At 43.2% G+C, this 115,343-nt stretch carries 117 protein-coding genes (2 of these 117 running past the window's edge); 67 read left to right on the top strand and 50 right to left on the bottom strand.

From position 1 onward, the window contains the following. From K370_RS05655 to K370_RS12075, 9 genes are all read left to right on the top strand, one after another. A protein-coding gene (locus K370_RS05655; RefSeq protein WP_047539717.1) for a D-alanine--D-alanine ligase crosses the window boundary here: on the top strand, positions 1 to 449 show its 3' end. Its footprint begins 496 nt before the window's first position; the window shows 449 of its 945 coding nt (coding positions 497-945); its start codon lies beyond the left edge, outside the window; the stop codon is at positions 447 to 449. Continuing rightward, on the top strand, positions 439 to 1,212 hold the full coding sequence (locus K370_RS05650; RefSeq protein ID WP_047539715.1) for a cell division protein FtsQ/DivIB: 774 nt from the start codon (positions 439 to 441) through the stop codon (positions 1,210 to 1,212). The genes K370_RS05655 and K370_RS05650 overlap by 11 nt, the downstream gene beginning before the upstream one ends. 46 nt (positions 1,213 to 1,258) lie before the next feature. Continuing rightward, a complete protein-coding gene (ftsA, locus tag K370_RS05645) occupies positions 1,259 to 2,497 on the top strand; it encodes a cell division protein FtsA (RefSeq protein ID WP_047539713.1) in 1,239 nt (412 codons plus the stop codon). Between the two features lie 113 nt (positions 2,498 to 2,610). Next, positions 2,611 to 3,774 (top strand): cell division protein FtsZ, encoded by a 1,164-nt coding sequence (gene ftsZ / locus K370_RS05640; RefSeq protein WP_047539711.1) that lies wholly within the window; start codon positions 2,611 to 2,613, stop codon positions 3,772 to 3,774. A 75-nt stretch (positions 3,775 to 3,849) separates the two neighbouring features. Further along, a complete protein-coding gene (gene lpxC / locus K370_RS05635; protein WP_047539709.1) occupies positions 3,850 to 4,788 on the top strand; it encodes a UDP-3-O-acyl-N-acetylglucosamine deacetylase in 939 nt (312 codons plus the stop codon). 227 nt (positions 4,789 to 5,015) lie between these two features. Then, a complete protein-coding gene (locus tag K370_RS05625; RefSeq protein ID WP_047539705.1) occupies positions 5,016 to 7,049 on the top strand; it encodes a transglycosylase SLT domain-containing protein in 2,034 nt (677 codons plus the stop codon). A 66-nt stretch (positions 7,050 to 7,115) separates the two neighbouring features. Further along, complete coding sequence (locus K370_RS05620) at positions 7,116 to 8,081, top strand: complex I NDUFA9 subunit family protein (protein ID WP_047539702.1); 966 nt, start codon at positions 7,116 to 7,118, stop codon at positions 8,079 to 8,081. 39 nt (positions 8,082 to 8,120) lie between these two features. Then, positions 8,121 to 9,350, top strand: coding sequence for a multifunctional CCA addition/repair protein (locus K370_RS05615; protein WP_047541693.1), 1,230 nt, complete (start codon positions 8,121 to 8,123; stop codon positions 9,348 to 9,350). 195 nt (positions 9,351 to 9,545) lie between these two features. Further along, positions 9,546 to 10,106: a hypothetical protein gene (locus K370_RS12075; protein ID WP_081977168.1), complete on the top strand. Its 561-nt coding sequence runs from the start codon at positions 9,546 to 9,548 to the stop codon at positions 10,104 to 10,106. Between the two features lie 166 nt (positions 10,107 to 10,272). On the opposite strand, the gene slmA is transcribed toward K370_RS12075, so the two are convergent. The 5 genes from slmA to K370_RS05585 form a co-directional block, all read right to left on the bottom strand. Then, entirely contained in the window at positions 10,273 to 10,827 is a 555-nt protein-coding gene (slmA, locus tag K370_RS05605; protein ID WP_047539697.1) for a nucleoid occlusion factor SlmA, read from the bottom strand. Positions 10,828 to 10,865: 38 nt separating this feature from the next. Next, positions 10,866 to 11,495, bottom strand: coding sequence for a pyrimidine 5'-nucleotidase (locus K370_RS05600; protein ID WP_047539694.1), 630 nt, complete (start codon positions 11,493 to 11,495; stop codon positions 10,866 to 10,868). Between the two features lie 126 nt (positions 11,496 to 11,621). Continuing rightward, positions 11,622 to 12,530 (bottom strand): acetylglutamate kinase, encoded by a 909-nt coding sequence (gene argB, locus K370_RS05595; RefSeq protein WP_047539692.1) that lies wholly within the window; start codon positions 12,528 to 12,530, stop codon positions 11,622 to 11,624. A gap of 135 nt (positions 12,531 to 12,665) precedes the next feature. Next, positions 12,666 to 14,276: an amino-acid N-acetyltransferase gene (gene argA, locus K370_RS05590; protein WP_047539690.1), complete on the bottom strand. Its 1,611-nt coding sequence runs from the start codon at positions 14,274 to 14,276 to the stop codon at positions 12,666 to 12,668. A 72-nt stretch (positions 14,277 to 14,348) separates the two neighbouring features. Then, on the bottom strand, positions 14,349 to 15,083 hold the full coding sequence (locus tag K370_RS05585) for a 16S rRNA (uracil(1498)-N(3))-methyltransferase (protein WP_047539688.1): 735 nt from the start codon (positions 15,081 to 15,083) through the stop codon (positions 14,349 to 14,351). Positions 15,084 to 15,139: 56 nt separating this feature from the next. Here K370_RS05585 and K370_RS05580 point away from each other — a divergent pair, with 56 nt between their 5' ends. Next, entirely contained in the window at positions 15,140 to 15,715 is a 576-nt protein-coding gene (locus tag K370_RS05580; protein ID WP_047539686.1) for a thioredoxin family protein, read from the top strand. Between the two features lie 8 nt (positions 15,716 to 15,723). Here the strand turns inward: K370_RS05580 and K370_RS05575 are convergent, their stop codons facing one another. Continuing rightward, positions 15,724 to 16,941: an NnrS family protein gene (locus tag K370_RS05575; RefSeq protein WP_047539684.1), complete on the bottom strand. Its 1,218-nt coding sequence runs from the start codon at positions 16,939 to 16,941 to the stop codon at positions 15,724 to 15,726. A 147-nt stretch (positions 16,942 to 17,088) separates the two neighbouring features. On the opposite strand from K370_RS05575, the gene K370_RS05570 reads away from it, so the two are divergent. Beyond that, entirely contained in the window at positions 17,089 to 18,120 is a 1,032-nt protein-coding gene (locus tag K370_RS05570; protein WP_052185186.1) for a Gfo/Idh/MocA family protein, read from the top strand. A 49-nt stretch (positions 18,121 to 18,169) separates the two neighbouring features. Here the strand turns inward: K370_RS05570 and K370_RS05565 are convergent, their stop codons facing one another. Next, on the bottom strand, positions 18,170 to 18,928 hold the full coding sequence (locus tag K370_RS05565; protein ID WP_047539682.1) for an SDR family NAD(P)-dependent oxidoreductase: 759 nt from the start codon (positions 18,926 to 18,928) through the stop codon (positions 18,170 to 18,172). A gap of 145 nt (positions 18,929 to 19,073) precedes the next feature. Between K370_RS05565 and K370_RS05560 the strand changes: the two genes are divergently transcribed. Next, positions 19,074 to 19,970 carry a LysR family transcriptional regulator gene (locus tag K370_RS05560; RefSeq protein WP_047539680.1) on the top strand — a complete coding sequence of 299 codons (897 nt, stop codon included), beginning with the start codon at positions 19,074 to 19,076 and terminating at the stop codon, positions 19,968 to 19,970. Between the two features lie 108 nt (positions 19,971 to 20,078). Here K370_RS05560 and K370_RS05555 read toward each other — a convergent pair whose 3' ends face one another. Further along, complete coding sequence (locus K370_RS05555) at positions 20,079 to 20,396, bottom strand: BON domain-containing protein (protein ID WP_047539678.1); 318 nt, start codon at positions 20,394 to 20,396, stop codon at positions 20,079 to 20,081. A gap of 339 nt (positions 20,397 to 20,735) precedes the next feature. On the opposite strand from K370_RS05555, the gene K370_RS05550 reads away from it, so the two are divergent. The 8 genes from K370_RS05550 to ppa all read left to right on the top strand — a co-directional run bounded on the left by K370_RS05550 (position 20,736) and on the right by ppa (position 29,360). Next, entirely contained in the window at positions 20,736 to 21,059 is a 324-nt protein-coding gene (locus K370_RS05550) for a hypothetical protein (RefSeq protein WP_047541689.1), read from the top strand. A gap of 376 nt (positions 21,060 to 21,435) precedes the next feature. Next, positions 21,436 to 23,418 (top strand): transketolase, encoded by a 1,983-nt coding sequence (gene tkt / locus K370_RS05545; protein WP_047539676.1) that lies wholly within the window; start codon positions 21,436 to 21,438, stop codon positions 23,416 to 23,418. Between the two features lie 140 nt (positions 23,419 to 23,558). Beyond that, the gene (gap, locus tag K370_RS05540) at positions 23,559 to 24,584 is read left to right on the top strand and encodes a type I glyceraldehyde-3-phosphate dehydrogenase (RefSeq protein WP_047539674.1); all 1,026 of its coding nucleotides are present in this window, start codon (positions 23,559 to 23,561) and stop codon (positions 24,582 to 24,584) included. Between the two features lie 36 nt (positions 24,585 to 24,620). Then, positions 24,621 to 25,814, top strand: coding sequence for a phosphoglycerate kinase (locus K370_RS05535; protein WP_047539672.1), 1,194 nt, complete (start codon positions 24,621 to 24,623; stop codon positions 25,812 to 25,814). A 137-nt stretch (positions 25,815 to 25,951) separates the two neighbouring features. Continuing rightward, positions 25,952 to 27,379 (top strand): pyruvate kinase, encoded by a 1,428-nt coding sequence (gene pyk, locus K370_RS05530; protein WP_047539670.1) that lies wholly within the window; start codon positions 25,952 to 25,954, stop codon positions 27,377 to 27,379. 139 nt (positions 27,380 to 27,518) lie between these two features. Next, positions 27,519 to 28,433, top strand: coding sequence for a phosphoribosylaminoimidazolesuccinocarboxamide synthase (locus tag K370_RS05525; protein ID WP_047539668.1), 915 nt, complete (start codon positions 27,519 to 27,521; stop codon positions 28,431 to 28,433). Positions 28,434 to 28,451: 18 nt separating this feature from the next. Then, positions 28,452 to 28,724: a YkvA family protein gene (locus K370_RS05520; protein ID WP_047539666.1), complete on the top strand. Its 273-nt coding sequence runs from the start codon at positions 28,452 to 28,454 to the stop codon at positions 28,722 to 28,724. An 87-nt stretch (positions 28,725 to 28,811) separates the two neighbouring features. Next, on the top strand, positions 28,812 to 29,360 hold the full coding sequence (gene ppa, locus K370_RS05515; protein WP_047539664.1) for an inorganic diphosphatase: 549 nt from the start codon (positions 28,812 to 28,814) through the stop codon (positions 29,358 to 29,360). Between the two features lie 83 nt (positions 29,361 to 29,443). Here the strand turns inward: ppa and K370_RS05510 are convergent, their stop codons facing one another. Further along, positions 29,444 to 31,477, bottom strand: a complete 2,034-nt coding sequence (locus K370_RS05510) for a sodium-translocating pyrophosphatase (RefSeq protein WP_047539662.1) — start codon at positions 31,475 to 31,477, stop codon at positions 29,444 to 29,446. Between the two features lie 251 nt (positions 31,478 to 31,728). Beyond that, on the bottom strand, positions 31,729 to 32,175 hold the full coding sequence (locus K370_RS05505; RefSeq protein WP_047539660.1) for a DciA family protein: 447 nt from the start codon (positions 32,173 to 32,175) through the stop codon (positions 31,729 to 31,731). 121 nt (positions 32,176 to 32,296) lie between these two features. On the opposite strand from K370_RS05505, the gene K370_RS05500 reads away from it, so the two are divergent. From K370_RS05500 to K370_RS05490, 3 genes are all read left to right on the top strand, one after another. Next, positions 32,297 to 33,199, top strand: a complete 903-nt coding sequence (locus tag K370_RS05500) for a M23 family metallopeptidase (protein WP_047539658.1) — start codon at positions 32,297 to 32,299, stop codon at positions 33,197 to 33,199. Between the two features lie 151 nt (positions 33,200 to 33,350). Next, positions 33,351 to 36,089, top strand: coding sequence for a preprotein translocase subunit SecA (gene secA / locus K370_RS05495; RefSeq protein WP_047539656.1), 2,739 nt, complete (start codon positions 33,351 to 33,353; stop codon positions 36,087 to 36,089). 120 nt (positions 36,090 to 36,209) lie between these two features. Further along, on the top strand, positions 36,210 to 36,392 hold the full coding sequence (locus K370_RS05490) for a DUF1289 domain-containing protein (protein WP_047539654.1): 183 nt from the start codon (positions 36,210 to 36,212) through the stop codon (positions 36,390 to 36,392). Positions 36,393 to 36,425: 33 nt separating this feature from the next. On the opposite strand, the gene K370_RS05485 is transcribed toward K370_RS05490, so the two are convergent. The 13 genes from K370_RS05485 to rsxB form a co-directional block, all read right to left on the bottom strand. Continuing rightward, a complete protein-coding gene (locus K370_RS05485; protein ID WP_047539652.1) occupies positions 36,426 to 39,509 on the bottom strand; it encodes an efflux RND transporter permease subunit in 3,084 nt (1,027 codons plus the stop codon). Next, entirely contained in the window at positions 39,509 to 40,714 is a 1,206-nt protein-coding gene (locus K370_RS05480) for an efflux RND transporter periplasmic adaptor subunit (protein ID WP_047539650.1), read from the bottom strand. Before K370_RS05480 ends, K370_RS05485 begins: the two co-directional genes overlap by 1 nt. A gap of 5 nt (positions 40,715 to 40,719) precedes the next feature. After that, positions 40,720 to 42,288 (bottom strand): efflux transporter outer membrane subunit, encoded by a 1,569-nt coding sequence (locus tag K370_RS05475; RefSeq protein ID WP_235272700.1) that lies wholly within the window; start codon positions 42,286 to 42,288, stop codon positions 40,720 to 40,722. Positions 42,289 to 42,290: 2 nt separating this feature from the next. Beyond that, the gene (locus K370_RS05470) at positions 42,291 to 43,010 is read right to left on the bottom strand and encodes a CerR family C-terminal domain-containing protein (protein WP_081977167.1); all 720 of its coding nucleotides are present in this window, start codon (positions 43,008 to 43,010) and stop codon (positions 42,291 to 42,293) included. 114 nt (positions 43,011 to 43,124) lie between these two features. Further along, positions 43,125 to 43,859, bottom strand: coding sequence for a DNA-binding domain-containing protein (locus K370_RS05465; protein ID WP_047539648.1), 735 nt, complete (start codon positions 43,857 to 43,859; stop codon positions 43,125 to 43,127). Continuing rightward, entirely contained in the window at positions 43,853 to 44,803 is a 951-nt protein-coding gene (locus K370_RS05460) for a DUF692 domain-containing protein (protein ID WP_047539646.1), read from the bottom strand. The genes K370_RS05465 and K370_RS05460 overlap by 7 nt, the downstream gene beginning before the upstream one ends. Before the next feature lie 38 nt (positions 44,804 to 44,841). Then, the gene (locus tag K370_RS05455) at positions 44,842 to 45,168 is read right to left on the bottom strand and encodes a hypothetical protein (RefSeq protein WP_047539642.1); all 327 of its coding nucleotides are present in this window, start codon (positions 45,166 to 45,168) and stop codon (positions 44,842 to 44,844) included. A 145-nt stretch (positions 45,169 to 45,313) separates the two neighbouring features. Beyond that, on the bottom strand, positions 45,314 to 45,565 hold the full coding sequence (locus tag K370_RS12370) for a zf-HC2 domain-containing protein (protein WP_081977166.1): 252 nt from the start codon (positions 45,563 to 45,565) through the stop codon (positions 45,314 to 45,316). A 10-nt stretch (positions 45,566 to 45,575) separates the two neighbouring features. Next, entirely contained in the window at positions 45,576 to 46,130 is a 555-nt protein-coding gene (locus K370_RS05450; protein ID WP_047539640.1) for a sigma-70 family RNA polymerase sigma factor, read from the bottom strand. 66 nt (positions 46,131 to 46,196) lie between these two features. Next, positions 46,197 to 46,643, bottom strand: a complete 447-nt coding sequence (locus tag K370_RS05445; protein WP_047539634.1) for a DUF1841 family protein — start codon at positions 46,641 to 46,643, stop codon at positions 46,197 to 46,199. A gap of 1 nt (position 46,644) precedes the next feature. Further along, positions 46,645 to 47,733, bottom strand: coding sequence for an FIST C-terminal domain-containing protein (locus K370_RS05440; RefSeq protein WP_047539631.1), 1,089 nt, complete (start codon positions 47,731 to 47,733; stop codon positions 46,645 to 46,647). A gap of 2 nt (positions 47,734 to 47,735) precedes the next feature. Then, entirely contained in the window at positions 47,736 to 48,407 is a 672-nt protein-coding gene (nth, locus tag K370_RS05435) for an endonuclease III (protein ID WP_047539629.1), read from the bottom strand. A gap of 70 nt (positions 48,408 to 48,477) precedes the next feature. Further along, positions 48,478 to 49,203, bottom strand: coding sequence for an electron transport complex subunit RsxB (gene rsxB / locus K370_RS05430; RefSeq protein WP_047539628.1), 726 nt, complete (start codon positions 49,201 to 49,203; stop codon positions 48,478 to 48,480). 317 nt (positions 49,204 to 49,520) lie between these two features. Between rsxB and dapA the strand changes: the two genes are divergently transcribed. The 3 genes from dapA to K370_RS05415 all read left to right on the top strand — a co-directional run bounded on the left by dapA (position 49,521) and on the right by K370_RS05415 (position 52,543). After that, the gene (gene dapA / locus K370_RS05425; RefSeq protein WP_047539626.1) at positions 49,521 to 50,402 is read left to right on the top strand and encodes a 4-hydroxy-tetrahydrodipicolinate synthase; all 882 of its coding nucleotides are present in this window, start codon (positions 49,521 to 49,523) and stop codon (positions 50,400 to 50,402) included. Between the two features lie 66 nt (positions 50,403 to 50,468). Next, positions 50,469 to 51,734 (top strand): outer membrane protein assembly factor BamC, encoded by a 1,266-nt coding sequence (gene bamC / locus K370_RS05420; RefSeq protein ID WP_047539624.1) that lies wholly within the window; start codon positions 50,469 to 50,471, stop codon positions 51,732 to 51,734. Between the two features lie 35 nt (positions 51,735 to 51,769). Next, positions 51,770 to 52,543, top strand: a complete 774-nt coding sequence (locus K370_RS05415; protein WP_047539623.1) for an MBL fold metallo-hydrolase — start codon at positions 51,770 to 51,772, stop codon at positions 52,541 to 52,543. A gap of 202 nt (positions 52,544 to 52,745) precedes the next feature. Here K370_RS05415 and K370_RS05410 read toward each other — a convergent pair whose 3' ends face one another. The 4 genes from K370_RS05410 to K370_RS05395 all read right to left on the bottom strand — a co-directional run bounded on the left by K370_RS05410 (position 52,746) and on the right by K370_RS05395 (position 55,765). Then, on the bottom strand, positions 52,746 to 52,970 hold the full coding sequence (locus K370_RS05410) for a hypothetical protein (protein WP_047539622.1): 225 nt from the start codon (positions 52,968 to 52,970) through the stop codon (positions 52,746 to 52,748). A gap of 202 nt (positions 52,971 to 53,172) precedes the next feature. Then, positions 53,173 to 54,033 carry a secretin N-terminal domain-containing protein gene (locus tag K370_RS05405; RefSeq protein ID WP_235272699.1) on the bottom strand — a complete coding sequence of 287 codons (861 nt, stop codon included), beginning with the start codon at positions 54,031 to 54,033 and terminating at the stop codon, positions 53,173 to 53,175. 46 nt (positions 54,034 to 54,079) lie between these two features. Beyond that, the gene (locus tag K370_RS05400) at positions 54,080 to 54,577 is read right to left on the bottom strand and encodes a hypothetical protein (RefSeq protein WP_047539620.1); all 498 of its coding nucleotides are present in this window, start codon (positions 54,575 to 54,577) and stop codon (positions 54,080 to 54,082) included. A 24-nt stretch (positions 54,578 to 54,601) separates the two neighbouring features. Further along, positions 54,602 to 55,765: a cupin domain-containing protein gene (locus K370_RS05395; RefSeq protein WP_047539617.1), complete on the bottom strand. Its 1,164-nt coding sequence runs from the start codon at positions 55,763 to 55,765 to the stop codon at positions 54,602 to 54,604. 140 nt (positions 55,766 to 55,905) lie between these two features. Between K370_RS05395 and K370_RS05390 the strand changes: the two genes are divergently transcribed. The 3 genes from K370_RS05390 to K370_RS05380 all read left to right on the top strand — a co-directional run bounded on the left by K370_RS05390 (position 55,906) and on the right by K370_RS05380 (position 60,066). Continuing rightward, the gene (locus tag K370_RS05390) at positions 55,906 to 58,062 is read left to right on the top strand and encodes a molybdopterin-containing oxidoreductase family protein (RefSeq protein WP_047539615.1); all 2,157 of its coding nucleotides are present in this window, start codon (positions 55,906 to 55,908) and stop codon (positions 58,060 to 58,062) included. 46 nt (positions 58,063 to 58,108) lie between these two features. Further along, positions 58,109 to 58,879, top strand: a complete 771-nt coding sequence (locus tag K370_RS05385; RefSeq protein WP_047539614.1) for a type I restriction enzyme HsdR N-terminal domain-containing protein — start codon at positions 58,109 to 58,111, stop codon at positions 58,877 to 58,879. 524 nt (positions 58,880 to 59,403) lie between these two features. After that, complete coding sequence (locus K370_RS05380; protein ID WP_047539612.1) at positions 59,404 to 60,066, top strand: OmpA family protein; 663 nt, start codon at positions 59,404 to 59,406, stop codon at positions 60,064 to 60,066. A gap of 84 nt (positions 60,067 to 60,150) precedes the next feature. Here the strand turns inward: K370_RS05380 and K370_RS05375 are convergent, their stop codons facing one another. The 3 genes from K370_RS05375 to phoB form a co-directional block, all read right to left on the bottom strand. After that, entirely contained in the window at positions 60,151 to 60,882 is a 732-nt protein-coding gene (locus tag K370_RS05375) for a hypothetical protein (protein WP_052185184.1), read from the bottom strand. A gap of 4 nt (positions 60,883 to 60,886) precedes the next feature. After that, positions 60,887 to 62,218 (bottom strand): phosphate regulon sensor histidine kinase PhoR, encoded by a 1,332-nt coding sequence (phoR, locus tag K370_RS05370; RefSeq protein WP_047539610.1) that lies wholly within the window; start codon positions 62,216 to 62,218, stop codon positions 60,887 to 60,889. 142 nt (positions 62,219 to 62,360) lie between these two features. Beyond that, positions 62,361 to 63,053 (bottom strand): phosphate regulon transcriptional regulator PhoB, encoded by a 693-nt coding sequence (gene phoB / locus K370_RS05365; RefSeq protein WP_047539607.1) that lies wholly within the window; start codon positions 63,051 to 63,053, stop codon positions 62,361 to 62,363. A gap of 240 nt (positions 63,054 to 63,293) precedes the next feature. Here phoB and K370_RS05360 point away from each other — a divergent pair, with 240 nt between their 5' ends. The 8 genes from K370_RS05360 to K370_RS05325 all read left to right on the top strand — a co-directional run bounded on the left by K370_RS05360 (position 63,294) and on the right by K370_RS05325 (position 70,368). Next, positions 63,294 to 64,991, top strand: coding sequence for an OFA family MFS transporter (locus K370_RS05360; RefSeq protein WP_047539605.1), 1,698 nt, complete (start codon positions 63,294 to 63,296; stop codon positions 64,989 to 64,991). Between the two features lie 93 nt (positions 64,992 to 65,084). Further along, positions 65,085 to 65,534, top strand: coding sequence for a 6,7-dimethyl-8-ribityllumazine synthase (gene ribH, locus K370_RS05355; protein WP_047539603.1), 450 nt, complete (start codon positions 65,085 to 65,087; stop codon positions 65,532 to 65,534). Further along, complete coding sequence (nusB, locus tag K370_RS05350; protein WP_047539602.1) at positions 65,531 to 66,028, top strand: transcription antitermination factor NusB; 498 nt, start codon at positions 65,531 to 65,533, stop codon at positions 66,026 to 66,028. The genes ribH and nusB overlap by 4 nt, the downstream gene beginning before the upstream one ends. A 152-nt stretch (positions 66,029 to 66,180) precedes the next feature. Next, complete coding sequence (locus K370_RS05345; protein WP_047539600.1) at positions 66,181 to 66,519, top strand: hypothetical protein; 339 nt, start codon at positions 66,181 to 66,183, stop codon at positions 66,517 to 66,519. Between the two features lie 3 nt (positions 66,520 to 66,522). Next, the gene (locus K370_RS05340) at positions 66,523 to 66,897 is read left to right on the top strand and encodes a hypothetical protein (RefSeq protein WP_152603141.1); all 375 of its coding nucleotides are present in this window, start codon (positions 66,523 to 66,525) and stop codon (positions 66,895 to 66,897) included. Between the two features lie 48 nt (positions 66,898 to 66,945). Next, positions 66,946 to 67,779 (top strand): Stp1/IreP family PP2C-type Ser/Thr phosphatase, encoded by an 834-nt coding sequence (locus K370_RS05335; protein ID WP_047539597.1) that lies wholly within the window; start codon positions 66,946 to 66,948, stop codon positions 67,777 to 67,779. Positions 67,780 to 67,841: 62 nt separating this feature from the next. After that, the gene (locus K370_RS05330; protein ID WP_047539595.1) at positions 67,842 to 68,654 is read left to right on the top strand and encodes an FHA domain-containing protein; all 813 of its coding nucleotides are present in this window, start codon (positions 67,842 to 67,844) and stop codon (positions 68,652 to 68,654) included. 73 nt (positions 68,655 to 68,727) lie between these two features. Further along, positions 68,728 to 70,368 carry an HD domain-containing phosphohydrolase gene (locus K370_RS05325; RefSeq protein ID WP_047539592.1) on the top strand — a complete coding sequence of 547 codons (1,641 nt, stop codon included), beginning with the start codon at positions 68,728 to 68,730 and terminating at the stop codon, positions 70,366 to 70,368. Positions 70,369 to 70,392: 24 nt separating this feature from the next. Here K370_RS05325 and K370_RS05320 read toward each other — a convergent pair whose 3' ends face one another. From K370_RS05320 to K370_RS05300, 5 genes are all read right to left on the bottom strand, one after another. After that, positions 70,393 to 71,127 carry a UDP-2,3-diacylglucosamine diphosphatase gene (locus tag K370_RS05320; protein ID WP_047539589.1) on the bottom strand — a complete coding sequence of 245 codons (735 nt, stop codon included), beginning with the start codon at positions 71,125 to 71,127 and terminating at the stop codon, positions 70,393 to 70,395. Between the two features lie 4 nt (positions 71,128 to 71,131). Next, positions 71,132 to 71,623 carry a peptidylprolyl isomerase gene (locus tag K370_RS05315; RefSeq protein WP_047539588.1) on the bottom strand — a complete coding sequence of 164 codons (492 nt, stop codon included), beginning with the start codon at positions 71,621 to 71,623 and terminating at the stop codon, positions 71,132 to 71,134. 68 nt (positions 71,624 to 71,691) lie between these two features. Further along, the gene (locus K370_RS05310; RefSeq protein ID WP_047541681.1) at positions 71,692 to 72,276 is read right to left on the bottom strand and encodes a peptidylprolyl isomerase; all 585 of its coding nucleotides are present in this window, start codon (positions 72,274 to 72,276) and stop codon (positions 71,692 to 71,694) included. Between the two features lie 46 nt (positions 72,277 to 72,322). Then, the gene (locus K370_RS05305; RefSeq protein WP_047541679.1) at positions 72,323 to 73,576 is read right to left on the bottom strand and encodes a L,D-transpeptidase family protein; all 1,254 of its coding nucleotides are present in this window, start codon (positions 73,574 to 73,576) and stop codon (positions 72,323 to 72,325) included. Positions 73,577 to 73,619: 43 nt separating this feature from the next. After that, positions 73,620 to 74,621, bottom strand: coding sequence for a tetratricopeptide repeat protein (locus tag K370_RS05300; RefSeq protein WP_047539586.1), 1,002 nt, complete (start codon positions 74,619 to 74,621; stop codon positions 73,620 to 73,622). A gap of 151 nt (positions 74,622 to 74,772) precedes the next feature. On the opposite strand from K370_RS05300, the gene cysS reads away from it, so the two are divergent. The 4 genes from cysS to K370_RS05280 all read left to right on the top strand — a co-directional run bounded on the left by cysS (position 74,773) and on the right by K370_RS05280 (position 79,507). Further along, positions 74,773 to 76,191, top strand: coding sequence for a cysteine--tRNA ligase (gene cysS, locus K370_RS05295; RefSeq protein ID WP_047539583.1), 1,419 nt, complete (start codon positions 74,773 to 74,775; stop codon positions 76,189 to 76,191). A gap of 172 nt (positions 76,192 to 76,363) precedes the next feature. Further along, a complete protein-coding gene (gene argJ, locus K370_RS05290) occupies positions 76,364 to 77,605 on the top strand; it encodes a bifunctional glutamate N-acetyltransferase/amino-acid acetyltransferase ArgJ (protein WP_047539580.1) in 1,242 nt (413 codons plus the stop codon). 55 nt (positions 77,606 to 77,660) lie between these two features. After that, positions 77,661 to 78,530 carry an ATP-binding protein gene (locus tag K370_RS05285; protein ID WP_047539577.1) on the top strand — a complete coding sequence of 290 codons (870 nt, stop codon included), beginning with the start codon at positions 77,661 to 77,663 and terminating at the stop codon, positions 78,528 to 78,530. Then, complete coding sequence (locus K370_RS05280; protein WP_047539575.1) at positions 78,527 to 79,507, top strand: Nudix family hydrolase; 981 nt, start codon at positions 78,527 to 78,529, stop codon at positions 79,505 to 79,507. Before K370_RS05285 ends, K370_RS05280 begins: the two co-directional genes overlap by 4 nt. A 36-nt stretch (positions 79,508 to 79,543) precedes the next feature. Here the strand turns inward: K370_RS05280 and K370_RS05275 are convergent, their stop codons facing one another. The 5 genes from K370_RS05275 to K370_RS05260 form a co-directional block, all read right to left on the bottom strand. Next, entirely contained in the window at positions 79,544 to 79,978 is a 435-nt protein-coding gene (locus K370_RS05275) for a copper chaperone PCu(A)C (protein WP_419177393.1), read from the bottom strand. Between the two features lie 98 nt (positions 79,979 to 80,076). Then, positions 80,077 to 80,265 carry a DNA gyrase inhibitor YacG gene (locus K370_RS12065; RefSeq protein WP_081977165.1) on the bottom strand — a complete coding sequence of 63 codons (189 nt, stop codon included), beginning with the start codon at positions 80,263 to 80,265 and terminating at the stop codon, positions 80,077 to 80,079. A gap of 61 nt (positions 80,266 to 80,326) precedes the next feature. Further along, positions 80,327 to 81,085 carry a cell division protein ZapD gene (gene zapD, locus K370_RS05270; protein WP_047539573.1) on the bottom strand — a complete coding sequence of 253 codons (759 nt, stop codon included), beginning with the start codon at positions 81,083 to 81,085 and terminating at the stop codon, positions 80,327 to 80,329. 48 nt (positions 81,086 to 81,133) lie between these two features. Next, positions 81,134 to 81,751, bottom strand: coding sequence for a dephospho-CoA kinase (coaE, locus tag K370_RS05265; RefSeq protein WP_047539571.1), 618 nt, complete (start codon positions 81,749 to 81,751; stop codon positions 81,134 to 81,136). Positions 81,752 to 81,765: 14 nt separating this feature from the next. Beyond that, positions 81,766 to 82,668, bottom strand: a complete 903-nt coding sequence (locus K370_RS05260; RefSeq protein ID WP_047539569.1) for a prepilin peptidase — start codon at positions 82,666 to 82,668, stop codon at positions 81,766 to 81,768. 207 nt (positions 82,669 to 82,875) lie between these two features. Here K370_RS05260 and K370_RS05255 point away from each other — a divergent pair, with 207 nt between their 5' ends. Both K370_RS05255 and K370_RS05250 read left to right on the top strand, forming a co-directional pair. Beyond that, complete coding sequence (locus K370_RS05255; protein WP_047539567.1) at positions 82,876 to 83,283, top strand: hypothetical protein; 408 nt, start codon at positions 82,876 to 82,878, stop codon at positions 83,281 to 83,283. 15 nt (positions 83,284 to 83,298) lie between these two features. After that, positions 83,299 to 83,796 (top strand): DUF4124 domain-containing protein, encoded by a 498-nt coding sequence (locus K370_RS05250; protein WP_047539565.1) that lies wholly within the window; start codon positions 83,299 to 83,301, stop codon positions 83,794 to 83,796. On the opposite strand, the gene K370_RS05245 is transcribed toward K370_RS05250, so the two are convergent. Next, positions 83,793 to 84,722, bottom strand: a complete 930-nt coding sequence (locus K370_RS05245; protein WP_200883485.1) for a polyprenyl synthetase family protein — start codon at positions 84,720 to 84,722, stop codon at positions 83,793 to 83,795. The genes K370_RS05250 and K370_RS05245 overlap by 4 nt on opposite strands. A gap of 222 nt (positions 84,723 to 84,944) precedes the next feature. On the opposite strand from K370_RS05245, the gene rplU reads away from it, so the two are divergent. The 6 genes from rplU (at position 84,945) to K370_RS05215 (ending at position 89,718) form a co-directional block, all read left to right on the top strand. Next, positions 84,945 to 85,310: a 50S ribosomal protein L21 gene (rplU, locus tag K370_RS05240; RefSeq protein WP_047539562.1), complete on the top strand. Its 366-nt coding sequence runs from the start codon at positions 84,945 to 84,947 to the stop codon at positions 85,308 to 85,310. A gap of 62 nt (positions 85,311 to 85,372) precedes the next feature. Then, on the top strand, positions 85,373 to 85,630 hold the full coding sequence (gene rpmA, locus K370_RS05235; RefSeq protein WP_020167785.1) for a 50S ribosomal protein L27: 258 nt from the start codon (positions 85,373 to 85,375) through the stop codon (positions 85,628 to 85,630). 130 nt (positions 85,631 to 85,760) lie between these two features. Next, a complete protein-coding gene (cgtA, locus tag K370_RS05230) occupies positions 85,761 to 86,846 on the top strand; it encodes an Obg family GTPase CgtA (protein WP_047539559.1) in 1,086 nt (361 codons plus the stop codon). After that, on the top strand, positions 86,824 to 87,945 hold the full coding sequence (proB, locus tag K370_RS05225; protein ID WP_047539557.1) for a glutamate 5-kinase: 1,122 nt from the start codon (positions 86,824 to 86,826) through the stop codon (positions 87,943 to 87,945). The genes cgtA and proB overlap by 23 nt, the downstream gene beginning before the upstream one ends. Positions 87,946 to 88,027: 82 nt before the next feature. Further along, on the top strand, positions 88,028 to 88,522 hold the full coding sequence (gene purE / locus K370_RS05220; protein ID WP_047539555.1) for a 5-(carboxyamino)imidazole ribonucleotide mutase: 495 nt from the start codon (positions 88,028 to 88,030) through the stop codon (positions 88,520 to 88,522). Then, positions 88,519 to 89,718: a 5-(carboxyamino)imidazole ribonucleotide synthase gene (locus tag K370_RS05215; protein ID WP_047539553.1), complete on the top strand. Its 1,200-nt coding sequence runs from the start codon at positions 88,519 to 88,521 to the stop codon at positions 89,716 to 89,718. The genes purE and K370_RS05215 overlap by 4 nt, the downstream gene beginning before the upstream one ends. A 132-nt stretch (positions 89,719 to 89,850) precedes the next feature. Here the strand turns inward: K370_RS05215 and rpsT are convergent, their stop codons facing one another. Next, entirely contained in the window at positions 89,851 to 90,243 is a 393-nt protein-coding gene (gene rpsT, locus K370_RS05210; RefSeq protein WP_081977164.1) for a 30S ribosomal protein S20, read from the bottom strand. Between the two features lie 247 nt (positions 90,244 to 90,490). On the opposite strand from rpsT, the gene murJ reads away from it, so the two are divergent. From murJ to lspA, 4 genes are read left to right on the top strand one after another with little or no spacing between them, the layout of a single operon-like run. Beyond that, the gene (gene murJ / locus K370_RS05205; protein WP_047539551.1) at positions 90,491 to 92,035 is read left to right on the top strand and encodes a murein biosynthesis integral membrane protein MurJ; all 1,545 of its coding nucleotides are present in this window, start codon (positions 90,491 to 90,493) and stop codon (positions 92,033 to 92,035) included. Beyond that, the gene (locus tag K370_RS05200) at positions 92,035 to 92,949 is read left to right on the top strand and encodes a bifunctional riboflavin kinase/FAD synthetase (protein ID WP_047539549.1); all 915 of its coding nucleotides are present in this window, start codon (positions 92,035 to 92,037) and stop codon (positions 92,947 to 92,949) included. Before murJ ends, K370_RS05200 begins: the two co-directional genes overlap by 1 nt. Before the next feature lie 43 nt (positions 92,950 to 92,992). Next, on the top strand, positions 92,993 to 95,815 hold the full coding sequence (gene ileS, locus K370_RS05195) for an isoleucine--tRNA ligase (protein WP_047539547.1): 2,823 nt from the start codon (positions 92,993 to 92,995) through the stop codon (positions 95,813 to 95,815). After that, complete coding sequence (gene lspA / locus K370_RS05190; protein WP_047539546.1) at positions 95,808 to 96,269, top strand: signal peptidase II; 462 nt, start codon at positions 95,808 to 95,810, stop codon at positions 96,267 to 96,269. Before ileS ends, lspA begins: the two co-directional genes overlap by 8 nt. A 48-nt stretch (positions 96,270 to 96,317) precedes the next feature. On the opposite strand, the gene K370_RS05185 is transcribed toward lspA, so the two are convergent. Beyond that, a complete protein-coding gene (locus K370_RS05185) occupies positions 96,318 to 96,650 on the bottom strand; it encodes a YnfA family protein (RefSeq protein ID WP_047539544.1) in 333 nt (110 codons plus the stop codon). A gap of 17 nt (positions 96,651 to 96,667) precedes the next feature. Next, complete coding sequence (locus K370_RS05180) at positions 96,668 to 97,612, bottom strand: DUF808 domain-containing protein (RefSeq protein WP_047539542.1); 945 nt, start codon at positions 97,610 to 97,612, stop codon at positions 96,668 to 96,670. A 123-nt stretch (positions 97,613 to 97,735) separates the two neighbouring features. On the opposite strand from K370_RS05180, the gene K370_RS05175 reads away from it, so the two are divergent. From K370_RS05175 to K370_RS05155, 5 genes are all read left to right on the top strand, one after another. Next, entirely contained in the window at positions 97,736 to 98,158 is a 423-nt protein-coding gene (locus K370_RS05175) for a DUF2946 domain-containing protein (protein ID WP_235272698.1), read from the top strand. A gap of 60 nt (positions 98,159 to 98,218) precedes the next feature. Further along, positions 98,219 to 100,546, top strand: a complete 2,328-nt coding sequence (locus K370_RS05170) for a TonB-dependent receptor (protein ID WP_088177653.1) — start codon at positions 98,219 to 98,221, stop codon at positions 100,544 to 100,546. A gap of 56 nt (positions 100,547 to 100,602) precedes the next feature. Further along, on the top strand, positions 100,603 to 101,805 hold the full coding sequence (locus K370_RS05165) for an exo-alpha-sialidase (protein ID WP_052185183.1): 1,203 nt from the start codon (positions 100,603 to 100,605) through the stop codon (positions 101,803 to 101,805). Positions 101,806 to 101,927: 122 nt separating this feature from the next. Next, entirely contained in the window at positions 101,928 to 104,513 is a 2,586-nt protein-coding gene (gene clpB / locus K370_RS05160; RefSeq protein WP_047539538.1) for an ATP-dependent chaperone ClpB, read from the top strand. Between the two features lie 162 nt (positions 104,514 to 104,675). Next, positions 104,676 to 105,227, top strand: a complete 552-nt coding sequence (locus K370_RS05155) for a hypothetical protein (RefSeq protein ID WP_047539537.1) — start codon at positions 104,676 to 104,678, stop codon at positions 105,225 to 105,227. 72 nt (positions 105,228 to 105,299) lie between these two features. Here K370_RS05155 and K370_RS05150 read toward each other — a convergent pair whose 3' ends face one another. Together K370_RS05150 and K370_RS05145 are read right to left on the bottom strand one after the other, a co-directional pair. Further along, positions 105,300 to 105,815: an SRPBCC family protein gene (locus tag K370_RS05150; RefSeq protein ID WP_047539536.1), complete on the bottom strand. Its 516-nt coding sequence runs from the start codon at positions 105,813 to 105,815 to the stop codon at positions 105,300 to 105,302. After that, positions 105,815 to 106,150 (bottom strand): ArsR/SmtB family transcription factor, encoded by a 336-nt coding sequence (locus K370_RS05145; protein ID WP_047541669.1) that lies wholly within the window; start codon positions 106,148 to 106,150, stop codon positions 105,815 to 105,817. Before K370_RS05145 ends, K370_RS05150 begins: the two co-directional genes overlap by 1 nt. A gap of 149 nt (positions 106,151 to 106,299) precedes the next feature. On the opposite strand from K370_RS05145, the gene K370_RS05140 reads away from it, so the two are divergent. From K370_RS05140 to K370_RS05130, 3 genes are all read left to right on the top strand, one after another. Beyond that, the gene (locus K370_RS05140) at positions 106,300 to 106,719 is read left to right on the top strand and encodes a secondary thiamine-phosphate synthase enzyme YjbQ (protein ID WP_047539535.1); all 420 of its coding nucleotides are present in this window, start codon (positions 106,300 to 106,302) and stop codon (positions 106,717 to 106,719) included. 7 nt (positions 106,720 to 106,726) lie between these two features. Further along, on the top strand, positions 106,727 to 107,110 hold the full coding sequence (locus tag K370_RS05135; protein ID WP_235272697.1) for a DUF4157 domain-containing protein: 384 nt from the start codon (positions 106,727 to 106,729) through the stop codon (positions 107,108 to 107,110). Between the two features lie 129 nt (positions 107,111 to 107,239). Then, complete coding sequence (locus K370_RS05130; RefSeq protein ID WP_047539531.1) at positions 107,240 to 107,530, top strand: hypothetical protein; 291 nt, start codon at positions 107,240 to 107,242, stop codon at positions 107,528 to 107,530. Positions 107,531 to 107,611: 81 nt separating this feature from the next. Here K370_RS05130 and K370_RS05125 read toward each other — a convergent pair whose 3' ends face one another. Then, positions 107,612 to 108,889, bottom strand: a complete 1,278-nt coding sequence (locus tag K370_RS05125; RefSeq protein ID WP_047539525.1) for a murein hydrolase activator EnvC family protein — start codon at positions 108,887 to 108,889, stop codon at positions 107,612 to 107,614. Continuing rightward, positions 108,882 to 110,426, bottom strand: coding sequence for a 2,3-bisphosphoglycerate-independent phosphoglycerate mutase (gpmI, locus tag K370_RS05120; protein ID WP_047539522.1), 1,545 nt, complete (start codon positions 110,424 to 110,426; stop codon positions 108,882 to 108,884). Before gpmI ends, K370_RS05125 begins: the two co-directional genes overlap by 8 nt. A 208-nt stretch (positions 110,427 to 110,634) precedes the next feature. On the opposite strand from gpmI, the gene K370_RS05115 reads away from it, so the two are divergent. The 5 genes from K370_RS05115 to K370_RS05095 all read left to right on the top strand — a co-directional run bounded on the left by K370_RS05115 (position 110,635) and on the right by K370_RS05095 (position 113,654). Continuing rightward, positions 110,635 to 111,066: a rhodanese-like domain-containing protein gene (locus K370_RS05115; protein WP_047541667.1), complete on the top strand. Its 432-nt coding sequence runs from the start codon at positions 110,635 to 110,637 to the stop codon at positions 111,064 to 111,066. 74 nt (positions 111,067 to 111,140) lie between these two features. Continuing rightward, entirely contained in the window at positions 111,141 to 111,380 is a 240-nt protein-coding gene (grxC, locus tag K370_RS05110; protein WP_081977208.1) for a glutaredoxin 3, read from the top strand. A 154-nt stretch (positions 111,381 to 111,534) separates the two neighbouring features. After that, the gene (gene secB / locus K370_RS05105; RefSeq protein ID WP_047539520.1) at positions 111,535 to 112,020 is read left to right on the top strand and encodes a protein-export chaperone SecB; all 486 of its coding nucleotides are present in this window, start codon (positions 111,535 to 111,537) and stop codon (positions 112,018 to 112,020) included. A 30-nt stretch (positions 112,021 to 112,050) separates the two neighbouring features. Beyond that, positions 112,051 to 112,515, top strand: a complete 465-nt coding sequence (locus K370_RS05100; protein WP_047539518.1) for an SH3 domain-containing protein — start codon at positions 112,051 to 112,053, stop codon at positions 112,513 to 112,515. A gap of 146 nt (positions 112,516 to 112,661) precedes the next feature. Next, a complete protein-coding gene (locus K370_RS05095; protein WP_047539516.1) occupies positions 112,662 to 113,654 on the top strand; it encodes an NAD(P)H-dependent glycerol-3-phosphate dehydrogenase in 993 nt (330 codons plus the stop codon). A 44-nt stretch (positions 113,655 to 113,698) separates the two neighbouring features. On the opposite strand, the gene trmL is transcribed toward K370_RS05095, so the two are convergent. Continuing rightward, entirely contained in the window at positions 113,699 to 114,163 is a 465-nt protein-coding gene (gene trmL / locus K370_RS05090; RefSeq protein ID WP_047539513.1) for a tRNA (uridine(34)/cytosine(34)/5-carboxymethylaminomethyluridine(34)-2'-O)-methyltransferase TrmL, read from the bottom strand. An 11-nt stretch (positions 114,164 to 114,174) separates the two neighbouring features. Beyond that, the gene (locus K370_RS05085; RefSeq protein WP_047539511.1) at positions 114,175 to 114,924 is read right to left on the bottom strand and encodes a ComF family protein; all 750 of its coding nucleotides are present in this window, start codon (positions 114,922 to 114,924) and stop codon (positions 114,175 to 114,177) included. A gap of 93 nt (positions 114,925 to 115,017) precedes the next feature. On the opposite strand from K370_RS05085, the gene bioB reads away from it, so the two are divergent. Continuing rightward, a protein-coding gene (bioB, locus tag K370_RS05080; RefSeq protein WP_081977163.1) for a biotin synthase BioB crosses the window boundary here: on the top strand, positions 115,018 to 115,343 show its start. It continues 721 nt past the right edge of the window; the window shows 326 of its 1,047 coding nt (coding positions 1-326); the start codon lies at positions 115,018 to 115,020; its stop codon lies off the right edge, out of view.

Here is a 115,343-nt window from a genome sequence, read left to right as displayed (position 1 = left end):
TAGCTGTAGTTGCAGATCCTTTGGTGATTGCAGAGCAGTTTGTAGGTGGTGGTGAATATACGGTTGGGATTTTGGGTGATACCGTTCTGCCGATTATCAGAATAGTGCCGAAAAATGAATTCTATGATTTTGATGCGAAATATCTGCGCGATGACACCGAATATCGTTGCCCAAGCGGATTAAGTGCAGAAAAAGAAGCATTAATACAACAAGAAGCCTTACAAGCTTTCCGGGCGATTGGTTGCAGTGGTTGGGGCAGGGTAGATTTTCTAATGGATGAACCAGAAGAAAATAAAGAGCAAAACCATTACTTTTTAGAGGTGAATACCAGCCCAGGTATGACTGACCATAGCTTGGTGCCAATGGCAGCTAAGGCGGCGGGTATTTCTTTTGATGATTTAGTAGTGAAAATTTTAGCGATGACGCTGGACGGAAAAAATGTGGGATAAACCCCGCCTATTAAATTGGCTTGCCAATTTACTGTATGCCATGTCGGTGGTGCTGATGCTGTACGCCTTGGTGTTTGTGGTGGTGCATTTGCCCATTTTCCCGTTGCGTGAGGTGAAGGTGAATGGTCAATTAGAACATGTGAACCGCGAACAAATTAAGCTGATTGTGGCTAAACATTTGAAAGGTAATTTTTTCACACTAGATTTGGTGAAAACACGTGATGCGTTCCAAAAGCTACCTTGGGCACGCGAGGTTAGTGTGCGTCGTCGCTGGCCAGATCAATTGGAAGTTTCAATTGAAGAGCATCAGGCATTAGCGCGCTGGGGCAATATTGCGCTGGTGAATACACATGGTGAATTATTTCAGGCCGCGACAGATGCGGAGTTACCTGTATTTTACGGGCCAGGGGATGGCGTGATGGAAGTGACTAAAAGCTATGCTGGCTATAGTCAGATTTTAAATAAGGTGGATATTAAGATCGCGCAGGTGACTTTGTCGCCGCGTCGATCTTGGGAAATTAAAACCGATAAGGGCTTAACGATTGCACTTGGTCGTATAGACATGGATGCGCGCTTGAGTAAATTTACCGGTGCGTATCAATCGACATTGAGTCGATTAAATCTAAAAGTGACTTATGCGGATTTGCGCTATCCGAATGGATTTGCAGTACGAAAACCAGTTGGTTTAGCTGCTTTATTAAATAAAAAATTGCCAGCTAAAACAAAGCCAGTAACACCTGTTCCAGCAGTAAAGGCGACATAAGCTAAATATTTAGCTTAGGAAACAAAATGAAAAAAGGGAGTAAATAATGAGCAAGGTTCGTGAAGATAAAAACCTAATCGTAGGGTTGGATATCGGCACATCTAAGATTGTGACCATCGTCGCCGAGTTGCTGCCGGAAGGCAGTTTGAAAGTGATTGGCCTTGGTCAGCATGTGTCGCGCGGCCTGAAGAAAGGCGTAGTAATTAATATCGATTCCACTATGCAGGCGATTCAACGTTCTATCGAAGAAGCGGAACTGATGGCCGATTGCAAAATTAATGCCGTATTTACCGGCATTGCTGGCAGTCATATTAAAAGCCTTAACTCGCATGGCATGGTGAAAATTAAAGATGCGGAAGTATCGCAAATGGACATTGACCGCGTGGTGGAAACTGCACGTGCGATTGCCTTGCCAGCCGATCAGCAAATACTGCATATCCTGACGCAAGAATTCATTATCGATGGTCAAGAAGATGTGCGCGACCCACTCGGCATGAGCGGCATGAAGCTAGAAGCAAAAGTGCATATTGTCACTGGTGCTGTGGCTGCTGCGCAAAATATCGTTAAGTGTATCAAGCGCTGCGGCCTGGAAGTCAGCGATTTGATTCTGCAACCATTGGCATCCAGCGTCGCGGTGTTGACGGATGACGAAAAAGATTTAGGCGTGTGTCTGGTGGATATCGGTGGTGGCACGACAGATATCGCTGTATTTAAGAATGGTTCTATCCGTCACACAGCGGTAGTGCCGATTGCAGGCGACCAAATCACCAATGACGTTGCAGTGGCTTTCCGCACGCCAACCCAGTCGGCAGAAGATATTAAGGTGAAATACGGTTGTGCCTTGCGTCAGTTGGCCGATGCGCGCGAAATCGTAGAAGTGCCGGGTGTGGATGGTCGTGAAGCACGACAATTATCGGTACAAACCTTGGCAGAAGTGATTGAGCCGCGCGTGGTTGAGTTGTATGAATTCGTGTTGCAAGAGTTGCGCCGTAGCGGCATGGAAGAAATGATTGCTTCCGGCATTGTGATTACCGGTGGCTCATCCATGATGCGCGGCATGATAGAGCTAGGTGAAGAAATTTTCCACATGCCGGTGCGTCTAGGTATGCCGCGTTATGTAGGTGGTTTATCAGAAGTCATCAGTAATCCGCGTTATGCAACAGGTGTAGGTTTGATTTTGATGGGTAAGCAGCAGTTAGAGCGTCAAATTAGTGGGCAGATGGAATCAAATTCAATTGCACGTTTGTTTGAAAAAATGAAAAGCTGGTTTCAAGGTAATTTTTAATTAATAGCAGTTTTAGTAGGCGTTTTTAGTGTTTTAAAAGAGTTAAGTAGTGGAAATAGGGCAGCGTTTAACGCAAGTTAAATGCAAATATTAAAGGCAAAAGGAGATATAAAATGTTTGAAATTATGGATAAAGATTCACAAGAAGCCGTCATTAAGGTGATTGGTGTAGGCGGTTGCGGCGGCAACGCAATCAACCACATGATCAGCAAGAATGTGTTAGGCGTTGAATTTATTAGCGCGAATACAGATGCGCAAGCGCTGAAGAAAAGCTCTGCAAGCAAAACAATTCAAATTGGTTCAGACATTACTAAAGGGTTGGGCGCGGGCGCTAAACCAGAGGTGGGCCGTGAAGCTGCATTGGAAGATCGTGATCGTATTGCGGAAATGATTGATGGCGCAGATATGCTGTTTATCACTGCCGGTATGGGTGGCGGTACAGGTACAGGCGCAGCGCCGATTATTGCTGAAGTAGCCAAAGAAATGGGTATTTTGACAGTGGCTGTTGTAACTAAACCGTTTGCATTTGAAGGTAAACGTACTAAAGTCGCAACAGACGGCTTAGAAGAGTTGTCACAACATGTGGATTCATTAATCGTGATTCCAAATGAAAAATTAATGGAAGTACTTGGCGAGGATGTGCCTTTTACAGAAGCATTCAATGCCGCGAACGACGTACTGCATAATGCTGTCTCAGGTATTGCAGAGATTATTAATTGCCCAGGTTTGGTTAACGTTGACTTTGCCGATGTACGCACAGTAATGAGTGAAATGGGTATGGCGATGATGGGTTCTGCTGAAGCGAGCGGCGTAAATCGCGCGATGATTGCAGCGGAACAAGCCGTTGCAAGCCCATTGTTAGAAGACGTCAACTTAGCCAATGCGCGTGGCGTTTTAGTGAATATCACCGCAAGTACTAGCTTTAAAATGAAAGAGTACTATGATGTGATGAACACCATTAAAGCGTTTACTGCAGATGATGCAACCGTGATTGTGGGTAATGTGGTTGACGAAACGATGGGTGATAAATTGCGCGTGACGATGGTAGCAACAGGTTTAAATGGTTCAATTGCACGTCGCCAGCAAAAACCAGAGTTACGTGTGATGACAACATTGATGACAGGTACGAATAGTCAGCCAGTGTTTGTTGGCGATGTGGAAGAAGAAGCACCTGCGGTGTTTAGTCAAAACAATCGTCGCGCACAGGTTGAGGCGATGAAAATGTCAGGTGTTGAAGAATATGACATCCCGGCATTTTTACGCAAACAAGCCGATTAATTTGGGCGACATTTGTTAAAATGTAAGGTAAGTTAATAAAGGGAACCGGCTAGGACATTCTAGCTAGATATTTAAGTGCTGAAGCAAAGAACATTAAAAAAACAGATTAGTGCTACTGGCGTTGGTTTGCATAATGGTGAAAAAGTCACATTGACTTTGAAACCAGCTGAAATTGACACAGGCATTGTATTTAAGCGCGCCGATTTGCCCGGAGCGCCCACGATACAAGCACAACCTGACGCAGTGCGTGATACACGCATGTGTTCTGCCCTAGAACATAATGGTGCGCGTGTCGCCACTGTCGAGCACTTAATGTCTGCATTAGCCGGTTTAGGCGTCGATAATGTAGTCGTGGAAATCACGGCCTCAGAAATTCCGATTATGGATGGCAGTGCCGGACCCTTTATTTATTTGCTGCAATCGGCTGGCATTGTTGAGCAGCCAGCAGCTAAAAAATTCATTAAGATCAAAAAATTAATTGAAGTAAAAGACGGTGATAAATGGGTGACGTTTGAGCCCTATCACGGTTTCAAAATGGATTTCACTATTGAGTTTGCGCATCCTGTTCTTGAGAACTCAGGTAGCAATGTCAAAATAGATTTCAAAGATAATAGTTATATTAAAGAAATCAGCCGCGCCAGAACGTTCGGCTTTATGCATGAAGTGGAATACCTGCGCGCCAATGGGTTAGCGCGCGGCGGTAGTTTAGATAATGCCATTGTATTAGATGAATATCGCATTTTAAATACCGATGGTCTGCGTTACCAGGATGAGTTTGCCAAACATAAGGTATTGGATGCCATTGGCGATTTATACATGCTAGGCCACCCATTACTAGGTGCATTTACCGCATTTAAATCTGGCCATGCTTTAAATAATGCCTTGTTAATCGCATTATTGGCTGATGCCGATGCTTGGGAGTATGTGACTTTTGAGAACATTGAAGAAGCACCAAAAGGCTTTCAGGATCAAACCGCTTTTTTTACGCCTAATCTGATGCCGCATTTTAGTTAGATTAAATTAACCTTAAGCCATGGCCATTATTCGCTTAACGATTGTTTTAGTTTTTCTTGCAAGTTTAGTGTTATTGGCGTTGTATCTGGTTACACGCAATCAGCGTTATTTAACACTTGTAAAAAAAATCCTTACTTATACAGGCTGGATGCTAGTCGTTGTTTTTCTGCTTTACTTAATAGCTAGGGTTATCCGACTTTAGTACGTTCAATACAGGTTCGGTTAATATGCGCACTCTACATTATTTTAAAACCATTATCGTCACATTGATAATGTCTGCCAGCACCAGCTTTGCCGCCAGTGGCGATGAGGAGTTTTTGCTTGCACGCACTGCCTATACCCAAAAAAACGCCATTGCATTGTCTGAATATATGCAGCAATTGCAAAGCCAGCATTACTTGCTTGCGCCATATACCGAATATTGGCTCATATTGTTGAGTTTAAATGAGGCCGATAATAAAACCGTAGTCGATTTTATTAATGCTTACAGCGATTATCCATTTGCAGATAAACTGCGTGGTGAATATTTAAAAAAATTAGCTAAAGAGCAAGATTGGTCTGCTTTTGCAGCAGAACTCCCCAATTATAAGCAAGAGGATGCCGCTGTTGCTTGTTATGCGGCAGAAGCCAATGCGATATTGGGCGATGCCAAATCGCTAGAGGCGGCAAAAACGTTATGGATGCAGGGAAAAGAGCAGCCCAGTAGTTGTAACAGCTTATTTGACCGCATGCAGGCGGCAAATGTATTGAGTGAAGAGGATATTTGGGCAAGATTTCGCTTAGCATTAACAGATAATCGCATCAGTCTTGCCAAAGGCATTCTTCAGCGTAGCAAAACGTTTGAAGCAAGCCAAACCAAGTTAATCGATAAAGTATATGCAAATCCCAGCACGGCATTAGCCAAAAAAACCATTAGTTTTAAAACCAGATTGGGCCGCGAACTTAACTTGATGGCCTTGAACCGTGTGGCAAGAACCAACTCGCAACAAGCTTTAAGCTTATTTAATGGTGTTGAAGGTGCAATCCAGGCCGATGATAAAAAGTTCTTTTATGGACGATTGGCCTTACACGCTGCGCAAAGACATGAGCCGCAAGCGCTGGAATGGTTTAAATTAGCCGGCGACAGTCTTAATAAAGACCAGATTGCTTGGTATGCGCGTGCCGCGTTGCGTGATAAAAATTGGCAAAGCCTGCTCGCAGTTATCGCGAAAATGGATGCAGCCCAATCCGAAGAAGCGGTTTGGCGTTATTGGAAAGCACGTGCATTAAAAACGCAAAAACAATTATTAGAAGCCAACACCTTGTTTGCTAAGCTATCCACAGAGCGCCATTATTATGGTTGGCTGGCACAGGATGAGCTTGAAGGTTTTATTACCGCGCCATTAAATACCTACAAGACAACAGAAGATGATGTGCAGGCAATCGCTACGTTGCCGGCTATTCAGCGTGCGCTATCGTTACAACGCCTAGATTTTGTGTGGGAAGCGAAATCTGAATGGGCGATGGCAATTAACGGATTTGACGATGCACAATTATTAGCCGCTGCCGAATTTGCATCACGGCAGAAATGGCATGATTTAACCATTGTTACGGCCGATAAAACTACCGAATTGCACGATTTTGCGTTGCGCTACCCTACGCCCTATCGTAACTTATTTAAATCTGCCGCTAGTGAACAAGAAATTGATGAAGCTTGGATATACGGTATAACCCGTCAAGAAAGTCGTTTTATGGTTGCGGCAAAATCAGGTGTAGGTGCCGCAGGATTGATGCAGTTAATGCCAGCTACCGCCAAGTGGATTGCGGGTAAAGCTGGGGTTGAGAATTACCATAATGGCATGATTCACGAAATGGATACGAATATCGCGCTGGGTACTTATTACATGCGCTATACGCTGGATTTAATGAACGGCCAGTCTGTGATGGCAACAGCTGCCTACAATGCAGGGCCCAGTCGTGCAAAAAAATGGCAGGCAGATGTGCCGTTGGAAGGTGCTATATATGCAGAAACGATTCCATTTAATGAGACGCGCACATACGTACAAAGGGTGATGGCAAATGCACATCTATATGCGCATCAGCTGGGTTTAAAACCCATGACTCTAAAACAAAGGTTAGGCGTGATTCCCAGCAATACAGGGTTAGTATCCGATAGTTCTGCTGTTGACAGCGCGACGATTGCTAATGTGGGTGCTGAGAATTTAAATCAAAACAATGCAAGTCAGGGTAGTATTGAAGCTACTCAATCTGTTGATGAATGATTTTAAGCAGACTATTTAATAAGTGCAGTTTAGAGTTGAAGTAAGTTCTGTAGTTTAAAGGTATGTATGACAATTAAATCAGTATGTGTGTTAGGCGGGGCGGGGTTTGTTGGCAGTAGCATTGTTGCTAAGTTAGATGCTGCAGGTTATCAGGTAAAAGTATTAACACGCCGCCGCGAGGCTGGTAAACATTTGATTTTGCTGCCGAATGTGCAAGTGGTTGAGTGCGATGTGATGAATAATCACGCACTGAAACTAGCATTAACTGGCACAGATGCGGTGATTAACTTAATCGGTATTTTGCATGAAAATAATCGGAATACCTTTGAAGAGAATCATCATCAATTGCCGCGCCGCGTTGCACAGTTATGCGAAAACTTAGACATTTATCGTTTTATTCACATGAGTGCTCTGCAAGCCAGCACTCATGCACCTAGCCAGTATTTAATCAGTAAGGCCAAAGGTGAAATCGCTATTAAGGAATTTAATAAAAAACTGGATATCACGATTTTCAGGCCTTCAGTCATTTTTGGGCGCAATGACCGTTTTTTAAATCTATTTGCTAATCTGGTTAAGTATTTGCCAGTGATTGCCTTGGCAAAACCGCAAGCAAGATTTCAACCGATTTGGGTCGAAGATGTCGCCAGCTGTTTTGTAAATGCCTTAGAGAATACGACCACCTACGATAAAACCTATGAACTTGGCGGCCCGACTGTTTATACATTGCGTGAATTAGTGCAAAAGGTGATGGATATTTTAGGTAAGCAACGCCCTATTATTGGCTTAAATGATCGTTTGTCCATGATGCAAGCATTTACGATGGAATTGCTGCCGATTAAGCTGATGACACGCGACAATGTGAAATCAATGGCGCTAGATAACGTCACGCACCAATCAATAGCGCCGGAATTAAATGTTAACCCAACGCCATTAGAGGCTGTTGTGCCGGAGTATTTAACTAATGCCACACCACGTGGGGCTTACGATAGTTTTCGTAGTGCGGCTGGGCGTGCCATTAATGCCAGAAGATAGGCGTTTTTTGTTGTACGGGCTTATCTAAAAATGTCTGAAATGCAAATCTATATTGTTGGTGGAGCCGTGCGCGATGAGCTATTGGGTTTACCCGTCAAAGATAAAGATTATGTCGTTGTCGGCAGCACGGCCGAACAAATGGTAGCAGCAGGTTACAGACCCGTAGGTAAAGATTTTCCCGTCTTTTTACACCCCAAAACTCAAGCAGAATATGCGTTGGCTCGTACAGAGCGCAAAACGGCAGTTGGCTATAAGGGCTTTGCCGTGCATGCCTCTCCAGAAGTCACATTAGAAGAAGACTTAGCGCGTCGTGACTTAACTATTAATGCCATTGCAAAAGCCGTGAATACAAAAACAAAAGATGGGCATGGGCAGTTGATTGATCCGTTTAATGGTAAGGCAGACATCAAGTCTAAAACCTTGCGTCACGTAAGTGATGCCTTTGCAGAAGACCCTGTACGTATTCTGCGTGCCGCACGTTTTGCCGCACGCTTTGCCGATTTCACTGTAGCACCTGAAACCAATCAACTGATGCAGCAAATGGTCGCCGCTGGCGAAGTGGATGCGCTAGTGCCTGAGCGCGTATGGCAAGAATTAGCCAAAGGCTTAATGGAGCAAAAGCCCAGCCGTATGTTTGAAGTGTTGCGTGCCTGTGGCGCGCTACAAAAAATTCTGCCCGAGCTGGATAGGCTTTGGGGCATACCGCAACCGCCGCAACATCACCCTGAGATTGATACGGGCGTGCATGTGATGATGGTGATTGACTATGCTGCCAAACATAATTTCAGCTTGCCCATTCGTTTTGCCGCCTTAACGCACGATCTTGGCAAGGGCACCACGCCTGTCGATGTTTTGCCACGCCATATTGGGCATGAGATTCGTAGTGTGGATTTACTCAAAGATGTAAGTAAACGCTTGCGTGTACCTAACGATTGTAAAGAGCTTGCGCATATTGTTGCCAAGTTTCATGGCAAATTACATCAGACCAGCAAAATGCGCGCAGATACTTTGCTTGAGTTTTTGATGGAACTGGATGCGATTCGCCAACCTGCCAGATTCGCTGATTTTTTAAAAGCTTGCGAAGCCGATTCGCGTGGTAGGACAGGTTTGGAAAGTTGTGATTTGCCAGAATCGGAATTGCTTAATAAAGCTTTAAAAGCGGCTGTAAGTGTGGATGCTGGTGCGATTGCTCAAGAGTTTAGTGAAGCTGAAAAGATTAAGGCGGCAGTGTTCCAGGCAAGATTGAAAGTCATTCAACAAATTATTTGAAGGATTCATTAGTCGTATTTTGTCTGAATCTTTACATTTATTTACCTAGTCAGATAGGCTTTACAAGCTTATCGGCGTCATCTCGATAAGACCTCAGTCGTTATTCATCATATGTGAGTTGCTAGTAGTTTTGATTAGTAACTCAACTGTATTGCTTTTGCGGCAATACAAATTTTGAATACATAGAGGTTTTATATGAAAAAGCATTTTGTTGCATTTAGCGCATTAATCGCTATATCTACTATTGGGATATCTACAGCTCAAGCAGGTGTAGGTGTGTCAGTTAGTATTGGCCAGCCAGGCTTTTATGGGCAACTTAATATTGGTGATTATTATCCAAGACCACAACTAGTCTATTTGGAACCTAGAGTGGTTTATGTAGAGCCTTTTTATCGAGATGCGCAACCTATTTATTTGAGAGTGCCACCTGGCCATGCAAAACGCTGGTCAAATTATTGCGATAGATATTACGCCTGCGGTAGACCAGTTTATTTTGTGCAAGATGCATGGTATCAAAATGTTTACGCACCCAGATATCAAGAATATCGTCAGCACGGTGATGACGGCAGACGCTACGACCACGACTATTGGAGCAAAAATGATGATAGACGAGGGCGTTATGATGGGCGTGATAGTCGTTCGAACGATGGGTCGGACAATGGAAACCATCGAGGCAATGGACCAGATAAGCATCAAGGTAATAACAAAGGCAAAAACAACAAAGGTGGAAACGGCAGAGGTAATGGCCGCCACTAAATCGATATGAAATTACTTTGAAATGTTTGAGAAGTGATTATTTTTATTGAAATCAGTAAGCAAAAAGGAAGGGCTGTTTTAGCCCTTCCTTTTTGCATTTATGCAGGCGTTAATTAAGTCTGTTATATAACACTTAATATTCTGCAAACAAATCTAGATATTATGGCTACAGTAAGCTTAGATGCTGTTGCACAAACTCCGTTGGTTTACGTTTAAACCCACTCTTGGCATATTGATGCCAGCGACCAACTACATAACATACCATCAAGTTCGCCTGCGCTTCAGCATCACCCTTAACGCCTGTACTAGTTTCTGCGATGCGGATGCTTTGTTTTAAGCTGGCTTCGATTCTGTCGTAAAGCTGGTTAATGCGCGTTTGTAACCATTCCTCTTCATTCACTAAAGCGTCGCCAATTAGCACGCGTGTCATACCTGGGTTTTTTTCAGCGAATTTTAACAACATGGTGATGATTAATTGCACCTGTTTTGCGCCATCTGTTTCGTCTGTCGTGATTTTGTTAATCACACCAAAAATTGAGGCTTCGATGAATTCAATCAGATTTTCAAACATTTGTGCTTTATTGGCAAAATGGCGATAAAGCGCGGCTTCACTTACGTCTAGTTTGGCAGCTAAGCTGGCTGTGGTGATTTTCTCGCGCTTAGGATTTTCTAGCATTTTGGCGAGTGTTTCTAAGATTTGCTGTTTACGGTCTGATGCCATATTGCTCCCCTGAATTATTGTTTTAAATTAGGGGCTAATTATAGCTGAATGTGAGTGAGCGCTAACACTGAATCAATTCTGTAATCAACAAAACCAGGTTTTTGTTGTTTTTTAGTCACCCAGATGGTTTTCATGCCTAATCGCTTTGCTGTCATTAAAGCGGGTAGATTGTCTTCCAGCATAATGCAGTTTTTAGGATGAGTTTTTAAGGTTTGAAGTAGCGATTGAAAGCCACGTATTGATGGCTTGGCATGAAATTTTGTGGACTCCACACTAAAGACCAATTCAAAGCAATCAGCAATGCCCATCAGTGTGAGCACACGCATTGCATATTCCCGCGGCGCATTGGTGAACACACATTTTCGCCCTTGCAGACTTTGCAGTAGATGGCGTAGTTGTTTGACTTGAATCACCATATTCGGCAGATCCATAAACGCATGTGTGGTTTTTAAAAAGTGCGGCGCATTAACACCATGATGGCGCATTAAACCTTTAAGCGTTGCGCCATAAATCTGCCAATAGTGCTGGCGCAATTGATGCGCGGCGACTTCATCTAAATCCAGTTCATCCATGATGTATTGCGTCATGGCGCGATTCATCACAGGGAAGATGTGCGCGGAGGCGTTGTGTAAGGTATCGTCTAAATCAAAAATCCAAACTCGGTGCATAAAACTTTTGCAAGCAAATCGCGGCGTCGCGTGCTCGCTTATTCCTCGCCTGCCTGATGGAGTGTCGCCGCTTCTAGCGCTTTATCTTGCAAAATTATTTTCTGTCGCCGGGCTGGTTAAATGTAATTACTTGGCTTTAATCAGCGTACCAACGCCTTCATCGGTTAATACTTCCAGTAACAGTGCATGTTCTACACGGCCATCGATAATATGCACAGCTTTTACGCCGCTTCTGGCTGCATCTAAGGCTGAACTGATTTTAGGCAACATGCCGCCGGATAATGTGCCGTCTGCGACTAAGTCATCAATCTGTTTTGGTGTTAAACCTGTCAGTAATGTGCCGGATTTATCCAGCACGCCGGGCGTATTGGTGAGTAGGATTAATTTTTCCGCACCTAAAATTTCTGCCAACTTTCCTGCAACTACGTCTGCATTGATATTGAATGTATCGCCATTCTCGCCGACACCAATTGGCGCGACCACAGGAATAAAATCGCCGGAATCTAAAAAGTTGATAATGCTTGGGTCAATCGCACTGATCTCGCCCACTTGGCCAATATCAATCATTTTGTTGGCATCGTCTTTATCCGCCATCATCAATTTGTGCGCATGGATAAAATTACCATCTTGCCCAGTCAGGCCAACTGCCTTGCCGCCGTGGCGATTAATCAAGTTAACGATTTCTTTATTCACCTGACCACCCAACACCATTTCAACCACATCCATGGTTTCTTCGTCAGTCACGCGCATGCCTTGAATAAACTCGCCTTTTTTGCCCAGCTTATCCAGCATTTCATTAATTTGCGGGCCGCCGCCATGCACAACCACTGGATTCATACCAACCAGTTTTAGCAATACGACATCCTGTGCAAAACACTCTTTTAGATGCGCATCCGTCATAGCGTTGCCGCCGTATTTAATCACAATGGTTTTATCAAAAAAGCGTTTAATGTACGGCAACGCTTCTGCCAGAATCTTCGCTTTTTGGGCTGGTGCAATGGTGTTTTGCGCGCTATCTTGTATAGGGTTTTGCATGCTAATTCTCTGAAATTAAATTTTGTCTCATTGTATCTAAAAAAGAAGCTACTAATTAAAGAGATTGCCGAAATTATTAGCAAAATAAACCAAAATATTAACTGCAAAATCGGGTTGATATTTTGGTTAACACGCTTAAAGCGGCTTAACGAATACTTTTGATTTGCGCTGGAAGTTGTAGAGATTTTGCTTTTCCTGCGGCAGTTTTTCAATTGATTGTTCAATAAATCCCCGCTCTAAAAACCAGTGTTCAGTGCGTGTGGTTAAACAGAACAGTTTTTTAAAGCCATTTTCTTTTGCCTGCGCTTGGCAATAATTGAACAGTCTATCGCCACGACCATTGCCGCGATAGTCCGTATCAATTGCCAAGCAGGCAAATTCTGCCATGTGCTCAGCGGCAAAGGGATAAAGTGCTGCACAGCCGATGATGCGATTGTCGTGTTCCATGATATAGAAATGGTCAATTTCCATTTCGATGCGCTCACGTCCGCGTCGTACTAAAATGCCATCATTTTCCAGTGGTTCAATCAATTTCAATATGCCGCCAACATCGTCAATATTTGCTTGGCGCATAGTTTCCAGACCTTCTTCTGTCACCATCGTACCAATGCCGCTGTGCGTGAAAAGCTCTTGGATGATGGCGCCATCGATATGGCGTGAAATCAAATGCGTGCGCGCGACACCATGTTTGCAGGCGCGTACTGCGGCAGGCAAATAATAATCAACGTCCTCAGAGAAATGAATGGGGGCTTCATTGTTTTGTACATTGCGTAACAGATTCTTGGCTTTTTCTGCCGTCATCTCACGCAATAAATCACCGCGCAAATTGCGCACGCCGTCACTATCCATCAAGAAAATCAGTTTGTCTGCGTCCAGCGCAATCGCAGCGCTTACCGCGACATCTTCCAGACTTAAGTTAAAAGCTTCGCCAGTTGGCGAATAACCAAGCGGTGATAGCAATACCAGCTCGTTATCATCCAGCCGTTTTTGTATGCCAATAGCATCTACTTTGCGTACTTCGCCTGTGTGTTGTAAATCCACGCCATCGCGCACACCAAGTGGTTTGGCGGTAACAAAATTGCCGCTCGCCACGCGAATATCTGCGCCTGCCATTGGTGAATTGGCAATGCCCATTGAAAGTAACGCTTCAATCTCCACTCGCACAGCACCGTTGGCTTCTTTTACGGCTTCCATCGCCGCATCATCGGTCACACGCAATCCATCATGAAAAGCTGGTGTCAGTTTATCGCGCTTTAAACGTTGTTCAATCTGTGGACGTACGCCATGCACCAAAACTAATCTTACTTCTAGGCTGGCAAGCAGGTTTAAATCGTGTGATAAGGCAATAAATTGCGCATCATTGACTACTTCACCACCAAATGCGATAACAAAGGTGCGGCCACCAAATGCGTGAATATAAGGTGTTGCAGAGCGAAACCATTGCACGAAGTCTTCAGCGGTTGCGCGAGAAGTGGATTGGTTAAAAGTCGATAGATAGGATTGATGCGGTTCTTCCACTTGCAACGGCAAATTGTTTTCTGCTTCGCTTAAGGCATAAAGATGTGCAGGCGTTGTATCCAGTGCGGCAGAAATTTTGCGCAATAAAGTTTCTGATACACCTAACTCGCCGCGCTCTATGCGTGATAAATTACCAGCATCCGCACCTATTTTGCTGGCAAGTTGCTGTAGTGTCAGGTTGTTTGATTGACGTATTTGCCGAATAAATCTGCCAAGAGATGCCATCATAAATCCATATATTTGTAATATTTACATTATTATAAATAATTTTGTAAAAAATACAATTTTAATTATGTGGATTTAATAATCGCCCCACAAAACTTGCATGCTGGCGATGGCAGTTAATGCGGCGGTTTCGGTGCGTAAAATGCGCGGGCCCAAAATAATGGATTGGAAGCCTTGCGATGTTGCGGCATTAATTTCATTTTGACTTAATCCACCTTCTGCACCAATCAGTAATTGAATGTGATTGGCGGGCTTGGTTAATGCCGCCAGTTTTAATGCGCCCACAGGGTTAAGCAAGATGCGGGTGGCATTTTCTGATGGATGATCTGCCAGCCAGTTAGATAAACTGATTGGCGATAATACTTGCGGCACAAACGCGCGCCCAGATTGCTCGCAGGCTGAAGTGACGACGTTTTGCCAATGCTCAAGCCTTTTTTGCGCGCGTTCCTGGTTGAGTTTTACCACGCTGCGTTCAGTGGATATTGGCTGAATCGCATTCACGCCCAATTCCACGGCTTTTTGAATGGTGTAATCCATGCGGTCACCGCTGGATATGCCTTGTAGCAAAGTGATATTAAGTGGCGATTCATTTACAATCGTCTGGCTAGCCAGCACTTTGGCTATCACCTCATTTTTTTTGATGCTGATTAACTCACAGTTATAGTCTAATCCGTCACCATTAAATAACTTGAGCTTATCGCCAACATTCAATCTCAACGCGCGCGTGGCATGCGTTGCAGCACTGGAGGATAGTGAAATTAATGCACCAATATTAAGTTTTTCTGCGCTATAAAAACGGGTATTAGACATGATTGTATTAAACGAAAGTGTTAAGATAAAATTATAAGTTAATTAAGGAGTAAAGCATGGCAAGTTTAAATCCGCCCATGTGCGATTTTGGTTGGAAAGCCCCTGATTTTAATTTGCCCGCTGTGAACTTCAGAAGCATCGAAGGTAACTTGGTGTCGCGCGATATGGTGATGGGCAAGAATGGTTTGCTGGTGATGTTTATCTGCAACCATTGTCCTTATGTAAAAACCATTAAAACGCGATTGGTTGTCACTTGTCTTGAGCTAGAGCAGTACGGCATTAATAGCATTGCGATTCAAAGCAATGACACGCTGAAATATCCGGAAGATAATTTTGCGCGTATGACAGAAGAGGCTGCGCGTAATCGCTTTAGCTTTCCATATGTGCTGGATGAAACGCAAGAAGTCGCAAAGGCCTATGGCGCAGTATGTACGCCTGATTTCTTTGGTTTTAATGCCAAGGGTGAGCTGCAATATCGCGGCCGTTTTGATGCTGCGGGCCGTAACCCCGAGCCACCAAAAGACAGCAGGCGTGATTTGTTTGATGCGATGAAACTGATTGCAGAAACAGGCAAAGGGCCGCGTGAGCAGATTGCCAGCATCGGTTGTTCAATCAAATGGAAAGGCGAGTAGCTATTTAGTTAGCCTAGCATTCCGTCAATTCTAGGTTTGATAAGAATTGCGCAGTATTTTCCTACAAATATTGCAAACGCCAGTAGCCAGCAAAGATAAGAACATACTACCCACAATAAATAGTGCTCACTTGCCAAAACCGGAAAGATGGAACGCAATATTGCGCCTACTATAAGTAAGCCAAATGCGTAAGACACCATTCTGGGCGGCTGATGGATGTTTCTTCCCGTATGGCCTAATGCAACGCGCGCCATCATTGCCACGGTAATAAGCCCTATACCGCCTACGGCCAATAAATGAATGGCAAATATCATGCCGATTGAGCTGGTTAAATAGCTGAGTGAAGTAAATAAGAAGCCTAAATTAATTAGCCATAAACCACAGTAAAGGCTCCACAACAAAGGCACTTTCCAAATACCCTTAGTGTGCCAGTTAAATAAGCGAAAACCATTTGTTAAGAAAAGCAGTGATCCAGCCAATATGCCGATACTGGTGCTTTGAAGCGCTACTTCATTCAGTAACAGGCCAACCAGTAGCAACATAATGCTGATATCCAGCCATTTAAACTGCTTAAGTTTTACTTGCTCCTGTACGCCACGCTCAATAAACATAGGCAGTACTCTGCGGCTAATCACCAGAATCATGCTGACCGTTAAATATAATCCAATGATAATGCTCACTTGCGCGCCATTTGCCCAGCAGCCTAATGCGCCAGCATAAAAGGCAATATTGCCAACGCCTAACATAGCTACTTTTGTCAGTACCCCCAATTGTCGCCACTGTTTGACTTTTACAATTGGTATAGCAATTGCAGCACTCAGGCCCAACATAAATGCCGCATCAAACAATGCTGCCCATATCATCAGGGTTGGATTAATCAGCATAATCAATCTTGCAGAAACCCAAAGCATAAATAGTGCTAGCAACGGTTTGCCATGTAGAGTTTGTATGCCTGTCCAATTTTTAACAGCAGTGAGTAAAAAGCCCGCAATCACTGCAAAAGCATAGCCATAGAGCATTTCGTGCGCGTGCCACTGTGATGGCCGGATATTTTCAAGATTAAATTCAAATCCAAGCGCATAAATTGCCATCCACAAAGAAAGTGAAACGATTGAAAATATGCTGGCGCCGAGGAAAAATGGCCTAAATCCTAAATCGAATAAAGCAATTTTTTTGCTTTGTTTTTTTGCTGGACTAAGTTCGGGTATGGGAATATTTTGCTGCATATCATGCCCTCAATAAACGGGTAGACTTTAAGCGTATCATAAAATAAATACGCAGTTTTGATATAAGACAATTGATATGACATAGATGTCATTGTGCTGGTTAACTTAGTACAATACCCATCAGTAAATTGAATCTATAGGTGTTATATGAGCATACAAAAACTTAAGTGGGGAATTTTAGGTGCGGCGCGGGTTAATGAGCGCTTACTACCAGCGATTATCGAATCGCCGAATTCAGAGTTGGTTGCTATTGCCAGTCGTCGTGCAGGCGCTGCTAAAGCGGTTTTAGAGAAATATGCGCCGCATGGGTTTATTGAAACACATTCTGATGTACGGTGTTATGACGACATGGATGCGTTAATCAATGATCCAAATGTGGAGGCGATCTACTGTCCGCTGGCGAATGAAGAACATGCGAACTGGGCGATTAAAGCGATAAATGCAGGCAAACATATCTTGATTGAAAAGCCCATGGCAATTACCTTAAAAGATGTGGAAGCGATTGAAGCGGCGGCGATTAAAAATAAGGTCAAAGTGATGGAAGGCTTTATGTATCGCTTTCATCCACAGCATCAACGTGTGCAGGAAATCATTGATTCTGGACTAATCGGCGATGTGTTATCAGTACGTGCCAGTTTTTCATTCCTGATGAAGTCGGCACGTATGTATCGCATTAACCGCAGCATGGCAGATGGCGGCGGCGCGATGTGGGATATCGGGCCGTATGCGATTCATAGTTTGCGTTGGTGCTTTCAGAAAGATGGCAAGCCCGCGGAGCCAGTTTCAATTACCGCGCATGCCAAATTGAATGAACACGGCGCAGATATTGTGACCAGTGGAGTATTGGATTTTGGCCCGGACAGCGAAGGCCGCGCCCGCTTCGGACATTTTGATGTGAGTTTCGAGCGTAGCCGGAAATCAGAGTACGAAATCATCGGCACAAAAGGCTGGGTTAAATGCCATGCTGCATGGGTGTTTCAAAATGATGTGCCAGTCATCAGCTGGGCGCTGGAAGATGGCAAATACGCAGAAGAACGCTTTGCACCAAGCAATCACTTTAATTTAGAAATCGAGCATTTTAGTGATTGTGTGTTAAATAATAAGCAGCCTTTGCTGACATTTGCGGATGCGAAGGCTAATTGTCGGGCGATTGAGATGGTTTTGCAGGCGGTAAAATAGCAAAAAAGTACGCCGCCAGATTTGCGGCGTATCACAATTAAGGCTTTATTTAGATAAACATTCCACCAGAAGCTTCAATGCGTTGTGCATTCACCCAACGGTTGTCATCTGAAAGTAATGATGCAATCATGCCGCCGATGTCGTCTGGCAAGCCTGCACGGCCTAAGGCAGTTTGTCCGGCGACAAAACTGTTCAATTGCTCGTTATCTCTTACTGCGCCACCACTAAAATCAGTTTCAATTGCACCTGGTGCGACCACGTTCACAGCAATGCCACGTGCACCAAGTTCTTTGGCTAAATATTTAGTTAAGGTTTCAATTGCGCCTTTCATGGTTGCATAAGCTGCGTAACCTGGTAAGGCAAAGCGTGTGAGGCCGCTGGAAACATTGACGATGCGACCGCCATCTGCAATCAGTGGCAATAATTTTTGCGTCAGGAAAAATACACCTTTTAAGTGTTCGTTCACCATTTGGTCAAATTGCACTTCGCTGGTTTCTGCAAAACTGACATGCACACCAGTACCGGCGTTATTGATTAAGAAATCAAAATGGTCGCTATTCCATTTCTGTTTTAATGCAGTTTTCACCTGTGCTGCAAAGGCGGAAAATGATTTGCTATCCGTCACATTCAATTGTAGTGCAACAGCTTTTTGCCCTAATTGCTCGATTTCTTTGACTGCTTCGTTCGCTTCAGCTAATTTGCTGTGGTAGGTGATGATGACGTCATTACCTTTTTTAGCCAGATTTAATGCTGTGTTTTTACCTAAACCGCGGCTACCACCTGTAACAATTGCAATCTTTGTGCTCATTTTTAATCCTTTTCGTTTATTAAAATTTAGTGGCTTAAAACTCAATGTCTGAGTAGTTGAGTGATATTGTATTAGCTTGTTTATATGCGATAAACTTCCATAAATTAGTTTCACTGTTCAATAATTTGGAACAATAAGGGTTGCAATGGATAGATTAAATGCGATGGGAGTATTTGTAAGAGTTGCTGAATTGGCTAGCTTTACCAAGGCGGCAGACAGTTTGGGTGTACCAAAAGGCAGCATCTCGACGACTATACAAAATCTGGAAAGTCATATGCGTACAAGACTATTGCACAGAACCACGCGAACGGTGAGTTTGACGCAGGATGGGCAGATTTTTTATGAGCGTTGCAAGGACTTGCTGGTCGATGTCGATGAACTGGAAACCATGTTTCAATCTGGCAAAACCAATATCACTGGCCATATTCGCGTAGATATGCCGATTGCCGTGGCTAAGAATTTGGTCATACCCAACTTAACACGGTTTTTAAGTGAATATCCTAATATTGAAATTGAGTTAAGTAGCACCGATAGGCGTGTGGATGTGATTGCCGAAGGTTTTGATTGTGTGGTGCGAGTGGGCGCGTTGTCAGATTCTGGCTTGATTGCAAGATCACTTGGGCAGTTGCGCATTATTAACTGTGCCAGCGCAGCATATTTACAAGGGCATGGCGAACCAACACATATAGATGAATTGGCAAACCATTTTATCATTCATTACGCCACCGTGTTGGGGGCGAAGTCTGCAAGTTGGGAGTATTTTGATGGTGAAAAATATGCTTCGCTCAAAATGAAGTCTTTAATTACAGTAAATAGTAGCGACGCCTATATGGCTGCTTGTGTGGCTGGATTGGGAATTATCCAATTGCCAGTTGCAGGTAAGCATTATCCTGAGGCGAACGGCTTGGTAGAAATATTAAAAAATTACAAAGCTGAACCTATGCCTGTTTCTATGCTTTATCCAAACAGGCGTCATCAATCTAAACGCGTTAAAATTTTTATGGATTGGGTGGCGGAGCTGATGAAAGATTACACGCAATGATTCGCGCACAAAAAACGGGGCCTATCGCCCCGTTTTCTATCTTCTCAGCAATAAAACCACAATAAGCCTTAGTTGAATTGCTTAGGTAAAGTTGAGAAATTGAACGTACTAGTATGATTCTGGCGTTATGACAATGTCATTTTTTACGCCAGTTACGCCTTTAACTTTTTTTGCAAGCACCACTGCTTTGTCAGCTTCGGCTTGAGATTTTGCGATGCCTGACAATTGTACTAAACCGCTGCTGTCCGTCTCCACTTTAATATCCGATGCACTAACAGCTTTATCTTTTGCAAACTCTGCTTTAACTTTAGTGGTAATAACTGCATCGCCAACTTTGGTTTTAACAGAATCGCCTTCTGCAGCAAACGCAGCCACAGGCAATGCTAAAGCACCAACAATTAATAGAGTTTTAAGATTTGCTTTCATCATTATTCCTTTTCAATAAATAAAATAGATATGTGTAGAACACAGAACATATTCTATGCATCTGAAAAAAATATCGAATAAGCCGATGACTGATATTGCTGTAGGATTTTTCCGTCCAATTCTTACAGTGAAAATATCTGCTTTGATATTTTTCTGATTGGTTTGAGTTGGCTTTGTAGATGCTGGCTTTATTGACAACAGTGTCAAAATGACAACATAAAATAATAATGGGTTTAAATTAACTCGCTGATTTCCATCAATATTTTTTAAAGACGTAATTGGCATTCAATTTGCAAAAGCTTAAGTACTTTAAGTTTTTTGATTAAATTGGATATTAAAATGTTGAAAAAAATGATGATGCTCGTATTGCTGGGAGCACTTTCAATTATGCCGGTGTCGGTTTTGGCGGTGATTAGCGATGCAACAAAAATCAGTTCGATACCCAAAGTTGCTAGTACCGTCAAAATGGATAACGCGATGCCAGTTATAAGGCTTGCCTCTAATGATATTGTGCAAATGCCAGAAGTAAGCACGAGAAATGTTGTCAATAAAAATGTTACATTAGGGTCGGCTGCAGAGCCATCTGAAATTCCATCGCAAACATGGTTGATATTAACAGCGCTGTTTTGTTTTGTGATGCGCTCTAGCCGGCAAGTGGTTTAACCGAGTATTCGCCTATTTAGTTTGGCTTGTCTATTTGTAATCGGTTCGTAGTTTTGTGCCAAGTGCCGCTGTTGGGCACTTGGCTTTTTGATTTTAATTTTTCGATTTAAAGCCAGGGTTAAAATCCAGTCGAAAATAATACGCTACATTTAATAGCGGTTTAGCTACAAAATAATGTGCAAATATGGTGTATTAATGCTGAATTATCCTTGCTTGAAACTTGCCGAAAATGCCTAATTAGGGAATAATTACCACTTTACAAAAAGTGTCTTATAACCAAGCTTTAAAACAAGCTTTTTTACAGTTTCTATTAGGTTTTTCGTTAGTTTAAATATTAATAAAAACCTGTTCAGTTTAGCTAATTAGGGAGAGAATCATGGCAACGCGTAAAGATTTAGCCAACGCAATTCGTGCGTTATCAATGGATGCAGTGCAAAAAGCCAACTCAGGTCACCCGGGTGCGCCTATGGGCATGGCAGAGATTGCCGAAGAATTGTGGAACAACCATTTAAGCCATAACCCAAAAAATCCATCATGGGCTAATCGCGATCGTTTCGTACTTTCAAACGGTCATGGTTCTATGTTGATCTATTCATTGCTGCACCTGACAGGTTACGCATTGCCAATGAGCGAGTTGCAATCATTCCGCCAATTACATTCAAAATGTGCTGGTCACCCAGAATATGGCTATGCGCCAGGCGTTGAAACAACAACAGGTCCATTAGGCCAAGGTATTGCAAATGGCGTTGGTTTTGCAATGGCTGAGAAATTATTGGCTAACCAATTCAATAAACCAGGCCATGACATCGTTGACCATCAAACATACGTATTCTTGGGCGACGGCTGCATGATGGAAGGCGTTTCTCATGAAGCTTGTGCGCTAGCTGGTACTTGGGGTCTGGGCAAGTTAACAGCATTCTGGGATGACAACGGTATCTCTATCGATGGTCATATCGAAGGCTGGTATACAGACGATACAGCGAAACGTTTTGAATCATATGGCTGGCATGTGCAGTCAGTTGACGGCCATGACGTAGCGGCAATCGGTGCAGCTATTGCAGCAGCTAAAAAAGTAACAGACAAACCATCATTGATCTGCTGTAAAACAGTGATCGGTATGGGTTCACCAAACAAATCTGGCTCACACGATTGCCACGGTTCTGCACTAGGTTTAGATGAAGTTGCAGCGACACGTGCAAACATCGGTTGGGCACATGAGCCATTTGTGATCCCAGAAGATGTTTACGCTGGTTGGGATGCAACTGCTAAAGGCGCTAAAGCTGAAGGCGATTGGAACGCTAAATTTGATGCATATGCTAAAGCATTCCCAGCTGAAGCGGCAGAATTCACACGCCGTATGTCTGGCACATTGCCAGCAAACTGGAAAGAAGCAACTGATGCGATCATCGCAGCGACCAACGAAAAAGCAGAAGGTGTTGCAACACGTAAAGCATCACAAAACGTGATTGGCGCTTTAGCTCCATTATTGCCTGAGTTCTTAGGCGGTTCTGCTGACTTGACTGGTTCTAACTTGACTTCAACCGGTAGCTTTGTACACGTTGATGCGAAAAAACCAGGTAACTACATCTCATACGGCGTACGTGAGTTCGGTATGTTCGCGATCATGAACGGTATGGCATTGCACGGTGGCTTAATTCCATTCGGTGGCACATTTCACATGTTCTCCGACTATGCAAAAAGCGCATTGCGCATGGCTGCATTAATGAAACAACGCGTCATTGCAGTATTAACGCATGACTCTATCGGTCAGGGTGAAGATGGTCCAACGCACCAACCAATCGAAAATACTGCTGGTTTACGCTACATTCCAAACATGGATGTATGGCGTCCAGGTAGTTCAACTGAAACTGCGGTAGCTTGGGTTGCTGCGGTTGAGCGTTTAACTGGTCCTTCAAGTTTGGTATTAAGCCGTCAAAACGTACCAGGCATCAAACACGATACAGCGCAATTTGCTGGTATGCGTAAAGGTGCTTATGTATTATCTGACGTTGCTGGTGCGCAAGTGATTCTTATCGCTAACGGCTCTGAGCTTGAGTTGGCAGTTAAAGCTGCTGCTGAGTTGAACGCAGCAGGTACTAAAGTCCGCGTGGTTTCAATGCCATCAACAAACGTGTTTGATCGTCAAGATCAAGCTTACAAAGACAGCGTGTTAACACCAGGCATTAAACGCGTGGCTGTTGAGGCTGGTGTAACTGATTTTTGGCGCAAATATGTTGGCTTAGAAGGCGCTGTTGTCGGTATCGATACATTCGGTGAATCAGCACCTGGCGGCGTATTAATGAAACACTTCGGCTTCACAGTAGAAAATGTTGTTGCTGTTGTTAAGTCAGTGGTGTAATTATTGAGTAGGTAGTATTAAAAAGAGCCTCCCTTTAGAGGCTCTTTTTATTTATAAAAGCTAGACTTAATATTATTTAAAAGCACATTGTTTGAATATTAAAAACATTCAGTAAAGGCAAGTTTCGAAAGGGTGATGTAATGGCAATTCGTGTAGCAATTAATGGTTATGGACGTATCGGTCGCAATGTATTGTGTGCAGTTTATGAGCAAAAGCGTAAAGACATTCAAATCGTGGCGATTAATGGCTCAGGCAGCCCGGAATGCAATGCGCATCTAACCAAATACGATACCGTCCATGGCAGACTGGCTGCCACAGTCAGCCATGAACAGGATGTAGCCGGACATCATTATTTAATCGTGAATAATGACAAAATCCATATGTTCAATGAAAGAGATCCTGCTAAGTTGCCTTGGGATGCATTGAATATTGATGTGGTGCTGGAATGTACCGGCGCGTTTCGTACCAAAGAAAAGTGTCAGCCACATTTAGATGCTGGAGCTAAAAAAGTCATTATCTCTGCACCAGCAGATAAAAATGCCTGTGATGCAACCGTGGTGATGGGCGTTAATGAAAAAATATTAACGTCTGCTATGACGGTCATTTCAAATGCATCATGCACAACCAATGGTTTGGCACCAATGGTGAAAGCATTACATGAAAAATTAGGCGTGGAAACTGGTTTAATGACCACTATCCACTCCTACACCAACGATCAGTTGTTAATAGATGGTCATCATAAGGACTTACACCGTGCGCGTGCTGCTGCATTGAATATGATCCCAACCAAAACAGGTGCAGCACAGGCGGTTGGTATTGTGATTCCTGAACTGAAAGGCAGATTGTCTGGTTTTTCGATTCGCGTTCCTACTCCCAATGTTTCCGCCGTCGATTTAACCTTTGTTGCCAGTCGTAATACGACCAAAGAAGAAGTCAATGCGATTATGAAAGAAGCAAGCGAAGGCGCATTGAAAGGTATTTTGGCTTACAACACCGAGCCGCTGGTTTCTTCCGATTTTAATCATACCGAAACTTCCAGCAACTTTGATTCCACACAAACAGTGGTGATTGAAAACCTGGTAAAAGTATTGGCTTGGTATGATAACGAATGGGGTTTTAGCTGCCGCATGCTAGACACCGCAGTGGCATTGATGAGAGCCAAATAGTTAACACTGTAAATAGCTTAATTTTTGGGAATTGTTATGAAGTTTATCAAAATCACCGACCTTAATTTATCTGGCAAACGCGTATTCATCCGATCTGATTTAAATGTCCCCGTTGCAGATGGCAAAGTGACTTCTGATGCACGTATTACTGCCAGCATGGCAACCATAGAATACGCGCTTAAACAGGGTGCGCGCGTCATGGTGACATCGCATTTGGGTCGCCCTGAAGAAGGTGTTTATTCAGAAGAAAACTCACTTAAGCCTGTGGTGGATGTGATTGCCGCTAAGTTGAATAAACCGGTGCGCTTAATCAAAGACTGGGTAAATGGTGATTTTGAGGTAGCTATTGGCGAATTGGTGGTGTTGGAAAACTGTCGCTTTAATATTGGTGAAAAAAAGAACAAAGATGAAACTGCGCAAGCGTATGCAAAGTTGTGTGACGTATTTGTCATGGATGCTTTTGGTACTGCGCACCGTGCTGAAGCCAGTACATATGGTATTGCGAAATTTGCACCAGTTGCCTGTGCAGGCTTGCTGTTAAGTGAGGAATTGGAAGCATTAACTAAAGCATTGCTTAGCCCTGCGCGACCAATGGTGGCCATTGTCGGCGGCAGTAAAGTTTCCACCAAATTAACCGTGTTAGAAAGCCTGTCTGAAAAAGTCGACCAAATGGTTGTCGGCGGAGGCATTGCTAATACATTCCTAAAAGCCGCAGGGTTTGAAGTTGGCAAATCGTTATGTGAAGATGATTTAGTGCCGGTGGCGCGCACCTTAATGGACAAAATGAGCCAAAGAGGCGCGGCGGTGCCGATTGCAGTGGATGTTGTTTGCGGCAAAAAATTTGCTGCGGATGAACTGGCAATCAAGAAAGACGCCGACTCCGTGGCAGCGGATGATATGATTTTTGATATTGGCGCGAAATCTGCTAATGCATTAGTAGAGATTATCAATAATGCAGGGACTGTGGTGTGGAATGGTCCTGTTGGTGTATTTGAGTTTGATCAGTTTGGTGAAGGCACTAAAACGATTGCGCATGCCATTGCCAATACCAAAGCGTTTACTCTGGCAGGCGGTGGCGACACGATTGCCGCGATTCAGAAATATGATATTTACGATAAAATTTCATACATATCAACCGCAGGCGGTGCATTTTTAGAGTTTTTAGAAGGTAAAACATTACCAGCTGTAGAAATTTTAGAAAGCCGAGCGCAGGAACAAGCGCAAAAATAAACGCAGCCTATTTTGCACGTTTTTTAAAAAGGGGCTTATGCCCTTTTTTAATTTTGGGTAAAGTTTAGTATGAGTAAAGCTTATTGCAATTTAACCCTAATTGTTAAGTCAAAGTAAGTTCAGATAGACATATCATCATGATGTTACGTAAAACGAAAATTGTAGCAACGCTAGGCCCAGTGAGCACTTCCGAAGAAATGATTGCACGGTTAATTACGGCTGGTGTGAATGTAGTGCGACTTAATTTTTCGCATGGTACTGCCGATGAGCATATCAAGCGTGCGGAAATTGTGCGCAAAATTGCATTAAAACTAGGTCGACCGGTGGGTGTACTGTGCGATTTGCAAGGACCAAAAATTAGAATTGGTCAGTTTGAATTAGGCAAAGTTACCTTAAAGACTGGCGACATATTTATTTTGGATGCCGACTGTGTATTGGGTGATCAATACAAAGTGGGATTGGATTATAAAAGTTTGCCACAAGAAGTAACGGAAGGCGTTGTGCTGCTGCTGGATGATGGTCGAATTACCATGCAGGTGGATAGAGTAAAAGGTAATCAAATTCACTGCGTCGTTTTAAGTGGCGGCGTATTGACCAACAATAAAGGTATTAATCGTCAGGGTGGTGGATTATCCGCCGATGCATTGACCTTAAAGGATAAGCAGGATCTGATCACTGCGGTAGCTTTAGAAGCTGACTATATCGCTATCTCATTTCCAAAATCGGCGTCAGATATAATTCAGGCGAAAAACCTGGTTAAGAAAGCTGGTGGCACCGCCAGTATTGTGGCCAAGATTGAACGTGCGGAGGCGATTGACCATCTAGAGACGATTATTGAAGCGAGCGATGCCATTATGGTTGCGCGTGGTGATTTAGGTGTTGAAGTAGGCGATGCGGCTGTGCCCGGCTTGCAAAAGCGCATGATACGCATGGCGCGTGAACAAAATAAACTGGTGATTACCGCCACGCAAATGATGGAATCGATGATTACCAGTTCGATTCCCACGCGAGCGGAAGTATCAGACGTGGCCAATGCGGTGCTAGATGGCACGGATGCGGTCATGTTGTCCGCCGAAACTGCTGCTGGGCAATATCCACTGGAAGCTGTGCAAGCGGTTGATAGAGTGGTGAGGGAAGCGGAAAAAGAATATTTTAATCAATTTCATGTTGAAAAATTAGACCAGGTATTTGTTAAAACGGATGAAGCGATTGCTGCTGCAACGATTTACACTGCACAGCATTTAAAAGTAAAAGCCATTGCTGCATTGACGCAATCGGGCAATGCAGCGCAATGGTTATCGCGTGCAGATGCACAAGTGCCAATTTATGCGCTATCACCCGATAAATTTGCACGCAGAAAACTCACTTTACACCGTGGCGTTTATCCTTATCCCATTGAACATGAAAACAAAAACAGGGATGAGATCTTGCAGGAGATGCAGCAGGTTTTATTGCAGCAAAAAGCCGTGGAGATTGGTGACTTAGTATTGCTGACATTTGGCGAGCCGATTGGCAGTTTGGGCGGTACTAATACAATGAAAATTATTAAAGTAGGCGATTTTTAATATCAATTAGCCGTTAACTTGCAAAAAAGTTAACGGAATAAATGTGTTAAAAATATGCATTAATAAGCGCTGCAATTTATAATAAGGCACTTTCAATTTTTATGTGTAATTGCAGTTGCACATTTATAGATACGTCAAAATGACTCAGCCTTTACTCAAAACCAATCTCAACAGTCTGAATTTAATCCACCAAGGCAAAGTGCGTGATATTTACGCGATTGATGCTGACACCATGTTGCTGGTCAGTACAGATAGATTGTCTGCATTTGATGTGATCTTGCCTACAGGCATACCCAATAAAGGCGCCATGTTGACGCAAATGGCGAATTTCTGGTTTGAAAAACTCAAGCACGTTGTACCAAACCATTTAACCGGCATAAATCCGCACAGTGTTGTTGATAATGCTGAAGATAAATCACAGTTGGGCGAAGGAAACCTAAGCCGTGCAGTAGTGGTAAAAAAACTCAAACCATTGCCGATTGAAGCGATTGTACGCGGATATCTGGTTGGTAGCGGTTGGAAAGAATATAAAGCCAAAGGCACTGTATGTGGTATTACCTTGCCAGCAGGTCTGCAGGAAGCATCAAAATTGCCAACACCAGTTTTTACGCCATCATCCAAAGCCGCAGCGGGCGAACATGATGAAAATATCAGCCTGCAAGCCTGCGCTGATTTAATAGGTGCTGAGATGGCGGAGAAAGTCGCAAAAGTCGCGATTCAACTGTACAGCGAAGCAGCCGAGTATGCACTTACTAAAGGCATTATTATTGCCGATACTAAATTTGAGTTTGGTTTAGATGCAAATGGCGTACTGCATGTGATGGACGAAGTGTTAACCCCGGATTCATCCCGTTTTTGGCCGTTAGCGCAATATAAAGTCGGCAGCAATCCACCCAGTTACGATAAGCAATTTGTGCGCGATTGGCTAGAAAGTATTCAATGGAACAAAGCGCCGCCGGCGCCAGTCTTACCTGACGATGTGGCGCGAAAAACCAGTGAAAAATATCTTGAAGCGTATGAGAAGTTAACGGGTCAAAAGCTAACAGGCAACTAATCGGTTTAGTACATTGATATGTTTGCAAAATTAAAACAAATAGCTGCGCGTCTTAAAAGCGAGTTTGTTTTTTACCAACGTTTGCATCAGCATCCACAAACGCCAAAACTAGCCAAAGCGTTATTATGGCTGGCGATTGGTTATGTCTTAATGCCTTTTGATCTAATTCCAGACTTTCTGCCGCTTATCGGGCAGGTGGATGAATTAGTCGTTGTGCCCTTGTTGTTGTATCTTGCATTGAAATTAACGCCCACAGACATCATCGCGGAGTGCCGGCGTGTATTAACATGAATTGCACTTATCTTCACACTTAAGTACAACAAATCATTTACAAACTTCTAGTATAATTTCGTTTTTTAGTTCAAGGCTATATTCAACATGTCGTTAAACCAAGTGCCATCTGGCAATGATTTACCCAATGATTTTAATGTGATTATCGAAATTCCAATGCAGGGCGACCCTGTTAAATACGAAGTCGATAAAGATAGCGGTGCGATTTTTGTGGACCGTTTTATGGGTACTGCGATGCAATACCCAACTAATTACGGCTATATCCCACACACTTTATCGGATGATGGTGACCCTGTAGACGTGTTGGTGATGACACCAGTACCATTGATTCCTGGTGTGGTTGTACGCTGCCGTCCACTAGGCGTGCTATTGATGGAAGATGAAGCTGGTCTGGATGCTAAAGTTTTTGCAGTGCCAGTGCCTAAAGTTTGTGGCTTGTATGGACATTTGGATAGCCTTGCCGATGTCTCACCATGGCGCTTGGAAATGATTTCACACTTTTTTGAGCATTATAAAGATCTGGACAAAGGCAAATGGGTGAAAATTAACGGTTGGGGCGATATTGACGCGGCTAGAAAAGAAATTTTAGCTGGCGTTGAAAATTATAATAATGCGGCTGTTAAGCCAGCATTTTAATTAGCTGGTTACGGGCAATAAAAAAGGCAGCCTTGGCTGCCTTTTTTACGTTAAAACTTTATTTATGCAGATTGAACAATAGATTAAATATGTAATAACGGCACAATTAACAGGGCCACAATATTAATAATTTTAATCAGTGGATTCACGGCAGGACCCGCCGTATCCTTGTACGGATCACCAACAGTATCGCCAGTCACTGCGGCTTTGTGTGCATCTGAACCTTTGCCGCCGTGGTTGCCATCTTCAATATATTTTTTGGCGTTATCCCAAGCGCCGCCGCCTGTACACATTGAAATCGCCACAAATAGACCTGTGACAATCGTGCCCATCAGCAAACCACCCAGCGCAACAGGGCCCAATAATAAGCCGACTGCAATGGGAACTGCCACTGGCAATAATGACGGAATCATCATTTCCTTAATCGCAGCAGTCGTCAGCATATCAACGGCTTTGCCGTATTCCGGCTTAGCCGTGCCTTCCATAATGCCTTTGATATCGCGGAACTGACGGCGCACTTCTTCAACCACTGCGCCTGCTGCACGGCCAACGGCTTCCATCGCCATAGCGGCAAACAAGAAAGGAATCAAGCCGCCGATAAATAAACCAATAATCACCATTGGGTCACTTAAATCAAATTTAACCGCAATGCCTGCACCTTCTAATTTGTGTGTGTAATCGGCGAATAATACCAATGCTGCCAAGCCAGCTGAGCCAATGGCATAGCCTTTAGTCACCGCTTTGGTCGTGTTGCCAACAGCGTCCAATGGGTCGGTTACATCACGCACGCTACTGGGTAGCTCTGCCATTTCAGCAATGCCACCAGCGTTATCGGTAATCGGACCATAAGCATCTAGCGCCACTACAATACCCGCCATGCTTAACATGGCTGTTGCGGCGATTGCGATGCCGTATAAACCACCCAAATGGAATGATGTCCAAATCGCTAAACAGACTGAAAGCACCGGCCATGCAGTTGATTTCATTGAGATGCCGATACCTGCAATGATGTTGGTGGCGTGGCCGGTAGTTGAGGCTTGCGCAACATGTCTTACCGGCGCGTAATCTGTACCTGTGTAGTACTCGGTAATCCAGACTAACACACCGGTTAAAGCTAAGCCGACGAAACAAGAACCGAATAGTTGATTCGCAGAAACCGTTAAGTCGCCCGCAGTTAAACCTTGTGGAAACAAATACTGCGTGACGAAGTAAAAGGCAATTAATGATAAAACGCCTGCAACTGCCAAGCCTTTATATAAAGCTGGCATCACGTTCTTCATACCTGGCGAGGCTTTCACAAAGAAACAGCCGATGATAGAAGCGACAATTGAGACCGCGCCCAGCATTAATGGATAAATCACACCATTCGCACCTGCATCAGAGATCAATAAGCTACCCAATACCATTGTGGCAATTAATGTAACGGCGTAGGTTTCAAACAAGTCGGCTGCCATGCCTGCACAATCGCCCACATTGTCACCTACGTTATCGGCAATCACAGCAGGATTACGTGGGTCATCTTCCGGAATGCCGGCTTCCACTTTGCCGACTAAATCCGCGCCAACGTCTGCACCTTTAGTAAAAATTCCGCCGCCTAAACGCGCAAAGATGGAGATTAATGAAGAGCCAAATGCCAGACCGATTAAAGGGTCTAAGTTTGTGTTTGCCTCAGCACCTAAATACCAATAAAAACCAGCCACGCCTAATAGACCCAAACCGACCACCAGCATGCCGGTAATTGCGCCACCTTTAAATGCCACATCAAGCGCGGGACCAATACCTTTGGTTGCGGCTTGAGCTGTGCGTACATTGGCTTTTACTGATACATTCATACCGATAAAGCCGCATGCACCTGATAAAACAGCACCTAGTACAAAGCCGATGGCGGTAGACGTGCCTAAAAATACAGCAATTAAAATTGCCAATACAACGCCCACGATAGCAATTGTTTTGTACTGACGGGCTAAATAGGCTGCTGCGCCTTGTTGAATGGCGCCGGCGATTTCCTGCATGCGCACGTTGCCTGCTGGCAAATTGGTAATCCATCTACTCATTACGACACCATATAGCACTGCTAGAACTGCGGCAGCTATGGCGATTATTAGTGCAACTGACATGACTTCTCCCTATCTATTTATTATGGATAAATCTGAAACGACATCAATGACTGTAAGAATAATGCGACTAGCTTGTAAAAACCAAGTTGTAATAAATGTAATTAATTTGTAACAACTGAATGCATTATGTCACTAATAAACAGTGGCGACAACCGAAGGATTGCTGGGTATTTTTTTAAGTAAAGTTAATTAAAACAGGCGATTCAAGCGGTTTTAATCTGATGGCAGGCTTGATTGTTTAGCGCAATATTTTATTGCGATACCTTACTGGCAAGCGAGTTAAGTTGATTGGATAAGGGGGATTCACCTAAATCTAGCGCTAGCTTTTTGAGGCTATTGGAAGCGTTTTTGGAGAGTTTGCGTATGGGTTTTGCTGGCACTTTGGGGTGAGATTTAACTTGCACTTTCACCACAATTGCAGTAACTTTACATTCCCTAAAGTTAGGGTTGCTTTGTTGTAGATTTTGTAACTGAGTCAAAAGATTAGCGATGGTCAGTTTGATTTTATTTGCGACAATTGCGCTGTGTGCGTAAACAGTTAACTGACCGTTTATTAAACTGCCCACAAAACTTAAATTGCTCAGCATTTGCGGGCTTGCAGCCACCCAAAATTTTTGCAATAGTTGGTGAGACTGCACATTCTTAGTCAAAGCACTAAGTTGGCTATTGTGATTGAGAAGCGTATCAATTTTGCGCATGCTGAATCTTAGCTAAAAAACAGTTGTAACGAAACTAATGAATAAGATTTAGTGACTTAAGTTGGATGCATATCCACTAAAGGTATGCATTGTCTTAACAAATGTGAGTAACCATTATTTTATGAATATTATTTTAATTTCTAACAAATTGGCGACGGCCAAAAGTTTGTCGGCTTTTCAGGCTGGTGTACTGATTACGTCTTTAGTGTTAGTGCCGGTGATGTTGACTTTACTTTTTATTACGCCTCCAAGCAATATTAAAGAACAGGGTATGAAGGCGCTGCTACCGCCCCAAATTAAAAGCTCTATTATCTCTTCGCAAGTACATTTGGATGCCTATGCTAGAGAACTGGGTGAGCTGCAGGCTCGCATGATGCGATTGGATGCGCAAAGTCAGCGACTGGCAAAATTGGCGGGTGAAAAAGAAAGTGCAGCCATCAATATTACCAGTTTAAAACCCGTTAATAACATACATCATGGCGGTGTTGGTGGGCCTTTTGTGGAGTCGCACGCCATGACTGAGGCAGATTTGATTGTTGCGATAGAAGAGTTAACGGAAGCAGTGAATAAGCGTGATGACTATTTAAGTAGTATTGAAGCTAAGATTTTACAGAAAAGTGTGCTGAAAGACATGTTGCCCAACAGTAGTCCGATAGATGCTGCTTTTAACTCATCTAGTTATGGCTGGCGTGCAGATCCCTTCAATGGCCGTGAAGCTTTTCACGAGGGTTTGGACTTCTCGGCGAATACGGGTACGGATATCAGGGCTGCTGCTGATGGCATTGTATCTAGCGCTGAGCGTACACCCGATTATGGTAATATAGTTAAAATTAACCATGGGTCAGGTTTGGAAACACGTTACGCACATGCTTCTAAATTGTTGGTTAAAGCAGGTGAGCGCGTGGTTAAAGGTCAAATAGTCGCGCAAGTGGGCAGTACAGGGCGATCAACCGGCCCGCATTTGCATTACGAAATTAGACTTAATGGCAATGCACTTGATCCACGCAAATATTTACACCAATAATCAATATTTTAATAGTTCATTTTTACGACTAGTTAAATTGAAAAACGACATTGAAATAAAAAATAACTACCCAATATCCTTACAATACAAACAAACTTCCATCTAATCTCAAATATAGGTTTCCGAGGTCTCGGAAAAGCGGTGTCTCTTCATGTTATCCACGTTGGTTAAAAAATTTTTCGGCAGTCGTAACGATAGGCTTGTTAAGCAGTATGGCCAAACCGTTAAAGAAATTCTGGCATTAGAACCCGCCATGCAAGCTTTATCCGATGAAGCTTTGCGGGCAAAAACCGAAGAGTTTAAACAGCGTTTTCAACAAGGTGAAAGCCTGGAAAAGTTATTGCCAGAAGCGTTTGCAGTGGTGCGAGAAGGTGGTGTGCGTGCGTTAGGTATGCGCCACTTTGATGTGCAGTTGATTGGTGGCATGGTGCTTCATTCAGGCAAGATTGCCGAGATGCGCACGGGTGAAGGTAAAACCTTGGTAGCAACGTTGCCAGTTTATCTAAACGCGATTACAGGCAAAGGTGTGCATGTCGTCACTGTGAACGATTACCTAGCGAAACGTGATGCGGAGTGGATGGCCAAGTTATATAACTTTTTAGGCCTAAGTGTCGGTATTAACTTATCGCAAATGCCGCATGATGCCAAGCAAGCAGCCTATGCAGCTGATATTACTTACGGTACCAATAACGAATTCGGTTTTGATTATCTGCGCGATAACATGGTATTTACCAAGGATGAGCGTGTACAACGCTCTTTAAGTTATGCATTGGTGGATGAAGTCGATTCGATTTTAATTGATGAAGCACGTACGCCATTGATTATTTCAGGCCAAGCAGAAAACAGCATCGATTTATATAATCAAATTGATGCAGTCGCTAAACAGTTAACTGCACAAACTGTTGAAGATGGCGATGGCGATTTTTGGGTCGATGAAAAGGCTCAAACAGTTACCATGAGTGAAGCTGGGCATGAGCGCGCAGAAGCGATTTTAGCCAGCTCTGGCTTAATGGCTGAAGGTTCCAGTCTTTATGAGGCGTCTAATATCACGCTAGTGCATCACCTTTATGCGTCGTTGCGTGCGCAAAACTTATTCAAAATAGATCAGCATTACGTTGTAGATGATGGTGAAATTGTGATCGTGGATGAATTCTCCGGTCGTAAAATGCCAGGTCGCCGTTGGTCAGATGGCTTACATCAAGCAGTTGAGGCCAAAGAGGGCGTGGCGATTCAAAAAGAAAATCAAACACTTGCATCCATCACTTTCCAAAATTATTTCCGCATGTATGAGAAGTTAAGCGGTATGACGGGTACAGCCGATACCGAAGCATATGAATTTAATCAGATTTATGGCTTGGAAACCGTTGTTATTCCAACGCATCGAAGCATGTTGCGTAAAGACGCGATGGACAAGGTGTATCGCACCTCCGCAGAAAAATATAATGCGGTCATTGAGGATATTAAGCAGTGCCAAGCCATTGGCCAGCCAGTGCTGGTAGGTACTACGTCGATTGAAAACTCAGAAATTATTTCTGGCTTGCTGACCAAAGCGAACTTAAAACATGAAGTGTTAAATGCTAAGCAACATGAGCGTGAGGCACATATTGTGGCAGAAGCTGGTCAGCCAGGTGCAATCACTATCGCGACCAATATGGCTGGTCGTGGTACGGATATTGTATTGGGTGGTAACCCGGAATCTGCAATTCACGCGGTTAATTTAGATGAAAAATTGGATGATGCACAAAAAGCCGCCAAAATCGCACAACTTAAAACGGAATGGCAACAGCGACATGATGCCGTATTAGCATCGGGTGGCTTGCATATTATCGGTACCGAACGCCATGAGTCACGTCGCGTGGATAACCAACTCCGTGGTCGTTCAGGCCGTCAGGGTGACCCAGGTTCAAGCCGTTTCTACTTGGCTTTGGATGACCAATTATTGCGCATATTTTCTGGCGATCGCGTTTCGGCGATTATGGAACGCTTAAAAATGCCAGAGGGCGAGGCGATTGAGCACGCCATGGTATCGCGTGCGATTGAAAATGCACAGCGCAAGGTGGAAGGCCGAAACTTTGATATTCGTAAACAGTTACTAGAATTTGATGATGTATCAAATGACCAGCGTAAAGTGATTTATGAACAGCGTAATGAGTTATTAGAGGCCAATGATATTGGTGAAACCATCAGTGCCATGCGTGCAGATGTGATTGCCAGTATTTTCAGTACGCATATTCCGCCGGGTAGCGTGGAAGAGCAATGGGACATCCCAGGTCTGGAAAAAGATCTGATTGCCGAAACTGGTTTAGATTTGCCGTTGCAGAAAATGCTGGAAGATAATCCTGATTTACATGAAGAAACCTTGCGCGAGCGTATTTCTGATGCTGCAGAGGAGTCATACAAAGCTAAAGAAGCATTGGCCAGCAATGACACGATGCGCCAGTTTGAGCGTGCAGTGATGTTGCAAAGCATTGATAGCCATTGGCGTGAGCATTTGGCAGCGTTAGATCATTTACGCCAAGGTATTCATTTGCGTTCATATGCGCAAAAAAATCCTAAGCAGGAATATAAGCGTGAAGCGTTTGCATTGTTTGAAGGTTTGCTAAATACCGTTAAAAGCGAAGTGACTAAAGTGACGATGCTGGTACAGGTAAAAACGCAAGATGATGTGGAAGCGGTTGAAAAACCTGCTGATGTTGCAAATGTACAATACCAGCACGCTGATTTTGATGAGGCCTTGGCTAATCCAGCGGGTGATTCTGCCGATGCCGAAAGTGCACAGATTGCTGGTGGTGAACCATTGGTGCGCGAAGGTGTGAAAGTTGGACGTAACGACCCTTGCCCGTGTGGTTCTGGTAAAAAATATAAACAGTGCCATGGCACTTTAAGTTAACTGTTTAAAACCATTAACTTTAAAGTGAGGTTGTTTTAAGTGTTAAATAAATGCGCGATTTCAAAAATCGCGCATTTTTATATGTGGCTTAAATGTTAATTGAATATTTGGAATAGGTAAATGTCAGAAATTGAAATTCAATCGCCTTGTATAGGTGTATGTAGCATGGATGACTTAAGCGGATTGTGTCAAGGCTGTTATCGAACAATGGATGAGATTCAAGCTTGGTGGGATTTCACCAATCAACAAAAACAAGAGGTTATGCACAGAGCCACTGAGCGCGAAGCACAGCTGTTTGATTAAGTATTTTCTACCTTGTTTTAATTATTAAATGATTTAAACACTGCTCTGCGCCTTACTTTTTGTTGCACGTTTAAACAATCTTGCAAGAAACTGCTCAAAATCATCCACATAAGTAAATGCCACAGGAATCACTAATAAGCTTAATACTGTAGAAGTCAGTAAGCCGCCAATTACTGCAACCGCCATCGGGCTTCTGAATGAACCATCTCCAGTGCCCCATTCTAAGGCCAGTGGTAACATGCCTGCGGTCATCGCAATGGTGGTCATAATAATCGGACGTGCACGTTTATGACAGGCGTCTTTAATCGCTTCAAGCCGACTTAAATGTAATTCTCGACGCGCAACAATGGCGTATTCCACCAGTAGGATTGAGTTTTTGGTCGCAATACCCATCAGCATAATCAACCCAATCATTGATGGCATTGACAGTGCTTTTCCCGCAACCAACATACCTAAAAATGCACCGCCCAGCGATAATGGAAGCGCAATAAGAATAGTCACTGGTTGCAAAAAGTCTTTAAATAACAGCACCAATACAAAATAAATACAAACCACGCCGGTTAGCATGGCTAAACTAAAGCTGGCAAATAACTCCGCCATGGCTTCTGAATCGCCTAATTCACGCTGCTCAACACCAAGAGGCAGGTTTTGAATGCTGGGCAATGCTTTAACCGCTTCTGCTAACTCACCCAGTGGCATGCCTGAAGTCTCAATATCAAATTGAATATTGCGTGAGCGATCGTAGCGGTCAATCATGGCTGGGCCGCTGGCAATCTTCATGCTGGCGACTTGCTCTAATGGCACGGGTCCGCGGGAGCCTGGTACCGCCAGCTTTTGCAATACACTTAAATCGGTTTTAGCGCTGTTGTCGAGTTTAACCAAGATTGGTACTTGGCGCTTCTCCAGGTTAAGTTTGGTTAATGCTTGTTGATAATCACCTACCGTGGCAATGCGCAAAGTTTCGCCAATGGCTGAGCTGGTCACACCTAAATCCGCTGCTGCAGTGAAATCGGGCGTTACAATTACTTCTGGCCTGACTAAAGATGCGCTGGAAGCGATATTGCCCAAGCCTGCAATGGTACGTAAATCTTTTTCAACCGAATTAGCTGCTGCCTGTAGTGCGTTGCTGTCTTCGCCAGAAAGTACCAATATGTATTTCTCGCCACTGCCACCCAAGCCAACATTGATTCTGGCGCCTGGTAATTGCTGTAATTGTTCGCGTATTTGTTTTTCAATCACTTGTTTTTTGGGGCGCTCTCCACGCGCATCCAATAAGATGGTTAACGTAGATTTTCGCGTTTCAGTCGCACCAGAACTGACAAAAGGGTCAGTGCCAGCAGCGCCACCACCAATAGTTGTATAGATATTTTTGATGTGAGGAATTTTAGCGAGAATTAAACGCGCCTGTTCTGATGATGCAACCGTTTGCTGCAAGGATGCACCCGGCGGTAGTTCTAATCGTACTTGTGTCTGCGAGTTATCGTCCGCGGGAATGAATCCTGTGGGCAGAAATGGAATGAGCATCAGGGATGCTACAAAAAAGGTAATAGCCGCCAAGGTGGTTGCTAAGCGATGGTTTAAGCACCAACTGCTGACGCGCATATACAGCGTCATGATTTTCCCATCTTCTACATGGCTTTTATTGATTGGCTTCATTAAATATGCCGCCATCATAGGTGTTAATACGCGTGCGACCACTAATGAAACAAAAACCGCGATAGAGGCTGTCCAGCCGAATTGTTTGAAGAATTTTCCTGGAACGCCACTCATAAAAGCCGTGGGCAAAAATACGGCAATTAAAGTGAAAGTCGTTGCGATAACGGCCAAGCCAATTTCATCAGCTGCTTCCATGGCTGCTTGATAGGGCGATTTGCCCATGCGTAGATGGCGTACAATATTTTCTACTTCTACAATGGCATCGTCCACCAGCACACCCACAACCAGCGAGAGTGCAAGCAAAGTAACAACGTTGATTGAAAATCCCAAATAGTGCATGCCGATGAATGCTGGAATCACCGATAGTGGTAACGCAATCGCTGATACAAACGTCGCCCGAAAATCGCCCAAAAATAACCAAACAACCAGAACCGCTAACACTGCACCTTCAATCAACAACGTGATAGAAGCATCAAAGTCCTCCTGTACTGGTGTGACAAAGTTAAACGCCTCGGTGATTTCAATATCAGGATGTGCCGCTTTTAGCTCATCTAGAGCTTTATGCACGCCCGCACCAACTTCCAGTTCGCTTGCGCCTTTGCTGCGCGTGACATCAAAGCCAACCACTGTTTTGCCGTTTAATAGTGCTGTAGATGTACGTTCCGCAATGGTGTCTTTCACGGTGGCGACTTGGTCCAGGCGGATTTTTCTGCCGTCATTTAAGATGATTTCTAATTGTGCGAGTGCTTCAGCAGACTTCACTGTTGCAATCGTACGAATAGGTTGGTCACTGCCACCAAGTTTAGTTGCGCCGCCAGCCACTTCAATTTGCGCGAGTCTTAATTGGCGTGAGATATCTGCTGCACTGGCGTTTAATGACTGCAGTTTAGCGGCATCCAGTTCCACCCAAATCTGGCGATTCACACCGCCTACGCGGCTTATGCTTCCTACGCCTTGTACGCTAAGTAATTTGCGTGTAACGGTGTCATCCACAAACCAGGAAAGCGCTTCATCATCTAAACTGGCAGAGTAAATCGTAAACGCTAAAATCGGAGACCCAGCTAGATTGACCTTGGAAACAATCGGGTCACGTAAATCATCTGGCATGTCTGCGCGCACTTCAGTTACCGCAGAACGCACATCATCTACGGCTTCCTGCGTGGGTTTTTCTAAACGAAACTCTGCGGTAATCGTGACGTTACCATCTTGAATTTTGGTGTAAATGTGCTTTAAACCTTGCAGTTTGGCGATAGAGTTTTCCAGTTTTCGTGCCACTTCGTTTTCTAGTTGCCCAGGTGAGGCGCCTGGTAAGGAAGCGCTAACTGTGACAGTTGGCAGCTCTAAATCGGGAAAGTTTTGTACTTTCATGGCATTAAAGCTCATGAAGCCTGCTAGCGTTAATAGAATAAATAAAATGAGCGCAGGGACAGGATTTTTAATCGACCAGCTTGAGACGTTCATCATCTTGCAACACTTTCAGTTGAAACACGCTCATTTTTAGGCACGACTCTAACCGTATCGCCATCGGCTAAAAATGCACCGCCACTGGCAACAAAGTTATTTTTCAATGTTTGGTCTTCAACATCTAATAGCTCAACTAAGTCACCACTGCGCCTTCCTGTGTTTACCTTTATTTGTTTGATTTGGGCGATTGGATTCAATCCGTCAGTTTGCGCAGGGCTATTTTTATCAACTGGCTTGGCTATCACCTGCATCGCGTAGGCGAAGCCATCTCGCAGCACAATCGCATCGGCAGGCAAGGTATAAGCTTCTGTATTTTCCAGTACAAATACTCCTCGCGCATACATGCCAGCTTTGGCTGTATCTGCAGGGATATCCACATACACCAAGGCATTACGTGTTTGGCTATCAATACTCGGCGCAATTGCGCGTACTTTTCCCGTTAAAATGTGCCCATCGGGAAGTGTTAAGTCCGTTTTCATGCCGATATGTATTTTATTGATATCTGCTGATGTCAGTTCTGCGCGCCACTCTAAACGACCTTTGCGCACCAGTTTAAATAGCTCTTGCCCCGCCGCCGCAACAGAGCCAACGGTTGCGGTCCGCGATGAGATAATGCCGTCATCTGGTGCATTGACTGTGGTTTGTTTTAGCTTGATATTCTGTAGATTAAGTGTGGCTTCAGCGGCTTCAACCCGTGCTTTGGTGCTGGCTTCTGCACTTAAGTATTGCTCGATCTGTTGCGTACTTAATGCGCCTGAATTTTGTATGCTTTTAGCACGACTAGCGTTGCCAGCGGCTTCGATTGCTGCGGCTTTTGCTTCTGCAAGGTTTGCACTGGCTTGAGCTAAATCGGCTGAAATAGTGTCCGATGCAAAACGTGCCAGTATTTGCCCGCGTTTAACCGAATCACCCACATTCACCAACACCTCATTCAGCAATAAGCCATTTACTTCTGCCCCCACGACTGCTTCTTGCCATGCTGCGATATTGCCGTTGGCTGGGATGGTTAAGTTCAGCATGGTGCGTTTTATTTTGACGGTATTTACCGTAAGCGCCGCATTAGTATTTGATACTTGAGCTTTAAGTGTTTCGGCAGATGCATCTTCAGAATCGGGCGATTTTTGTTTGATTACCAAAAAATAGACAGCCAAGGCAATCGCAATTGCCAAGATAATCCAAAGGATACGATTTTTTTTAAACATGATACTTACCTGTTTTCTTGAGTATTTTTAGTGTTAATTTCGGTGCTATTTTTGTCTTGAGCTTTAGACCCTGTATTCTGCCAGCCACCGCCAGCCGCGCGGTACAAGGCTATCCAGGCATTATTACGGTCTTTTAATACGTTAACTTGATTGGTTTGCGCTTGCAGAGCATAACGGCGGTTTTCTTCTAGCTCGATTAAGTTGGCAAAGCCTGCACTAACTTTTTGCTCTGTCGCCAGTAATGATGCTTGATAGCCACTTAATGCTGTTTGCACATCCATTTGCCGATCTGTGCTGGCGTGTAAATTCACTAGCGCATCTTCTACTTCTTTTACTGCATAGCGTACTTTGCTACGATAGTTAGCTGCAGATTCTGCATATTTTGCTTCTGCAGTATTTACATTTGCTTTCCGTTTCCCAGCATCAAAAATTGGCAAAGTAATGGAAATTGGCCCTAACGACCAGATATCGCCTTCGCCCTTAAAGCCTGGACCTGAAAGTCGCATCCAGCCGATTGAGCCGTTAAGAGAGACTTTCGGCAAACGTTGTACCTGTGTATTTTTCACCTCCGCAGCGGCTGTCATTAAGTCGGCTTCCGCGTTGAGAATATCTGGGCGTTGACTAATAATCGTGGCAGGAACTTCTGCAATGGTAAAAAGCGTTTGATTATTTTCATTGGTCGTAAAAGTCGTATCGGCAAGTTTTTGCCTTAATGTGGTTTCATCTAAATCGGTCAGAGCAACCAATTCTTTAATGCCTAAATCACATTGTGCCTGTTGTGTTTTTACCTGCTGCGCGGCATCGGCTGCGCTGGCAAGCGCCAACTGATAATCGGCACTGGCGCTAAAGCCGGCTTTGAAAGATATTTCGGTGATACGTGCAGATTCTGCACGCGATTTTGCATCGTTCTGGTTAATGCTTAATTGTAATTGGCAAAAACGCTGATTAAAGTAAGACGTGGCAAGCTCCGCTGCTACGGCCACACGCGCATCATGCCAGCCTGCTTGGGCAGCGTTTTCACGGGCTTGTGCTGCTTTTAGTAATCCACGATTGGCGCCAAATAAATCCAGTTCCCATGCCGCCTGTGCATTGACTTGGCTTGTTGTAATCGCTTGACCACCTTGTGCGCCAGCGCCAAAACCGCTTGCTTGCCCACTTCCAATGGGTATGGCACTTGCGCCACTCATGCCGATGGCTGGTTGCTGCACAGCTTTTGATGACGAAAATGAGGTATCTAAAGTAGGCAGTAACGATGAATATGCACTGACTCGATTGGCTCTTGCTTCTGCAATTTTGGTTCTTGCGGTGGCGATATTAACGGATTCTGTCTGCGCTTTTTCTATCAATTCCAGTAACAGCGCATCGTTATATTGTGTCCAAAATTTCTGTAACTGTGATAACTCTCCGCCATGCGGCAAACTGGTTTGCCATGCCGGCGCGATTTTTGTCGCAGCAATTGTGTCTTTGGGCGAGGCCTTATTTTTTAAAAAATCTAAAGAAGCACAGCCTGATAGAGTAATAGTCAAAAGGCTGGCAAAAATAATGTGGGGAAATGGCTTGGGCATTTTATTCATCTTTATTTAACGATTTCCTGCAAATTTTTGCGCCTGTCAGCTTCAGCATGCACCATGTTCACCGCAAAAAAAGTGAGTCTTTCATGCAGCACATCCAGTGCTTCGTGTGTTGCCGTGAGAGAGGGTGTCATACGTTCTATTACATCGCGACCCGTAAAAAGATGCACGCCCATCGCCACAATACAGAGTGCTAAACGGTGTAAATCATCATCCACTTTGGTGATGCCTAAATGTTTTTGCAGTAACACAAGCAAAGCTTGATGATACGGCGCAATGCCATTATCAACTTTTTCTTCCCATATACCGGTTGGCTCAACCATTTCACGCATATGCAAACGGATATGTAGTTTTGCTATATTGCCTAATTTAAGCGGACCAATAAAACCCTGAAATAGTGCACTTAATGCTTGTTCTAGGGTTAAATTAACATCGCTAAATAAAGTAATATCATTCGCCATTTTGCCATAGGACTCTGTAAATACAACGCGATATAAGCCCGCTTTGTCGCCAAAATAGTAGGCAATCGCTGATATATTCACTTGCGCTTCTTTGGCTATTTGTCTGGTAGACGTACGCGCATAGCCATGCTCAGCGAACAACTTAAGCCCAGCCATCAACATGCGCTTTCTGGATTCCTCACCATCCGCACGCTTAGGCGATAGTAATTCACAAATTTTTATTTTAACTACTCCATTTTTAAGCCGATATTCTGCATCAGCCAATAATTAAATCAAACGATTGATTTAATTATTTCAGATAGCTATTTCAATTGCAAGCGCTAGATTTAATTTGCAGGCTGAATCTGGGTTGACTGGGTGGAGTGTATTGCGAGCGTTTTAACTTAATGTGATTGCTTGTTGTTTGCACAAGTCATCCAGAATTTCTGCACCGAATCGCATGAATAACTCTAAATCTGGATATTGTGACTCATTGGCGAGAGCTGCTAATGCAAGCCTGCCAGTTGATGGCTGTGACTGGATGTGCAATAAAAGATTAAACGTGACAGAGTTAAGCGCAATAAATTTAACTTCAAAACTGGTATTCCTGAAGACGAGTAGATAAGTTTTTTCAATGATGGTGGGTTTAAAGCGCTTTGATATTTTGTGTACTGGGTAATCGTAAGCCAATAACGTGCTGGCGGGTGTAAGGGTAATCACATTGTCTAAACAATTTGATTCTGTACTCAACGTTTGCTGTATTGATTGCGCACGGGTTTGTTGGCTGCTAATCGCCAGCTCTACCCATTCGTAATGCGCAAGCGGTATAAGGTAAGGTGGTAAATCCGTAATGCTTTCTAAAAATGCTAAAAACTGCTGTGGAATTTCTCTAAAAAGTGGGCTATTGGCAGAATAATTAGCGACAAAATTACGTATTAAATGATGCCACTTACGCTTACCCAGTACGTTTTGACACACAGGAAAGCAAACAGAAACGGACTCAAAGATATTGTTAAATACCGATTCGCGATAAACCGCCATGCGATTTTCAATTACGTTGGCAGGTTTGGGGTGCAATTCAGGATTGCGAATATGCGCAGTAAATGCCAGTTGATAGCGCTGGAAATCTAACATATAACGCGCGTTAAGTTTTGTTGGAAATTAACAGGTTGCTTGTTTTGGTGATTTGCCTGGTATGCGGCTATTTTATTCACTTCGCGCATCAGTATTGGCAATGGCGGAACATTATTGTCGCGCTCTAAAAGAGTCGGGAAAATGCCGAATAATCGATAGGCGGTGTCTAATAAATCCCACACGGGGTCAATCACATCTTTGCCGTGTGTATCAATTAATAAGTTTGGCGATTGCTGGTAATGGCCAGCAATATGGCTGTAAATAATGCGTTCGGCAGGTATGCGGTGTAAAAAATCCTGCGCGAGTTTTATTGGGTCTTGTTGTTGAGCAAAATTCACGCTATTCACGTAAATATTATTAATGTCTAAGTGCAGCCAGCAGTCCGCTTCCTGCAGCACGGCATTTAAAAAAGTGATTTCATCCATGGTTGAAATCGGCGCGGCGGCATAAAAAGAGGCATTTTCTATGGCAATGCGCTGGCCTAAAATATCTTGCGTTTGGCGAATGCGTTGTGCGACATATTTAACCGCCTCTTCCGTAAAGGGAATGGGCAGTAAGTCATACAAATAGCCCGGCTGGTTTTGATAGTAATCGCTGCAATAACTTAGATGTTCGGTATATAGCGGGATTTTATTAGCCGATAAAAACTGTTTAACCTGTTTTAAGAAATCTGTATTCAGCGGGTCTGGGCCACCCAGCGATAAACACAAACCGTGGCAGACAATGGGATAGCGTTCTATAAACCAGGCTAAATCTGCCTCAGCTTTGCCGCCGGCATTGATCCAGTTTTCAGGCGCGATTTCGACAAAATGAATATTTGCGATAGATGCGTCTTGATTGGAAGACTCTGCATTGTAAGGCTCTTGGTACAGGTTTTGGATTTGAGGAATCAGCTCGCGCTTTAACCCCAAACCCGCGCCTTTAATTTCCGCTAAAGATGACACAATGATTGCGCTATAGCTTTATTCAATTCTATGAACAATTACTTCGCTTTTTCTGCACCGCATTTACCTTCGCCACATTTGCCATCATGCGCTTTTGCAGCATCTTTTTTCATTTCCGCACTGCATTTGCCTTCACCGCATTTACCATCTTTGGCTTTCGCCGCTTCATTTTTCATTTCCGCACTACATTTACCTTCGCCACATTTGCCATCTTTGGTTTTCTCATGGTGGTCGGCTACCTGATACCCGTTTGATAGCGATTTAATTGCAAAAGGATTTTCTGCCGCGTTAACTGTTGCTGTGCCGATGGATAAAGCGAATGCACTGGATAATGCTAAAGCGACTGTTTGGTTTGAGGTTTTCATGGTTTGTATCCTTTTAAGTTTCAGTTGATAAATTAAATTAAGTCAAATAAATCCCAATAAAACAAATCTTATGAGGTTTTAATCAATAAATTTTGCTTAATTATTGCGCCTATTTATTTGCTGTCTGCCAAGTTATATACGCAATTTAGTCTTTTATAGATTCAATTGCGTTGGTGATACGGGTTTTAGTTGCCGATGGTAATTGAATATTGTGATCGTTTTCAATCAATTTGGATATGCGATTGAATGCCGAGCGCATCGCTATTAGTTGCTGACTAAAACGCTTACAGTATTTACATATGATTAAGTGTAGATTTACCGCAAAACGTTCACGCCAGGTTAGATGGCGATCTAGCGATTTTGAAACAAGTTGAGTGGTTTCTCTACAATTCAACATATCTAACTAATTAAGCACTTAACCAATTGATTTCCAAACACTTTCGAATACTCATTCTGGCCCTGTATAACATCACCCAAGCATTGGTCGTGGTGATGTTCAGTTCCTTACAGATTTCTGCATTATCGGTTTCATGCACATCGCGTAGCATCAATAGCGTAGCTAGTTTGGCAGGCAATTTATCCATGCAGCTTTGCAATATACGCAAAAACTGTTTTTGCTCCAAAGCATCTTCAGGCATATTCCAAGCCATTGGCTCTTCAATCCAATGCCCTGTCTCATCAAAAAATTCGTCCATATTGGCGTCAGCGTCAGACGTCAAATCGCTGGCAGCGATTTCGCGACTGTTTTTGCGCATTACATCAATAATCTTATGTTTTAAAATGCCGGTTAACCAAGTGCGAGGCGATGAGTCGCCAGAAAAAGAAGGACTTTTGATGGCCGCTAAAAACGTCTCCTGTACCACGTCTTCCGCCAAGTGCGGGTCACGCAAACGGGCCAACGCAAAACGGTATAAAAAATCCCCGTGCTGGCTAAGCCAATCATGCATATTGCTTGGTTCCATGCTTAATATTCAATCATGACAATAAAAATTAAGCAACTTGAAGCATTGAGTTATTCATGGCTAAGCTTATACATGATTAAGCCCTGCTTTTTGCTGTAATAATTTTAAATAATGTGCGCTATCTAAACCGGTATTGTTACGTTGCGCCAGCCAGATGGTTTCAGCTAGGCAATCCAGAATATCATGCAAGGCATCGTGTGCATTTTGATGTTTGATTTTTAACTGTTCATAAATCGGCGCAATGCCAATGGGCTGATTTATGCTGATTTGTTCCAATATAGATAGGTGCAGACTCATGTGCAGGAACGGATTGGTTTCACCCATTTCCGGATAATACGCGACCTGTTTATAGTGTTCTGGCGCATTTAGAATGGCATGATATTCAGGATGCATCTGCATCACGTTTAAGCCGAGTTTTTCTAAATCCGTTAATGTCTGTTGCGCTTTGAGTTTTGCCCAAGTGCCAAAAAAGAATTCGCGTACTTCATCGCGAGTAGGATTGAATAAAGCCATGTTAACGCCCGAAAAGTCCTAAAACTGCAGAGTATTGCAACAATGTGTTGTTACCTAAAATAGGTGCAATCTCACCATTGCCATAAAAACCGATTAACGGTAAATGCGGAAATAACGTGCGAATCAAAGCTAAATCCTGATCGATGCCGTCATAAAAATAAGGGCCACGCCCCAGATTTGAAAACAGTAAAGAAAACCGTGGTTTTACCGATAATTGTTGTTTAAGTTGCGTCGCTGTTTTCACTAAATCCACTTGTGCTGCATCAATATCGCGCACCGCCCAGCTTACCCAATCACCGACTTGCAATGGTTTGGCGAGTGTCACTGCACCGGAGGCTTCATCTCCTGTGATAATCGTCGTAAGTGAATAATCGCCATGCTCAATATGCGATGCGCGTGTGGCATGCACAGCCATCAGCCGATGATAAGGTATTGATGTTTCATTAATTGGCGCATGTTTGTTCCAGGCAGATTTTAATACGCTTAATGCGGACAAATTAGCAATATGAATGATGTCATGTTGATTGCAAGCAGTAATTCTGCGTGGGCTAGTGATTAATTTTAAACCGTGTGTAGCGCCAACTGCGCAATCCATGTTACTTAATTGCATTTCACATAAACCTTGCGTAATGCCTTTTGCATTTTCCCACACAGAAAAAGAGCCGTGGCCAATTGCATCGCCAGAAACGCCGCCAAATCGAACGGCATTTGAATCTAACCATAAACTATTGATTGCGTTGGGCGCGGTTAATGTGAGTAATGTCGACTCCTTTGTTAATAATGTGTTTTTGGGTGGTTTTAACCAGATATTTTCAGAAAAAACCATCGCGGCAGCGGCAGGACTATCAATCACCCAATCTTCTTCCGTAAAAATGCCAATGGAAGAACAGCCGATTATTTGCATACAACTCGCGGCTTTTGCGGCGGCTTTAATCGCCAATTGTGGCTGGGAAGCAAATTCTGAAGTTAAAAATAACAACACACAGGCCGGTGAATCCAGTTGCGCTTTTTCCATTGCGGCTAGAACCGCCTGCGCTGCCAGTTCTGGCAAAGCTTTATTACCTATTGCTAATCCAGTGGCTACTTTCATGATTAGCTTATTATATCTTCGCCGGCCATAAGGTGCTTTGATGGTATTGATTTATGCGGATATTCACATAAATCAACGATGCAACATTCTCCGCATTTTGGGTTGCGCGCTGTGCAAGTGTAGCGACCATGCAAAATTAACAAATGATGGGCGTCCTTCAGGAAAGCTTTTGGAATGGTTTTTAAATATTTTTGCTCAACGGCGAATACATTTTTGCCAGTGGCTAATTTGGTGCGATTACCTAAACGAAACAAATGCGTATCTACTGCAATGGTCGGTTGGTCAAACGCCGTATTTAAAATGACGTTTGCTGTTTTTCGGCCCACGCCAGGCAATGCTTCCAGCGCCTCTCTAGTGTTAGGCACTTCGCTATTGTGCAAATCCATTAACTGTTTGCAGCAAGCGATCACATTTTTCGCTTTGGCGTGATACAAACCAATGGTTTTAATATAGTGCTCTAAGCCCTCAATACCTAAATCGAATATAAGTTCTGGCGTATTGGCTACTGCAAATAATTTGCGTGTGGCAATGTTCACGCCTTTATCAGTGGCTTGTGCCGATAAGATGACGGCGATTAACAATTCAAATGTACTGTTATGTTCCAGCTCAGTCGTTGGATGCGGAATCGCAATACTTAATCGTTTAAAAATCTCTAAGCGTTTTTCTGCGTTCATTTAAGGTAACTATTAATTAAAAAATATAAGTAGAGTGCGATCATTAGTCTTTGGCGGATCTAGTTTCGCACTAGTTTTTTGCAGTGGCGGCTTTAAGTAAGTGAGCGCGCTCAATCGCTGCTGCAATAGCTGCTTTTTTTGCGTTATTCACCATAGACGAATTGTTTTCAGTCTGCGCAGTTGGCATTTTCGCACTCTCTGCTTTATTGCGCATTGCGCGGTCAGCATGTTTTTGTGCAGACTCAGCCTCTTCTCGCTCAAGTCTAAACATTCTAAATTCATAACGTTTACGTGCTAAATCGGCTGCTACTTTGGTTTTATTATTTGCAATGCTGAAATAATTCAATTGCCAATTATCCGAAACCGTTTCAATTGGCTGCATCGTGATGCAATCGACAGGGCAAGGTGCCAAACATAATTCGCAGCCGGTACATTCATTTGTAATCACGGTATGCATCTGTTTTGATGCGCCCAGTATTGCATCTACCGGGCAAGCCTGAATGCATAAAGTGCAGCCAATGCAAGTTGCTTCGTCAATAAAAGCCAATGCTTTGGATTTCTCTATCCCATTTTCAGCATTTAGTGGCTTATATTCCATGTGAGTTAAATTGGCCAGTATGCGTATGCCAGTATCGCCACCAGGTGGGCATTGGTTAATATCTGCTTCACCATTTACAATGGCAGTAGCGTAAGGTTTACAGCCGGGATAGCCACATTTGGCACATTGTGTTTGCGGCAAAATCGCATCGATTTGCGTAATTAAGCGATTAGCCTCCATCTTGGATTGAATCAGCATAATGAGATAGCGTTACTCAAGACTAGCGCTGCGCCAATGATGAAAGCGGGAAACATGATTTTGTCGTAAAGATAAAAATACGCATATTGAAACAGGATTATACCGCTTAATACACTTGCTTATTATGTGGGCAATCGTCATGCATCTGAAAATCAACCAAAATCCGGTGTGCTGCGTTGCTTGGCATTGATGCAATCATCGCATGTAAGCGTAAGAGTTATTTGATAAAACCATATGCGAATTGAATCAGCAGCGTATTCGCATTAAGCGGTCAGTTTCGGTTAAAATAGTGATAATTTTGTAGGTGAAGGTTAACTATGTTGCAAGGTAGTATGGTCGCTATTGTCACGCCGATGTTTGATGACGGTAGTTTAGATTTAGGTGCACTACGCAGGCTGATTGACTGGCATATTGATGCTGGTACAGATGGTATTGTGATTGTGGGAACGACTGGTGAATCGCCTACGGTAGACGTTGATGAGCATTGCTTGCTGATTAAAACCACGGTTGAGCAAGTGGCAGGGCGCGTGCCAGTGATTGCTGGCACTGGTGCTAATTCAACGCGCGAAGCAATCGAGTTAACCAAAAAAGCTAAAGATTTAGGTGCTAGTGCCTGTCTTTTGGTGGCGCCTTACTACAATAAGCCGACACAGGAAGGTTTGTATCAACACTTTGCTGCGATTGCTGCTGCGGTGGATATCCCGCAGATTTTGTATAACGTGCCAGGCCGTACAGGCTGTGATATTAGCAATGATACGGTCATCCGTTTATCGGCCATTGCGAATATCGTCGGCATTAAAGATGCGACAGGCGGCATAGAGCGTGGAACTGATTTGCTATTGCGAGCATCCAAAGATTTTGCAATTTATAGCGGAGATGATGCCACTGGAATGGCATTAATGTTGCTGGGCGCGCGTGGCGTGATTTCAGTAACTGCTAACGTTGCGCCTAAATTAATGCATGATATGTGTGAAGCTGCAATGGTGGGAAATGTCGCCAAAGCGTGCGAAATTAATGGAAAACTATTTCCTCTGCATCAGAAACTATTTGTTGAGGCAAATCCAATTCCAGTTAAATGGATTTTGCAGCAAATGGGATTGATTCAATCAGGCATCCGCTTACCGATGGTCAGTTGTTCGTCGCAATTTCATGATGTGTTGCGTGGCGCCATGAAAAGCGCTGAAATTATTAAGCTTTAAAATTATAAAACGTTGAATTTGTAGCGCTAAATTATGGCGTCTAAATTATTTAAACTAGCAATATAAATGGTGGTTATTAACATGAAACAAGCAGCAAAATTTACGACAGGTGTTTTATTGGCAGTGCTAGTGACAGCTTGTGATTCGATTCCTTTTATTGATACATCTTCCGATTACAAAGGTGCAGGCCGTGCCAAGCCTTTAGAAGTGCCGCCAGACTTAACCAGCGTACAAACCAGTGATGCATATAATGTGCCTGGTGGCAGCACCAGTTACAGCACATATAACCAGGGCCAAGAAGGCCAGGAAGTTGGTGTTGAAAAGATATTGCCCACTTCAGATGGTGTGCGTTTAGAAAAGGCGGGTGCACAACGTTGGCTGGTAGTGAATGCGCCAGCTGAGAAAATTTGGCCAGCAGTACGTGAGTTCTGGATTGAGCAAGGGTTCGCAGTGCGTGTAGAAAATGCACAAACGGGCGTGATGGAAACTGAGTGGATTGAAGCGGATGCGATTAAAGCGCAAGATGATAAGAAGAATATCGGCGAAAAATTTGATAAATGGATGGATAAATTATCGGGTTTAGCGGATAGACGTAAATTCCGCACACGCTTAGAACGCGGCGAAAAAGAAGGCTCAACCGAGATTTATATGACACACCGTACCGTGAGTGGTGCGCCTGACGATGGTAAAAATCGAGTGCAAACGCAATTAGGTGAAATTGATACTGGGTATCGCGCCGATACTACTCAAAAAGTTGCTGAAGAAAAAGATGGCGATTTAGATGCTGAATTATTGCGCCGTTTGATGGTGAAACTGGGCATAGAAGAAAAACGCGCCCAAGAAATTGTTGCAAATCCAGTGACCGAAAAACGTGCTGAAGTCGTTAAAGAAGCGGATAGTAGCGTAACGCTTAATCTGAACGATCCATTTGATCGCGGCTGGCGCAGGGTTGGTTTGGCTTTAGACAGAATTGGTTTTGTGACGGAAGACAAAGATCGCTCGACCGGTACGTTTTTTGTACGCTATTCAGATGTCGATATTGATACTGGCCCGAAGAAGAAAAAAGGCTTGCTGGATACTTTGGCATTCTGGAAAGATGATGATGAGATTGAAAATAAATCTAAGCCAAAAGAAGAGAAAACCATTGTAGATAAAATGAAATTCTGGAAAGGTGAGGATGGAAAAACAGATCCATCTAAACAATATCATATCAAATTAGTTGAGACAGAAAATGGCGAAACGCGCGTGAATGTTGTGGATGCAGAAGGTAATCGCAATCGCAGCACTACCGCCAATCGGATTATTTCATTGCTGTATGATCAATTAAAGTAAGTTGGTTAATTTCGCTCCGCTTAGTCATTATTTAAATGCGTTTTGCATCTATTGGAAGTGGTAGCGCGGGCAACTGCATGGTTATCGAGCAAGAGTCAACGCGACTGTTGCTCGATTGCGGCTTTAGTACAAAAGAAGTCGTTACAAGATTACAAAGGCTAGCTTTAACGCCTGAGCAAATAAGCGGTATTTTAATTACGCATGAGCATGATGATCATGCCAAAGGCGCGTTTAAGCTAGCCGCAAAATACGATATCCCTGTTTGGCTATCGCATGGTACGCATAGAATGATTGAGCGTTATTTGCCAGAGCGTGCGCATATTCGATGGAATATTATTGATAGCCACACTTGTTTTGAAATTCAAGATTTACAAGTAACGCCTTATCCTGTGCCACATGATGCGCGCGAGCCAACACAATTCACTTTTTATGACGGCCAATATAAATTAGGCGTGTTAACCGATGCAGGCTCATCAACATATCATATCGAACAAGTATTAAATGGTTGTGATGCCTTGGTGTTGGAATGTAATCATGATTTAAATATGCTGGAAAACGGGCCGTACGCTTGGTCACTTAAAAAACGTGTTGGCAGTCGCCTTGGACATTTGGATAATGCAAGTGCGGCACAGCTTTTAACCAGACTTGATAATACAAAGTTAAAACATATCATCGCCGCGCATCTCAGCGCAAAAAATAACACGCAAGACTTAGCTAAGGCCGCCTTGAGCAACGCTTTAAATTGTGAAGTTGATTGGATTGGGATTGCACAACAGGCTAGCGGTTTTGAATGGCGCAGTTTTAGCTAGCCAATTAATACATGTTTTTAATGGTTAACTAGATGTATTCGCTAGTGATGGCTAACTGAATTGTCGCTATTTTAAGCATGCATTACATTTAAAAATTAAAAAGAGTGCAAAAAAGATAACAAAAAAGCCGACATTAAGTCGGCTTTTTTGTTATCTAGTACGACTAAATGCCAGCGTTAACCGGATTCAGTCTTTAACTAAATTATTGTGCAGCAGCTGGCTCAGCAGGCGCTTCTTCAACTGGTGCAGCCTCAGCTGGTGCAGCTTCAGCAGGAGCTGCTTCAACTGGAGTTTCAGCAGCCGGAGTTTCAGCGGCAGGAGCTTCAACAGCTGGAGCGTCAACAACTGGAGCTTCTTCAGCAGGTTTTTCGCCACAAGCAGTTAATGCAAGTGCTAATAATGCAGCTAATAGGGCAGAACGTGTCATTTATATATTCCTTAACGAATGTGTGTGGACTAAGAGTTTAACCATTACGGTGGACCACCTTTAGTCCAACCGGATGAAAAGAATTTTACCAGCAATTATAAAATATTCCACTAGATTTTTTGAACTTATACAAATATTTGAGAGATAAACTCGTTAAATTGCAATTATTTATGTGGCAAACCTCATTCAGATTCCAAAGTAACTATTCGACTTTGATGTTTATGTTGCTATTTTGACTGTTTGAGGTTGATTGTAAGCCCAAAATTTTGCGACTTACCTCATCATTATTTTGCATGGTGCCGCCGATGTTAACCCAATCACCCAAGCCAACTCTAACGATGGTGCTAAGCGATTCAAAATCAATAAAACCTTGATTATTCAGGCGAGAGATGCGCGGCGTAATTTCTAATTCAACTTGATTGCCAATCGTACGCGGCCTTACCGCAAACCCAGTGGTAATTTCACGCCAATCCGTAAAACGTTCAATCTGTACATAACGCCTGGTTAGGTTAATCCATTCTTGGGTAAAAGGTACAATTTGGCCATTGCTGATATATGCCCGCTCGCCATCTAACACATTGATAAACTGGTTGCTGTTGCGATATGTGCTGGAAGTATTACGCTCAATATCGATTCGCCCAGTATTTGGTGCTGTGCGCCTGTCGTTTGATATAGTAACGTTGCCTCTCCTAATCGTCCCGCTTGCCTGAGTTCTTTCTTGCTGGCTTTCCATCTGATTGCTGTTATTCACGGTAATTCTGCGATTAATACGTGCAACGTCTAATGATTCAACAATCGCTTCAATTTCATGCATACGTTCTGGAGATGCCCGCAAGATCAATTGATTCTGCATGCCAGTTGCGGTGCCATCCAATCCGACCATTGGAGCTATTGTCGGCAGCACGTCACTGGCAAAACGATGTTGTAGCGTGATGATTTTAAATTCGGTTTCGGCATGCGCAATCAAGCTGAAGGATATTAAACCAAGAAACACGAGGTTGATTGCCGCAAGCATTACGCTTAATTTAGCTACGCTAATATTCAGTAATCCGGATTTTTTCATGCCTATTCCTAAAACAGTCATTTAAAAACGCAATTGCGATTAGAAATCATAATCCCAATTTGATTGCTGAAATTACTTCAGCTGTTTCGGCCAATAACTCATCGTAACGTAACAGTAAGCTTGCCGATGTTTCTACATCGTTGAGTGCGAATTTAAAGCGCGCCTGGTCAATATGAAAGCGGCGGCAGTAATGTTTTTTGTCGGCAATCACAAAACAATCTTTGGCTATTTTGGCAAAATCATTGGTTTCGTACACGCGCATTTTGTGTGCATATACAGTTAATAATTCGTATAAACGTGGGCAGTTAACTGTAAAGAATTGTGCGTTTTGCAAAATGATGGTGAGTTGCGACTGCGTGTTTTTAGTCAAAAAATCCTGTATTAACGCAAAACGTTTCAGGCTTGCATAATCGCCTTTTGAGAAATCCTGATCAAAAATCAATAAATGATTCTCAGCCTGCGCAATCACTAAATCCAGTGCTGCAACATAATTGCGTTCGCCCATTATTACGCTATCTGCGATTAGTTCAGGCTCATCCATCATGACTCCTGTAAGATTTGTACAACGTTAATCTAAGTAAATGAATCCAGCCAAATAATACTCAAACAACGCATCTGCGAGCAAAATGCATAAACTTTCTGTCAATGCTGTTTTGCTTAAGTAACGATTGTCTGCAAAATCTTGCATTGTTTCAATTAAACCATTTTCTATAGGCAATTTTTCACCATTTAGATAAAAGACATTATTGGTGAATAACAGTTGCGATTTTAAATCCAGCCGCAAGGTTTTTTGTTGTAGATTCGCCAGAAATTGTTTTTTACTTAACTTGCGTGCTGGCTCAAAAAACACGACTGGCTTGGGTTCTGTGAGATATTTCCCTAAGAAATCTGCAACATGTTGTTTATCCCAAGTGATTTTTTGCAGCATGTCGCTGACTTGATTTAGCATGGTAGCGCTTATTTCAGCGGGGTGATTTTGCAGTTGCAAATCAGGGTCAGTGTATAAAAGATTATCAGTATTTTTTAAGCTACTTTTTATACTTAAGTTATCTTGCAGATAGCTTAAAAATTCATGCGTCAACTCTTGTACTTTGGGTGCGCGAAAGCCAATCGAATACGTCATACAATTTTCGCCCACCGCTGTTCCCCAATGCGCGATTTGTGGCGGTAGGTAAAGCATATCACCGGCTTCCAATGTCCATTCTTGCTCAGACTCAAAGTTTTTCAGTATTTTTAAAGGTGCATCCTCAATTAAAGTTAAGTCTTTTTGGTTGCTTACTTTCCAGTTCCTACGTCCGCTGCCTTGCAGCAAAAAAACATCGTAACTATCCACATGCGCACCAATGCCACCGCCATCCGGTGCGTAACTTACCATCAAATCATCTAATCTGGCATGTGGAATAAAATCAAATTGAGCCAGTAAATCCGCCGCTTCCGGCAAATAATGATTCACGCTTTGTACTAACAATGTCCAATCTTTATGCGGCAATTGACTAAAGTCAGTGTCATCAAAAGGCCCATTTCTAAGCACCCATTTTTTACCTTTTATTTGTGCAATGCGAGATTGCACTTCATCTTCACAGGACAAACCAGCCAAATCATCTGGGCTTAATAATCCAGTGAAATCGGGGATCGCTTTTTTAATCAGCAGTGGTTTTTTCTGCCAGTACTCTGCTAGAAATTCGCTAGGCGTTAATCCGCCGAGTAAGGTTAATGCCTGATTTTTTGCCATAAATAAAGTGTTAAGTAAGCTGGTAAGTAAGAGGCTAATTATGCCATTGCACTGCTATACAGATAGGTATATATTGGGCGAATAAATATAAATAAAAGACTTAAATAAGCAAAGTCCGTATCAATTTTGAGGAGTTGTATATGAATGCGCCAGTTGCCAAAGATTTAGCCGATAGTTTACAAGGTAGCGACACTAAAACCTTTCACGGTGGATGTCCACACGATTGCCCTGATACTTGCTCCATGGTTTATACGGTTAAAGATGACAAGCTTATTTCGGTTAAGGGTAATCCAAATCACCCCATGACGCGTGGCGGTTTATGCGTCAAACTCAAAGATTATGAAAAACGGCACTATCACCCAGATCGCTTGCTGTATCCAATGAAAAGAACGGGCCCAAAAGGCAGCAAGCAATTCGAAAGAATCACCTGGGATGAAGCGCTGGATACCATTGTCAGTAAATGGCAAGCTATTATTAAAGAAAATGGTCCGCGCGCGATTATGCCGGCCAGTTATTTGGGCAACCAGGGTTTGGTACATGGCTTAAATGGCGGTGATGCTTTTTTTAATCGGTTAGGCGCAACCGTCACTGAGCGTACATTCTGTGGTGAAGGCTCGTGCACCGCATGGTTACTCACTGTTGGGCCAACGGCAGGCGTTTGTCCAGAGAGTTTTATTCATTCCAAATATATTGTCATCTGGGCATGTAATTCGGTTTCTACCAATTTGCATCACTGGCATATCATTCACGAAGCACAGAAAAAAGGCACAAAAGTCGTGGTGGTGGATTCTTACGCATCTAAAACCGCCAAAGAGGCTGATTGGCATATTGCGCCGAAACCGGGTACAGATGGTGCATTGGCGATGGCGATGATGAACGTGATTATCGAAGAAGGTTTGGTTGACCAGGATTATGTGGATAACTATACCGTTGGCTATAAAGAACTGGCAGCGCGCGCCAAAACCCGCACACCAGAATGGGCCGAAAGCATCACAGGCATACCTGCTGAAGATATCCGAAAATTTGCCAGAGAATATGCAACTACGCCACCTGCGGCGATTCGTTTAGGTGTTGCGCTGGAGCGTAGTTATGGCGGCAGTCAAGCCATTCGCGCTGTTACTTGTTTGCCCGCATTAATTGGCGCGTGGCGCCATGTGGGAGGTGGCGCGCTGCAATTCCCTGTATGGGAGCACCCATATAAATTTGATGTGATTTCACGACCTGATTTGATTCCAGAAGGCACGCCAGTCGTGAATATTCTGCAACTCGGACGTGTACTCACCAATGAAATCAAGCTAGACGTGCCGATTAAATCTATCATGGTGTGGAATACCAATCCAGTAACGCAATCACCTGAAACCGACAAGATTATCGCGGGTTTGCAGCGTGAAGATTTATTCACCATTGTGGCCGACCATTTTATTACGGACACCGCCGCCTATGCTGACATCGTGCTGCCAGCAACGATGGGCGCGGAGATGGAAGATATGATTCTTTCATGGGGGCACTTATACCTGACCTATAACGCTAAATGTGTAGATGCACCAGGTGAGGCGATTTCCAACAACGAGATTTTCCGCCGCTTGGCTAAACGATTAGGCTTTGAAGAGGAGAATTTTAAATGGTCAGATTCCGAGTGTTTAGAAAATTATGTCGCTTGGGATTCGCCAGCTTGTGACGGTATCGATTTAGCCTATTTGCGCGAACATGGCTTTGCGCGTTTAAATGTGGGCACAAAAGACAACCGCGCGCCGCATAAAGAAGGCAAATTCCCCACACCAACAGGCAAATGTATGTTCTTGGTAGAAGGTGCAAAGAACTTTGTCGCTGGCCCATTCCGTCAAATGTATGAAGGCTTCCAGCCATTGGAAGATTTAGATTCGCTACCGGATTATGTGGCTAATCGCGAAAGTATGGATAGTAACCCCGCGCTGGCTAAAAAATATCCGCTCAATATTATCTCGCCAAAAAGTCACGGCTTTTTAAATTCTTGCTATGCAAATGTGACCGAAAAAATTAAAGGGCAAGGTGAGCAATTTGTGATGATTAACGCCGCAGATGCAGATATGCGCGGTATTAAAGACGGCGCAAAAGTGCGTGTATTTAATGAACGTGGGGCGTTTGAAGGTGATGCGCGGATTACTAAAGATGTAAATCCTGGGATTGTGGTGGCAACGCTGGGCTATTGGCGTCAGCTAAATAAAGGAACGGTGAACTGTATTAGTTCAGCGGAGTTTGGGGATATGGGACATTCGACTACGTTTAGTGATAATTTGGTGCAGGTGGAGTTGAGGTGACTTAATATCTAATTTATACAAATATTAAAATTGAAGAGGATAAAGTATGGCGATTCCAAAAAAAGTAAGTGACAGGATTAGTCTTAATCTTAAACGTTTTCAAGCCATACTATCAGATGCAAAGAGCCGGGATATTAGCGAGTCGGATACTGTTGTCATTTTGGGCGACATGCTTGCAGAGCTTCTTGGGTATAAAAAATATATTGAAATTACAACGGAGTTTGCGATACGTGGAACGTACGTTGATTTGGCGGTAAAAGTAGGGAACGACGTTAGATTTCTTATTGAAGCTAAAGCAATAAACGTTGACCTTAAAGATAACCATATTAAACAAGCTATTGATTACGGCGCTAATCATGGTATTGAATGGATTGTTCTAACCAATGGAGCGATATGGCAAGTTTATAAAATTCATTTTAGACAACCAATTGATAAATCATTGATTTTTGAAGTAGACCTATTAAATACTAGCCCGAAAAACTCTCAACTTTTAGACTGCTTTGGAACTTTAAGTCGTGAAGGATTTACCCAGTCATCAATGACTGCATTTTTTCAACAACAACAGGCAACTAGCAAATTTTCATTAGCAGCTTTGCTAACAAGTGACAATGTGCTATCAGCATTAAGAAAAGAGTTAAAAAAACTAAGTCCTACTATAAAAATTGATGATGGTTTTTTAAAGTTTACATTACAAAATGAGGTTTTGAAGCGTGAACTTGTTGATAGTGATGAAGCAAAAAGTGCTTCAGAACTTATTAAAAAGGCTAATAAATTACAAGCAAAGCAAAAAGCCAAATTATTAATAGAAGCAGAGTAAACGGCTGTTCAATTAATAAGATAGTCGCTTTCGCGCGACTAGTGAGTTTCTTTTGCTTACCAAAAGAAAGAAACCAAAGAAAAGGCTACCCCCTACCGCTTGTTTCCTGCGTTCCTATAAAAAGTTGGACGCTGCGGAAATCGCCCAATAAAATCTTTGGACTCAAACAGTCCTTGCTCAAAAACTCCCAGCTTTTTAAAGCAGCGTAGGCGCGGTAGCAGGGGAATTTAAAACCAGTGGAAATTTGAGCAATGTTCTACTTTTGCTATTTAGTTAATTACGACGTTATTACTGCATTATTTTTAGGTATATCTCAGTCTATATTTACTTTTCTTAACATCTTTCTGTAAACAATATTGGTAAACTATTTATGTTAATGTGCGTTAATTAACAGAGCTTTAAACCTTTGTTAATGCATAGTTTGAGTTAATTATTAACAAGTTTTCTTAACAAAGTTTTAAGCTGGCTTTTGCCGTTTAGAAGTTTGCAGTTAACCCCATGTATTTCAAAAAAAGGTGAATAATATGCGTAATAAATTGATAGTCGGTTCTGTGTTAGTGGCTTTTGTGCTGGGCGGTTGTGCCAATATGACGGAGACGCAAAAAGGTACGGCTAAGGGCGCAGGTATTGGTGCCGGTGTTGGCGCGGTTGTTGGCGCTATCGCAGGCAAAGGTAAGGGTGCAGCAATTGGTGCGGCGGTGGGTGCCGGTGTTGGTGCAGTGGCTGGTAATGTTTGGACTAAGCGCCAAGAAGAGCAAAAACGTCAAATGGAAGAAGCGACTGCTGGTACGGGTGTTGCAGTAACACAAACAGCGGATAACCGTTTGAAGTTAGATATTCCAAGTGATATTTCTTTTGCTGTCGGCCGTGCAGATATTCAGCCAAATTTCAGAACGATATTAGATACTTTCGCAACTAGTTTAGCGAGCACGCCAAACAGTAATGTAACGATTATCGGCCATACCGATAGCTCTGGTAGCGATGCGGTGAATAATCCTTTATCGTTAAATCGTGCTGCAAGTGTGCGTGATTATTTAACTGCTAGAAGTGTATCTTCCAGCCGTATTGCGGTTGAAGGCCGTGGTTCACGTGAGCCATTAGTGGCAAATGATACTGCAGCGAATAAGGCGAAAAATCGTCGCGTAGAGATTTTTGTTGCAGAGCCAGCACCAGTTGCAGCGCAATAATTGATTCAATTATTAAGTTAAGTTTTAAATAAAAAAGGGCTTTTAAGCCCTTTTTTATTATCTTAATATCGGATAATTAACGCATTAAAACGGTAAGAAAACCGCAGTTGCAATGCTCTGCATCACGCGTGAAATCAAGCGTTGCGATTTTTCGGCCAAGCTAATTGCGTATAAATCGGTGCGACCAATCATCTTGCCGAACTCGCGTTCGAAACTTAAATTATGATCTGTTGTATTGATTTCGTTACTCAATAAATATAATTTTCCGCTCAGATCGCGACTGGTGGAAAGTTTCCATGCAGCAATCTCAATATTGCGCGCCACGTTGTAGATGCTCTGCGGGTTGATACTATCAGTTAGATAAAACTCAGATTTATTGCCATGCGCTTTAAGCAACATGGTATGAATGCCGACAATAAAAGGCAATACGCGGTCACCCTGATAATTGGCATTAAAGGCCAGAAAAATCGCATCTGTATCTTGTTTATTGTCGATTTCTTTGAATTGAAACTGATGTTGCGATGCACCATCAAATACCCAACTCACCATTTTTTCAACTGGATCGGAGGTGCTTTTGGCGAGTTCATGCGGGTTACGCTTATACAGTTTTGTCATCAGCGTGCGCAAGCTTTGTGAGTTTTCATATAGCTCAACATCCGCCATGCGATCAAAATCATTCTTCATTAATTGGCTGGCAGAGCTTCTATCAACACGTTCTGGAATGGATTTGCCGCCAATCGTAGTGTTGGTGGCGCATCCGCAGATTAAACCGCTAAAACTTAATAGGCCAAAAATGTATAAATAAAAGCGCTTCACGCAATTAACTCAACTTGGTTTTAACACAGGCTTTAGGGAAGACAATGCTAAATGTACTGCCAACGCCCAGTTGGCTCTCAATTTCCAGTCTTGCTTGGTGGCGGTTTAGAATGTGTTTGACAATGGCTAAACCTAAACCTGTGCCGCCTGTTTCGCGGCTGCGACCACGGTCAACACGGTAAAAGCGTTCGGTCAGTCGGTCAATGTGCTGTTGTTCAATACCAATGCCTGTGTCGCGCACACTGAAAACCGCCTGGTTATCGCGTAATTTCCAGCCGATGAAAATATCACCACCAGCAGGCGTATAGCGAATTGCGTTGCTGGTTAAGTTGCTTAATGCACTATATAACTCTTCTTGGCTGCCTTTAATGTGCAGATTTTTATCCATGTCCAAGTGAATATTGTGAGTTGTCTTATTCAGGCTTTTGCTCAAACTATTGGCATCATTTTGTATTTGATGGAGCAGTTTTGACATATCGATTTCGTTGTTATCCGGGCTTTGCGTATTGCTTTCAATGGTCGATAAGGTCAGCAAATCCTCAATGATGCGCCGCATGCGACTGGTTTGGTCCATCATCATACCGAAATAGTTTTTTAAACTCTCCGGTACTGCGCCATCCATATCGACTAGCGTTTCTAAAAATCCACCCACAACGGTCAATGGCGTGCGTAATTCGTGCGATACGTTGGCGATAAAATCACGGCGCATGATTTCGGTTTTTTCCAGCGCGGTTACATCACGACAAATCAGCAGTTTTTGCTTGGAACCAAAAGGAATCAATTGTATTTCTAGCGTGACTTCTGGGTTGCGCCACGACTTTAATTTTATCGGCTCTGAGTTGAATGATTCATCTTGTTCTTGTGCTTGCAGATACTCTACAAAATCACTATGGCGCACCAAATAGCTGATGGGCTGGTTTTCATCATGCTTTAAATTTAAGCCAAGTTGATTTTCAGCAGGTGGATTGCACCATTCAATTTCATTGTCACTATTCAACACCACAACGCCATCCGGCAGTGCGCTGGCAGCGTGTCTGAAACGCTCTAAAGTCGAACTTAGCTGGGTTTTACTACGTGAATTTCTGCGATGTTCCTGATAGAGTGCTGCGAATATATCTTCCCAAACACCAGTTCCGTTGGGCATTTGATTAAGAACAGGCTTTTTTAACCAAGTATGCAGCCGATGCAGCCAGTAAATATGGCCAATAAGATACAGAAATAAGCCAGCACTCAGGGTAATAAGCGCAGTAACCGCATCAGTCGCTGCCCAAATAATGAGGCAGAGCAAGCTTAAGAGCAATCCTAACCAAAATGCGTTCCAACGAATATCTTGCACAATTGCTCACTATCGATTGAGTTTGCCTATTATAACGAGCTTTTTTACAGCTTCAACTTCTGAAAGCGCAAACAATTCATCATTTAGGCAGTTTTAAAATGCACTATAAGCCAATGCGGTAAACAGATTAAATGATGCAGGATTAATCTGTTTGTGAGGAAAATCGATAGCCGGAACCGCGCACGGTTTGAATTAAATCCTGATGTCCAGATACGGCTAAAGCATTACGTAGGCGGCGAATATGCACATCGACCGTACGGTCTTCTACAAACACGCGATCACCCCATACTTTATCCAGCAATTGACTGCGCGTATGCACGCGTTCGGCATTGCTCATAAAGTAATGCAGCAATCTAAATTCGGTTGGACCTAGATCAATGTTGGCTGCATTACCCGTGACGCGGTGTGTGGTTGGGTCAAGTAATAAGCCTTGAACCTCAATTGGATCGTCTGTCATTTGTGGGGCGCGACGACGTAATACCGCTTTGATACGCGCATTTAATTCGCGAGGGCTAAATGGTTTGGTGACATAGTCATCTGCGCCGACTTCTAAGCCGCGTACTTTGTCATACTCATCGCCACGTGCGGTTAGCATGATAATCGGAATCGCTTTGGTGAGATTGTCTGATTTTAAGCGACGTGCATAATCAATGCCGCTCATACCTGGCAACATCCAATCCAGTAAAATTAAATCAGGCAGAGTTTCACGTAATAACTCTTGTGCATGTTCAACTGACAGTGCACGCAGTGCGTTGTGGCCTGCTTGGGTAATGTTAAGGGCAAGTAGTTCCTGTATCGCTGGTTCGTCTTCTATTACTAAAATATTTGCTGGCATGCTTAATTTCCAATCACTTTTATGGATTTAGATAACGATGCTATTTTGTGACTTTAATATGACAGATTAATGACAAATTTTAAATATTTTTTTGACAGTGCGAATAGCGGTCTTGAGCGGTAATTGCCATTTTTTATAATTTGTAACATTATGTAACATGTTGGTTTAAGTTAATTAACGATACTTAATATATCAGCTCGAAATACCACATCGAATATCGCATCTAATTTAGGGGTTAGCATGGCCGATTTTTTATCAAAAGAACACATTACCGCAAATGCTAGTTTTAATCGCTGGCTAGTGCCGCCAGCCGCACTGGCTGTGCATTTGTCCATTGGCATGGCATATGGATTCAGCGTGTTTTGGAAACCACTTGGCAATGCTTTAAAAGACGTAGATGGGAAACCACTTGAGGTTTGTGCAGTGGGTGCGACGCACTTTAGTGAGAAATTGGCTGGTACAGCAAAAGCGTTATTCGCGACCGATTGTAATTGGACGCAGTTTGACTTGGGGTGGATGTACACTTTGTTTTTTGTTTTGCTGGGTTGTTCAGCGGCACTATGGGGTGGCTGGTTAGAGCGCGCAGGCCCTCGCAAGGCCGGTTTGGTCTCAACATTATGCTGGTGTGGCGGGTTGCTTATTTCAGCTTACGGCGTATATACACATCAACTTTGGTTAATGTGGCTGGGCAGTGGCGTAATTGGCGGCATTGGGCTTGGCTTAGGCTATATCTCACCTGTTTCCACGTTGATTAAATGGTTCCCTGATAGACGTGGCATGGCCACGGGCATGGCAATTATGGGGTTTGGTGGTGGCGCCATGATAGGTTCACCACTCGCGACGAAATTGATGACGTATTTTGCAACACCAAATAGCGTGGGGGTGTGGCAAACCTTTGTTGTGTTGGCTGCTATTTATGCCGTATTTATGCTGTGTGGCAGCTTGGGATATCGCGTGCCTCCTACAGGCTGGAAACCAGCGAACTGGACACCACCAGTAACACAAAACAACAGTATGATCGCGACGCGTCATGTGCATTTAAACAAAGCACATAAAACGCCGCAATTCTGGTTGTTATGGTTGGTGTTATGTATGAATGTTTCTGCGGGTATCGGCATTATCGGTGCTGCGGCACCCATGCTGCAAGAAACATTTGGTGGCGCGTTGATTGGACAAGTAGACGCTGCAAATCAAAGTTTAGGATTTGCTGAAATTAAAAAAGATGAGGCAATGACCGCCGCTGCGGCAGCAGTAGGAGCTGGTTTTGTCGGGCTAATTTCACTGTTTAATATTTTTGGTCGCATTGGCTGGGCAAGCGCATCTGATAAGCTAGGCCGCAAACGCACTTATTTTATTTTCTTTATTTTGGGTGCAACTTTATATTGTACGGCTACCTATGTTGCAGGTTTTAAATCGTTGGCACTATTCGTAGCCAGTTTTTGTGTGATTGCATCAATGTACGGTGGCAGTTTTTCTACAGTTCCTGCTTATTTGGCCGATTTATTTGGTACGCAGTTTGTAGGCGCAATTCATGGGCGGTTACTTACCGCTTGGTCTACAGCAGGAATTCTAGGACCTGTCGTCGTTAACTATATGCACGATACGCGTTTAGAGTCTGGTGTTCCATTTGATCAAATCTACGCACCGATATTTATGGTGTTGGCCGGTTTGTTAGTGGTCGGTTTTATTGCCAATTTTTTGATCAAACCTGTTTCGGATCAATATTTTATGACAGATGCAGAATTAGAAGCTGAGCGTATATTAAGCCATGAAAAATCTCCAAAAAATGGTGCAAAGAATGGAGTAAGTGCAGTAAAAGTTACTTCTGGTGACAAGCAGCATCCGTTATTGGTCAAGCTTGCATGGGCTGCGGTATTGATTCCGATTAGCTACGGTATCTGGAGTACTGTACAAAAAGCCTGGGTATTATTTTCATAAGCAGTATTTGAAAATCAAATACTGCTAAAGGTGACGATTTGTGTCACCCAAGATAAGGTAAAATAGACGTTTTAGGCATGAATCGAGACTCAAGTGGACAAAATTAGCATTAACTTAGATGGCAGAGGTAAAAAAATCGGCGTTGTACTATCGCGTTTTAACAGCGATATTGGCGATGGCTTATTGGCTGCTTGTCACGCAGAACTTTTAAAATTAGGTGTACTTGCAGCGGATATCCGCATCGCCACTGTGCCTGGCGCATTAGAAACACCGTTGATATTGCAACACATGGCTTTAAGCGAACGTTTCGATGCGCTGATTGCCCTTGGCGCAATCATTCGTGGTGAAACCTATCATTTTGAAGTCGTCTCAAACGAGTCTGCACGCGGTATTTCAGAGGTTCAGTTAAACACGGGTATCCCTGTTGCGAACGCAGTTTTAACCACTGAAGATGATGATCAAGCCATCGCACGCATGCAGGTTAAAGGTGCAGAGGCCGCACAAGTGGCAATTGAAATGGCTAATTTGGTCCGTGCGTTATGATTATCCCAAACGCCGATGCAATTAAAGACGCTAAAAATGACGCGCCAGCTAAAGCCACAAAAAAACCAAGAACCAGTCAGAATCGTCGTAAATCTCGTGAACTGGTTTTAAAGGCTGTCTACCGTGGCATGATTAATGCTTCTGAATTAAAACAAATTATTGCCGATGCCAAAGAAGATCCTGATTATGCAAAAGCAGATGAGGGGTATTTCAGACAGTTGCTAGAAGGCGTAACGAGTAAATTAGACGAATTAGATAACCAAATAGCAGCATTTATCGATAGAAAAATTGAAGAATTAAGCCCTGTAGAGCACGCCATTTTACGCATTTCATCGTTCGAACTGATGTTTGACTCCACGATTCCTTATCGAGTGGCGATTAACGAAGGCGTAGAGCTGGCCAAGATTTATGGCGGCATAGATGGGCATAAGTATATTAATGGCGTCTTGGATAAAGTGGCCGCAGCAGTGAGGCCGCAAGAATTTAGACGGTAATTTTTCTGATTTACGCCGATTGTTCACTGCTCTGCTTAGCTAAGTTCGATTTAAACTAACTGCTCCGGTTTGTAGTATTTAAGAGTATTTGCACAAAAGGTGTTATTAGCTTATTAGTAACACCTTTTAACTTGTGGTGAGGAGTTAAAGGTTTGCTGAAAAAGTATTGGAAATCGAACTGGTTCTTAGCCAGTATAGTATCGCTAGCCTTTTTGCTGTTAAGCGATATGCAAGCGCAAATGCAGATTAAGTTATCTGCAGCTAAACCTAAAGTTATTGGTAATACGCTATTTGTCCCAGAGTCACAAACTCACCCTAGCTTATCCCGTATCAATCAAATTGCCGACATTGTGGCACAGCCCAATACTCTTAATCTCGTGCCAGAGTTGGCTCAGTTAAGCCCCATTATTCTAAAAGCATCATCCGGTTTAAATACAGATACGCAAGTGGCGGCTAGATCAGGCCCGCTAATAATGTCACTTTTAATTTAGAAAGTGTCCAACAGACGACTACAGTGTAGTGGTTGGTTTGTACCTAGTTTCGGATTGGATTTTGAGCGTAAACGTCGATTTAACAAAGCCGAAGTGTTATTTGATTACATGTCTAATTTTGACCTAAAATATAAAGATTTAGCACAACGTATTACATATTCTAAGCGAATGTCTGAAACCGTGATTTTTGGTGGATACACTGGATGTATTAATGAATGTGCATTAGTACTGGATAATCAAAATATCGAAAAGCTTAAGTTGGGGCGTTATCAGATTGAAAAAGAGTTGGGAAAAGGTGCGATGGGTGTGGTGTATTTGGGACACGACCCTGAAATCAGTCGAGTAGCTGCGATTGAGGCAATGGTGCTATCAAAGTAGTGGTGAGATGTCAATGCGTAAAAAAGTGTGTGGTCAAGGTTGCAAGGTATGAATGTAGAGCATGCCATTAAAGTAACACGACTGACCGATGTTGGGTTACATCGCGATCACAACGAAGATGCGGTTGCCAGTGATTTATCTATCGGTTTATTAGTATTGGCAGATGGTATGGGCGGCTATAAAGCGGGTGAAGTGGCTAGTGAAATCGCTGTGTTAACGCTCACCGCAGAATTGACAGAAGCCATGTTGCATAAAGCCTCAATCAGATTTATGCCTGGCTTGTTGCCAGAATCACAAATGCTGATAAGTGCGATTGATAAAGCCAATGCAACTATTTATCAGATATCTCAAGAGCAGCCACAGTGTGCGGGTATGGGCACCACATTGGTGGTGGGAGTTTTTACCGATAATAAGCTGGTGGTAGGCCACATTGGTGATTCTCGATTGTATTGCTTACGTGATGAAACGTTAATTCAAGTCACTGAAGACCATTCATTGCTACAAGAACAGCTTAATGCCGGATTAATCACAGTTGAGCAAGCGAAAACGGCGAGCCACAAAAACCTGGTGACGCGCGCGTTGGGCATAGACCCGGAAGTTGAGCTGGAAGTACAGGTGTTTGACGTGGAAGTGGGCGATTTGTTTTTACTCTGTTCGGATGGTTTAAACGATATGGTTGAAGACGAATTGATAAAAAGAATATTGCTGGAAGCAAATGGTAATATTGAGCTTGCCGCTAACAAGTTAGTGCAAGCTGCTAATGACTTGGGTGGGAAAGATAATATCTCGGTCATCATCGCACTGATAGAAAAATCTTTTCCTGCTGAAGGTGGTTGGGTAAAAAGTCTATTGGGACGAGTGAAAAACAAAAAAACCAAGTGAGTTTGATGGAATTTATTACATTAATTAAAGCAAAAGCTAGTTAGTTAAAATTAAGGGTCATTATGGCAAAGTTACATTTTTTGTTAGAAGGTAATTCGCTGGGCGAGTTTGCACTGGATAAAGAGCGCATGACGATCGGCCGCCGCCCCAGCAATCAAATTCACATTGATAATCTGACCGTGAGTGGCGAGCATGCGGTTATTGTAACCATTGGTAACGACTCTTTTTTAGAGGATTTAAATAGCACCAATGGCACGATGGTGAATGGTGAAACTATTAAAAAGCACGTGTTACAGCATGGCGATGTGATTGAATTTGGAAAGTATCAGCTTAAGTATATTAACCCAAGTCAAATTGGTATCAAGCATCATGATGGGTTTGAACAAACCATGATGATGCCAGTTAAACAAGCGAAGCCTGCGAATGAAGTTGCTATTAAGAAACAAGAGGTTGAAGAAACATTAAATGACAAAGAATTGGTGAGTGGTTTAATAGAAAAAGACTTGGTTGAAAAGAGCTTGACTGAAAAAGTCGACTCAACTCAAGTAGAGCCTAATGACGTTGCTGATCAGCCGGCGATAAAACTTGATTCACCAGCTGTTACAAATATTGAAAATATAGGCCGTCTACAAGTGTTAAATGGCGCCAGTGTAGGTCGCGAATTGGTATTAAATAAAAGCATGACCACATTGGGCAAGCCTGGCTCGCAAGTAGCGGTTATAAACAGGCGGCCCAATGGTTATTTTATTACGCATGTAGGTGGTAATAGCATGCCGATTGTGAATGGACAGGCAATAGGTGTGCAAGCGCATGCTTTAAATGATCGCGACGTAGTTGAGCTTGCGGGAACGAAAATGGAGTTTTTTCTAGAGTAGTTTTTATTGGGTTAGCGCATATTTCTTTATATTAATAACTGATGATTTAATTTTACTAATCAATCAAACAATAATGCAATCACCAGACCCTCTTGATCAGCAGGACGTACTTAATCAGCTTGAGCGGCTTAATTCTATTGGCGTTGCGCTTTCTGCAGAGCATGATAACCAGCGATTGCTAGAGATTATTTTGTTGGGCGCGCAAGAGCTGACCAATGCGGATGGCGGTACTTTGTATACCGTAACCGATGATGCCAAATTGAAGTTCGAGATTCTTCGTAATAAAAGTTTAGACATAGCGATGGGCGGCACCACAGGCCAAGATATTGCTTTTCCACCGCTGCCAATTTATAGCGAAGACGGTAAACCCAATTTAAATATGGTTGCGGTATATAGCGTTGCCAATGCTAAAACCGTGAATATCCCAGACGCCTATTTGACTGAGGGCTTTGATTTTTCAGGCACGGCTAGGTTTGATGCAAAAATGGGTTATCGCTCACAGTCATTTTTAACCGTGCCAATGAAAAATCATGAAAATGAAATTATTGGTGTGCTGCAATTAATCAATGCGACTGATCCAGTCACCAATCAAATTATTGCATTTTCAGGCTCACACCAACGTTTAGTCGAATCGCTTGCTTCTCAAGCTGCCGTTGCATTAACCAACCAAAATCTAATTGCAGGACTTAAAAATTTATTTGAGTCTTTTATTAAATTGATTGCAGATGCCATTGATGAAAAATCCCCTTATACAGGCGGGCATTGCCAGCGGGTACCTGAGCTGACCATTATGCTGGCAGAGGCTGCCGTTAAAACAGATCGTGGGCCGTTGCGCGATTTTACGATGACTGAGAAAGAAATTTATGAGCTCAATATCGCTGCATGGCTGCATGATTGCGGAAAAGTCACCACACCAGAATCGGTGATGGATAAAGCGACCAAATTAGAAACGATTTTTGACCGTATTCATTTGATTGATCAGCGCTTTGAATTGTTAAAAGCACAACGCGAGATAGCCCATCTGCGTAAAGTAATGGACGAGGTGCGAAGCGGTAAAACGGTAAATGCTAAATATATGGAGCACAGCGTTAATAGCATCAAAAAACAGCTGGATGATGATAAGGACTTTATTCGTAAAATCAATTTTGGCAGTGAGTTCATGAAGCCGGAAGATCAGCAGCGCGTACGCGATATTGCCAATTATGAATATTTAAGTGATTCAGGGCATTCGCTTAAATTTTTAAGTGAAAATGAAGTGTATAACCTGACGGTTGTGCGTGGCACGTTAACACCTGAAGAGCGCAAAATTATTAATAATCATATTGTGATGACCATTAATATGCTGGAAGCTTTGCCTTACCCCAAAGATTTAAAGCGTGTGCCGGAGTATGCGGGTGGGCATCATGAGCGAATGGATGGCAAGGGCTACCCGAAAGGATTAACGCGCGATCAGATGTCAATACCGGCACGCATCATGGGCATTGCCGATATCTTTGAAGCGCTTACTGCGAAAGACAGGCCTTACAAACGTGCCAAATCACTTTCGGAAACATTAAACATTCTAGGCAAAATGAAATTAGATAATCACATTGACCCGGATATTTTTGATTTATTTATTCGCGAGAAAATCTACTTACGCTATGCCGAAAAGTTTTTAGAGGCAGAACAGATTGATGAGGTGGTTGAGGCGAATATTCCAGGCTATGTAATTTAAACGCTATCAGTCAAATTAAATTTACTATAATTGCTGCGATTGGCAGCCATCTGCATCTAACCTCAAATAACTGCCTTGCTCATACCAATCACCTAATACCCAGCGCTCACATTGATGGCCATCCAACTCAATAAAATGTTGATACGGCCTGTGCGTGTGTCCATGAATAAATAAAGGCGGGTAAGCATTTTCGCGTAGCAGTGTTGCGACAGCATCGGTATTTACATCCATAATCAGCATGCTTTTATGCGATTTTTCCTGTGTGCTTTTGATGCGTAATTGTTCAATGTAAGCAATACGATTATTAAGTGCTTGGCTCAAAAACTGGTTTTGCCAAGCAGGTGACCGTACTTCGTGTCGAAATTGCTGGTAGGCGATATCATCCGTACAAAGCGCATCGCCATGGCTTAACAAAACTGGTTTTCCGTAAAGATGCAGCAAGCTTGGATCTGGCAATAGGGTGATATTAGCGGCTTTTGCAAAACTATCGCCCAATAAGAAATCACGATTGCCGTGGATGAGAAAAGTGCTGACGCCTTGCTGACTAAGATTCCTCAGCGCCTGTATGGTGGATTGATGCAGGCCAATATCAATCGCATCATCTCCTGGCCAATACTCAAATAAATCCCCCAATATATAAAGTGCTTGGGCTTTTATTGCCGTTTTCTGTAAAAAAGCAATAAAAGCTTGGGTGATATTTGGCCGCGAATCACACAGGTGCAAATCAGAAATAAATAGACTGTGCGCCCGTTGATTCATTCAATTAACAGACTGTCGCTTTTTCGATAATAACTGGCTCAACAGGCACGTCTTGGTGGCCAGCTTTACTACCTGTTTTAACCGCTTTGATTTTATCAACCACATCCATGCCTTCAATCACTTTGCCAAATACACAGTAGCCCCAGCCGCTTGAGGTTGGCGCGGTATGATTTAAAAAGTCATTATTGCCAACGTTAATAAAAAACTGACTGCTGGCAGAATCTGGAATGGAAGTACGCGCCATCGCAATGGTGTATTTATCATTACTTAAGCCGTTATTCGCCTCATTTTTAATTTCAGCGACAGTCTTTTTTTGTTTCATTGTAGTATCGAAACCACCACCCTGAATCATAAAGCCATCAATCACACGATGAAAAATAACATCATTGTAAAAACCACTTTCTACATATTGTAAAAAGTTTGCAACTGTAATCGGCGCTTTTTCAGCATTAAGTTCAAGTGTAATATCGCCAAAATTGGTAGAAAGTTTAACCACGGGTAGATCCTTTAAAAATAAATAATATTGAATAGATTGAGGCAGGTCAGTGTATTAAATAGGCCAGCCTATTTTGCTTCTGGTTTCGTTTCAGGCTTTACATCTGTTTTAGCTTCGCCCGAAACCAGTTTTGCACTTTTAATCGTGATGGGTTTAATCGGCACATCCGAGTGTCTGCCCATATTGCCAGTTGCACTTAAACCTATTTTTTGTACAACGTCCAAGCCGCTGGTGACTTTGCCAAATACGCAGTAGCCAATAGATTCCGCATCTGGGCCAGTGTAATTTAAAAATTGGTTATCACCCAAATTAACAAAAAATTGTGCGGTAGCAGAGTCAGGGTCGGCAGTGCGCGCCATTGCGAGTGTGCCGAGTTGGTTTAAAAGGCCGTTGTTTGACTCATTCACAATCGGCGCACGCGTATTTTTTTCTGTTAAATCACGTTCAAAACCACCGCCTTGAATCATGAAGCGATTAATCACGCGATGAAAAATTGTGTTGTCATAAAAACCATCTTTCACATATTGCACAAAATTCGCCACTGTTTTAGGTGCTTTTTCTGGGTACAGTTCTACCGTAAAATTGCCTTGGCTGGTTTGAAATTCAACTAGTGTTGTCGCTGCTTGTAAATTGCCAGATAGCGCTGCAAACATGCACATTGCGCTAAAAAAATTGATGATTGATTTTGATTTCATTACGTTAAACTGCACCTTCATAAATAATTTTCCATTGATTGTTTTGATTGATCCAATATTGACGTTTAAGCATTTTGTTTTGCAGGGAAGCGCTTTTGAAATCCTGTTCAAAGTTAACCACTACAATATTTTCTTTCATGCTTGGATAGCTAAACATACTCACATTATCAATATGAATCGATACTTTCGGTTTGGCTGATTGTACAACACGTTTGTAATCGGCCCATTTTTGATAGTTGCCGCCATTGTAAAAAAACTGCTCAGAATAATAGCTTAAGTATTTATCTGCATCCTGCGAGATCCAGTCTTTACGCCAGTTTTCAATGGTTTCAGCCAGTGCTTTTTGTTCTGCAGTTTGAAAACCAGTTTTTTCCTGGTTTAGCCATTCGATGTTGTCAGAAATAATAACGGGTACTTTGCCAGTTTGTAAAATAGGCGCAAGCGCTTTTAAGTCAGGATTACTCAACACCACGCAACCATCGCTTGCGCGTGGTGGACGGCTGTAGGTGTCAGTTGGCGTGCCATGCAACCAGATGCCATAGCCATTTTTACTTTGGTGCTGATCCAGCTCATTGGGATAGTTAAGTGGATACGCACCATCTCCATACATATCGGCTAAGGGCTGAGTTAATTTTTTGCCTGCAAAATAAACCCCCAGCGGTGTACGTTTGTCGCCTTGTACTTGCTTGCCAGCACCATTTTTACCAATGGTGACGTAGTAGTCGGCTACATATTGCAGCTTGTTATCTGCATTTTTGTATACATATAAACGTGATTTTACCGTGTCCACTACAATGACATGCGTTTGTTCGGGGCTTAATTTAACCAGTAAATTAGGTAATAGATGGTTTTTCTTATCCGACAAATAATAGTCGATTCGAGTACGCGCTTCTTGTCGTAAGCCCTCAATTTGATCGCTATTGGTTTTGGAAGCCAGAGCTAAGTTTGCATTGCCTAAGGTTTCAAGCCCACGCCCTTGTGCACTGAGTAAATCGCCGCGTATTAAGTAAGCCAATTTAAAATTAGGCGCAGTACGAATCAGCTCATTAACGGTTGCAAAAGCCTGCTTTGTATTGCCTTGCGTAATTTCTAAAAGGCTTTTAACTAACAAGCTTTCAACTAAGGTTTGACCGAATTTCTGCGTGAGCAGCATATCAGCGATGCCACCTTGGTTAACAGCTGTCGCGTTCCACGGCAGTATTGCACAACATAAAATAGTGAGTGTTCTTAAAAGTTTCAATTTTAAATTAATGACCATTTCAATATTAATGCTGCCGTGGCTTAAGTTTATATTCCACAACTTAATTAGATGCTATTTCTTGTTCAATTAACCAGATGCCATTTGCTTTTGTAAGCAGCAAAGTCTTGTCGGTACGAATCGGTTTGCCGTTGGCTTTATAGGTCTGTTTAAAGCTTGCTTTTGCATTATTGTTATCAACAATCGTTACTTTTTGATTAGCTAACTCAACATTAATGCTACTCGGTGCGCTAATGCGATCACGGCGCGTTTTCTCCCAAGCTTTGCGCGCTTCACCTTTTGGCGTTTTAAAACTATCCGCATAACTGGCCAAATATTTATCTACGTCTTGGCTAGACCACGCTTTTGCCCAATTGTTTACGGATTCTAAAACATTTTTTTCGTCGGCAGGGATTGCTATTTCGACAGATTTATCTATTTCAACTGTTTTAGCAGGCTCCACTTTTTTGTCTGCAGGGCGGATTGGCAGCGTGCCGGATTTAGTTGGTTTGGCGGTTTCAGCAGGTTTTGCCGCAACTTTGTTACCTGTGCCAAACAAGTCTTTAATCATCGATAGTTTGCTTTGTGCGCGTGAATTTCCGTTATCCAGTTGCAAGGCTTTGTCGTATGCTTCAGATGCCATGCGCGCATAAATATCGCCTAAGTTCTCATGTGCTGTGGCATAACTTGGATGCGTTTTTATGGCAGTTTCCAGTGCTTTTTTGGCTTTATCAAATTGACCGGCATCTGCATATAGAACCGCTAGGTTATTGTAAGGCTCTGGCAGGTTTGGATATTTTTCAGTTAAGTCGATAAAGGCTTTGATCGCGTCATCGCGTTTGTCGCTTTCTACTAAAATGATGCCTTTCATAAACAAAGCCTGCGCGTCTTTAGGGTTTGCTGCTAAGTAGGCATTCACACGTTCAAGCGCTATGGTTTGTTTGCCTTGTTCAGACAATTGAGAGATATCTTTAAGTTCATCCGCAAACGCATAAGTGCTTACAAAGCTCAACATAAGTAAAAATTGAATGAGCAATTTAGATAGCGAGCGGCTGCGATTATTCATTGTGATATACTCAATTTATTATTAAAAGCGCCATTCTATCAATAGCCTAGCTAACATCCAATAGCCATTTACCCTACAGGCGCGATAAGTTGGTTTTTAATGCAAATTTGTATTGATTTAATTTCAAAACGCTCATTCTTAACTTTTATTCATGCTAAAAATCTACAACACCCTCAGTCGCGATAAGCAAACATTTACACCAATAGAACCAAACAAAGTGCGCATGTATGTATGCGGCATGACAGTTTACGATTTTTGCCATTTGGGTCATGCCCGTGTGATGGTGGTTTTTGATATGGTGACACGCTGGTTTCGTGCCACCGATTATGAGGTGACTTATGTGCGTAATATCACCGATATTGACGATAAAATCATCAAACGTGCAAATGAGAACAGCGAAACGATAGGTGATTTAACACAGCGATTTATTACTGCGATGGATGAAGACTCTGCCAAATTAGGCATTATTCGCCCGAGTATTGAGCCACGCGCCACTGCGCATATAGATGGCATGATTAACATGATTGCGGCATTGATTGAAAAAGGCCATGCTTACCCTGCTGCCAATGGTGACGTATTTTACAGCGTCCGTAGCTTTAACGATTACGGCAAATTATCAGGTAAAAGTTTAGAGGACTTACGCGCGGGTGAACGTGTAGAAGTAGATACGTTTAAAAAAGACCCGATGGATTTTGTGTTGTGGAAATCGGTTAAACCAAACGAACCAAACTGGGATTCTCCGTGGGGGAAAGGGCGTCCAGGCTGGCATATTGAATGCTCTGTCATGAGTGCGGAGCATTTAGGTGCGCATTTTGATATTCATGGCGGTGGGCAGGACTTACAGTTTCCTCATCATGAAAATGAGATTGCACAAAGTGAAGCTACACATAGCTGCCAGATGGCAAGTTACTGGATGCACAATGGCTTTGTACGTGTTGATGATGAGAAGATGTCTAAATCGCTGGGCAATTTTTTCACCATTCGCGAAGTGCTGAAAAAATACGATGCCGAAGTGGTGCGCTTTTTCATTCTGCGCGCGCACTATCGCAGTCCACTGAATTATTCTGATCAGCATTTGGATGATGCAAAGTTAGCGCTTACTCGCTTATATACCGCCTTGCGTGGCTATGATGTAGCTGAGTCAGCCGTTGACTGGGCACATCCACAGGCGGCTCGTTTTAAAGTTGCGATGGACGATGATTTCAATACATCAGAAGCGATGGCGGTGTTGTTTGATTTGGCGAATGAAGTGAATAAAAGCAAATCGCTAGAAACTGCTAGTTTGCTTAAAAACTTAGGTAAAGTTCTTGGTTTGCTGGAACGTAATCCGAACGAATTTTTGCAAGGGAAAGTATTGGATGCATCTGCTGAGGAGTTTGTTGATGCAGCGGATTCTAATGACGCAAGTATTGTATTTTCAGCGCTTTCAATTGAGGCAAGAATTTTGAGTAGGATTGAAGCCAAAAAATCCAAAAACTTTGCAGAAGCAGACCGCATCCGTAAAGAGCTTGCCGATGCAGGCATTATCTTAGAAGACACGCCACAAGGAACCACTTGGCGCAGAGCTTAAGATGAAAAGAACTAAAAGTTAACCCATTTTAGGTGTTAACTTTTATGTGCAGTCAATCATCACATGGTTGCGGGTCGTGCCAAAAAAACGATACCTGTTAGGGCAGCATTGCTTAAATTCTTCGCTTTAATTGCGTTAAAATAGGGGCAATCAATTTCATTGGAACAAACCTATGCCAGTTAAGTTAACCGCCCCGGATGCTTTATCTTTATTGCCTGTTAATGGTGTGAATTTAGGTTTTGCACAGGCGCATGTGCGCAAACCTAATCGTAAAGATCTGTTAGTGATGACTTTGGCGGAAGGTAGCCATGTGGCGGGTGTGTTTACACAAAATAGCTTTTGCGCGGCACCGGTGATTTTGTGTAAAGATTACCTTGCCCGGCAATCACAAATTCGTGCTTTACTGGTGAATACCGGTTGTGCTAATGCCGGTACGGGCGAAGATGGTTTAAATCGCGCTAAGCTCACTTGTGCAGCATTGGCTGAGTTATTACATATTCAATCCAATCAAGTATTACCATTTTCCACTGGCGTGATTTTAGAGCCTTTGCCCGTGGAAAAGGTGATTGCAGGTATGCCGGCTGCGATTGAAAATTTGCAGAAGGATAACTGGTTAAATGCTGCGGAAGCGATTATGACAACCGATATTGTGGCCAAAGGCACATCGCGTCAAATTCAGCTGAGTGGTAAAACCGTTACGATTACCGGCATCAGCAAAGGTAGCGGCATGATTCACCCGAACATGGCGACCATGTTGGGTTATATTGCGACGGATGCTGTTGTGAGCAAGGTTGCGCTTGAAGCGATTATTCAATATGCGGTAAATAAGTCGTTTAATTGCATCACGGTGGATGGCGATACATCAACTAATGATAGCCTGATTATGGTGGCGACCAATTTAGCAGGCAACACAGAAATTACTGAAGCGGATATTACAAAAGCCAGCAGAGATTTTATTATCTTGCGTGATGCATTAACTGATGTGGCGATTGAGCTTGCACAAGCCATTGTGCGTGATGGTGAAGGTGCCACCAAATTTATGACAATCACGGTTGAGGGCGGTAAAGATACAGCAGAATGTCGCAAAGTAGCCTATGCAATTGCACATTCACCTTTGATTAAAACTGCATTTTTCGCATCCGATCCTAACTTGGGACGCATTCTGGCAGCCATTGGTTATGCGGGTGTAGAGAATCTGGACGTCGACAATCTAGACCTCTATTTGGGCGATGTATTAGTCGCAGAAAAAGGCGGGAGAGCCGTTTCATACAAAGAAGAACAAGGTGCAGCGATTATGGCAGAGTCTGATATTTTGGTCCGCGTGGTATTAAATCGCGGTAATGAGGATGTCACGATCTGGACCTGCGATTTTAGCTACGACTACGTGAAGATTAATGCGGATTATCGCTCATAAGAATCTAGCGAAAGTTCCTTGCTACCCAAACACTCACTGAATTGTTAATCTCATTATGCAAAATCTAAATGATCTAATCACTCGTGCCGAAGGCTTAATTGATAAGTTGGAGTCCTTATTGCCTAGCGCACAACCAACCGTAGATTGGTCAGCTACGGCATGGCGCTGGGTGGTGGCGAATAATAAAGGATACTTACAAGCGGTCGCGCATCCGCATCAAATTCAGCTGGCGAATATACATTTTGTGGATACACAAAAGGCAGAGATTGTGCGTAATACACGCCAGTTCTTAGCTGGTTTTTCGGCCAATAATGTGCTGTTAACAGGCGCGCGCGGCACGGGTAAATCTTCTTTGATTAAGGCTTTGTTAACGGAATTTTCTGCACAAGGTTTACGCTTAATAGAGATTGAAAAACAGGATTTAATTCACTTGGCAGATATCGTTCAGCAGATTCGTGAACGACCCGAAAAGTTTATTATTTTTTGTGATGATCTGACATTTGAAGCCAGTGACGAAGGCTATAAAGCTTTAAAAGTAGTGCTGGATGGTTCAATTGCACATAATTCAGATAATGTGCTGGTTTATGCAACATCCAATCGCAAGCATTTAATGCCTGAATTTATGGTGGATAATTTGGCAACCAGGCATCTCGATGGAGAAATTAGACCTAGCGACACAATTGAAGAAAAAACAGCATTATCTGAACGCTTTGGCTTATGGTTATCTTTTTATGCGTTTGATCAGGACGAATATTTGTCGATAGCACAAAATTGGCTGCAAACTTTCGGATTACCTTTTGACGAAGCTGCGAGCAAAGCAGCACTTGATTTTTCATTGACGCGCGGTGCACGCAGTGGACGTATCGCTTACCAGTTTGCGCGGGATTATTCAGGAAAAATGGGTCTTGCGGGTAAGTTGAAGTGAGCAAGGATGTAAAGATCGTTAATGTTGCCGTTGGGATCGTGCAGCGAAATACTTCACTTTTTTCTAGCGGTGAGTTTTTAATGGCAAGTCGCCCTAATGGCAAAGGCTGGGCTGGCTGGTGGGAATTTCCAGGTGGAAAAGTTGAAGCAGGGGAGTCGCCAGAGCAAGCCTTAAGCCGCGAGTTGCAAGAGGAATTGGGAATAAAACCAACAGAAATACAAGCTTGGTTGACGCGCCATTTTGATTACCCAGCCACGCATGATGCGGTTGCCAAAACCGTGAAATTACATTTTTATTTTGTGACCAAATGGCAAGGCGACTTAATGCCGCGCGAAGGTCAGCAACTAAGCTGGCAGTCGCCCTCTCATGCGCCAGTTTCACCCGTTTTGCCAGCTAATGCACCGATTATGCATGCCTTGGCTTTGCCGCCCATTTATGCCGTTACCAATGTGGCGGAGATGGGAGAAGCGGCTTTTTTAAGTGCGCTTGAACTGCAATTAAAACAAGGTTTAAGCCTAATTCAGGTGCGTGAAAAGCAACTTGAACAGGCTCATTTGGTCAGCTTTGTGGTTAAGGTTCAACATCTCGCTAAACAATATTCTGCAAAAGTGCTGTTAAATGCAGATATCGAATTGGCGCAGAAACTAGGTGTAGATGGCGTGCACTTAAGCAGTGAGAAGCTGATGAGTTGCCAGAAAAAGCCCAGCAAGTTAATGGTTGCTGCCTCTTGTCACAATGTGACAGAGCTGGCACATGCAGAAAAACTAGGATTGGATTTTGTGGTGTTATCACCAGTTAGTGAGACAAAAAGCCATGAAAATGCAATGCCTTTGGGCTGGCAATTATTTGAACAATGGATTCAAAATGGCAATGTGCCCGTTTATGCGTTGGGCGGGATGCAGGAACCCGATTTGCCTTTAGCTCTACAGGCTGGCGCGCGTGGTATTGCCATGCAGCGTGCAGTATGGGAAATCTAGAATTAAAACCAGCTGATTAATGTTATTAAAAAGACGTTAATTCGCCTCTTGAATTGGCAAAACGACGTCTTGATGTGTGATTTTTCCCGTCTTATCTTTAAAGCTTAAAGTAAACGTCGCTTGCTCTCCTGCTTTAAGCGGTTTCTTTAAGTCAAATAACATCAAATGAAATCCACCTGGAGCCAGTTTTTCCGGCTTCCCCGCTTGCAGTGGTAAAGTTTCTAGCGCACGCATTTTCATCACACCATTTGTTACGCTCATGCTGTGAATTTCAACCGAGCCAGCAGCTGGGCTTTCCACGTGAAATAAATTGCTGTCTTGCGGGCTTTTAAGTGTCATGTAGGCCGCGCCAACACTTTGTCCAGGTGCATTCGCCCGAACCCAGGCATCACTGATAACAACCTCGGCTTGAGCATTGCCTATTGCCAAGAAAAATATACAAGCTATTGTTCTGAATAGATTTTTCATCATGATATATTTTATGTAAATTTAAATGTTGCGAAATTGCAAGCCAAAGAACTATGACAAGTGTTTAAGGTGATAAATTCAAATGAAAAGTAATGACATGCTCAGTTGAGTTCATCTTCAGGGCTCGGGGGCGAGTTGTCAGGGATTTTATAATTTTCATTCGCCCAATCACCTAAATCAATCATCTGGCATCGCTCGGAGCAGAAAGGACGGAATTTGTTGTTAAGGCTATATTCGATGAGTTTTTTGCAATGTGGGCAGGCAACTAAACGGGGTTTTACATCAGACATTTCGAGCTAACTTTTAAAATTGATATCAAAATCGATATTGAAGCTAGAGATTATATCAAACCTAAAGATTACATAGGGTCATCGTAAAATCAATGGCGTGGTCGCATTGTCTGGGTTTTTGAACAAAGTCTAAACCGTTAAAACGTACGTTAATGGCGTATTTGTTGGCGCTCACTTCAGGAAAGCAAGGGCAATCATCATCCATTTGAATAATCAGCATTTGTGCGGGCTTGGCACCGCCCAGCATTTGCTGGAAAAAGCCACGGTCTGCATGATGCTTAGAAGCAGCGCCACTGCCGCGCAATATATGCAGTATGGTTTTAATAGCATCGTACATGGGCATTAATTTGGTCAGCCAGCCATCAAAATCTTGTTTGCGACGCGTGCTTTCGAGATTCAACCAGTGATGATAGGACGGTAAATCAAATTGACATACGCCGCCAGGGATATTCACGCGCTGCTTAATGCTCATCAGCCACTCATTTTCGCGTAAGTGTTGGCCTAGTTTTAGACTGTCGCTACGTAAGGTAGTGGAGCAGGCGCCAATCTGTTTGAGTATTTTATCTAACACGGCTTCAGCAATGACCGGATTGCCGCGCAGATTTTGCATGGCCAGTCTTTGGCGATCTAATTCCTGCACTAAATCCATTTTAAGATCAGCGCGATCGATGATGTCTAACATTTGCAACAGGGAAATGAGCGCGCTATGGTGGTTGTGCTGATGGCCAGCATCAACGTTGAGCAGGACTTTTGAGAAGAGGTCTTCTAATCTCAAAAGTGTGCGTATACGTTCATTAAAAGGAAATTCGTAGCTAGACATCGTAGCGTATAAAAAGTCTGCTTACTTATAATATTAAATTGAGGTGAATTATGAGATTGTTTTGCTAAGTATGCAAGTATTAATGTATTTTTTATGAATCAGGATTATTTTTTCGCGTAACTCATCCACATTTCCGTTATTTTCAATCACATCATCTGCTAACTCAAGTCGTTGTTTTCGAGATGTTTGCGTTTTGATAATTTGCATGATTTGTGATTCAGGCAAGCTGCTGCGTTTTTTGACCCGTTCAACCTGTATTTGTTCATCACAATCGATGACTAAAATACGGCTAATATGGGGTGAATAACGTGGGCTTTCAAATAAAAGTGGTATCACTAAAATTTGATACGGTGCATGTATATTTTGCTGTAGTTGCTTGATGGCTTCATCATAGATAGCTGGGTGCAAAATGGCATTCAGTTTTGCTAACGCATTTTGGTCAGAAAAGACCAAGTCACGCATGGCTGTACGGTTCAGTGTGCCATCTGATGTAATGTATTGATTACCAAAGTTAGCCGCTAAAACAGGAATTAATGGCTGGTTTGCCGAAGTTAATTGGTGTGAAATAGCATCTACATCAGTAATTGGTATACCGAGTTCTGCAAATATTTTTGCAGCTTCTGATTTACCGCTACCAATTCCACCCGTTAAAGCAACAACAAACATTGTTTAACCAATATTCAATGCGGCAGATAAAAGCTGGCTAATTGTTGCCCAAAAAATAGTGCCGCAATGCCGCCAAGCGCTAAATATGGGCCAAAAGGTATCGCGTAATCTTTGTTTTTACCTTTGAACAACATAAAGTAAATGCCAATTAAAGAGCCGGCAACTGAGCTTAATAAAATCACCGCAGGTAACATTTGCCAGCCAAACCAAGCACCAATTGCGGCCAGTAATTTAAAATCGCCATATCCCATGCCTTCTTTGCCTCTTATCAGCTTAAATAGCCAAAAAACAATCCATAAAATCATATAACCAGCCATGGCGCCGATGACGGCTGATTGTAAATCTGTAAATCCAGTATTTAAATTAAATAAAAGCCCTAGCCATAGCAATGGTAAAACGATGTCGTCTGGCAGTAAAAAAGTGTCTAAGTCGATAAATGTTAAAGCGATGAGCGCAAAGATAAAAACAAATATAAAAGGCGTTGTCTCGCCATAGCCGTAAACATAAGCAGCTGCACCAATTAGCGTGCCAGTTAATGCCTCTATTAACGGGTAGCGCATACTGATTTTAGTTTTACATCCTTTACATTTTCCGCCCAATATTAAATAGCTGATGATAGGGATATTTTCCATTGCGCTAATTTTGTGCCCACATTTGGGGCAGGCAGAACGCGGGGTGACGATGTTATATTTTGGCGGTTGAGGTAATGCATTTAATTCAGCTTCGCTTAAATCGGCTGCTAAGGCTTGTCGTTGTTGAAAGTACGCTTCTTCCGTATTCTCCATCATGATAGGCAGTCGATGAATCACTACGTTTAAAAAGCTGCCAACCATTAGGCCGAATATGACCGAAAAGGTCACAAAAACAGTCGGTTCGGCATGGAGTAAATCAGACAATGGCGTTAAAAAATCAAACATACTTACCCCAGGGGCCCTTAAAAGTTGATGTAAACTAGTGCAATCATCGCATCGTTAAACAAACTGTGCAACTTTGGCTGAACTGTGGCGTTAATATTGCTTGAAATATTTATAACGAGAGTTAAGGTTAATAAAATTCAAGCTTGAATTTGAGTCAATTGGCACCATTTAATGTTGGAATGATGATGTAAGTGTTTAGGAAACAATATGACCAATCAAAAAGAATCACAATTAAATATCAAAGAGCTCGTTGAGTTGAATGCCATTAATCATCCCGCTTGGGATGAGCCGATTATTTGTCGCGTAGAAGTCGACTTGCCAGGCTGGTTGAAGCAGTTAACTGGCGGCAAGCTGTGGGAAGTGTATGGAGAAGATGAGGAAGAAACATGCATTAGCTTTGCGCTACGTGAATTGCATGACCATGCATCTGCTCATGCAAAAGACAAAGTCATCACAGCTAAGCTGGCAGAAGTGACGCTGTATCACAATGGTTATGCGGTGGTGGACGTAGATGGAACGGCCTTGTTTGATGGCACGTTAACCAACGGCACCAGCGATTGCGCCCATTTAAGCTATTTCCATGCGGAAAGTGGCGAACCGATTACGTTGAATTAGATTTTAGGGGTAATTATGAAAAATTTGATATTTTTGTTTGGAATGTTGATTGCATTGCAAGTGAATGCTGAGATATTTAAATGTAAAGATGCGAATAACAAAATTTCATATCAAAATAATCCCTGCTCAACAACTACTGTAGGTAAAGTTCGTAAGGATGCAGATGTTTCTGAAGAAGATCGGTTGAAAGCTCAGGGGAGAGTAGATGCCGTATTTGAAAGAGAAAGGCAAAAAAATGCAGATGAAGAACGCGAGAGATTGGCCCGGCAAGAAAGGGCTAAAGAATTTCAACTGCAAAAAGAAGCTAAAGCAAATGAAGATAAAAAAATGAAGCTGCTTGAAAGGCAAGTGATTGCTGCTGAGCAAGGCGTAATTGCTTCAAAACAAGCAAGAATAGCAGCTGAAAGAGCGCAAATAGCTGCAGAGGACGCTCGACGTGCTAGCCAAACTCCAACTCAAAAGCAACGTTTACAATGCCGACCTGATTACACAGGTGGATTAATTTGCGATTAAAAACTCCGTTCAACCGCAAAAGCCGCCAAATCCATTAACGCTTTTTTGTAAATAGAATCTGGCAAATGTGCGATTGCGGCACATCCTTCTTCTGACTCTGATCTGGCTAAACTTAATACATATTCGCTGGCGTTAGTGGCCTTTACCGCAGCAAGTACCGCATCCAAACTTTCTAGGCCGCCCAGCTGTATAGCTTTGCGCACAATGGCGGCATTTTCTGGTGTGCTTTTGTGCATAGCATAAAGCAAAGGCAAAGTTGGTTTGCCTTCACTTAAGTCGTCACCTAAATTTTTGCCAATTTTTTCCACGTCACCGCTTAAGTCCAGCACATCATCGACTAGCTGAAAAGCAGTGCCAAGTTTCATGCCATAAAGTGCAAGCGCATCCTCATCTTCACGACTGGCGTTATTAATAACCGCACCTAAGCGCATGGCGGCTTCAAATAACTTTGCCGTTTTGTAATGAATCACTTTTATATATTGCTGTTCGGTAATGTCTGCATTATGAATGTTCAGCAGTTGCAGTACTTCACCTTCGGCAATCACATTAGTCGCCTGAGACAGAATGTCCATTACACGCATGTTTTTTAATTGCACCATCATTTGAAATGCGCGTGAATATAAAAAGTCGCCTACTAATACGCTCGCCGCGTTGCCGAAAAGATGGTTTGCAGTGCTTTTGCCGCGACGCATAGCTGATTCATCTACCACGTCATCGTGCAGTAATGTAGCGGTGTGAATAAACTCTACGATGGCAGCAAGCTCATGGTGATGCGGTTGAATAGGGCCGAAAATGCCGGCCGATAGTAGCACCAGTGAAGGTCGCAAGCGTTTGCCACCACCATTAATAATGTGTTCGCCAATAGTGTTAATCAAGCTAACTTCAGAATAAAGTGAGGTGCGAATAACAGTGTCGACCGCTTGCATATCAAGCGAAATTGAAGATTGAATAGGGTTTAAAGCCACACGATGCGCCAATAATAAAAAGCCAATATAATTGTGATTATTTTAACACAGGCAATCGCGCTCTATCTTCAAGACTTTCAATGAATTCATCATCGTGAATAATTGTGATTTAAGGTTTGCAATGTGTCTTAATTTAAGTATAATGCGCGATTCATTTGAACGTGTAGAAGCAAGGTCAAAACCATGTACGCAGTAATTAAAACAGGTGGCAAACAATACAAAGTAGTTGCCGGTGAGAGACTTAAAGTAGAAAAAATCGTTGGTGATGTAGGCAGTACAGTAGTTATCGACAAAGTGTTGATGATTTCTGACGCAGCAAACACAACGATTGGTGCGCCTTTAATTGCTGGTGCAACTGTGAGCGCAACCGTGCTTTCACATGGCCGTGCAGACAAGGTGATGATTTTTAAATTTCGCCGCCGTAAACATTACCGTAAAACTCAAGGCCATCGCCAAAGTTTTACAGAGATTCAAATTGGTGAAATTTTAGCGGCTGGTGCATCTGCTCCAAAAGCAGCAAAAGCCAAAGCGCCTAAATTGGCAGAATAACTGAACTTTGAATATAAAACCGTGAATTTATTAAATTCACTGAAGAATTAAAGGATTAAATCATGGCACACAAAAAAGCAGGCGGTAGTTCACGTAACGGTCGCGACTCACACTCACAACGTTTAGGCGTTAAAGCATTTGGTGAAACAGTTGTTTCAGCAGGCAGCATTATCGTGCGTCAACGCGGCACTAAAATGCACGCTGGTGAAAATGTTGGCATGGGTAAAGATCACACGCTATTTGCAAAAATTGAAGGTAAAGTGACTTTTGCGATTAAAGGTGCGTTAAAACGCCACACTGTAAGCATTGTTGCAGTTTAAATTTAAGTAACTTTATTAAAGCCTCATCGTTTGATGGGGCTTTTTTATTTGGTACACTCTAAATATTCGGTATACCTATATCAGGTACACTTTATATTTGGTCTACCTTACACTCGGTACACACTAAGCTATGAAATTTATTGATGAAGCAACGATTAAAGTCTACGCAGGCGATGGCGGCAACGGCGTTGCCACGTTCAGGCGCGAAAAATACGAGCCAATGGGCGGACCTAACGGCGGGGATGGCGGTAAAGGCGGTTCAATTTATGCAATCGCCGATCGCAATATTAATACCTTGGTCGATTACCGCTACACGCGTACGTTTAGAGGGCAGCGCGGGGAAAATGGTCGCGGCGCGGAGTGTTATGGCGCAAAAGGTGAAGATACCATTCTGCGTGTGCCTGTCGGCACGGTAATCTCTGATAAAGCCACTGAGCGCATGATTGTTGATTTAGATACACATGGTCGTAAAGTATTGCTGGCAAAAGGTGGTAACAACGGTTTAGGTAATGTGCATTTTAAATCGTCTATCAACCGCTCACCACGCCAATGTACCAAAGGCGAGCCAGGCGAAGAGTTTGAGCTGTATATGGAGCTTAAAGTGTTGGCCGATGTCGGTTTGCTCGGCATGCCCAATGCAGGAAAATCAACATTCATTCGTTCCGTTTCTGCCGCAAAGCCCAAAGTCGCCGATTATCCATTTACCACTTTGCATCCTAATTTAGGTGTGGTGCGTGTGGATGCCGAGCGCAGTTTTGTGATTGCCGATGTGCCGGGTTTGATTGAGGGTGCGGCAGAGGGTGCTGGTTTGGGACATCAGTTCTTGCGGCATCTGGCGCGCACTTCGCTACTTTTACATCTGGTGGATATTGCGCCATTTGATGAAGCTACTGACCCAGTTGCTGAAGCTAAAGCGATTGTGAATGAGCTTAAGAAGTATGACGAAGAGCTATATAACAAGCCACGTTGGCTGGTGTTAAACAAGACAGATATGCTGGAAGACAGCAAGGATGTCGTGAAGAAATTTGTTAAAGATTATGGCTGGAAAGGCCCTGTATTTGCAATTTCCGCCATTAGCGGCGTTGGTTGTAAAGAGCTGACTTATGCGATGATGGATCATCTGGATGCCGTGAAAAAAGCTGCACAAGAGGAATCTAGTCAATTAGAAACTAGCGAAACTGAAACTCAGAAAAATGAGCCAATCATTACTGATTAACACCAAAACTTTAATTGTAAAAGTCGGCTCTAGCCTTGTTACGAATAATGGTGAAGGTTTAGACAGAGCGGCAATTGCCGCATGGGCTGCACAAATCAGCGCACTGGTTAAGCAAGGTAAGCAGGTGGTGCTGGTTTCAAGCGGAGCAGTGGCAGAAGGCATGCAGCGGCTTGGCTGGAAAAAGCGTCCGGTAGAGGTGAACGAGTTGCAAGCCGCAGCGGCGGTAGGCCAAATGGGTTTGGTGCAAATGTATGAAAGTTGCTTTGCGCTACATGGTTTGCACACGGCACAATTGCTGTTGACGCATGAGGACTTGGCAGACAGAAAACGTTACTTAAATGCGCGCAGCACATTAAAAACCCTGCTGGCTTTAAACGTGATTCCGATTATCAACGAAAATGATACGGTGGTAACGGAAGAGATTCGTTTTGGAGATAACGATACTTTAGCCGCACTGGTTGCCAACTTGATTGAAGCCGATACATTGGTGATTTTAACCGATCAGCAAGGCTTGTATTCTGCTGATCCGCGCAAAGATAAAACGGCACAGTTTATCAATTTCGAGACTGCTGGAAATCTTGAGCTGGAAAAAATGGCAGGTGGTGCAGGCAGTAATGTCGGCACTGGTGGCATGTTAACTAAGATATTGGCAGCAAAACGAGCGGCTAAAAGTGGCGCACATACCATCATTGCATCGGGTCGTGAGCCAGATGTGTTGTTGCGATTAAGCCAAGGCGAAGCAATCGGCACGCATTTAAAAGCTACGCAAATGAAAACCTTGGCCAAAAAACAATGGCTGGCAGACCATTTGCGCTTAGGTGGCAAGCTTGTGCTTGATGCGGGTGCCGTAAAAGTGCTGAAAACAGACGGTAAAAGTTTATTGCCAATTGGCGTGACTGAGGTGCAAGGTAACTTTGAGCGTGGCGATGTGGTTGCCTGTGTCAATGAGTCTGGCGTTGAAGTGGCGCGCGGTATCGTTAATTATAATTCGAGCGACACTCAACGCATTAAACGTAAAGCCAGCAGTGAAATTGAACATATTTTGGGTTATGTAGAAGAGTCGGAATTAATCCATCGAGACAATATGATATTGCTTTAGCAATACCTATTGCGGTGTAGGCTAAGTGAACGAAGTGAGTAGCCGAAGCCATATTTAATCATTATTGAGTGAGAGTATTGGAATGAGTAAACCTTTAGTAGCCATTGTTATGGGTTCCGACAGTGATTGGCCTGTAATGAAAAATGCCGCACAAATGTTGGCGGATTTTGGGGTGCCTTATGAGGCTAAAGTGGTTTCTGCGCATCGCACGCCTGATTTGATGTTTGAGTTTGCAGAAAATGCACATAAACAAGGTTACCAAATCATCATTGCTGGTGCAGGCGGTGCTGCACATTTGCCAGGAATGGTTGCGGCTAAAACGACATTACCGGTGTTGGGTGTGCCAGTGCCAAGTAAGCATTTGCAAGGGCAGGACTCATTACTCTCTATTGTGCAGATGCCAAAAGGTATCCCCGTTGCTACATTTGCAATTGGCGATGCCGGCGCAGCAAATGCTGGCTTGTTTGCAGTATCAATTTTGGCAAATCATGATGCGAATTTGGCGAAGAGGTTAGCAGAGTTCCGAGTAAAACAAAGCGATAAAGTGCATGCCATGGAGTTAAGTGAGAAGCCATGAGTAACGGCCAAGTAAATCTGAATTTGAACAACCTCCAAAAAAATCTATCGCAAGAAAAAACGCTTAAAGCCATTGCTCCGCCAGCGATGTTAGGCATGCTAGGTGGCGGGCAGTTGGGGCGCTTTTTTGTAACCGCTGCACATGAGATGGGCTACAAAGTAACGGTGCTTGATCCAGATAAAAATAGTCCGGCAGGTAAAATAGCTGATGTGCATTTGTGTGCAGCTTACGATGACGCTGTAGCGCTTAAAGCAATGGCAGATACTTGCGCAGCTGTGACGACTGAGTTTGAAAATGTGCCGGCTGCTACATTAGAAAAATTAGCTGAATCAACGATTGTGCGTCCGAATGCGCAATGTGTGGCAATTGCACAAAATCGTGTTCTAGAAAAAAACTTCATTAAGCAAGCGGGATTGCCAGTTGCACCATTTGCCGTCATCAATACAGTGACTGATTTGCCTGGGGATGACAGCGAGTTATACCCTGCGATTTTGAAGGTGGCGCGTTTTGGCTACGATGGCAAAGGGCAGGCGCGAGTAAGAAATCAGTTGGAGGCGCAACAAGCATTTGTCGAATTTAAGCAGGAAGTTTGCGTGTTGGAACAAATGCTGCCACTGGATTTAGAAGTTTCAGTGGTCTTGGCGCGTGACGTGCAAGGCAATATTGCCGCTTTCCCTACCGTTGAAAATACCCATCTTAATGGTATTTTAGACATTAGTATTGCACCAGCCAGATGTTCAGAAGTAATCAAAGCCAACGCGCAGGAGTTGGCCAAAAAGTTGGCGAATCAGCTGGATTATGCTGGCGTATTGGGCGTGGAATTTTTTGTAGTGGGTACTCGGTTGCTGGTGAATGAAATCGCGCCACGCCCACATAACTCTGGCCATTACACCATTGATGCCTGCATCACTAATCAATTTGAGCAGCAAGTGCGCGTGATGACCGGCTTGGCTTTAGGTAACCCTGATTTGCATAGCAGTGCAGTAATGGTGAATATTTTGGGCGACAGTTGGGTGAATAATACTGAACCTGCTTGGGATGCAGCATTGGTGCACAGCAATTTAAAACTGCACTTATACAGTAAGGAAGAGCCGCGTAAAGCCAGAAAAATGGGGCATTTCACGGTAATCGGGCAAGATAAGCAAGTCGTACTTAATGCCGCATTGATTGCACGAAGTGAATTGAATATTGGTTAATTGCCCATTAATTGAATTTAATGGGGAGGTTTAACTTAAGTTATTCAATAATGTTCCTGTAATAAAAAAGCCTCGCATGCGAGGCTTTTTTAACTTCTGTACTATTTAAATTAGTACTGATTAAAAACTAGATTATTCAGCAGCTTTTGTTTTAGCTGCAGCTTTTGGCTTTGCCGCTGCTTTAGTTGCAGTTGCCGCTTTAGCTTTAGGCGCTGCCTTTGGCTTTGCAACGGTTTTCTTTGCCAACGTTACCGGTGCATCACCTGGTAATGCTTTAATCGCCGCAGTTAAACGGCTTTTATGACGAGCTGCTTTGTTTTTGTGGATGATTTTTTTGTCCGCAATGCGATCGATCACGCTTACGTTTTCTTGATAAGTAACCATTGCAGCAGCTTTGTCACCAGCTTCTACCGCTTTAAGTACTTTTTTAATTGCAGTACGTAGCGTTGAGCGCAGTGCAGAGTTGTGCGCGTTTACTTTTACGGATTGACGCGCGCGTTTGCGTGCTTGTGCGGTATTTGCCATGTGTTGATTATCCTAATACTTAAGCGGGTGTTAATACGAAACCGTGCATAATAGTGTTTTTTAAGTTGTTTGGCAAGAACTAATCACTAAAAAATACCTGATCAATGTCCTTCATTATTAAAGACAGTTTAAATACAGGAATTTAATCGCTATTAAATGCGCAGATTGAAGCTGTGGAATATTTAAACCAACGTTGCCATGTTAAAATACTGGCTATTCAACCGAGCCACCCTTTATTCACGATTAAATGAATTTACTCAAAGCCTTAGCCAAAGTTGGTAGCATGACGTTTGTCTCACGCATATTGGGTTTTGTGCGCGATACGCTTATTGCACGGGTGTTTGGCGCTGGCATGTTAACGGATGCCTTTATTGTTGCTTTTAAAATCCCCAATTTCTTGCGTCGCATATCAGCAGAGGGTGCATTTAGCCAAGCATTTGTGCCGATTTTAGCAGAATATAAAAGCCAGCGAACATTCGATGAGACGCATCATTTAATTAACCGTGTGGCGACTTGGCTGGGCATTATTTTGGTCGGTGTCACTCTGCTGGGTATGCTGTCCGCGCCTTGGATTGTTGCGTTAATCGCGCCTGGTTTCCAAGCTGAGCCGGACAAAATGCAACTGACGGTTGAGTTGCTACGCATCACATTCCCTTATATTTTCTTTATCTCGCTGGTTTCAATGGCTGGCGGCGTACTCAATACTTATAATCGTTTTGGCATTCCAGCATTCACGCCGGTTTGGCTGAATGTTTCCATGATTGCCGCAGTACTATTCTTTGCTGACCACTTCGCGGAGCCAATTAAAGTGCTGGCTTGGGCGGTATTTATTGGTGGTTTTTTACAGTTAACCTTTCAGATTCCTTTTTTAAAGCAAATTGGTTTATTGCCTAAGTTTGATTTTAAACGCGATGATGAAGGCGTTTGGCGCATATTAAAATTGATGGGCCCTGCGGTTCTTGGTGTTTCAGTTGCACAAATTTCGCTGATTATTAACACCATTTTTGCCTCATTTTTAGCGACTGGCAGCGTCAGTTGGCTGTATTACGCAGACCGTTTAATGGAGTTTCCGACAGGTGTGTTAGGCGTTGCGCTGGGCACGATATTGCTGCCAAGTTTATCTAAAGCTTATGCGGGAAGTGACGATAGTGAATACTCACAATTACTGGATTGGGGTTTGCGGCTAACTTTTATTTTAGCGGGGCCTGCCGCAGTGGCGTTGGCAGTGTTGGCGACGCCTTTGGTGGTAACACTGTTTCACTATGGGAAATTTACAGCGATTGATGTTGCGATGACGCAGCAAGCACTTGTTGCTTACAGTATTGGCTTGCTGGGTTTGATTTTGGTTAAGATTCTAGCGCCCGGTTTTTATGCGCGGCAAAATGTCAAAACACCCGTAAAAATCGCGATATTCACTTTGGTAGCAACGCAATTGATGAATCTGATTTTTATCTTTGGCTTGCATTTAAATCATGCTGCTTTGGCGCTGGCAATTGGTTTAGGTGCTTGTATTAACGCTGGACTGCTTTTTTATCATTTACGCAAAGCACAAGTTTATCAACCACAAGCGGGCTGGCTGCTTTTCTTAACTAAATTATTTGCTGCTTTGGGCGTGATGACGATTGTGCTGTATTTTGCCATGGGCGATGCTCGTGCATGGTTGCATTTTGGACTGATGAAGCGCTTGGCTTATATCAGTGGTTTGGTCGCATTGGGTGGGATAAGTTACTTTGCAACCTTGTTGTTGCTTGGCTTTCGACCTAGAGATTATATGCGTAGAGTGAAGCATTGATGCAAGTGTTCAGGCATATTCCTGCAACGCTACAGTCACCAATTGCACTGGCGATTGGCAATTTCGACGGCATGCATCTGGGCCACCAGGCTTTGTTAGCGCGTTTGATTGAAGTCGCAAAAGCTAAAAATATAACGCCAGCCGTGATGACTTTTGAGCCACATCCGCGTGAGTTTTTTACGCCATTGAATGCACCAAGCCGACTCTGTAATTTACGGGAAAAGCTGGAATATTTTATTGCTGCTGGCGTGGAACAGGCCTTTGTCTGTGCCTTTAATCAACACTTCTCAGCGATAAGTGCGCAAGTCTTTATGGATGAAATATTGCGGGAAAAAATGCACGTTAGCACTATTTTGGTGGGCGAGGATTTTAGGTTTGGTGCAAGGCGCACTGGCACAATAGACGATTTCAAAGCGAATCAATTTGATTTAATAGATTTTGCTCCTATTAATTTTGCGAATGAGCGCATATCCAGTACACGCGTACGCGACGCTTTGTCTTATGGCAACTTACAGTTGGCTTCAGGGTTGCTTGGACGTCACTATAGTATCAGCGGAAAAGTAGTACATGGCGCAAAAAGAGGCAGGGAGCTTGGTTTCCCCACCGCCAACATCCACATCAAACATGAGCGACCTGCCTTAACGGGTGTATATGCAGTAAAATTAGACGGTTTGAATGCTGTTGCAAATTTAGGTGTGCGTCCTACGATTGCAGGTGTGCCAAAGCTATCACTAGAAGTGCATATTCTTGATTTTAATGAAAATTTATACGGCAGGCATGTGCATGTGGAGTTCCTGCACAAAATACGCGATGAAATGAAATTTAGCGGATTGGATGCCTTAAAAACACAGATTACGAAAGATGTAATTGATGCGAGAGAATTTTTTAGCACGACCACTCCCGCCCGTGCATGAATGACAAAAGTTTGAAAGACATAAGAGATTTCTGAGATTTGAGATGACTGAAGAAAATAAAGACCAAAACAAATACCCTATCAACCAGCCTGAGACGCCATTTCCCATGCGCGGTGATTTGGCCAAACGTGAACCCGCTTGGTTAAAACAATGGCAAGATAAGAAGCTATATGAGCGCATTCGCACAGCGCGCAAAGGTGCAAAAAAATTCATTCTGCATGATGGCCCACCGTATGCGAACGGCGATATTCATATTGGCCACGCGGTGAATAAAATCTTGAAAGACATCATCATTAAAGCTAAAACCATGAGTGGTTTTGATGCGCCTTATGTGCCGGGCTGGGATTGTCACGGTTTGCCGATTGAGTTGGTGGTTGAGAAAAATCATGGCAAAAATATTGACCCTGCCAAGTTTCGTGAGTTGTGTCGTGAATACGCGGCTGAACAAGTCGCGCGCCAAAAGAAAGATTTTATTCGCTTAGGCGTATTGGGTGATTGGGATAATCCCTATCTGACGATGGATTTTAAAACCGAAGCCGATATCATGCGCGCTTTGGGTGAAATTAATCAAAATGGCTATCTATATCAAGGTAGTAAGCCTGTGCATTGGTGCGTGGATTGCGGCTCTGCATTGGCCGAGGCTGAAGTGGAATATGAGGATGTCAACTCACCAGCGATTGATGTGGGCTTTAAAGTTGTTGATAACGCAGCGTTAAGTAAAGCGTTTGGCGTAGAGGTGGCAGGGGATACTTATGCCGTCATTTGGACAACAACGCCTTGGACATTACCAGCAAATCAAGCGGTGAGCGTGCATCCTGAGCTTGATTATGATTTGATTCAAACCACTAAAGGTTTGCTGATACTGGCGCATGATTTGGCACAGAGCACGCTTGCACGATATGGCGAAGAGAGTTTTAAGATTATCGCGACTTGCAAAGGTCTAGCGCTTAAAGCATTGCAACTGCAGCACCCATTTGATAATCGCCAAGTGCCTGTTATTTTGGGCGAACACGTGACAACCGATGCAGGTACAGGCTTGGTTCATACCGCGGCCGCGCATGGTAATGATGACTGGCTGGTGATGAAAGCCAATTTCCCCAATGAAAAGCCACGTATTTTAATGGGCGGTGACGGTAAGTTCTTTAATAGTGATCTGGTGGAATTTGAGGCCATTAGAGGGTTAACTCGCCAAGAAGCCAATAAAGTGATTTTGGCTAAAATGCAGGAAAATGGCACTTTAATGGCGAGTGCAAGGTTAAATCACAGCTTTCCACATTGCTGGCGCCATAAAACGCCGTTGATGCAATTGGCTACACATCAATGGTTTATTGGGATGAACTCGCAAGACAAAGCTGGAACCAGTTTGCGTGAACATGCCAATAAAGCAGTGGATGCAACCGAATTTTTCCCCAGTTGGGGTCGCGCACGTCTAGAGGCTATGATTAAAAATCGTCCTGACTGGTGCGTATCACGCCAACGTAACTGGGGCGTGCCGATGCCGTTTTTTGTGCATAAAGAAACCGGTGAGCCGCATCCGCAAACACCAGTTTTGTTGGAACAAGCTTGTTTGCTGGTTGAAAAAACGGGCGTTGAAGCTTGGTTTAGTTTAGATGGTGCAGCCTTTTTAGCGCAATACGCTCCTGAAAATGCAGGCGATTATAAAAAAGTCACTTATACATTAGACGTATGGTTCGATTCTGGTGCGACACATGCGGCGGTTTTAAAGCGTCGTCCAGAGTTGCAGTTTCCTGCCGATTTATATCTGGAAGGCTCTGACCAGCATCGCGGTTGGTTTCAATCCAGCCTGTTAACAGGTTGCGCCATTGATGGCCGCGCGCCTTACAGCGCCTTGTTAACGCATGGTTTTGTTGTAGATGGCGCTGGCCATAAGATGAGTAAATCTAAAGGTAATGTGGTCGCGCCACAAAAAGTGATGGATACCTACGGCGCGGATATTTTGCGTTTATGGACCGCTTCAACTGACTACTCTGGCGAACTAACGATTTCGGATGAGATTTTGAAACGCGTAGCAGAAAGCTATCGCCGTATTCGTAATACCATGAAATTTTTATTGGCGAATTTGGCTGATTTCGATGCGGATAAAGACCTGCTGCCAGTGAATGAATGGCTGGAAATCGACCAATACGCCCTGTATTTAACCGAAAAACTGCAAACAGAAGTGTTGGCAGATTATGACCGTTACGAATTCCATTTAGCGGTACAAAAGATCGTCAGCTTCTGTTCAGAAGATTTAGGCGGTTTTTACTTAGATATTCTGAAAGATAGACTTTATACCGCAGGTGAGAATTCACACGCACGACGTGCCGCGCAAAGCGCATTGCACCATATTACGCATACTTTTATGCGATTGATCGCGCCGATTTTAAGCTTTACGGCAGATGAGATTTGGCAAGTTTTGGTGGTTAAGTCTGACAAAAGTGTGTTTGAGGATGTGTGGTATGAATTGCCTAAACATGGTTTAAGCGCAGAAAAATTGCAAGCTTGGGAAGCTATTATTAGCGCGCGCGGAGTAGCGGCAAAAGAAATCGAGTTGTTGCGTTCAAGTGGGCAAGTAGGTTCATCGTTGCAAGCCGAACTAACGTTTTATGCGACGGAAGCTGATTATGATGCAATGAATAGTTTGGCGGATGATTTGCGTTTTGTGATGATTACGTCTCAAGCAAGCGTGGTTAAAGTCGCGACGGAAGCGGAGCAAAAAGTAGCTGTCACAGCAAGTAAATATACCAAGTGCGACCGTTGCTGGCATTACCGCGCTGATGTCGGTTCGTACAGCGAGCACCCAAGTATTTGTGGGCGTTGTGTGAGCAATCTGTTTGGTGCGGGCGAGGTAAGAAAGTATGCGTAAGTGGTTAACAATCAGCGCCATTGTGATTGCGCTGGATTTATATACTAAGCATTTAGTGCAAAGCGCATTTCAATATGCTGAACATTTAACCGTTACCAGCTTCTTTGATGTAGTGCGCTATCACAATGAAGGTGCAGCGTTTAGCTTTTTAGCCGATGCAGGCGGCTGGCAAAAGTGGTTTTTTAGCGGCATTTCATTGGTGGCGATTTTAGTCATTACTTATTTGCTCAAAAAACACCAGAACCAAAAGCTTTTTTGCACGGGTTTGGCTTTAGTATTAGGTGGTGCGATTGGTAATCTATATGACAGGCTGACATTGGGCTATGTGGTGGATTTTTTACATTTCCACTATCAAGCCTATGCTTGGCCGGCTTTTAATGTAGCCGATAGTGCGATTTGTGTTGGTGTTGCACTTTTGTTGATAGATAGCTTTAAAAAGCCCCCAACCATATAAGTTGGCTCGATGATTTAAGTTAAATGCTTTAAATCAACAGTTTTTAGCTTAACTATTTTTAGCGCCCAAGATAATAATCAAGGTGCCTAACAGGCATACAAAAACGCCAAGCCAATCCGTTAAGCTGGGTTTAATCGAATCGATTAACCACAGCCACACAATTGCCACGCCAATGTATATGCCGCCATAAGCCGCATACACGCGCCCAGCAGCTGTAGGGTGCAGCGATAGCAACCAAACAAATAAACCTAAACTCAGTGCGGCTGGTACAATCAACCAGGGAGAGCCACCCTGTTTAAGATAGAGATAGGGCAAATAGCAGCCCACAATTTCGGCAATTGCGGTGCCAATAAAAAGTCCTAATAATTTGATTGTTTCCATCAGAGTGTTTTTGAGGCTTAAGTCTTTTTTGGTAGCAATGCTTTAGCTGTTTCAAAAACAGCCACGCAAATTGCGCCAACGATTAAACCAATAACCGCATCGATTAAAATCGGCGAAATAACCGCTAAAATGCCACCAACTGTCGGTAACTGCTGCAATATTCCGGCAACATGCTCACTAAAGTGATGCAGTGCTGGCGCGCCATGCCCGATAATACTGCCACCCACCATAAACATCGCAGCAGTGCCCACAATTGATAATATCCTCATTAAGTATGGTGCGAACGCTAATATTTTTGCACCGATTTTTCGTTGCAATTGTTGGAAAAAACTTTGGCCTTTTTTAAGCATTAAGTGCAAACCTAAATCGTCCAGTTTGACAATGCCAGCCACCAAACCATATACGCCAATGGTCATAATGAGAGCAATCGCAGCAACGACGGTTACTTGCTTGCTGAATATTTCAGTGGAAACCGTGCCTAAGGCAATCACGATAATTTCGGCAGATAAAATAAAGTCGGTACGAATCGCACCTTTGATTTTATCTTTTTCTAGAGTTACTAAATCTACTTGAGGATCTTCAACTGCTTGTTTGATAGCTGTCTTATGTGTTTCATCGTCCTGTTTATGTAAGAATTTATGGGCGATTTTTTCAAAACCTTCAAAACATAAATACGCGCCGCCTATCATCAATAAAGGTGTAATTGCCCAAGGCGCGAAGTAGCTAATCGCCAAAGCCGAGGGTACTAAGATGAGTTTGTTAACAAAAGAGCCTTTGGCGACAGCCCAAACAACCGGTAATTCGCGGTCTGCTCTTACACCAGAGACCTGTTGCGCATTCAATGCTAAATCATCGCCTAATACACCAGCCGTTTTTTTAGCCGCGACTTTGGTCATCACCGAAACATCATCCAAAATGGTTGCAATATCGTCTAAAAGTGCAAGTAAACTGCCAGCTGCCATGTTTATTCTCTAAGTATTTAGTTGCTGTGATTTTAACCCATTTGCATTATCTCTTGCTTGCATTGTGCGGATAGCCAGCTACCTAAATTGCATTCTGCAGCGCACAAAAGTACAATGCGCGACATGCTATCGAAAAAACTATTTCAGTTTATTCATCACGTTGCGTTACTGGCAATCGTTTTTGCGTCTGTCGCGCCTAGCATTTCGCATGCGTTAGCGGCTCAAAATAACAGTAATAGCTTTGCACAAGAGGTCTGTACCAGCACTGGTAAAAAAGTAGTGATTCAAGTGGTGACGACAAAGGGCAAACAATTGGCGACAGAGTTTGAGGTAAGTAAAGCCTCACCTAAAACCATGACCATGCATTTAGAGCATTGTCCGTTTTGCTCAAATAGCATAGCGGCCACCAGTTTACCTGCCTCGAACTCGCTGATAATCGCGTTATTAGCTGCAACTGCACAACAAATTGCAGAATACACCGCACCAGTTGTTGTATCACATACTGACGTTTCCCCTCCATCGCAAGCCCCGCCTTACACGCTCTAAAAAAATAACAGTTTTTTATCGCAATTCAATTGCGATAACCACTATTTTTTGGAGTTTTAAATGATTAAATCTATACATTTGTACGTGTTAAGCGCATTAACAATTAGTTTTGCACACAACGCATTGGCAGATCACAATGAAAATGTTGAGTTAGATGAAGTAAGTGTTACCGCGCCAGTTGATAGCCGGATTATTAATCACCCAGCAGCGGTAGAAACTTATACCAAGCGGCAGATTCAAGAAAGCGTCAACGCAACAACATCACAGCAAACTTTAAAATATTTACCGAGTTTTCAAGTGCGTGAACGTTATATTGGTGACCGTAACGGCCCAATTGCCACGCGGACTACAGGTACATTATCCAGCGCGCAAACCATTTTATATGCCGATGGCGTGCTGTTGTCCAACTTTTTAGGCAATAACTTTGGTTTCGCGCCGCGCTGGGGTTTGGTCAGCCCCGAAGAAATTGAAAGTGTGAATATTTTATATGGTCCGTTTTCGGCTTTATATCCAGGTAATTCATTTGGTGGAGTGGTGAATTTAAATACCCGCATGCCGACCAAATTCGAGGCACATGCAAGTGTGCAGGCGTTTGCGCAGAACTATGAGTTGTATGGCACCGATAAAACCTATGACGGCAACCATGAAACATTTTCTGCCGGCAACAAATTTGATGATTTAAGTATTTTATTTACGGCAGATCGCCTGAAAAATACTGGGCAGCCAATGCAGTTTGCCAATGCAGTTACCACCAGCACTGGCGGTATACGTACCGCAGTGACCGGTGCTTATCTGGACAAAGATCCTAACGGTAGAAATCGCGTGACTTTTGGTGCAACGGGTATTGATCATAGTGAGCAGCTTAATTTGAAACTAAAAGCCGCTTATGACATTACACCAACTATTAAAGCAGCTTACACCATTGGCACGTGGGATTTAGACAGCCGTCTGGATGTCGATAGTTATATTAAAGATGCGGCAGGCAATGCGGTTTATAACGGTCGCGTGACTTTTAATGGGCAAGATTACAATGTCACGGGCTTTAACAATCCTGCAGAGGTTAACGCTTTTCATATTATGCAGGCGCTTGATTTAAAATCGAATACCAAAGGCTTGTTTGATTGGCAATTAACGTTGTCAGATTATGATTATCAACAGGATAAAAGCAGTGCTTCCAATGTGGGTGCTAATGTATCGACTACTGGCGCAAATGGCGGAAATCCTTATGTCAATCGTACAGGCCGTGTCACCGATTTAGCGGGCACTGGCTGGACGGTGTTTGATGCGCGCGGAACATTGCGCCCGAAAGATGGTAATGGTGACCAGCACACGATTGATTTTGGCTATCATGTTGATGACTACAATCTGCGCAGCAAAGTGCATGATACGGCTGATTGGTCAGTAGGTAGTAAAGGTTTGTTAAACGCATCTTCATCAGGTAACACCACTACGCAGGCCATTTACTTTCAGGATAAATGGCAACTAGACCCCAAATGGGCAATAACGTTTGGGGCGCGACAAGAGTACTGGGAAGCCACAGATGGGCGTAACCAAGCGACTACAACTGGTGTAGGCGGTGGCTTTAAAACCAGTGAGTATAAAGATAAGTCAGATAATAAATTTTCACCCAAATTATCAGTAAGTTTTGAGCCAGAGCCCGCTTGGGGTTTTAGGGCGTCAGCAGGGCAGGCATTCCGCTTTCCTACCGTGGGCGAACTCTTTCAGCAAGTGACTAGTGGCAGTGCCTTAGTGCAAAATAATCCTGATTTAAAAACGGAAGAAGTTATTTCGGGCGAATTTACGGCGGAAAGACGCTTTGCTAATGGTTTGATTCGCACGAGTTTGTTCACTGAGAATAAATATAACGCTTTGATTTCACAAACCATTCCTACAGGCCCTGATTGTGTGGCCGGACAATGCACCTTTATTCAAAATGTGGATCACGTACGTACGCGTGGAATTGAAGTTTCAACCGAATGGCAAGATGCGTTTATTCACGGCTTGGATTTATTGGGTAGTATCACGCTTACTGACGCAGAGATTTTGCGTAATGATGCTAATCCCAATATTGAGGGCAATAGGCCATTACGCATTCCCAAAAGCATGATAAAAGCCGTGGCGACTTATCATCAAGGTAATAACCTGACTTATTCAATTGCGGCACGCTACAGTGGTCGTCAATATAACTCTTTAGATAATTCAGATAGTAATCCAGATACGTTTGGCGGAGCGAGTAAGTTCTTTTTTGTAGATGTGAAAGCGAATTATAAGTTTGCGGATAAGTTCACAGCCAGTGTAGGTGTAGATAATTTAAATAACGATAAAGCGTATATTTACCATCCATATCCACAGCGTACAGGCTATGTGCAGCTTAAGTTTGATTACTAATCAACTGAGATTGCTTACTTCCCGCGAAGGCGGGAATTTATTTTAAGGATAAACCCATGCACTATTTTTTAACTCTATGTAGTTTGTTATTTGCGCTGAATGCAACAGCGCATGAAGAACATACCCTGCCACAAAAAAGCACTTTAGCAATTAGCGTGGCGTTTGATGCGCAAGGCAAATTATGGCGTGCCAGTGTTAAGGGTGGTTTTGTGCAGGTAGATAACAGTGCTGACTTAGGTAAAACATTTTCTAAACCGGTACAAGTGAATAAAGTCGCACAAAAAATTGGCGCGGATGGTGAAGCCCGACCAAAAATAGCGATTAGCCCAGAGGGCAATATCTACCTTACTTGGACAGAGATGTTAGCCAAACCATTTACAGGTTATGTATGGTTTGCACGTTCAATTAATCATGGTAAAAGTTTTGATAAACCCATTATTGTGCATCAAGACCGTGCTGAAATTACACATCGTTTTGATGCGTTGCACCTATCTCCTGATGGCAAAATCACTGTTACCTGGGTAGATAAGCGCGATTTATTGGCAGCCAAAGCGGCAGGCAATAAATACGAGGGCGCAGCAATCTATTATGCGGTTTCAAATAACAATGGAGTGAGTTTTGCGCCAGAGCGGAAGCTGGCCGATAGTAGTTGTGAATGTTGCCGTATTGCGACAACTAATAAACCAGATGGCACGGTGGTTGCCATGTGGCGACATGTGTTTGAAGGTAGCGAACGTGATCATATGATTGCTGAAATTCCACAAGGCAATATAAAACCGCAACTGCACCGAGCCACTTTTGGGCATTGGAAAATTGATGGTTGCCCACATCATGGCGCGGCGTTGGCGGCAGGCGGTGCAGGTAAGGATTGGTGGGGGTATCACATGGCGTATTTTGATGGTAACGATGTCAAACCAGGTCTTTACTACAGTCGCATGGATGGCGTCGCATGGGCATCATCGCCAGCCAAGAAATTTGGTAACAATGCCAATCAGGCTGCTCATCCTGCCATTTTAAGCTTTGGTAATAATACGGATGGTGAGCATGTGTGGTTGGTTTGGCGTGAGATTGAAGCCAAAAACACTAAAATAATCGGCATGTTTTCTGACGATGGCGGTAGGAGTTGGAATAATGCTAAAGTACTCGCCAGCGCATCTGAGAAAGCAGATTATCCGCAATTAATGCAGCATGGTAAGCAAATCTATCTGGCGTGGAATACCTTAAAAGAGGGTTTTAAGTTAATTCTGCTAACGCCTTAATGATTTAAGTTTGACTGGCATTAACAGAAAAATTGAAAAAGCAGAATGGATTGATTAATCTGCAAACATCTCCACTATATATTTATCAATTAAGTTTAAATAGATTTTAATAGGAGTATGCGATGCGATTTGACAAACTGACGACCAAGTTTCAGCAAGCTTTAAGCGATGCTCAAAGCCTTGCTATCGGTGCCGATAATACCGCGATTGAGCCACAACATTTGTTGCTGGCTTTGTTGCAAGAAGATAACGGCGGGGCGGCTTCGTTGCTTTCACGCGCAGGTGTGAATCTTGCTCCGCTTAAAACGAGCTTAAACACTGCTATTGCCAATTTATCAAAGTCATCTACGCAAGATGGTGAAATTGCAATTTCACGCGATTTGAATAATCTATTAAATGTCACCGACAAGCTCGCTCAAAAGCGTGGCGATGCCTATATTGCCAGTGAGATGTTTTTGTTGGCGCTTGCTGAAGACAAGGGCGAGACTGGCAAATTGCTTAAACAGCACGGCCTGACTAAAACTGCGTTGGAAGCTGCAGTGATGGCGGTGCGTGGCAGTGAAAATGTCAATGATCAAGAAGGCGAGAGTAATCGCGAATCCCTTAAAAAATACACAGTCGACCTGACTGAACGCGCCAGCCTTGGCAAATTAGACCCTGTCATCGGCCGCGATGATGAAATACGTCGGGTCATTCAAGTGTTAATGCGCCGCACTAAAAATAACCCGGTACTGATTGGTGAGCCTGGTGTGGGCAAAACCGCGATTGTAGAAGGCTTAGCGCAGCGCATTATCAATGAAGAAGTTCCCGATTCGCTAAAAGGCAAAAAAGTATTGTCACTGGATATGGCTGCTTTACTGGCGGGTGCTAAGTATCGCGGTGAGTTTGAGGAGCGCCTTAAATCTGTGCTGAAAGAACTGGTGCAAGATGAAGGTCAAACCATTGTATTTATTGATGAGATCCACACGATGGTAGGTGCTGGTAAAGCAGAAGGTGCGATGGATGCGGGCAATATGCTGAAACCTGCATTGGCGCGCGGTGAACTGCACTGCGTTGGCGCGACAACATTGGATGAGTATCGTAAATATATTGAAAAAGATGCTGCTTTAGAGCGACGTTTTCAGAAAGTGCTAGTTGATGAGCCGACCGTTGAAGCGACCATTGCTATTTTGCGTGGCTTGCAAGAAAAGTACGAACTACATCACGGTGTCGAGATTACTGACCCTGCCATCGTAGCTGCGGCTGAGTTAAGTCATCGTTATATCACAGACCGATTTTTACCAGATAAAGCGATTGATTTGATTGATGAGGCGGCTTCACGCATCAAAATGGAAATTGATTCCAAGCCAGAAGTATTAGATAAGCTTGAGCGTCGTGTGATTCAACTTAAAATTGAACGTGAAGCAGTGCGCCGCGAAAAAGATGAAGGCAGCAAAAAACGTTTTGGCTTAATTGAAAAAGAGATTGAAAGTCTTGAGAAAGAATATGCGGATTTAGAAGATATTTGGAACTCTGAAAAGGCACAGGTGCAAGGCACCAGCCATATTAAAGAAGCCATTGAGAAAATTAAATTCGAGATGGAAGAAGCAACGCGTAAAGGTGAGTGGCAAAAAGTCTCTGAACTGCAATATGGAAAATTGCCTGCGTTAGAAGCGCAATTAAAAGAGGCTTCACATTCTGAGGCTAGTGCGGCACCGACTAAAAACAAAATGCTACGCACTGAAGTTGGTGCAGACGAAATTGCCGAAGTGGTCAGTCGTGCAACAGGTATTCCTGTGAGCAAAATGCTGACAGGTGAACGTGAAAAATTACTGACGATGGAAACTAAACTGCATGAACGTGTAGTAGGTCAGGATGAAGCTGTACGCCTGGTTTCTGATGCAATCCGTCGCTCACGTTCGGGCTTAAGTGACCCGAATCGCCCTTATGGTAGTTTCTTGTTTTTAGGTCCAACGGGTGTTGGTAAAACAGAGCTTTGCAAAGCGTTAGCCGGTTTCTTGTTTGACTCTGAAGAGCATTTGATTCGCATCGACATGAGTGAGTTTATGGAGAAGCACAGTGTCGCACGCATGATAGGCGCGCCGCCAGGTTATGTGGGTTATGAAGAAGGTGGTACGCTGACAGAAGCGGTGCGACGTAAGCCTTATAGTGTGATTTTGCTCGATGAGGTGGAAAAAGCACATCCGGATGTATTTAATGTGCTGTTGCAAGTGCTGGATGATGGGCGATTAACGGATGGGCAAGGCCGCACGGTAGATTTCAAAAATACGGTGATTATCATGACATCTAACCTTGGTAGCCAGATGATACAAAGTATGGCCGACCAAGATTACCAAGTGGTGAAATTGGCAGTGATGGGTGAAGTTAAAACGCACTTTAGGCCAGAATTTGTCAACCGTATCGATGAAGTGGTCGTTTTCCATAGTCTAGGTGAAGCGCAGGTGAAATCAATCGCACAGATTCAGATTCAGCTGCTGGCTAAACGATTGGCCGCGATGGATATGACACTCAATATTAGCGATTCTGCCATCGCGGAAATCGCCAATGCGGGCTTTGACCCTGTTTATGGTGCAAGACCGCTGAAGCGCGCGATTCAAAGTGAGATGGAAAATCCGTTGGCGCGCGAGATTCTGGCTGGTAGCTTTATGGCAAAAGACACGATATTGGTTGATTACAAAGGCGGAAAGATGACGTTTACAAAAGGCTAATTAAGGTTAATTTTCGCTCAAGCTAATATGTAAAGTATTCATTACCACTGCCAATCTAACTTTAAGGTATCGGCAATGTCCAAGCTGATATCAAGCCAATTGACATGGATTTGATGCCGGTATTACACCGGCATCGCCGGCTTTAATGAAAGCGAGTTCAAAATGAGAAAATTATTAATAGTCAGAAATTTACTAGGCTTAATGGCAGCATGCCTTCTAGTTTCTGGTTGCGCCAGCACTGGTGCGCAACAAGCTAAGATTGAAAGAATTACACCGGAGGATTTGGCGAAAATACTGCCGCAGCCTGTTGCCACAGTCAGTTTGGATGAAATAGTAAAAGACTCTAAACAAAATAAAACGCCAGACGAGATCATTGCCAAAATCAAAGCGAGCAATTCGCGTTACGAGTTAACGCCAGCGCAGACCTTGGATTTAAGTAAACAGGGCGTGGATACCAAAGTGTTGGATTATATTCACGACAGCAATGAATTAGCGAAACAAAATGCGATTGCAGATGAATTAAATAAGCGCGCAAAAGAGCGTGCTGCTGCCGAAAAAATACTAAAACGCGAACGTGATGCGGCACAAAATCGTTACTATGATCCGTTTTGGGGGCCAAGATTCGGTGGTTTTTATGGATACCCATATTATGGCTACGGCAGAGGATTTGGTAGCCGTTTTGGCTGGGGATTTGGCCATCCATATTATTGGTAATAACTAGTTATTTTTGCATTGCAAGTGAATATACTGCGCTTGCAATGCGTGTATGTTTAAGCGCAGCGATATTTATTTCATATTGTTTTTTATCATGGCAACAAGCTGATCCGCACAAGTTGACCAGCCTTCGTAAAAACCCATATCTTCATGTCTTTTACGGCTTTCTTGGTTCTGATGTAAGGCAATAGCCGTATATTTAGTGCCTTTTTCATGTACATCTAACAAAATAATTGCGGTCATTAACAGTTCAGCACATTCATGATCAGGTGATTGTTCTAACTGTTTGGCAGGGCGAAAACCTGGTTCTAGCGCATTCGTCCAACTTAACCTTTGGTTTGGTATCACTTCCAAATAACAGCCGTTATTTGGAAAACGCTGGCCTTCTGGTGATTGCATAGTGGTGCTGAATTTCCCACCTGGGTGCAAGTCAATTTCACACTCCACGGTTTTCCACGGCAGTGGGCAAAACCATTGTTTAAGTTGTTCAGGCTGCGTCCATGCTGCCCACACTAATTCGCGTGGCACATCTATGAAACGTTCCAATACAAGGTCTAACTCAGGATTTATTTTAAATGAGGGTGTCATTATTCATTCTCCTTCAGGTTTAGTGATAATAAATAACTATCTAATTGGTCAAGCCGCTGCTCCCAAAATTGCTGATATTGCGCTAGAAAAGTGGCAACTTCTTGTAACGGCTTTGCTTCAAGCTTGCAAGGCCGGGATTGTGCTTGGCGACTTTGGCTAATAAGCCCTGCGCGCTGTAGCACTTTTAAGTGTTTAGTGACTGCTGGCAGACTCATTTCAAATGGTGCGGCGAGTTCATTAACTGAAGTTTCACCTAGCGCCAAGCGCGCTAAGATAGCGCGGCGAGTAGGGTCTGCCAATGCGGAAAAGATATTGCTAAGTTGATCTGCTGTCATTGTTAAATTTGATGCATTGTTCACAACATATTTAACCATATGGTTAAATATGTTAAAGATTAAATTAGGTGCTCTGTGTCGTCAACTATTTTTTGTTAAAAATTAAACGAATAAGTTATGCTAATGATATTGAACGAAAGGTTTTAAACATGCAGCAACTTACTCAGGAAATCAGTATTAAAGCGCAAGGACGCAGAATTTACGACATTACGCCGCAGGTGTTAAATTGGGCTAATCAGCTGGGCTACAATACAGGCCTGCTGACTTTGTATATTCAACACACCTCTGCCAGCCTGATGATTAATGAAAATTACGATGCGGATGTCTTGGTGGATATGGAGGCTTTTTTTAATCGCTTGGTGCCCGATGGTGATAATCTATTTATTCACACCGTAGAAGGCCCAGACGATATGCCGGCGCATGTGCGTAGCGCGTTAACACAAACCAGTTTGTCTATTCCGATATTGGATGGCAAAGTTGCATTAGGCCAATGGCAAGGCATTTTTTTATATGAGCATCGGCATATGCCAGCTACAAGACGCATCATTTTGCATGCATTAGGCGATTAACAGTCAATTGAATGTATTTGATGCATCACACGGCCGTCCATTAAGCTTGCAGGAGCGCGCATTATTCGGCCCTTATTTTGCGGAAATTGTATTGAATGAGGCGCGCATTATCGAGGGGAAAGTGCCCTTCTGGCTGCGACGTCAAATGTGTGCTGTTGTGTTAGGGCGCTATATTTACTTTCGTAAGGGTGTTTATGAGCCAAATACCAAGCGAGGGGCAGAGCTGTTGGGTCATGAACTCACGCATGTATCACAGTTTTTACATGGGATGACCTTGTTAAAATATGCATGGTCTTGCCGATATGGCTACTTTAAAAGCCCTTATGAAATTGATGCCTATGCGAAAGGCAGGCTAATCGCTACTGATTTTGCAACAAATATTAAATCTTAATAAGCATCTTAAAACCAGTTGAATACGCACAGATTATGACATTGTCATTAGTTTTGTTATTATTGTGTATGTAAGTTTATATAAACTTTTTACGTGGTTGATTTTTAAAAAAATTTTGGAGAATATAAGATGAAATTAAACGCAATTTTAGTTGTTCCAGCATTATTAGGCGCATTGTTATTAACGGCTTGTGGCGAAAAAGCCGAAGATGCGACAGAAGCAGCTCCAGCTCCTGCAGCAGAGACAGTGCCAGCGGAAGCCGCACCAGCAGCAGAAGCTGCACCAGCAGCAAACGGTGCAGGTGGATATGAACCAACTGCAGAAGAGCGCATACCAGGTATCACGCTTGATGCCGCTGCAGCTGAAGCAGCTCCGGCAGAGGCTGCCCCGGCAGAAGAAGCCGCACCAGAAGCTAATTAAGTAGTTTTAGCAATAAAAAAGCGTGCTTAAGCACGCTTTTTTATTGCTGCGAGATTGAGCCCGCTATTAACACATTAACGATTAACGAATGACACTCCAGCTCAGCGGGTCAAATGGTTTGCTTTGGCGACGTAATTCATAGTACAGGCCGTTGCTTTCGTTGCCGCCGCTGTTTCCTACAGCAGCAATATTGTCTCCAGCATTCACTTCATCACCCACTTGTTTTAACACCGCTTGATTATTGCCATATAAACTCATGTAACCACTACCATGATCGACAATAATCAAATTACCAAAACCGCGTAGCCAATCGGCAAAAACCACTCGTCCACTGGCAACTGATTTCACAGCGCTACCTTCTGCTGCCCTGATAAACAAACCTTTCCATGAAACGCCGGTATCGCTACGACTACTACCAAATCGGTTGGTAACATCACCGCGTACAGGCAGGTTAAGCTTACCTTTTAATGCGGAGAAATTACTGCCCGCGTAAGCATTAGTAGGTGTTTCTTCATTTTTTGCAATAACCTGATTGGCGGGCTTCTCATCGGGGACATTCGCATCAGGAGTATTGGGTTTTTTTGCCGATTTGGGCTTAACTACTTTTTTAGGTGGTTTGGCGATAATTTTAGCGAGTCTTTCAACTAACTTGGATAAATTCTGTTCATCGCGTTTGAGTTTTTTAATTTCATTGCGTTGCGCTGATATTTGACCAGAAAGCGATTTAACGATTTTAGATTTCTCGTTTTTTTGTTGTTCTAGTGTTTCTCGCTCAGCCAGTTGTTTGGCTTTTAAATCCGCCACCGCTTGTAACGTGGCAGCGGTTTCATTATTCAGTGTTTTGACTTTATCCAGACTGGTTTGCATTTCATTAATTAGTCGCGCATGCGCTTTTGCAATATAAGAATAATATTGAATATCGCGCGAAATCTGGCTGGGATTTTTGTTTTGTAATAGCAACTTGGTATAACTCTGGTTACCGTGCACATATTGCTGTTTAACCAGCAGGCTCAGCTGTTTTTGCTGCTCACTCAGTTTTTCATTCAGACTTAATGATTCTTTTTTTAACGTGACCAGTGTGATTTTATTTTGTTGTTGCTGCTGATTGATATCAATCAGCTTTTTATTGGCTTGGCTGATGGCGGTTTCAGAGTCTTTCAGCGCATCGGTTGCATCTTTGTGCGCGGCTTGCTTGCTGTCCAATTCTTTTTTTAGTGCCTGGATCTTGTTTTGCAGATCGCCTAAATCCTCTTTAGCGTCATCGATTTTTTTAGCCGCAAAGCTATTGTCGATAAAAGCAAGATTCAGCAGCAATGCTGCTATGACTATAAAAAATGGAACGCGAAATAAGTTAAGCATTAAATTTAACTAGGCTTTTACCTGTCATTTCAATGGGTTGTGGTAATCCCATCATGGTTAGTAAAGTTGGTGCCAAATCGGATAAAGCGCCTGCTTCCGCTAATTCCGCCTTACGACCTACATAAATCATCGGCACTAGATTGGTTGTATGTTGTGTGTGTGCTTGATTATTAACCCCATCAAACATCATTTCGGCATTGCCGTGGTCAGCGGTAATAATCACTTCCGCGCCATTTTTTCTGGCAGCTTCCACCACACGGGCGACACAAGTATCGAGAGTTTCAACGGCCTTGATTGCCGCTGCTAAATTGCCTGTATGACCCACCATATCACCATTGGCATAGTTACAAATAATCGCGCTGTATTGTTTGCTATTCACAGCTCCAACTAGTTTGTCTGTCAGTTCTGGCGCGCTCATTTCTGGCTGTAAATCGTAGGTGGCGACTTTAGGTGAAGGTACTAGTATGCGATCCTCTCCCGTAAAAACCGCCTCATCGCCGCCATTGAAGAAGAATGTGACATGCGGATATTTTTCAGTTTCGGCGATACGTAATTGTTTTAAGCCTAAACTAGACACATATTCACCAAAAGTATTCGGCACGCTGGTGGCGGCAAAAATTGGTGTGGCTTTGCGTTGGTTCTGATCGTATTGCGTTAAGGTGAAATAGCCAGATAGTTTTGGCACACGATTACGTTCAAAGCCAGAAAAGTCATCATTTAGTAACGCGTCAGTTAATTGTCTTGCACGGTCACTTCTAAAGTTCATGTACACCACGCAATCGCCATCTTCTAAGCGAATCGCTGGCTCATCGGCTTGACGAATAACAGTACATTTTACAAACTCATCTTGCTCACCTCTGGCGTAGGCATTGTGCAAAGCGTCACTGGCGGTAGCTTCAGTATATTCGCCGATACCGTTAACAATCATTTCGTAGGCAGGCGCGACGCGTTCCCAGCGTTTGTCCCTATCCATGCTATAAAAGCGACCAGAAATCGATGCGATTTTGCCCACGCCGAGCGTTTTGATTTTATCTTCAAGGAGAGCTAGGTAAGGTACGGCGCTAACTGGTGGTGTATCCCGACCATCTAAAAATGCATGTACATAAACTTTGTTTAAGCCTTGCTGTGCCGCCATTTCAAGCATGGTTAAAATGTGATTGATGTGGCTATGCACGCCGCCATCGGACAGTAATCCAAAAATATGTAAGGCCTTATTATTGGTTTTTAATTGCTGCAAGGCGTTAACTAAATCGCCATGTTTAAAGAATTCGCCATTGCTAATGCTATTGTTAATGCGTTCAAAATCTTGAAAAACGATACGTCCTGCGCCGATATTTAAATGACCGACTTCAGAATTACCCATCTGACCATCTGGCAAGCCAACATAATGTTCGGAAGCGTTAATCAGCATGTGCTGCTCGCTTTGCTTTAGCGCATCCAAATTAGGTGTACGCGCCTGTGCAATAGCGTTATTGGTAATATCTTCACGATGACCAAAGCCATCTAAAATCAGCAATATGACGGGGGTAACTGACATATCAAAATCTTTCTAGTCGGTGTCTGAATTGATGCTAAGTTAAACATTCACCCAAGCCTTGAGTCAAAGCTAGGTTAAACATTTTACTAAGTTTAATATTGGTTAAGTTATCCATTATAATAGTTGGCTGTCCAATGCGCATCTAAATGCGCATTAAATAATGGCTCGCATGTAATGACTGTGTGAATGTGTGATTTTTGGAAACAATATGACTGAAATAACCCTGTACGAATTTGTAAAACATAACGCATTGCTGATTGGCTTGGCTGTTGGCTCTGGTGTCGCTTTGTTGTGGCCGATGCTTAGTCGTGGCGCCAGCGGCGTGGCAAATTTATCAGCCGCTGAAGCGGTATTGGTGTTGAATCGTAGCAAGCCATTGATACTGGATGTACGTGATGCAACGGAATTTGCCAGCGGGCATATTCAGGGTGCAAAAAATATCCCTGTGACTGAGTTGGCGAATCGCTTAAAAGAAATTGAAAAATTTAAAGACAAACCAGTGCTGGTGCATTGCCAACGCGGCACGCGTGCTAACACTGCTTGTAAGATTCTAAAAGCACAGCAATTTAGCCAGTTAAATAACCTGCAAGGTGGGTTAACTGCTTGGGTGGAAGCCAAGTTGCCGTTGGTAAAAAGCTAGGCGTTAATCTTGCAATGGACAGTCTCGATACGCAAAATACAAATATGCAAGATTCAGCCACGCCAAATGTCTTGATGTATGCAACGGGCAGTTGTCCATATTGCATTAATGCAGAACGGCTTTTGACGGAAAAAGGCGTTAAGATCAAGAAGATTCGGGTTGATTTGCAGCCGGAATTACGACATGAAATGACGCAAAAAACAGGTCGCCGTACGGTGCCGCAGATTTATATCAATCAACAGCATATCGGTGGATATGACGATTTGCGGGCATTGGATGTGGCGGGGGAATTAGATTCATTGCTCAATATTTAAGCTGGGTATTGAGTTAAATATTCAGAGCTTAGAAAAGCTTGCCTCAATAATGTGATGAACAAAAAGCAATTAAAAGTTAAAATGCTTTTAGGTACAAATTAGATTTAACTATTTTTTCAACTTTAAGTAAGCATAATCGTTTTAGGAAAACAACATGGCGGAAACAAACAGCGCAACAAACCAAGCTACCGAACAAGACACACAGCCTGGTTTTGCAATCGAGAAGTTATATGTAAAAGATGCATCGTTAGAAATACCTAATGCACCACAGATTTTTACTGATCGCACACAGCCTCAAGTGAATGTAGAGTTGGGCAATGCCGCACAAAAGCTAGAAGAAGGCATTTATGAAACAGCAATTAAAGTGACGGTAACAGCTAAAGTTGGCGATAAAGTGGCTTTTTTGGTTGAGGTAACACAAGCCGGTATTTTTGCAGTGCGTAATATTCCAGAAGAGAATCTAGAAATGGTTTTAGGCGTTACTTGCCCTAATATTCTGTTCCCATACGCGCGCGAAGTGGTGTCTGATTTAGTCACTCGTGCAGGTTTTGCGCCAGTATTGTTAAATCCGATTAATTTTGAAGCTTTGTTTATGCAACAAAAACAACAGCAAGCTGAAAGTGCTGCAAAAGCGAATTAATTAGCGATTAAGACCTTAGTGATTAAGACAATGAACGATAGGAAAATGTTAAGCCTTACTCAAATCCCAGTGATATTGATTGGCTTGATGTTTTCTTTTAACGCGTTTGCGCTGGATTTTCGTTCTGTTGCCAGCACAAAGGCTATTTTGTACGATGCGCCATCTGTTGAGGCCAGCAAGTTATACATTTTAGGGCAAGGTTATCCAGTCGAAGTGATTGTAAATTTAGGCGAATGGATAAAGGTGCGTGATGCATTAGGCGGCTTAAGTTGGATAGAGGGTAAGCAATTAAGTAATAAGCGCATGGTGTTGGTCATTGCTAAAACCGATATTAAGTCCACCGAAGATGCAAGCTCTGGTTTGGTTGCCACGGTCGAGAAGGATGTGGTGCTGGAGTTGTTACCTTCAGAGACTAAAGCGGGATGGGTTAAAGTTAAACATCGCGACGGGGCAACTGGTTATGTACCAAATAGCGTGCTTTGGGGTTCAAATTAACAAGTGTTCTAATTAACAGGCGCTCAAATTAATAAGCGGTTTTTGATTAATCAAACGGTTTAAATGGCATATCGTCTAAAAGTAATCGTTCAAACAAATAAGTCGTTCAAATCAATCGGCAGTTTAAACTAATGAGTATTCAATAAATGGCTAAAATTGCAGTGTTGGGTGCAGGTGCTTGGGGTACGGCTCTTGCGATACAAATTAGTCATCAACATAAAGTTTCTCTGTGGGCGCGCAATAGCGGTCACGTGTCTGGTATGCGCAATGCACGCGCTAATCCTATGTATCTGGGGGATTTTAAATTCAATGATAATTTGCAGGTCGAAGATGACTTAAGTGTTGCGATTGATGGTGCAGATCTTATTTTATCCGTTGTGCCAACTGCTGGTTTTAGGTCGATTTTAAAAGAAATCAAAGCATTAAAATCCAATCAGCCAATTATTTGGGCACACAAAGGTTTAGAGCCACAGTCGGCAAAGTTACCGCATGAAGTGGCATTGGAAGAGTTGAGTCATCAGCAAAAGTGGGGGGCTTTGTCAGGCCCAAGTTTTGCGGCAGAATTGGTGCGCGGCTTACCAACAGCAGTGACGTTGGCGGCTAATGATGCTGATTTTGCGATCAGTGCCGCCAATTTGATTCATGGTAGTAATTTTCGTGTTTACAACAGCACTGATGTTGTGGGCGTGTCCGTTGGCGGTGCGGTTAAAAATGTGATGGCGATTGCCGCAGGCATTAGTGATGGCATGGGTTTTGGCAATAATGCGCGCGCAGCTATGATTACACGTGGCCTTGCCGAAATTACCCGCTTTGGCGTGGCATTGGGTGCAAAAGTCGAAACCTTTATGGGTTTAGCCGGTGCGGGCGATTTGATTCTAACCTGTACAGGCCAATATTCCAGAAATCGCGAAGTGGGTTTACAACTGGCCAGCGGTAAAAGTTTAGAGGACATTCTGCAAGGTTTAGGCCATGTGGCTGAAGGTGTGAATACCGCGCGTGAAGTCATGCGCCGTGCAGGTGAAATGGGCATTGATATGCCAATCACTTTTGAAGTAAATCAAGCGTTAACACATGGAAAATCGGCACGCGATGCAGTAATGACGTTATTAGGACGTGGGCAAAAGGCGGAAGGCTTTTAGTTTATTCGTTGTCTAGGTTTTGAAAGCCGTTTAAAGCGATTTTCTTAAACGCCGCCCTCGAATCTAATTTGTCGCCAGGCTTCGTAGAGCAATATGGCCGCTGAGTTGGATAGGTTTAAACTTCTACTTTCTGGCAACATTGGCAACCGTAATCGATGTTCTGAAGTAAATCCAGCGCGAATTTCTTCTGGCAAGCCACGCGTTTCTGGGCCAAATACAAATACATCACCTGCTTCGAAATCCACTTTTGCGTAGTTTTGACTGCCTTTAGTGGTAATCGCAAATAGCCGTCTACCTTGCATCTCTATGCTGAATTCAGCCCAGTTTTTATGCACTTTTAGATTGGCATACTCGTGATAATCCAAACCCGCACGCTTTAATTGTTTGTCTTCCAACTTAAAGCCTAATGGCTCGATTAGGTGTAAGTCCGCGCCGGTATTGGCGCATAAGCGAATAATATTGCCGGTGTTGGGTGGAATTTCTGGTTCAAAAAGGGCGATGGTAAACATGGTTTCAGTTCTTAATGTGGTAGCGTGCGTGCAATCACCCAGCATTCTACATGTGTTGCGCCTGCTTGTTTTAAGGTTTTAGCCAACTCGTTTAAGCTTGCGCCTGTGGTCATCACATCATCTACAATTGCGATGCGTTTGCCGGTTAAATCTTTATTTATTTTAAACGCACCTTTGATATTCTTAACGCGTTGTTTCAACGGCAAGCTGGCTTGCGGTGGCGTAAGCGTTTTGCGTATAGCGTTTTTGTAATCCAGTTTTGATATCTTACTTTTGCATAACAGGCTGTCTAAAACTTTAGCGATTTCAAGCGCCTGGTTAAAGCCGCGTTCTTTTAAACGTGTGGGGTGCATGGGCATCGGAATGATTAAGTCGATCGCGTCAACGTTATTTATTAAGCGTATTTTTTCATTAAGTAATTGCCCAAACGCATGGCTCAGGCTCAACGATGTACCATATTTATAGCGTTGTATCATGGTGTCAATTGGATAAGCATATATAAAAACGGCATGGGTCGCATTGAAATCTGGCGGTGAGCTGATGCAACTGCCACACAGGTTTCCATCTGAAATTAAGCCGCATTGCAGACAGCTATTGGCAGGCGCCCAAGTTAAGTCGTTTAAGCAGCCACTGCATAATCCATGTTTTTGCGTTCGATTCGTGGCACATAAAAAGCAGTGTGGTTTTAAAAAAATTGAAGCGATTGACTTAATATTTAACAAGTGACTATTTTTTAGCCAATTGTTTATTGTTTGCTTCATATTGTCTTTACAGCTTATAATTTGGGTTAAATAGTGTCAATAACTCTAATAAAAATAGCCACATAACCTCAGTAATCTCAAGGGAAATGCACCATGCTTGAAACAGTCAAAAACCAAAGCCAAAACTCTGTGAATGAATCTATTATACTGAATGAGTCCGTTATAAATACAGATGGGCTAAAACGTAGCGCCTGCGAAGCAGTAACGGTTAATCGCTGGAGTGTGGATGAAATTGTGGCTTTGTTTGAGCTGCCATTTAGCGATTTGATCAATCAGGCACAAACCATCCACCGCGCAAATTTTGACCCTAATGCAGTGCAGGTCAGCACACTTTTATCTATTAAAACCGGTGGCTGTTCTGAAGATTGCGGCTATTGCCCACAAGCGGCGCGTTACCATACGGACGTTGAAGCTGAACC

The organism is Methylotenera versatilis 7, assembly GCF_000799165.1.
Taxonomy (GTDB): domain Bacteria; phylum Pseudomonadota; class Gammaproteobacteria; order Burkholderiales; family Methylophilaceae; genus Methylotenera_A; species Methylotenera_A versatilis_A.
This window is presented reverse-complemented; position numbering and strand designations above follow the sequence as displayed.

Bases quoted from the DNA above. Each gene is read 5' to 3' on its own strand.
- ppa (WP_047539664.1), top strand. From the start codon at position 28,812: ATGTCGTTAAACCAAGTGCCATCTGGCAATGATTTACCCAATGATTTT.
- K370_RS05485 (WP_047539652.1), bottom strand. From the start codon at position 39,509: ATGAACGTCTCAAGCTGGTCGATTAAAAATCCTGTCCCTGCGCTCATT.
- K370_RS05615 (WP_047541693.1), top strand. From the start codon at position 8,121: ATGCAAATCTATATTGTTGGTGGAGCCGTGCGCGATGAGCTATTGGGT.
- K370_RS05115 (WP_047541667.1), top strand. From the start codon at position 110,635: ATGACTGAAATAACCCTGTACGAATTTGTAAAACATAACGCATTGCTG.
- K370_RS05560 (WP_047539680.1), top strand. From the start codon at position 19,074: ATGGATAGATTAAATGCGATGGGAGTATTTGTAAGAGTTGCTGAATTG.
- K370_RS05285 (WP_047539577.1), top strand. From the start codon at position 77,661: ATGCAAAATCTAAATGATCTAATCACTCGTGCCGAAGGCTTAATTGAT.
- K370_RS05505 (WP_047539660.1), bottom strand. From the start codon at position 32,175: ATGCGCAAAATTGATACGCTTCTCAATCACAATAGCCAACTTAGTGCT.
- secA (WP_047539656.1), top strand. From the start codon at position 33,351: ATGTTATCCACGTTGGTTAAAAAATTTTTCGGCAGTCGTAACGATAGG.
- K370_RS05145 (WP_047541669.1), bottom strand. From the start codon at position 106,150: ATGACAGCAGATCAACTTAGCAATATCTTTTCCGCATTGGCAGACCCT.
- K370_RS05330 (WP_047539595.1), top strand. From the start codon at position 67,842: ATGGCAAAGTTACATTTTTTGTTAGAAGGTAATTCGCTGGGCGAGTTT.
- K370_RS05415 (WP_047539623.1), top strand. From the start codon at position 51,770: ATGCGTTTTGCATCTATTGGAAGTGGTAGCGCGGGCAACTGCATGGTT.
- K370_RS05155 (WP_047539537.1), top strand. From the start codon at position 104,676: ATGAGAAAATTATTAATAGTCAGAAATTTACTAGGCTTAATGGCAGCA.
- K370_RS05395 (WP_047539617.1), bottom strand. From the start codon at position 55,765: ATGGCAAAAAATCAGGCATTAACCTTACTCGGCGGATTAACGCCTAGC.
- nusB (WP_047539602.1), top strand. From the start codon at position 65,531: ATGATTATCCCAAACGCCGATGCAATTAAAGACGCTAAAAATGACGCG.
- K370_RS05185 (WP_047539544.1), bottom strand. From the start codon at position 96,650: ATGGAAACAATCAAATTATTAGGACTTTTTATTGGCACCGCAATTGCC.
- K370_RS05085 (WP_047539511.1), bottom strand. From the start codon at position 114,924: ATGAAGCAAACAATAAACAATTGGCTAAAAAATAGTCACTTGTTAAAT.
- K370_RS05300 (WP_047539586.1), bottom strand. From the start codon at position 74,621: ATGAATAATCGCAGCCGCTCGCTATCTAAATTGCTCATTCAATTTTTA.
- argJ (WP_047539580.1), top strand. From the start codon at position 76,364: ATGCCAGTTAAGTTAACCGCCCCGGATGCTTTATCTTTATTGCCTGTT.
- K370_RS05400 (WP_047539620.1), bottom strand. From the start codon at position 54,577: ATGATGGATGAGCCTGAACTAATCGCAGATAGCGTAATAATGGGCGAA.
- K370_RS05410 (WP_047539622.1), bottom strand. From the start codon at position 52,970: ATGACACGTTCTGCCCTATTAGCTGCATTATTAGCACTTGCATTAACT.
- phoB (WP_047539607.1), bottom strand. From the start codon at position 63,053: ATGCCAGCAAATATTTTAGTAATAGAAGACGAACCAGCGATACAGGAA.
- K370_RS05385 (WP_047539614.1), top strand. From the start codon at position 58,109: ATGGCGATTCCAAAAAAAGTAAGTGACAGGATTAGTCTTAATCTTAAA.
- K370_RS05125 (WP_047539525.1), bottom strand. From the start codon at position 108,889: ATGCTTAACTTATTTCGCGTTCCATTTTTTATAGTCATAGCAGCATTG.
- K370_RS05650 (WP_047539715.1), top strand. From the start codon at position 439: ATGTGGGATAAACCCCGCCTATTAAATTGGCTTGCCAATTTACTGTAT.
- K370_RS05305 (WP_047541679.1), bottom strand. From the start codon at position 73,576: ATGGTCATTAATTTAAAATTGAAACTTTTAAGAACACTCACTATTTTA.
- coaE (WP_047539571.1), bottom strand. From the start codon at position 81,751: ATGTTTGTTGTTGCTTTAACGGGTGGAATTGGTAGCGGTAAATCAGAA.
- K370_RS12065 (WP_081977165.1), bottom strand. From the start codon at position 80,265: ATGTCTGATGTAAAACCCCGTTTAGTTGCCTGCCCACATTGCAAAAAA.
- clpB (WP_047539538.1), top strand. From the start codon at position 101,928: ATGCGATTTGACAAACTGACGACCAAGTTTCAGCAAGCTTTAAGCGAT.
- K370_RS05455 (WP_047539642.1), bottom strand. From the start codon at position 45,168: ATGAAAACCTCAAACCAAACAGTCGCTTTAGCATTATCCAGTGCATTC.
- K370_RS05585 (WP_047539688.1), bottom strand. From the start codon at position 15,083: ATGTCTAATACCCGTTTTTATAGCGCAGAAAAACTTAATATTGGTGCA.
- lspA (WP_047539546.1), top strand. From the start codon at position 95,808: ATGCGTAAGTGGTTAACAATCAGCGCCATTGTGATTGCGCTGGATTTA.
- bamC (WP_047539624.1), top strand. From the start codon at position 50,469: ATGGTGGTTATTAACATGAAACAAGCAGCAAAATTTACGACAGGTGTT.
- K370_RS05440 (WP_047539631.1), bottom strand. From the start codon at position 47,733: ATGAAAGTAGCCACTGGATTAGCAATAGGTAATAAAGCTTTGCCAGAA.
- K370_RS05095 (WP_047539516.1), top strand. From the start codon at position 112,662: ATGGCTAAAATTGCAGTGTTGGGTGCAGGTGCTTGGGGTACGGCTCTT.
- K370_RS05565 (WP_047539682.1), bottom strand. From the start codon at position 18,928: ATGAGCACAAAGATTGCAATTGTTACAGGTGGTAGCCGCGGTTTAGGT.
- argA (WP_047539690.1), bottom strand. From the start codon at position 14,276: ATGATGGCATCTCTTGGCAGATTTATTCGGCAAATACGTCAATCAAAC.
- K370_RS05140 (WP_047539535.1), top strand. From the start codon at position 106,300: ATGCAGCAACTTACTCAGGAAATCAGTATTAAAGCGCAAGGACGCAGA.
- K370_RS05450 (WP_047539640.1), bottom strand. From the start codon at position 46,130: ATGGAACCAAGCAATATGCATGATTGGCTTAGCCAGCACGGGGATTTT.
- K370_RS12075 (WP_081977168.1), top strand. From the start codon at position 9,546: ATGAAAAAGCATTTTGTTGCATTTAGCGCATTAATCGCTATATCTACT.
- K370_RS05215 (WP_047539553.1), top strand. From the start codon at position 88,519: ATGAGTAACGGCCAAGTAAATCTGAATTTGAACAACCTCCAAAAAAAT.
- K370_RS05475 (WP_235272700.1), bottom strand. From the start codon at position 42,288: ATGAATAAAATGCCCAAGCCATTTCCCCACATTATTTTTGCCAGCCTT.
- proB (WP_047539557.1), top strand. From the start codon at position 86,824: ATGAGCCAATCATTACTGATTAACACCAAAACTTTAATTGTAAAAGTC.
- slmA (WP_047539697.1), bottom strand. From the start codon at position 10,827: ATGGCATCAGACCGTAAACAGCAAATCTTAGAAACACTCGCCAAAATG.
- K370_RS05310 (WP_047541681.1), bottom strand. From the start codon at position 72,276: ATGTTTGCAGCGCTATCTGGCAATTTACAAGCAGCGACAACACTAGTT.
- K370_RS05390 (WP_047539615.1), top strand. From the start codon at position 55,906: ATGAATGCGCCAGTTGCCAAAGATTTAGCCGATAGTTTACAAGGTAGC.
- ileS (WP_047539547.1), top strand. From the start codon at position 92,993: ATGACTGAAGAAAATAAAGACCAAAACAAATACCCTATCAACCAGCCT.
- murJ (WP_047539551.1), top strand. From the start codon at position 90,491: ATGAATTTACTCAAAGCCTTAGCCAAAGTTGGTAGCATGACGTTTGTC.
- K370_RS05620 (WP_047539702.1), top strand. From the start codon at position 7,116: ATGACAATTAAATCAGTATGTGTGTTAGGCGGGGCGGGGTTTGTTGGC.
- rsxB (WP_047539628.1), bottom strand. From the start codon at position 49,203: ATGCTGATTCAATCCAAGATGGAGGCTAATCGCTTAATTACGCAAATC.
- K370_RS05150 (WP_047539536.1), bottom strand. From the start codon at position 105,815: ATGACACCCTCATTTAAAATAAATCCTGAGTTAGACCTTGTATTGGAA.
- K370_RS05465 (WP_047539648.1), bottom strand. From the start codon at position 43,859: ATGTTAGATTTCCAGCGCTATCAACTGGCATTTACTGCGCATATTCGC.
- K370_RS05260 (WP_047539569.1), bottom strand. From the start codon at position 82,668: ATGTTTGATTTTTTAACGCCATTGTCTGATTTACTCCATGCCGAACCG.
- K370_RS05480 (WP_047539650.1), bottom strand. From the start codon at position 40,714: ATGTTTAAAAAAAATCGTATCCTTTGGATTATCTTGGCAATTGCGATT.
- K370_RS05575 (WP_047539684.1), bottom strand. From the start codon at position 16,941: ATGCAGCAAAATATTCCCATACCCGAACTTAGTCCAGCAAAAAAACAA.
- K370_RS05525 (WP_047539668.1), top strand. From the start codon at position 27,519: ATGACTCAGCCTTTACTCAAAACCAATCTCAACAGTCTGAATTTAATC.
- K370_RS05500 (WP_047539658.1), top strand. From the start codon at position 32,297: ATGAATATTATTTTAATTTCTAACAAATTGGCGACGGCCAAAAGTTTG.
- K370_RS05275 (WP_419177393.1), bottom strand. From the start codon at position 79,978: ATGATGAAAAATCTATTCAGAACAATAGCTTGTATATTTTTCTTGGCA.
- ftsZ (WP_047539711.1), top strand. From the start codon at position 2,611: ATGTTTGAAATTATGGATAAAGATTCACAAGAAGCCGTCATTAAGGTG.
- K370_RS05320 (WP_047539589.1), bottom strand. From the start codon at position 71,127: ATGAATCAACGGGCGCACAGTCTATTTATTTCTGATTTGCACCTGTGT.
- K370_RS05520 (WP_047539666.1), top strand. From the start codon at position 28,452: ATGTTTGCAAAATTAAAACAAATAGCTGCGCGTCTTAAAAGCGAGTTT.
- K370_RS05570 (WP_052185186.1), top strand. From the start codon at position 17,089: ATGAGCATACAAAAACTTAAGTGGGGAATTTTAGGTGCGGCGCGGGTT.
- K370_RS05255 (WP_047539567.1), top strand. From the start codon at position 82,876: ATGACCAATCAAAAAGAATCACAATTAAATATCAAAGAGCTCGTTGAG.
- K370_RS05100 (WP_047539518.1), top strand. From the start codon at position 112,051: ATGAACGATAGGAAAATGTTAAGCCTTACTCAAATCCCAGTGATATTG.
- K370_RS05510 (WP_047539662.1), bottom strand. From the start codon at position 31,477: ATGTCAGTTGCACTAATAATCGCCATAGCTGCCGCAGTTCTAGCAGTG.
- K370_RS05555 (WP_047539678.1), bottom strand. From the start codon at position 20,396: ATGAAAGCAAATCTTAAAACTCTATTAATTGTTGGTGCTTTAGCATTG.
- K370_RS05380 (WP_047539612.1), top strand. From the start codon at position 59,404: ATGCGTAATAAATTGATAGTCGGTTCTGTGTTAGTGGCTTTTGTGCTG.
- K370_RS05535 (WP_047539672.1), top strand. From the start codon at position 24,621: ATGAAGTTTATCAAAATCACCGACCTTAATTTATCTGGCAAACGCGTA.
- zapD (WP_047539573.1), bottom strand. From the start codon at position 81,085: ATGTCTAGCTACGAATTTCCTTTTAATGAACGTATACGCACACTTTTG.
- K370_RS05490 (WP_047539654.1), top strand. From the start codon at position 36,210: ATGTCAGAAATTGAAATTCAATCGCCTTGTATAGGTGTATGTAGCATG.
- K370_RS05625 (WP_047539705.1), top strand. From the start codon at position 5,016: ATGCGCACTCTACATTATTTTAAAACCATTATCGTCACATTGATAATG.
- pyk (WP_047539670.1), top strand. From the start codon at position 25,952: ATGATGTTACGTAAAACGAAAATTGTAGCAACGCTAGGCCCAGTGAGC.
- nth (WP_047539629.1), bottom strand. From the start codon at position 48,407: ATGAACGCAGAAAAACGCTTAGAGATTTTTAAACGATTAAGTATTGCG.
- grxC (WP_081977208.1), top strand. From the start codon at position 111,141: ATGTATGCAACGGGCAGTTGTCCATATTGCATTAATGCAGAACGGCTT.
- gpmI (WP_047539522.1), bottom strand. From the start codon at position 110,426: ATGTCAGTTACCCCCGTCATATTGCTGATTTTAGATGGCTTTGGTCAT.
- trmL (WP_047539513.1), bottom strand. From the start codon at position 114,163: ATGTTTACCATCGCCCTTTTTGAACCAGAAATTCCACCCAACACCGGC.
- K370_RS05170 (WP_088177653.1), top strand. From the start codon at position 98,219: ATGATTAAATCTATACATTTGTACGTGTTAAGCGCATTAACAATTAGT.
- K370_RS05245 (WP_200883485.1), bottom strand. From the start codon at position 84,722: ATGCAAGCGGTCGACACTGTTATTCGCACCTCACTTTATTCTGAAGTT.
- K370_RS05175 (WP_235272698.1), top strand. From the start codon at position 97,736: ATGCTATCGAAAAAACTATTTCAGTTTATTCATCACGTTGCGTTACTG.
- cgtA (WP_047539559.1), top strand. From the start codon at position 85,761: ATGAAATTTATTGATGAAGCAACGATTAAAGTCTACGCAGGCGATGGC.
- K370_RS05405 (WP_235272699.1), bottom strand. From the start codon at position 54,033: ATGAAAAAATCCGGATTACTGAATATTAGCGTAGCTAAATTAAGCGTA.
- rpsT (WP_081977164.1), bottom strand. From the start codon at position 90,243: ATGGCAAATACCGCACAAGCACGCAAACGCGCGCGTCAATCCGTAAAA.
- K370_RS05180 (WP_047539542.1), bottom strand. From the start codon at position 97,612: ATGGCAGCTGGCAGTTTACTTGCACTTTTAGACGATATTGCAACCATT.
- rpmA (WP_020167785.1), top strand. From the start codon at position 85,373: ATGGCACACAAAAAAGCAGGCGGTAGTTCACGTAACGGTCGCGACTCA.
- dapA (WP_047539626.1), top strand. From the start codon at position 49,521: ATGTTGCAAGGTAGTATGGTCGCTATTGTCACGCCGATGTTTGATGAC.
- K370_RS05325 (WP_047539592.1), top strand. From the start codon at position 68,728: ATGCAATCACCAGACCCTCTTGATCAGCAGGACGTACTTAATCAGCTT.
- K370_RS05200 (WP_047539549.1), top strand. From the start codon at position 92,035: ATGCAAGTGTTCAGGCATATTCCTGCAACGCTACAGTCACCAATTGCA.
- purE (WP_047539555.1), top strand. From the start codon at position 88,028: ATGAGTAAACCTTTAGTAGCCATTGTTATGGGTTCCGACAGTGATTGG.
- K370_RS05165 (WP_052185183.1), top strand. From the start codon at position 100,603: ATGCACTATTTTTTAACTCTATGTAGTTTGTTATTTGCGCTGAATGCA.
- argB (WP_047539692.1), bottom strand. From the start codon at position 12,530: ATGCAAAACCCTATACAAGATAGCGCGCAAAACACCATTGCACCAGCC.
- secB (WP_047539520.1), top strand. From the start codon at position 111,535: ATGGCGGAAACAAACAGCGCAACAAACCAAGCTACCGAACAAGACACA.
- K370_RS12370 (WP_081977166.1), bottom strand. From the start codon at position 45,565: ATGTTGAATTGTAGAGAAACCACTCAACTTGTTTCAAAATCGCTAGAT.
- cysS (WP_047539583.1), top strand. From the start codon at position 74,773: ATGCTAAAAATCTACAACACCCTCAGTCGCGATAAGCAAACATTTACA.
- K370_RS05250 (WP_047539565.1), top strand. From the start codon at position 83,299: ATGAAAAATTTGATATTTTTGTTTGGAATGTTGATTGCATTGCAAGTG.
- K370_RS05550 (WP_047541689.1), top strand. From the start codon at position 20,736: ATGTTGAAAAAAATGATGATGCTCGTATTGCTGGGAGCACTTTCAATT.
- K370_RS05130 (WP_047539531.1), top strand. From the start codon at position 107,240: ATGAAATTAAACGCAATTTTAGTTGTTCCAGCATTATTAGGCGCATTG.
- K370_RS05360 (WP_047539605.1), top strand. From the start codon at position 63,294: ATGGCCGATTTTTTATCAAAAGAACACATTACCGCAAATGCTAGTTTT.
- ftsA (WP_047539713.1), top strand. From the start codon at position 1,259: ATGAGCAAGGTTCGTGAAGATAAAAACCTAATCGTAGGGTTGGATATC.
- K370_RS05580 (WP_047539686.1), top strand. From the start codon at position 15,140: ATGGCAAGTTTAAATCCGCCCATGTGCGATTTTGGTTGGAAAGCCCCT.
- tkt (WP_047539676.1), top strand. From the start codon at position 21,436: ATGGCAACGCGTAAAGATTTAGCCAACGCAATTCGTGCGTTATCAATG.
- rplU (WP_047539562.1), top strand. From the start codon at position 84,945: ATGTACGCAGTAATTAAAACAGGTGGCAAACAATACAAAGTAGTTGCC.
- gap (WP_047539674.1), top strand. From the start codon at position 23,559: ATGGCAATTCGTGTAGCAATTAATGGTTATGGACGTATCGGTCGCAAT.
- K370_RS05445 (WP_047539634.1), bottom strand. From the start codon at position 46,643: ATGGCTTTATTCAATCCTACTCGCGATGAAGTACGCGAATTCTTTTTT.
- K370_RS05335 (WP_047539597.1), top strand. From the start codon at position 66,946: ATGAATGTAGAGCATGCCATTAAAGTAACACGACTGACCGATGTTGGG.
- K370_RS05600 (WP_047539694.1), bottom strand. From the start codon at position 11,495: ATGCACCGAGTTTGGATTTTTGATTTAGACGATACCTTACACAACGCC.